At 41.8% G+C, this 115343-nt stretch carries 108 protein-coding genes and 1 tRNA gene (1 of these 109 running past the window's edge); 47 read left to right on the forward strand and 62 right to left on the reverse strand.

All coding sequences use genetic code 11. From position 1 onward, the window contains the following. Positions 1-214 precede the first annotated feature (214 nt). From V5804_RS00660 to V5804_RS00670, 3 genes are all read right to left on the reverse strand, one after another. The gene (locus tag V5804_RS00660; protein WP_369589443.1) at positions 215-961 is read right to left on the reverse strand and encodes an aspartyl/asparaginyl beta-hydroxylase domain-containing protein; all 747 of its coding nucleotides are present in this window, start codon (positions 959-961) and stop codon (positions 215-217) included. A gap of 230 nt (positions 962-1191) precedes the next feature. After that, the gene (locus tag V5804_RS00665) at positions 1192-2241 is read right to left on the reverse strand and encodes a glutamine synthetase beta-grasp domain-containing protein (protein WP_369589444.1); all 1050 of its coding nucleotides are present in this window, start codon (positions 2239-2241) and stop codon (positions 1192-1194) included. 293 nt (positions 2242-2534) lie between these two features. Continuing rightward, entirely contained in the window at positions 2535-3842 is a 1308-nt protein-coding gene (locus tag V5804_RS00670) for an ammonium transporter (RefSeq protein WP_369589445.1), read from the reverse strand. 264 nt (positions 3843-4106) lie between these two features. On the opposite strand from V5804_RS00670, the gene V5804_RS00675 reads away from it, so the two are divergent. Both V5804_RS00675 and V5804_RS00680 read left to right on the forward strand, forming a co-directional pair. Then, positions 4107-4823, forward strand: a complete 717-nt coding sequence (locus V5804_RS00675; protein ID WP_369589446.1) for a class I SAM-dependent methyltransferase — start codon at positions 4107-4109, stop codon at positions 4821-4823. A 331-nt stretch (positions 4824-5154) separates the two neighbouring features. Beyond that, entirely contained in the window at positions 5155-6138 is a 984-nt protein-coding gene (locus V5804_RS00680) for an aldo/keto reductase (RefSeq protein ID WP_369589447.1), read from the forward strand. A gap of 149 nt (positions 6139-6287) precedes the next feature. Here the strand turns inward: V5804_RS00680 and ade are convergent, their stop codons facing one another. Further along, the gene (ade, locus tag V5804_RS00685) at positions 6288-7931 is read right to left on the reverse strand and encodes an adenine deaminase (protein WP_369589448.1); all 1644 of its coding nucleotides are present in this window, start codon (positions 7929-7931) and stop codon (positions 6288-6290) included. Between the two features lie 42 nt (positions 7932-7973). Beyond that, positions 7974-8924, reverse strand: coding sequence for a DnaJ C-terminal domain-containing protein (locus V5804_RS00690; RefSeq protein ID WP_369589449.1), 951 nt, complete (start codon positions 8922-8924; stop codon positions 7974-7976). Between the two features lie 201 nt (positions 8925-9125). Between V5804_RS00690 and V5804_RS00695 the strand changes: the two genes are divergently transcribed. Together V5804_RS00695 and V5804_RS00700 are read left to right on the forward strand one after the other, a co-directional pair. Further along, positions 9126-9368, forward strand: a complete 243-nt coding sequence (locus tag V5804_RS00695; RefSeq protein ID WP_369589450.1) for a hypothetical protein — start codon at positions 9126-9128, stop codon at positions 9366-9368. Next, positions 9355-9576, forward strand: coding sequence for a heavy-metal-associated domain-containing protein (locus tag V5804_RS00700; RefSeq protein WP_369589451.1), 222 nt, complete (start codon positions 9355-9357; stop codon positions 9574-9576). Before V5804_RS00695 ends, V5804_RS00700 begins: the two co-directional genes overlap by 14 nt. A 117-nt stretch (positions 9577-9693) precedes the next feature. Here V5804_RS00700 and ruvB read toward each other — a convergent pair whose 3' ends face one another. The 5 genes from ruvB to V5804_RS00725 all read right to left on the reverse strand — a co-directional run bounded on the left by ruvB (position 9694) and on the right by V5804_RS00725 (position 15347). Then, positions 9694-10713 (reverse strand): Holliday junction branch migration DNA helicase RuvB, encoded by a 1020-nt coding sequence (gene ruvB, locus V5804_RS00705; protein ID WP_369589452.1) that lies wholly within the window; start codon positions 10711-10713, stop codon positions 9694-9696. 406 nt (positions 10714-11119) lie between these two features. Further along, positions 11120-11887 carry a polyprenol monophosphomannose synthase gene (locus V5804_RS00710; protein ID WP_369589453.1) on the reverse strand — a complete coding sequence of 256 codons (768 nt, stop codon included), beginning with the start codon at positions 11885-11887 and terminating at the stop codon, positions 11120-11122. Between the two features lie 47 nt (positions 11888-11934). Beyond that, positions 11935-13455, reverse strand: coding sequence for an MFS transporter (locus V5804_RS00715; RefSeq protein ID WP_369589454.1), 1521 nt, complete (start codon positions 13453-13455; stop codon positions 11935-11937). 77 nt (positions 13456-13532) lie between these two features. Continuing rightward, entirely contained in the window at positions 13533-14453 is a 921-nt protein-coding gene (locus V5804_RS00720) for a hypothetical protein (RefSeq protein WP_369589455.1), read from the reverse strand. Between the two features lie 384 nt (positions 14454-14837). After that, on the reverse strand, positions 14838-15347 hold the full coding sequence (locus tag V5804_RS00725) for a hypothetical protein (RefSeq protein ID WP_369589456.1): 510 nt from the start codon (positions 15345-15347) through the stop codon (positions 14838-14840). A gap of 81 nt (positions 15348-15428) precedes the next feature. On the opposite strand from V5804_RS00725, the gene V5804_RS00730 reads away from it, so the two are divergent. The 7 genes from V5804_RS00730 (at position 15429) to V5804_RS00760 (ending at position 26927) form a co-directional block, all read left to right on the forward strand. Further along, entirely contained in the window at positions 15429-17495 is a 2067-nt protein-coding gene (locus V5804_RS00730) for an HD family phosphohydrolase (protein ID WP_369589457.1), read from the forward strand. 72 nt (positions 17496-17567) lie between these two features. Beyond that, positions 17568-17654: transfer RNA gene (locus V5804_RS00735), tRNA-Ser, on the forward strand. A 437-nt stretch (positions 17655-18091) separates the two neighbouring features. Beyond that, positions 18092-20083, forward strand: coding sequence for a prolyl oligopeptidase family serine peptidase (locus V5804_RS00740; protein WP_369589458.1), 1992 nt, complete (start codon positions 18092-18094; stop codon positions 20081-20083). A 326-nt stretch (positions 20084-20409) separates the two neighbouring features. Further along, positions 20410-22881: a TonB-dependent receptor gene (locus V5804_RS00745; protein ID WP_369589459.1), complete on the forward strand. Its 2472-nt coding sequence runs from the start codon at positions 20410-20412 to the stop codon at positions 22879-22881. A gap of 444 nt (positions 22882-23325) precedes the next feature. Next, positions 23326-24483, forward strand: a complete 1158-nt coding sequence (locus V5804_RS00750) for a zinc-dependent alcohol dehydrogenase (RefSeq protein ID WP_369589460.1) — start codon at positions 23326-23328, stop codon at positions 24481-24483. 452 nt (positions 24484-24935) lie between these two features. After that, positions 24936-26021: an ATP-binding protein gene (locus tag V5804_RS00755; protein WP_369589461.1), complete on the forward strand. Its 1086-nt coding sequence runs from the start codon at positions 24936-24938 to the stop codon at positions 26019-26021. 366 nt (positions 26022-26387) lie between these two features. Next, positions 26388-26927, forward strand: coding sequence for a hypothetical protein (locus tag V5804_RS00760; RefSeq protein WP_369589462.1), 540 nt, complete (start codon positions 26388-26390; stop codon positions 26925-26927). A 364-nt stretch (positions 26928-27291) separates the two neighbouring features. Here V5804_RS00760 and V5804_RS00765 read toward each other — a convergent pair whose 3' ends face one another. Further along, entirely contained in the window at positions 27292-28083 is a 792-nt protein-coding gene (locus tag V5804_RS00765) for an SDR family NAD(P)-dependent oxidoreductase (protein ID WP_369589463.1), read from the reverse strand. Between the two features lie 44 nt (positions 28084-28127). Continuing rightward, the gene (locus V5804_RS00770; RefSeq protein WP_369589464.1) at positions 28128-28499 is read right to left on the reverse strand and encodes an SPW repeat protein; all 372 of its coding nucleotides are present in this window, start codon (positions 28497-28499) and stop codon (positions 28128-28130) included. A gap of 249 nt (positions 28500-28748) precedes the next feature. Between V5804_RS00770 and V5804_RS00775 the strand changes: the two genes are divergently transcribed. Genes V5804_RS00775 through V5804_RS00785 form a run of 3 tightly spaced genes read left to right on the forward strand, consistent with a single transcriptional unit; the run spans position 28749 to position 32547 of the window. Beyond that, on the forward strand, positions 28749-29285 hold the full coding sequence (locus V5804_RS00775; protein WP_299286233.1) for a (2Fe-2S)-binding protein: 537 nt from the start codon (positions 28749-28751) through the stop codon (positions 29283-29285). Continuing rightward, on the forward strand, positions 29278-30261 hold the full coding sequence (locus V5804_RS00780) for a xanthine dehydrogenase family protein subunit M (protein ID WP_369589465.1): 984 nt from the start codon (positions 29278-29280) through the stop codon (positions 30259-30261). Before V5804_RS00775 ends, V5804_RS00780 begins: the two co-directional genes overlap by 8 nt. Positions 30262-30309: 48 nt before the next feature. Then, a complete protein-coding gene (locus tag V5804_RS00785) occupies positions 30310-32547 on the forward strand; it encodes a xanthine dehydrogenase family protein molybdopterin-binding subunit (RefSeq protein WP_369589466.1) in 2238 nt (745 codons plus the stop codon). An 86-nt stretch (positions 32548-32633) separates the two neighbouring features. Here the strand turns inward: V5804_RS00785 and V5804_RS00790 are convergent, their stop codons facing one another. The 17 genes from V5804_RS00790 to V5804_RS00870 form a co-directional block, all read right to left on the reverse strand. After that, positions 32634-33950 (reverse strand): paraquat-inducible protein A, encoded by a 1317-nt coding sequence (locus V5804_RS00790; protein ID WP_369589467.1) that lies wholly within the window; start codon positions 33948-33950, stop codon positions 32634-32636. Between the two features lie 113 nt (positions 33951-34063). Further along, positions 34064-34372 carry a hypothetical protein gene (locus tag V5804_RS00795; protein WP_369589468.1) on the reverse strand — a complete coding sequence of 103 codons (309 nt, stop codon included), beginning with the start codon at positions 34370-34372 and terminating at the stop codon, positions 34064-34066. An 87-nt stretch (positions 34373-34459) separates the two neighbouring features. Further along, the gene (locus V5804_RS00800; protein WP_369589469.1) at positions 34460-35218 is read right to left on the reverse strand and encodes an FkbM family methyltransferase; all 759 of its coding nucleotides are present in this window, start codon (positions 35216-35218) and stop codon (positions 34460-34462) included. Positions 35219-35447: 229 nt separating this feature from the next. Next, positions 35448-36953 (reverse strand): hypothetical protein, encoded by a 1506-nt coding sequence (locus V5804_RS00805; protein WP_369589470.1) that lies wholly within the window; start codon positions 36951-36953, stop codon positions 35448-35450. Beyond that, complete coding sequence (locus tag V5804_RS00810; RefSeq protein WP_369589471.1) at positions 36913-37161, reverse strand: hypothetical protein; 249 nt, start codon at positions 37159-37161, stop codon at positions 36913-36915. Before V5804_RS00810 ends, V5804_RS00805 begins: the two co-directional genes overlap by 41 nt. A 660-nt stretch (positions 37162-37821) precedes the next feature. Further along, positions 37822-38259 carry a hypothetical protein gene (locus V5804_RS00815; RefSeq protein WP_369589472.1) on the reverse strand — a complete coding sequence of 146 codons (438 nt, stop codon included), beginning with the start codon at positions 38257-38259 and terminating at the stop codon, positions 37822-37824. Position 38260: 1 nt separating this feature from the next. Continuing rightward, complete coding sequence (locus tag V5804_RS00820; RefSeq protein WP_369589473.1) at positions 38261-39313, reverse strand: YhcG family protein; 1053 nt, start codon at positions 39311-39313, stop codon at positions 38261-38263. A 219-nt stretch (positions 39314-39532) separates the two neighbouring features. Next, a complete protein-coding gene (locus V5804_RS00825) occupies positions 39533-39763 on the reverse strand; it encodes a hypothetical protein (RefSeq protein WP_369589474.1) in 231 nt (76 codons plus the stop codon). Positions 39764-39886: 123 nt separating this feature from the next. Further along, the gene (locus V5804_RS00830) at positions 39887-40888 is read right to left on the reverse strand and encodes a hypothetical protein (protein WP_369589475.1); all 1002 of its coding nucleotides are present in this window, start codon (positions 40886-40888) and stop codon (positions 39887-39889) included. Positions 40889-40965: 77 nt separating this feature from the next. Continuing rightward, on the reverse strand, positions 40966-41157 hold the full coding sequence (locus V5804_RS00835) for a hypothetical protein (RefSeq protein WP_369589476.1): 192 nt from the start codon (positions 41155-41157) through the stop codon (positions 40966-40968). Continuing rightward, positions 41126-41608, reverse strand: coding sequence for a type II toxin-antitoxin system VapC family toxin (locus tag V5804_RS00840; RefSeq protein ID WP_369589477.1), 483 nt, complete (start codon positions 41606-41608; stop codon positions 41126-41128). Before V5804_RS00840 ends, V5804_RS00835 begins: the two co-directional genes overlap by 32 nt. 33 nt (positions 41609-41641) lie before the next feature. Further along, a complete protein-coding gene (locus tag V5804_RS00845; protein ID WP_369589478.1) occupies positions 41642-44725 on the reverse strand; it encodes an efflux RND transporter permease subunit in 3084 nt (1027 codons plus the stop codon). After that, positions 44722-45684, reverse strand: coding sequence for an efflux RND transporter periplasmic adaptor subunit (locus V5804_RS00850; RefSeq protein WP_369589479.1), 963 nt, complete (start codon positions 45682-45684; stop codon positions 44722-44724). The genes V5804_RS00845 and V5804_RS00850 overlap by 4 nt, the downstream gene beginning before the upstream one ends. Positions 45685-45688: 4 nt before the next feature. Continuing rightward, a complete protein-coding gene (locus V5804_RS00855) occupies positions 45689-46936 on the reverse strand; it encodes a TolC family protein (RefSeq protein WP_369589480.1) in 1248 nt (415 codons plus the stop codon). Positions 46937-46946: 10 nt separating this feature from the next. Further along, positions 46947-47732 (reverse strand): phosphatase PAP2 family protein, encoded by a 786-nt coding sequence (locus tag V5804_RS00860; protein ID WP_369589481.1) that lies wholly within the window; start codon positions 47730-47732, stop codon positions 46947-46949. Positions 47733-48005: 273 nt separating this feature from the next. Beyond that, a complete protein-coding gene (locus tag V5804_RS00865; protein WP_369589482.1) occupies positions 48006-48389 on the reverse strand; it encodes a DUF2784 domain-containing protein in 384 nt (127 codons plus the stop codon). A 12-nt stretch (positions 48390-48401) separates the two neighbouring features. Then, positions 48402-48959, reverse strand: a complete 558-nt coding sequence (locus V5804_RS00870; RefSeq protein ID WP_369589483.1) for a sugar O-acetyltransferase — start codon at positions 48957-48959, stop codon at positions 48402-48404. Between the two features lie 270 nt (positions 48960-49229). Between V5804_RS00870 and V5804_RS00875 the strand changes: the two genes are divergently transcribed. The 3 genes from V5804_RS00875 to V5804_RS00885 all read left to right on the forward strand — a co-directional run bounded on the left by V5804_RS00875 (position 49230) and on the right by V5804_RS00885 (position 52225). Further along, on the forward strand, positions 49230-50582 hold the full coding sequence (locus V5804_RS00875) for an APC family permease (protein ID WP_369589484.1): 1353 nt from the start codon (positions 49230-49232) through the stop codon (positions 50580-50582). A 185-nt stretch (positions 50583-50767) separates the two neighbouring features. Beyond that, complete coding sequence (locus V5804_RS00880; RefSeq protein ID WP_369589485.1) at positions 50768-51355, forward strand: HD domain-containing protein; 588 nt, start codon at positions 50768-50770, stop codon at positions 51353-51355. Next, a complete protein-coding gene (locus tag V5804_RS00885) occupies positions 51356-52225 on the forward strand; it encodes a YitT family protein (protein ID WP_369589486.1) in 870 nt (289 codons plus the stop codon). Positions 52226-52227: 2 nt separating this feature from the next. Here V5804_RS00885 and V5804_RS00890 read toward each other — a convergent pair whose 3' ends face one another. From V5804_RS00890 to V5804_RS00915, 6 genes are all read right to left on the reverse strand, one after another. Further along, entirely contained in the window at positions 52228-53271 is a 1044-nt protein-coding gene (locus tag V5804_RS00890; protein WP_369589487.1) for an adenylate/guanylate cyclase domain-containing protein, read from the reverse strand. After that, positions 53271-53645 carry a response regulator gene (locus V5804_RS00895; RefSeq protein WP_369589488.1) on the reverse strand — a complete coding sequence of 125 codons (375 nt, stop codon included), beginning with the start codon at positions 53643-53645 and terminating at the stop codon, positions 53271-53273. Before V5804_RS00895 ends, V5804_RS00890 begins: the two co-directional genes overlap by 1 nt. A 15-nt stretch (positions 53646-53660) precedes the next feature. Next, on the reverse strand, positions 53661-53813 hold the full coding sequence (locus V5804_RS00900; RefSeq protein ID WP_369589489.1) for a hypothetical protein: 153 nt from the start codon (positions 53811-53813) through the stop codon (positions 53661-53663). A 148-nt stretch (positions 53814-53961) separates the two neighbouring features. Continuing rightward, entirely contained in the window at positions 53962-54384 is a 423-nt protein-coding gene (locus tag V5804_RS00905; RefSeq protein ID WP_369589490.1) for a putative toxin-antitoxin system toxin component, PIN family, read from the reverse strand. Positions 54385-54387: 3 nt separating this feature from the next. Then, on the reverse strand, positions 54388-54597 hold the full coding sequence (locus V5804_RS00910; RefSeq protein ID WP_369589491.1) for a hypothetical protein: 210 nt from the start codon (positions 54595-54597) through the stop codon (positions 54388-54390). 44 nt (positions 54598-54641) lie between these two features. Beyond that, the gene (locus V5804_RS00915) at positions 54642-55997 is read right to left on the reverse strand and encodes a sensor histidine kinase (protein ID WP_369589492.1); all 1356 of its coding nucleotides are present in this window, start codon (positions 55995-55997) and stop codon (positions 54642-54644) included. Between the two features lie 218 nt (positions 55998-56215). On the opposite strand from V5804_RS00915, the gene V5804_RS00920 reads away from it, so the two are divergent. Further along, positions 56216-56893 carry a DUF1080 domain-containing protein gene (locus V5804_RS00920; RefSeq protein WP_369589493.1) on the forward strand — a complete coding sequence of 226 codons (678 nt, stop codon included), beginning with the start codon at positions 56216-56218 and terminating at the stop codon, positions 56891-56893. 124 nt (positions 56894-57017) lie between these two features. On the opposite strand, the gene V5804_RS00925 is transcribed toward V5804_RS00920, so the two are convergent. Next, positions 57018-57440 (reverse strand): DUF983 domain-containing protein, encoded by a 423-nt coding sequence (locus tag V5804_RS00925; RefSeq protein WP_369589494.1) that lies wholly within the window; start codon positions 57438-57440, stop codon positions 57018-57020. 227 nt (positions 57441-57667) lie between these two features. Between V5804_RS00925 and V5804_RS00930 the strand changes: the two genes are divergently transcribed. Both V5804_RS00930 and V5804_RS00935 read left to right on the forward strand, forming a co-directional pair. After that, on the forward strand, positions 57668-58009 hold the full coding sequence (locus V5804_RS00930) for a winged helix-turn-helix domain-containing protein (RefSeq protein ID WP_369589495.1): 342 nt from the start codon (positions 57668-57670) through the stop codon (positions 58007-58009). Between the two features lie 463 nt (positions 58010-58472). Next, positions 58473-61046, forward strand: a complete 2574-nt coding sequence (locus V5804_RS00935) for a TonB-dependent receptor (RefSeq protein WP_369589496.1) — start codon at positions 58473-58475, stop codon at positions 61044-61046. A 73-nt stretch (positions 61047-61119) separates the two neighbouring features. Here V5804_RS00935 and V5804_RS00940 read toward each other — a convergent pair whose 3' ends face one another. The 3 genes from V5804_RS00940 to V5804_RS00950 form a co-directional block, all read right to left on the reverse strand. Next, complete coding sequence (locus tag V5804_RS00940; protein WP_369589497.1) at positions 61120-61545, reverse strand: Fur family transcriptional regulator; 426 nt, start codon at positions 61543-61545, stop codon at positions 61120-61122. A 72-nt stretch (positions 61546-61617) separates the two neighbouring features. Next, a complete protein-coding gene (locus V5804_RS00945) occupies positions 61618-62037 on the reverse strand; it encodes a MerC domain-containing protein (RefSeq protein ID WP_369589498.1) in 420 nt (139 codons plus the stop codon). Between the two features lie 198 nt (positions 62038-62235). Then, complete coding sequence (locus V5804_RS00950) at positions 62236-63003, reverse strand: dienelactone hydrolase family protein (RefSeq protein ID WP_369589499.1); 768 nt, start codon at positions 63001-63003, stop codon at positions 62236-62238. A gap of 1130 nt (positions 63004-64133) precedes the next feature. Between V5804_RS00950 and V5804_RS00955 the strand changes: the two genes are divergently transcribed. The 6 genes from V5804_RS00955 to V5804_RS00980 all read left to right on the forward strand — a co-directional run bounded on the left by V5804_RS00955 (position 64134) and on the right by V5804_RS00980 (position 71103). Next, positions 64134-64829, forward strand: coding sequence for a hypothetical protein (locus V5804_RS00955; protein ID WP_369589500.1), 696 nt, complete (start codon positions 64134-64136; stop codon positions 64827-64829). Positions 64830-64865: 36 nt separating this feature from the next. Continuing rightward, on the forward strand, positions 64866-66104 hold the full coding sequence (locus tag V5804_RS00960; RefSeq protein WP_369589501.1) for a gliding motility-associated C-terminal domain-containing protein: 1239 nt from the start codon (positions 64866-64868) through the stop codon (positions 66102-66104). A gap of 52 nt (positions 66105-66156) precedes the next feature. Then, the gene (locus tag V5804_RS00965; protein ID WP_369589502.1) at positions 66157-67146 is read left to right on the forward strand and encodes a type IX secretion system membrane protein PorP/SprF; all 990 of its coding nucleotides are present in this window, start codon (positions 66157-66159) and stop codon (positions 67144-67146) included. 361 nt (positions 67147-67507) lie between these two features. Then, a complete protein-coding gene (gene fdhD / locus V5804_RS00970; protein WP_369589503.1) occupies positions 67508-68392 on the forward strand; it encodes a formate dehydrogenase accessory sulfurtransferase FdhD in 885 nt (294 codons plus the stop codon). Then, on the forward strand, positions 68389-68760 hold the full coding sequence (locus V5804_RS00975) for a hypothetical protein (RefSeq protein ID WP_369589504.1): 372 nt from the start codon (positions 68389-68391) through the stop codon (positions 68758-68760). The genes fdhD and V5804_RS00975 overlap by 4 nt, the downstream gene beginning before the upstream one ends. Positions 68761-68763: 3 nt before the next feature. Then, the gene (locus V5804_RS00980; protein WP_369589505.1) at positions 68764-71103 is read left to right on the forward strand and encodes an FdhF/YdeP family oxidoreductase; all 2340 of its coding nucleotides are present in this window, start codon (positions 68764-68766) and stop codon (positions 71101-71103) included. A 229-nt stretch (positions 71104-71332) separates the two neighbouring features. Here the strand turns inward: V5804_RS00980 and V5804_RS00985 are convergent, their stop codons facing one another. Together V5804_RS00985 and fbaA are read right to left on the reverse strand one after the other, a co-directional pair. After that, entirely contained in the window at positions 71333-71758 is a 426-nt protein-coding gene (locus V5804_RS00985; protein ID WP_369589506.1) for a GNAT family N-acetyltransferase, read from the reverse strand. Positions 71759-71884: 126 nt separating this feature from the next. Next, positions 71885-72964, reverse strand: coding sequence for a class II fructose-bisphosphate aldolase (fbaA, locus tag V5804_RS00990; RefSeq protein ID WP_369589507.1), 1080 nt, complete (start codon positions 72962-72964; stop codon positions 71885-71887). A 119-nt stretch (positions 72965-73083) separates the two neighbouring features. On the opposite strand from fbaA, the gene accD reads away from it, so the two are divergent. The 3 genes from accD (at position 73084) to V5804_RS01005 (ending at position 74939) form a co-directional block, all read left to right on the forward strand. Then, the gene (gene accD, locus V5804_RS00995; RefSeq protein ID WP_369589508.1) at positions 73084-73929 is read left to right on the forward strand and encodes an acetyl-CoA carboxylase, carboxyltransferase subunit beta; all 846 of its coding nucleotides are present in this window, start codon (positions 73084-73086) and stop codon (positions 73927-73929) included. 79 nt (positions 73930-74008) lie between these two features. Then, a complete protein-coding gene (locus V5804_RS01000) occupies positions 74009-74278 on the forward strand; it encodes a DUF3072 domain-containing protein (protein WP_369589509.1) in 270 nt (89 codons plus the stop codon). A gap of 85 nt (positions 74279-74363) precedes the next feature. Beyond that, positions 74364-74939: an arylesterase gene (locus tag V5804_RS01005; protein WP_369589510.1), complete on the forward strand. Its 576-nt coding sequence runs from the start codon at positions 74364-74366 to the stop codon at positions 74937-74939. Positions 74940-75010: 71 nt separating this feature from the next. On the opposite strand, the gene V5804_RS01010 is transcribed toward V5804_RS01005, so the two are convergent. Then, positions 75011-75298 (reverse strand): hypothetical protein, encoded by a 288-nt coding sequence (locus tag V5804_RS01010; protein ID WP_369589511.1) that lies wholly within the window; start codon positions 75296-75298, stop codon positions 75011-75013. A 120-nt stretch (positions 75299-75418) separates the two neighbouring features. Here V5804_RS01010 and V5804_RS01015 point away from each other — a divergent pair, with 120 nt between their 5' ends. Then, entirely contained in the window at positions 75419-75607 is a 189-nt protein-coding gene (locus V5804_RS01015) for a hypothetical protein (RefSeq protein WP_369589512.1), read from the forward strand. Positions 75608-75901: 294 nt separating this feature from the next. After that, positions 75902-76345 carry a hypothetical protein gene (locus tag V5804_RS01020; RefSeq protein WP_369589513.1) on the forward strand — a complete coding sequence of 148 codons (444 nt, stop codon included), beginning with the start codon at positions 75902-75904 and terminating at the stop codon, positions 76343-76345. Between the two features lie 26 nt (positions 76346-76371). Here the strand turns inward: V5804_RS01020 and V5804_RS01025 are convergent, their stop codons facing one another. The 6 genes from V5804_RS01025 to V5804_RS01050 form a co-directional block, all read right to left on the reverse strand. After that, entirely contained in the window at positions 76372-76923 is a 552-nt protein-coding gene (locus V5804_RS01025; protein ID WP_369589514.1) for a DUF4251 domain-containing protein, read from the reverse strand. Between the two features lie 242 nt (positions 76924-77165). Further along, complete coding sequence (locus tag V5804_RS01030; RefSeq protein ID WP_369589515.1) at positions 77166-78476, reverse strand: NAD(P)/FAD-dependent oxidoreductase; 1311 nt, start codon at positions 78474-78476, stop codon at positions 77166-77168. A 93-nt stretch (positions 78477-78569) separates the two neighbouring features. Beyond that, the gene (gene secDF, locus V5804_RS01035; protein ID WP_369589516.1) at positions 78570-81569 is read right to left on the reverse strand and encodes a protein translocase subunit SecDF; all 3000 of its coding nucleotides are present in this window, start codon (positions 81567-81569) and stop codon (positions 78570-78572) included. 111 nt (positions 81570-81680) lie between these two features. Then, a complete protein-coding gene (locus V5804_RS01040) occupies positions 81681-82163 on the reverse strand; it encodes a dihydrofolate reductase (RefSeq protein ID WP_369589517.1) in 483 nt (160 codons plus the stop codon). Positions 82164-82165: 2 nt separating this feature from the next. After that, a complete protein-coding gene (locus tag V5804_RS01045) occupies positions 82166-84070 on the reverse strand; it encodes a M1 family metallopeptidase (RefSeq protein WP_369589518.1) in 1905 nt (634 codons plus the stop codon). Positions 84071-84124: 54 nt separating this feature from the next. After that, the gene (locus tag V5804_RS01050; protein WP_369589519.1) at positions 84125-84919 is read right to left on the reverse strand and encodes a thymidylate synthase; all 795 of its coding nucleotides are present in this window, start codon (positions 84917-84919) and stop codon (positions 84125-84127) included. A 98-nt stretch (positions 84920-85017) separates the two neighbouring features. Between V5804_RS01050 and ispE the strand changes: the two genes are divergently transcribed. Beyond that, entirely contained in the window at positions 85018-85821 is an 804-nt protein-coding gene (ispE, locus tag V5804_RS01055) for a 4-(cytidine 5'-diphospho)-2-C-methyl-D-erythritol kinase (RefSeq protein ID WP_369589520.1), read from the forward strand. Between the two features lie 142 nt (positions 85822-85963). Here ispE and V5804_RS01060 read toward each other — a convergent pair whose 3' ends face one another. The 5 genes from V5804_RS01060 to tgt all read right to left on the reverse strand — a co-directional run bounded on the left by V5804_RS01060 (position 85964) and on the right by tgt (position 90868). After that, entirely contained in the window at positions 85964-86851 is an 888-nt protein-coding gene (locus tag V5804_RS01060; protein ID WP_369589521.1) for an NAD(P)-dependent oxidoreductase, read from the reverse strand. Positions 86852-86853: 2 nt separating this feature from the next. Further along, positions 86854-87132, reverse strand: a complete 279-nt coding sequence (locus tag V5804_RS01065) for a LapA family protein (protein WP_369589522.1) — start codon at positions 87130-87132, stop codon at positions 86854-86856. Positions 87133-87720: 588 nt separating this feature from the next. Then, positions 87721-88635, reverse strand: coding sequence for a DMT family transporter (locus V5804_RS01070; protein ID WP_369589523.1), 915 nt, complete (start codon positions 88633-88635; stop codon positions 87721-87723). Positions 88636-88640: 5 nt separating this feature from the next. After that, positions 88641-89738: an LptF/LptG family permease gene (locus V5804_RS01075; protein WP_369589524.1), complete on the reverse strand. Its 1098-nt coding sequence runs from the start codon at positions 89736-89738 to the stop codon at positions 88641-88643. Next, entirely contained in the window at positions 89738-90868 is a 1131-nt protein-coding gene (tgt, locus tag V5804_RS01080; protein WP_369589525.1) for a tRNA guanosine(34) transglycosylase Tgt, read from the reverse strand. The genes V5804_RS01075 and tgt overlap by 1 nt, the downstream gene beginning before the upstream one ends. A 291-nt stretch (positions 90869-91159) precedes the next feature. Here tgt and V5804_RS01085 point away from each other — a divergent pair, with 291 nt between their 5' ends. The 4 genes from V5804_RS01085 (at position 91160) to dprA (ending at position 94685) form a co-directional block, all read left to right on the forward strand. Further along, positions 91160-92278 (forward strand): glycosyltransferase, encoded by a 1119-nt coding sequence (locus tag V5804_RS01085; RefSeq protein WP_369589526.1) that lies wholly within the window; start codon positions 91160-91162, stop codon positions 92276-92278. Then, complete coding sequence (locus V5804_RS01090; protein WP_369589527.1) at positions 92269-92883, forward strand: RNA polymerase sigma factor; 615 nt, start codon at positions 92269-92271, stop codon at positions 92881-92883. The genes V5804_RS01085 and V5804_RS01090 overlap by 10 nt, the downstream gene beginning before the upstream one ends. After that, on the forward strand, positions 92873-93505 hold the full coding sequence (gene rsmG / locus V5804_RS01095) for a 16S rRNA (guanine(527)-N(7))-methyltransferase RsmG (RefSeq protein ID WP_369589528.1): 633 nt from the start codon (positions 92873-92875) through the stop codon (positions 93503-93505). The genes V5804_RS01090 and rsmG overlap by 11 nt, the downstream gene beginning before the upstream one ends. 82 nt (positions 93506-93587) lie before the next feature. Beyond that, positions 93588-94685, forward strand: coding sequence for a DNA-processing protein DprA (dprA, locus tag V5804_RS01100; protein WP_369589529.1), 1098 nt, complete (start codon positions 93588-93590; stop codon positions 94683-94685). Between the two features lie 4 nt (positions 94686-94689). Here the strand turns inward: dprA and V5804_RS01105 are convergent, their stop codons facing one another. The 6 genes from V5804_RS01105 to sppA form a co-directional block, all read right to left on the reverse strand. After that, a complete protein-coding gene (locus tag V5804_RS01105; protein ID WP_369589530.1) occupies positions 94690-95163 on the reverse strand; it encodes a histidine phosphatase family protein in 474 nt (157 codons plus the stop codon). Positions 95164-95180: 17 nt separating this feature from the next. Then, positions 95181-95828 (reverse strand): porin family protein, encoded by a 648-nt coding sequence (locus tag V5804_RS01110; protein ID WP_369589531.1) that lies wholly within the window; start codon positions 95826-95828, stop codon positions 95181-95183. Positions 95829-95927: 99 nt separating this feature from the next. Then, positions 95928-96905 carry a glycosyltransferase family 9 protein gene (locus tag V5804_RS01115; RefSeq protein ID WP_369589532.1) on the reverse strand — a complete coding sequence of 326 codons (978 nt, stop codon included), beginning with the start codon at positions 96903-96905 and terminating at the stop codon, positions 95928-95930. A 96-nt stretch (positions 96906-97001) separates the two neighbouring features. Then, entirely contained in the window at positions 97002-97550 is a 549-nt protein-coding gene (locus V5804_RS01120) for a hypothetical protein (RefSeq protein ID WP_369589533.1), read from the reverse strand. A 232-nt stretch (positions 97551-97782) separates the two neighbouring features. Beyond that, positions 97783-99489 carry a helix-hairpin-helix domain-containing protein gene (locus V5804_RS01125; RefSeq protein WP_369589534.1) on the reverse strand — a complete coding sequence of 569 codons (1707 nt, stop codon included), beginning with the start codon at positions 99487-99489 and terminating at the stop codon, positions 97783-97785. Between the two features lie 80 nt (positions 99490-99569). Further along, positions 99570-101330 (reverse strand): signal peptide peptidase SppA, encoded by a 1761-nt coding sequence (gene sppA / locus V5804_RS01130; RefSeq protein WP_369589535.1) that lies wholly within the window; start codon positions 101328-101330, stop codon positions 99570-99572. Between the two features lie 84 nt (positions 101331-101414). Between sppA and folK the strand changes: the two genes are divergently transcribed. Next, positions 101415-101900, forward strand: coding sequence for a 2-amino-4-hydroxy-6-hydroxymethyldihydropteridine diphosphokinase (gene folK / locus V5804_RS01135; RefSeq protein ID WP_369589536.1), 486 nt, complete (start codon positions 101415-101417; stop codon positions 101898-101900). 21 nt (positions 101901-101921) lie between these two features. Beyond that, positions 101922-102296 (forward strand): Hpt domain-containing protein, encoded by a 375-nt coding sequence (locus tag V5804_RS01140; RefSeq protein ID WP_369589537.1) that lies wholly within the window; start codon positions 101922-101924, stop codon positions 102294-102296. A 170-nt stretch (positions 102297-102466) separates the two neighbouring features. Here V5804_RS01140 and purS read toward each other — a convergent pair whose 3' ends face one another. From purS to rho, 3 genes are all read right to left on the reverse strand, one after another. Next, positions 102467-102718 carry a phosphoribosylformylglycinamidine synthase subunit PurS gene (gene purS / locus V5804_RS01145; RefSeq protein WP_369589538.1) on the reverse strand — a complete coding sequence of 84 codons (252 nt, stop codon included), beginning with the start codon at positions 102716-102718 and terminating at the stop codon, positions 102467-102469. Beyond that, complete coding sequence (gene pssA / locus V5804_RS01150) at positions 102696-103415, reverse strand: CDP-diacylglycerol--serine O-phosphatidyltransferase (protein WP_369589539.1); 720 nt, start codon at positions 103413-103415, stop codon at positions 102696-102698. The genes purS and pssA overlap by 23 nt, the downstream gene beginning before the upstream one ends. A gap of 77 nt (positions 103416-103492) precedes the next feature. Beyond that, positions 103493-105280: a transcription termination factor Rho gene (gene rho / locus V5804_RS01155; RefSeq protein ID WP_369589540.1), complete on the reverse strand. Its 1788-nt coding sequence runs from the start codon at positions 105278-105280 to the stop codon at positions 103493-103495. 266 nt (positions 105281-105546) lie between these two features. Here rho and pyrF point away from each other — a divergent pair, with 266 nt between their 5' ends. The 9 genes from pyrF to pgl all read left to right on the forward strand — a co-directional run. Beyond that, entirely contained in the window at positions 105547-106383 is an 837-nt protein-coding gene (gene pyrF / locus V5804_RS01160; RefSeq protein ID WP_369589541.1) for an orotidine-5'-phosphate decarboxylase, read from the forward strand. 331 nt (positions 106384-106714) lie between these two features. Then, a complete protein-coding gene (locus tag V5804_RS01165; protein WP_369589542.1) occupies positions 106715-107440 on the forward strand; it encodes an ROK family protein in 726 nt (241 codons plus the stop codon). Between the two features lie 53 nt (positions 107441-107493). Beyond that, positions 107494-109500 carry a transketolase gene (gene tkt / locus V5804_RS01170; RefSeq protein ID WP_369589543.1) on the forward strand — a complete coding sequence of 669 codons (2007 nt, stop codon included), beginning with the start codon at positions 107494-107496 and terminating at the stop codon, positions 109498-109500. Positions 109501-109598: 98 nt separating this feature from the next. After that, positions 109599-110042: an RpiB/LacA/LacB family sugar-phosphate isomerase gene (locus tag V5804_RS01175; protein ID WP_369589544.1), complete on the forward strand. Its 444-nt coding sequence runs from the start codon at positions 109599-109601 to the stop codon at positions 110040-110042. A 17-nt stretch (positions 110043-110059) separates the two neighbouring features. Next, entirely contained in the window at positions 110060-111163 is a 1104-nt protein-coding gene (gene tal, locus V5804_RS01180; RefSeq protein ID WP_369589545.1) for a transaldolase, read from the forward strand. 8 nt (positions 111164-111171) lie between these two features. Further along, a complete protein-coding gene (locus V5804_RS01185) occupies positions 111172-111789 on the forward strand; it encodes an HAD family hydrolase (RefSeq protein WP_369589546.1) in 618 nt (205 codons plus the stop codon). A 10-nt stretch (positions 111790-111799) separates the two neighbouring features. Beyond that, on the forward strand, positions 111800-113236 hold the full coding sequence (gndA, locus tag V5804_RS01190) for an NADP-dependent phosphogluconate dehydrogenase (RefSeq protein WP_369589547.1): 1437 nt from the start codon (positions 111800-111802) through the stop codon (positions 113234-113236). Between the two features lie 48 nt (positions 113237-113284). Next, a complete protein-coding gene (zwf, locus tag V5804_RS01195; protein WP_369589548.1) occupies positions 113285-114790 on the forward strand; it encodes a glucose-6-phosphate dehydrogenase in 1506 nt (501 codons plus the stop codon). A 2-nt stretch (positions 114791-114792) separates the two neighbouring features. Further along, positions 114793-115343: the 5' portion of a 6-phosphogluconolactonase gene (gene pgl, locus V5804_RS01200; RefSeq protein ID WP_369589549.1), read on the forward strand. The gene runs 184 nt beyond the window's last position; the window shows 551 of its 735 coding nt (coding positions 1-551); its start codon is at positions 114793-114795; its stop codon lies off the right edge, out of view.

The raw sequence follows: 115343 nt of genomic DNA on the forward strand, positions 1-115343 counted from the left end.
CTAATTTTTCTTCATTTTCCGGATGTACAATTAATATTCCCATGTTTCAAAATTACAGTTTTGTTTTTTTATTTAATTGTTATGATCACTAAATTCTCCAAATAAATACCGATAAAAGAAGCATTCAAACCCAACTTAATACAAAAGGTGCAAGTTAAGAACCTGCACCTTTTTGTATTTTATAAACAGTTTTAGCAATTCCTTAAACACCAATTTAAGGGAACACACTATAATAAGCTTTTTCCCAATCCTCGTTCTTTTTAAACGCTTGTTTTACATAAACAGATTCGGTAATGCCTTTGATGATTTGGTTGTTGATTTTGGCACCCCAACTTCTGTATGGGCGAACGGTATCAATCAATAATACCACACGTAAGCTGTCGGTTTCGTTCCAAACTTCGTGATTGTAGGTATCGTCGAAAAACACGGCTTTGCCGTTTTTCCAGTTGATGATTTCATTGCCCACACGCATCCGGCATTTGGTGCTTTCAGGCACAATAACTCCTAAATGTGTCCTTACAATTCCCTTAAAAATCCCCCGGTGTGCCGGAATATGTTTGCCCGGATATAAAATAGAAAAAAAACCGGTGAGCATTCCGGGAATGCTTTCTAAAACCTGCGTAGTTATCGGGCATTTCTCACAATTCTTTTCTGACTTGATACCGAAACCGTACAGGAAAAACGTTTTCCATTTATTGTCCTGGTTCAGTGCCTGCTCCTGCGGTTGGATGTCTTCGATGTTAGGCAAATGGTCATCGTGTTGCAGCAAAGCCGAAAGCTCGTTGCGGATGGCTTCCCAATTGTCTTCCAGTAATTTGGCCCAGTAAAAATCTTTGTTTGGAAGTACCGGTTTATTGCTCACCTTTGAAAATGGCCTCATCAACTTGCCTAGGCCAAGCAATACATTGTTCATCACCCGGAAAGTGATAAAATTCGTCAGTTTATCTTTTAACTTTTTCATGATCAATCAAACCTAAATTATGGTTAGGGATTTTGTAAATCAACAAAAAAGCGGTGATGGTTCCTGAAAAAAATTGTTGTAGTTGTGTAATTATTTTTACTCGAAATTGCCGGTTTATTTATAGGCCTGTCACTAAAAAAACACCGATAAAAGAAGCATTAGGTAATAATCAATAAAAAAAGCACAAACCCTAAAGTTTGTACCTTTTGAATAAAATATTACAGCGATTTCTAAGCCAGTTCAGCTTCTAAAGCAACCGCGCTATTGTCATTTACGGCAACAGATTTTACGGTTTTGATAATCCGGGCAGCAACCTTGTAAGGGTCGGCGGCCGAGTTAGGGCGGCGGTCTTCCAGGTAGCCTTTCCAGCCTCTTTCTACCGTTGCAAGCGGGATACGGATGGAAGCGCCACGATCAGAAATGCCATAACTGAAATCGTAAATAGAAGCTGTTTCGTGTTTGCCGGTCAAACGTTTTTCGTTGTCGGCACCATAAACTTCAATATGTTCTTTCACAACCGGACGGAAAGCTTCACAAATTTTATCATAAGCACCCTGGCTGCCTGCGGTCCTTAAAGTTGTATTCGAGAAGTTAGCGTGCATGCCAGAACCATTCCAATCCAGAGTGCCCAAAGGTTTGCAATGCCAGTTGATGGAGACATTAAATTTTTCGCCAATCCTTTCCAACAAATAACGTGCAACCCAAATCTGGTCGCCGGCTTCTTTGGCGCCTTTAGCAAAAATCTGGAATTCCCATTGCCCGGCAGCAACTTCCGAGTTAATGCCTTCCACATTTAAACTGGCATCCAAACAAGCATCTAAATGTTCTTCCACAATGTGTCTGCCGAAAGCATTTTGTGCGCCAACTGAGCAATAATACTGGCCTTGCGGCGCAGGATAGCCATTTACCGGAAAGCCTAATGGTTTGTTGGTTTCAGGGTTCCACAGAAAATATTCCTGCTCAAAACCAAACCAAAAATCGTTGTCATTATCATCAATCAAAGCACGGCCGTTGGAAGGGTGCGCTTTTCCATCCGAAGTCAATACTTCGCACATCACTAAATAACCGTCTTTTCTTTGCGGGTCTTTGCAGATAAAAACCGGTTTTAAGATACAGTCTGATGAACCTCCCGGTGCCTGTTCTGTTGATGAGCCATCAAAGCTCCAATTTGGGCAATCTTCTAATTTTCCACTAAAATCTTTTTCAATCTTAGTTTTACTACGTAAACTTTGGGTTGGTTTGTAGCCATCCAGCCAAATGTATTCTAATTTTGCTGCCATAGTTGATTTTGCTGTCTATTATTAGTTAAAAGTGCTTTTTCAAAAACAAATATACTGTTTGCGAAAGTAAAGTTTAATTATTATCAATAAACCTACTTCTTTTTAAGAAAAAATTTTTAAAAACAGTATTATTTAATAAAATGATTATTTTTAAAAGAAGATAATCTATTTTTTAAGAAAATTGTAAATTAAATTTGGCCATAGAAAGACTTTATTGATTTAAAGGGTCAAAATAGTTTTAAAATAAAAAATAGTTGACCAATTTTTAGGTGATAAAAGAAGCATGGGCAATTTTAAAGTTCTTCGTCGTGCTGGCTTTGGTCTAATCCTACCAGTTCATCATTTAAACATACACGAAGCGGGCTGATGGCATTGGCTACACGCAATAAAATTATGGAACCAACAAATGCAAATATCGAAACACCAATCAGGGCAAGGATATGAACGAAGAACAAGTGTGTTTCTCCGTAAAAAAGACCGTTGCCAGTGGTATTTGCACTGTTTACCGCTTTGTTGGCGAAAACCCCAGTCAGCAACATGCCCATCATCCCACCTACGCCATGGCAAGGGAAAACATCCAATGTATCATCAATGCTGGTTTTAGAACGCCAGATGACCACCAAATTGCTGACTACGGCAGAAACAATACCAATAACCAGCGAATTTGGAACGGTTACATAACCGGCAGCAGGCGTAATGGCCACCAGCCCAACCACGGCACCAATACAGGCACCCATGGCCGAAGGTTTTTTCCCTCGCATCATATCAAAAAATATCCATGACATGGCTGCCGCGGCGGAAGCTGTGGTGGTGGTGGCCAAAGCTGTTGCGGCCAAAACGCTGGCGCCGCCGGCAGAGCCTGCATTAAAACCAAACCAGCCAAACCAAAGTAAACCAGTCCCTAAAATAACATAACTGATGCGCGCAGGGTTATGGTCGGGCGAATTGCGCTGTTTCAAATATAAGGCAGAGGCCAAAGCGGCCCAACCGGCAGACATGTGCACCACTGTTCCGCCTGCAAAATCCAATACGCCTGCTTTGTACATCAACCCATCCGGATGCCAGGTGGCATGTGCCAGCGGGGCATAGATAAACAGGATGAAAAGGCATAAAAAAATTAAATAAGAGTTAAAACGAATACGCTCTGCAAAAGCGCCGGTGATTAAAGCAGGTGTAATAACCGCAAATTTAAGCTGAAACATGGCAAACAAAATAAGCGGTATCGTAGGCATTGTTACAAACGAGCTGTTGCCCAATGTGCCCCTCATCATAAAAAAGGTTGCCGGGTTGCCGATAATGCCATGAAAATCAGCACCAAAAGCCAGGCTAAAACCACAAACAACCCAGATTACCGTAATCAAGCCCAGGCAGACTAAGCTTTGAAGCATGGTAGAAATAACGTTTTTTTTACGTACCATTCCTCCGTAAAAAAAAGCGAGCCCTGGTGTCATTACTAAAACCAAAGCGGTAGAAATTAAAAGCCAGGCCGTATCTCCGGTATCAATCTTACTGTTTTTTACATCAGTTAAATCAACAGAACCAAAAAGCAGTGCGGCTGCCATTACAATAAGTAGCAGGATAAATGGTAACGTTTTTTTCATTATTATAAGTTATATCAAAAATTAATGCTGCAAGCTATTATATTTCTGGCAAAAAAACTGTTATTTGTAGTTTTGATATTCTTTTTACAAGATTTGTAACGATAAAAGCAGTAATAGTTGTTCATTTTGTACAAATTAGCAAAAAGGCGGCACTTATTTTACGAAGATTGAAACGAAAGCACGGTTTTTATTTAGTACATCAGCTAAAGCCGGCACAATTATCAATTGTTGTTGTTGTATGATTGTATTAAAACCCAAAAAACAATGGTAAAAAAAGCATTTCTGTTTCCGGTTCTTTTCGCGGTGTTAACGGCTTGTGCCCAACCAAAAACCCGGCAAAGTTCCATTTATACTATTAAAGAAGCCACAGCAGACGGAACCGGAAAATTTTATTTCGGAAGGGAAATTGCCGCCGTAATGGGCGCGGCAGGGGCGGATTGGCTGGAGCGAAACAACCGCCAGCAGGAAGAAAATACGGCTTTGGCCATCAATAAACTGCCGATAACTGCAACTTCTGTGGTAGCCGATATTGGCGCCGGGACCGGTTATTACACGTTTCGTATCGCCAAAAAAGTACCGCAAGGCAAAGTTTACGCCGTTGAAGTGCAGGACGAGTTTGTCCGCTACCTCAACCAAAAGAAAAAAGAACTGGGCCAGCAAAACGTTGAGGTGATTAAAGGAACAGCAACTTCGCCCAATTTGCCTGATGCTTCGGTTGATATGGCCATTATGGTAGATGTTTACCACGAATTGTTGTACCCGCACGAAGTTTTGCAGGCTTTGCGCAAAGCTTTGAAGCCGGGCGGGAAATTGCTTTTGCTGGAATACCGGGCGGAAGACCTTAAAATAGAAATTAAAGAACTGCACAAACTTTCGGTTGCGCAGGCAAACAAAGAACTGGCGGCAAACGGGTTTAAATTGTTCCAGCGGAGTGAATTTTTACCGATCCAGCATTTTTTGCTTTACCAGAAAGTGGATTGAAGCTTTTATTAGACCAAAACATCAATGCTTCTTTTATCGCATAAAAATCAGTGTATTTTCCTGTTTTAAAACAGAAGTTGTTTAAACTTTTTGTTCAGGTATTAATCCTTATGTTTTTTTAAACATAGAAGCGAAACACACCTCTTGCCCCTCTCGAGAGGGGAAATATGGAGCCTACCTTTTTAACGATGGAAAGGTAGCAAACTGTGCTTCCCCTCTCGAGAGGGGTTAGGGGTGTGTCCTTTATCAAATTAAACAAATAATAGGATGATGGCAGTTAAAAGTTTAAACAACTTCACAATCAAAAACTACTTTTCGAGGTTTAAACTTTATGAATTACAGATTATTTAAAAATGTACAAGTAGCCGAAGTCGGGCTTGGAACATGGCAATTGGGCAGCACAGATTGGGGAAATGTGGGCGAAGAAGAAGCCATGCAAATTTTGCAAACTTATGTTGATGCCGGCGGCAATTTTATTGATACGGCCGATGTTTACGGAATGGGCGTTAGCGAAAAACTGATCGGCAAGTTTTTGAAAACGCAAACCAAACCAATATATGTAGCCACCAAATTAGGCCGCCGCTCGGATGCCCCAAATGGCTGGCCTCAGAATTTTACTTATGATTTGATGCGGAAACAAGTCGAAGATTCGCTGCAGCATTTGAGGCAATCGCATTTGTTTTTGGAGCAGTTGCATTGCATCCCGACCGAAGAAATGCGTGCCGGGAAAGTGTTTAAATACCTGGCACATTTAAAAGACGAAGGCTTAATTTTGAATTGGGGTGCAAGTGTGGAAACCTCGGAAGAAGCACTGCTTTGTTTGGAGCAGGATGGCCTGGCTTCATTGCAAATTATCTTCAACCTTTTCCGGCAGCACGTTGCTGATGAAATATTTGAAAAAGCCAAAGCAAAAGGCGTGGCTATTATTGTGCGCGTGCCTTTGGCGAGTGGTTTGCTAAGCGGAAAGTTTGACGAAAACACGCAGTTTGAAGAAAAAGACCACCGTAATTTTAATGCCGATGGCCAGGCTTTTAATGCCGGCGAAACTTTTTCGGGGATTGAGTTTAAACAAGGCGTAAAGCTTTCCAAAGAAATCAAAAACCTGATGCCAGACGAGCAGTTGGCACAATGGGCGATCCGCTGGATTTTAGACCATCCCGAAGTTACGACGGTTATCCCCGGTGCATCCAAAGTTTCGCAGGTAAAAAGCAATGTTGAAGCTTCTGCGCTTCCGCCTTTGTCCAAGGAAATCCATCAGCAATTAAGGAAATTGTATGATGAGGAAATTTTTGGTTCTATCCGCGGGCATTTTTAGGTTTCGTCGGAAAGTCCCATTTCTGCCTTCTCGACCACAAAGAGAGAAATCTTCTTTCAACCAAAATAAACAACCACTTTGAAGAGGATTTCTCCCTTTGGTCGAAATGACAAAAAGCAAAACGGCAATGCTTCTTTTACCACCTGTTTTTAAGTGTTGATCAGCTTAAACCCATCGCCATCAAACAAACCTAAATCGCTTAGTTTTAAATGCGGAATTACCAGCAAAGCCATGAAACTCAGTGTCATGAAAGGGGCGGAGAGCTGGGATCCCAAGTGTTTGGCCAACGCATCAATTTCGGTGTAGGATTTTGCAACTTCGTACCCGTCTGCGGCACTCATCAACCCGGCAATTGGCAGCGGCAAAACTTTTTCCAAACCTTTTCCAACACAACTGATGCCGCCTTGTGCTTCAATAATTAAATTTACGGCTTTGCAAATGCTTTCGTCATCGGTGCCAACCGCCACAATATTATGGCTGTCGTGCGCAACAGATGATGCCAGCGCACCCGTTTTCAAACCAAAATTTTTGATAAATGCTTTGGCAACCGGTGCCTCGTGGTAGCGGTTTACCACGCAAATTTTTAATACATCTTTTTCCAAATCCGGTTCAACAAAGCCATCCTTCACCGGTAGTTCGGTTTCGGTTTTGTTGGTGATCAATTGTCCGTCAAGCGCTTCTATTACCGTAACTTTTTGTTTTTCTGCCGAAGGTTTTTCTGCCGGAAAAGCAAAATCTGCCGGTGTTTTTTTTAGGCAGTTAAAGTTGTTGATGTTTTGCGAAGCTTGTATTTCAATTTTACTTTCACCGTTTTCGGCAACTAATTCTCCGTCAATATAAGTCTGCAAAACTTCAAAACCGTTTAAATCGTTTAAAAGGATAAAATCTGCCGGGCCGCCAACCTGCAATTGTCCGATGTCTAATTGATAATGCGAAACCGGATTGAGACATGCTGTTTTTAGCACCTTAAATTTGTCAATACCGGCAGCAACGGCGCGGGCGCAAAGCTGGTTAATATGGCCAGCAACCAAACTGTCGGGATGTTTGTCATCGCTGCAAAACATAGTTTGATCGGAATGTTCGTGCATCAACCCAACCAAAGCGTCAAAGTTTTTGGCGGCACTTCCTTCGCGGACCAAAATTTTCATGCCGAAACCGAGCTTCTCCAACGCTTCTTCCGCAGTAAAACATTCATGGTCGGTACTTATCCCTGCTTCAATATATTGCTTGGCCAAATTTCCGCGCAAACCTGGTGCATGTCCGTCTACTGGCTTTTGATTTTTTCGGGCAGCTTCCAATTTCTGCATCACTTCCGGTTCTTGGTTAAGCACACCCGGAAAGTTCATCATCTCGCTCAAATATTTGATTTCCTTTCGCGAAAGCAAATCCTCTACTTCGTCCGCATTTAAAACCGCGCCTGCCGTTTCAAAAACAGTTGCCGGAACGCAGCTTGGCGCACCAAAATTAAATTTAAAGGGAACGGTTTTTCCATTTTCGATCATAAACTCTACGCCGGCCAAACCGCAAACATTGGCAATTTCGTGCGGGTCGCTTACCGTTCCAACCGTTCCGTGCACTACGGCCAATCGTGCAAATTCGGAAGGGATCAGCATAGAACTTTCTATGTGTACATGCGCATCCACAAAGCCCGGCGTTAAAAACGGAAGTGCCGATGCTTCTTTTACCGGTACTTTTTTGATGTCGTGGATCAAACCGTCCTTCACCGTCAGTTCGACCAGATATATTTTTTCTAATAAAATATCAACAAACTGGGCGGTAAGGGAAAAAAGCATAGGATGGGCAGCAAAAATCTCGGCGAAAATACGAATAACGGTTTATGCCGATGGCGTTTTTAATTCGGCCAATTGCTCAAAAAGCTCTTTTTCTTCCGCTGATAAATTCTTCGGCGTTTGGATAACAACGCGGACGTAAGCATCGCCAAACGTTTCCGGGTTTTTATAATGCGGCATGCCCAAACCTTTTAAACGGAAAGTTTTATTGCTGTCGGTCCCTGCCGCAATCGTCATGTTTACCGTTTTGCTGATGCCTTGAACGGCAATTTTCCCGCCCAAAACAGCTGTATATAGATCAATTGGCTGGTCAAAATACAAGTCGTTTTCCTTGCGTTCAAACTTGTTGTTTGGCAAAATGTGCATTGTGATCAGCAAATCACCGTTTGCGCCGCCATTCCTTCCCGGTTCGCCTTTGCCTTTCAATCGCAAAAGCTGGCCTTCGCTTACGCCGGGCTTCAGTTTCATGTTCACTTTAGAATCGCCGATGGTTACCTGCCGGGAAGCGCCATGAAAAGCTTCTTCCAGCGTGATGTGCATTTCGGCCATCAAATCTTCGCCTTTTGATGCACGCCTGCCGCCGCCGCTGGTTCTTCCGCCTGCGCCCGGCATTCCTCCTCCGCCAAAAATACTTTCAAAAAAATCGGAAAACTGGCCGCCGCCGCCATAAAAATCTTCTGTAGAAAAACCGCCTGCGCCACCGCTGCTCCGCCTGCCGCCGCCGCCCGGACTGCCACCGCCATAATTGGCATAGCCGCCGGCCTGCTGGTAATTTTGCCAGTTTTCGCCCAGCTCGTCGTATTGTTTGCGCTTATCGGGCTTGCTCAACACCTCGTTTGCTTCGTTTGCCTCTTTAAATTTGGCTTCGGCAGCTTTATCGCCCTGGTTTTTGTCGGGATGGTATTTCACCGCCAGTTTGCGGTAAGCTTTTTTAATTTCGTCCTGCGTTGCCGTTTTGCTTACGCCCAAAATTTTATAATAGTCTTTATATTCCATTGTTTTTTGCTGATGGTGGTTTTCGCCTTCTGTTTCAAAAGTAAACAAAACCTGAAACTACGGCCTGCTTTTGAAACAGATACCTGTTTAATTATTAGCCTTGCTTTGGATAAACATTTTAAACGTTTGGCAGTTTTGTATAGATAAAAGAAGCACGGCAAAATCTGGTGCTTAAACTGTAAACTTAAAAAATAAACTGCCATGTCCAATCAAAATCAATCCAATCAGTATCAAAAACCGGATGAAAACGGTGCAGATAAAAAACCTTCTGTGTATAATGAACAACACGGTATTGGCGAAAATGACGAAAACCATACCAGCGGCGGCTATATCCATTATGATGATGTTGAAGATGGGGAAAGTTCGCAAAACTCAACTGCCGGACAAGACGGCGAGGATGTGCACACCAATAACGAGGGGGGAACAAGCAGTGGCAGCGAGTAAAACTATTCTTTTTAAAACTTCGATGAAATGCGCCGGTTGTGTTGCATCAGTAACGCCAGGTTTGGATGCGTTAAAAGAAGTACGAAGCTGGAAAGCCGATGTAAGCGGCGCAGAAAAAACTTTAACCGTTGACGCAGAAGAAACCGCCATACCCATAGTGGTTGCGGTTTTAGAGAAAGTCGGATTTAAGGCGGAACGGATTTCGTAGTTTGTTTTTTTGTTTGGACTTCAAGTTTTGTCAAAACCGACAAAAATCTTGAATGAAACTTGGATGATTTTTAGGTGGTAAAAACAGCATGCTGTTTTTACCACCTAAAAATCATTATCAAAACAAAGTTGGCGGCCCGCTTTTAATCCTGCCCAAATGTTTGTAAGCAATTTCGGTGCATTCGCGGCCGCGGGAAGTGCGCATCAAATAGCCTTCCTGGATCAAAAACGGTTCGTAAACTTCTTCAATTGTGCCTTCTTCTTCGCTTACGGCGGTGGCGATGGTTTTCAGGCCAACCGGCCCGCCTTTAAATTTATCAATAATGGTCGAAAGGATTTTGTTGTCCATTTCGTCCAAACCGTGTTCATCCACGTTTAATGCATTCAGCGCAAATTTGGCAATCGGGATGTCAATCGTTCCGTTGCCTTTGATCTGGGCAAAATCCCGTGTTCTTCTTAATAAAGCGTTGGCAATACGTGGCGTTCCGCGGCTGCGGCGGGCAATTTCGTAAGCGCCTTCTTCGGCAATCGGTGTTTTTAAAATTTGTGCCGAACGAAGGATGATGGTGGTCAATAACTTCGCATCGTAGTATTGCAACCGGGCGTTGATGCCAAAACGGGCGCGCAGAGGAGCCGTTAACAAACCGGAACGTGTAGTAGCGCCAATCAGCGTAAAAGGGTTTAGCGAGATTTGAACCGAACGCGCGTTTGGGCCGGTTTCGAGCATGATGTCAATCTTGTAATCTTCCATTGCCGAGTACAAATATTCTTCCACCAACGGGCTCAAACGGTGGATTTCATCAATAAACAAAATATCGCCGGATTCAAGATTGGTCAATAAACCGGCCAAATCGCCAGGTTTATCCAAAACCGGGCCGGAAGTAATTTTGATACCGGCGCCCATCTCGTTGGCAATAATGTGCGAAAGCGTGGTTTTCCCCAATCCCGGTGGGCCGTGCAGCAACACATGATCCAATGCTTCGCCGCGCATCCGCGCCGCCTGAACAAAAACGCTTAGGTTTTCCAGTATTTTTTCCTGTCCGGTAAAATCTTCAAAAACCTGCGGCCGCAGCACTTTTTCGATTTCTTTTTCTACCGAAGAAAGATGGTCAGGGTTTGGGTCGAGGTTTTGGTTCATTTACCAACAAAATTAGTATTTTTTATTGGAAGGGAAGCGCGAAAAATGTAGGCTTGTTTAAATATTGTTCGGTTTATTTTCGATGCTTCTTTTATCTCATAAAAAACATTGGTTTTGAAGTTTTTGGCATTCTTTCATAAAAACAGAAACAAGGCTTACAAGCACAAAAGCGGCATTATGATTTTCTGCTTTTATATATTTCATTGCCGTTGGCTTCAGCCAACGGATAAAATAAAGGCAGCAGCGGGCTTCAGCCAAAATTCATTTATATTATTTGGCTAAAGCCAATTCCAGAATTCATGGCTACCCGTTGGCTAAAGCCAACGGCAATGAAAAAAAATAGTATAAAATCGTTTTTAAAAAGGCACAGAAAAGCATCAATGAAAATTGACCGATAAAAACAGCATCAGTTGTTTTGCAACGTTTTTGTTTTTTTGGATTTGGTGTTTTGCGGATACTTTTTAAACCAACTGCTGGCCTTCATTTTCACCACGCCCAATATAGCTTCCTGGAATATTTTGGTTGACATTTTAGAAACGCCTTGCCTGCGGTCGGTAAAAATGATTGGCACTTCTACCACTTTAAAACCGTGTTTGATCGCCGTAAATTTCATCTCGATCTGAAAAGCGTAACCCACAAATTCGATCTTGTCTAATTTGATGGTTTCTAAAACCTTGCGCCGATAACATTTAAAACCGGCAGTGGCATCTTGAACGTCAATCCCGGTAATAAAACGGACGTAAACCGAAGCAAAATAACTCATCATCACGCGGCTCATGGGCCAGTTGATCACATTAACGCCGTTGATGTAGCGCGAGCCGATAGCCACGTCCGCGCCATCAACGCAAGCCTGGCGCAAGCGCAAAAGGTCGTCCGGGTTGTGCGAAAAATCAGCATCCATCTCATAAATAAAATCGTAATGACGCGCAGTTGCCCATTTAAACCCGAAAATGTAAGCAGTTCCTAAACCTTGTTTCCCGGAACGTTCGTGCAAAAATAACGTGTCGGGATAGATCAGTTGAAGGTTTTTAACAATTTCTGCTGTTCCGTCCGGAGAGCCGTCGTCAATTACCAGCACATGAAAATCGTGCATCAGCGAAAATACTTTGTGCAAAATGCGTTCTATGTTTTCGCGTTCGTTGTAAGTAGGTATAATAACAAGACTGTCGGGCACGTGGAAAAAGCTGGTTTTATAAATGAATGATCTGGTACAATTTATTCTTAAACTATTGGGTTATCGGGATGGATTTCCTGAGTTTTATCGCCTTTGATATCCAACCCGTCGCCAATATGTTGTTCAACTAAGTAAGCCTTTTCTGTAATCCTCGGGCTTACAAGCAGGAATAGGACAAAGAAGAAAAGCATGATCCCGACGAACAGCCAAAAGTATTTTTCGTTATCTGCAAAAGCATAAAACAAGCCGCCTTTTGAACGGCCCACATTAATTATGGTGGTAAAAAAAGTACCGACAGAGTAAGTTAAATACCAAATCGCCGTCATCGTGCTTTTCATGGAAGGCGGAGATTGCGTATATGCATATTCCAAACCCGTAATCGAAACCATTACTTCTGCTGCTGAAAGCAACAAATAAGCAAATATTTGCCACCATACAGAAGGGTGCATTCCTAACTCAACCTGGCGTTGCAACAAAGCAATGATGACGAAACTTAAAGCGGTTACAAAAAGGCCGGCGCCGATTTTACGTAAGGAAGTGAGCTTAATGCCCATTTTTTCTACTAACGGGTAAACGCCATAATTAAAAACCGGGATCATCAATAAAAGGAAAATAGCATTGGCAGCTTGAACTTGTGAGGCTAATAATTTTATGCCGAAAATGCCCAAGTTCAAATCCAGCTTATCGGCTTGCAAGGCCCATTCGGATTGGTTCATGTCCCACATTCCCCAAAAAATTGGGATAAAGGCAAAAACCGACATCACACGCCAAACGGCTTTCATGGCATCAACTTTTTGTACGCCATATTTGGTTTCGGCAATTTGCCACGCAGTTTTGGTTTTGTCTTTGTTGCTGAAATAAGTCCTCAGCACAAAGAAATTAATGCTGATAAAATTGTCTTTTTTGATGCCTGTTGGCGGAACTTTTACATAACGTTTGTTGCCGGAATAAAAAATAACGGTTGCCAAAGCCATCAAAATCCCGGGGACGCCAAAGGCAACCGAAGCGCCGTAATTTTTATACAAAACCGGGATCAGCAAAATACTAACTGTTGAACCGGCATTTATGCTAAAATAAAACCAGCCGTAAATACTGCTCATCAAATGCTGGTTTTTGTGGTCAAACTGATCGCCAACGTTGGCCGAAACGCAAGATTTAATGGCACCGGCCGCAAAGGCGATCACCATCATTCCGGTAATAAAACCAGGCAAACTTTGGTCAAATATAGAAAGTACAAAATGGCCGAAAGTGTAAATGATAGAACCGATCAGGATAACGCGGTATTTTCCGAAAAACCAATCGGCCAAGATTCCTCCTAAAACCGGCGTAAAATAAACCAAGGTAGAAAAAGCATGCGTGTAAGCGTTGGATTTTGCTTCCGCTTCGTTTGTTAGGTTGGCCAAACCATGCGGGTTAAAAAACTGATGGACCAAAAAGATGGCCAGGATGCTGCGCATGCCGTAAAAACTAAACCTTTCGGAAAATTCGTTGCCAATTATAAAAGGTATGCTGCGCGGGATCCTTGCTTTTTTTAACGACGTAGATTCTACTATAGACGTGTCTGGCATGTGTTGGATTAGATTTTTTCTAAATTAAAGCAAAATTGATGATAAAAACATGCGTTTTTTAACATTTAACAATTCATTTAACTCTTTTTAACACTGTTTTTGATTGATAATGAAGAACTTGGCTTTTTTTTGACCGTTGTTGCCGAACCAGTCTGTTGTTTTCTCGGGTCAACATAACCTTCGTCGCGGTCTTCCGGGATGTTGCGCATATCCAAATCCTGCACCAAATTCCATTTGCCGTTTTTAAGCTGATAACCATCGTATGTTAAATCCGGGCCGTAAAAACTGCGGTCAACTTTCACTTTCGGATCGGGCGGCGCCAAATGATCAAACACAATCAACTGCCTGTCGGGTACGTAGCGCAACAGCATCGAAGCCTGGCGGCTGTATTCAAAAACAATCCGCTTTTTATTTTTCTCGTCGGCAAAAACCGGCAGGCCAAAAACCGGCATACTGTTTTTATAGGATAAAATTTCGATTACTTTTTTGGTGCTTTTAACCGTGTTGCCTTTCCAGCCTAGCAAAACGTAATAGGGTTTTTCATTTCCGGCCTTGATGATTTTGTAATACTGCGCGCCATACCACTTTTGCGGCGTTAGAACAGAATCTTCGGGGCTGGGAAGAAAAGGCGTATAATCCGTCAGCGGGTACAGTTTCAGTTCATCTTTCGTATTCATTTGGATGGAACCGTAATACCGGAAACTGCCGTCTTCGTTCATCACATGCCAGGAAAAAATACGGAATTGGTTATCGGGCGAATACAACAACGATACTGTTTTTACCGAGTCAAATTTGTACTTGTACGAACCCGGGATTTTTAAAGCCGCAACCAAAGTGCGGATAAAATGATAATTGGCATTTTTGCGTTCCAGGTCGTTTTCGTTATTTACCAAAGTAAAGCCCAAAGTTTTTAAGCTGTCTTCGTAACTTTTTATTTTGTTTTGGTTTGCAATTTCGGTTTGTCCAAAAGTTTTGAATTGGATCAAAGTAAAGGCCATCAAAACGAAAAGTTTTTTTTGCAAGTGTACAAATTGTATCCAAGTTTGTAAACGACAATTCCAATTGTTCATTTTAATTAATTAAAATTTTACCGTCAAGATTTGTTTAAATCTTGTCCAAATATTTCGTATGCTTCTTTTACCACCTAAAAATCATTGCCTTATTTCGGTTTCAGAAACAATACAATAATGGATACAGAATTTATAGGCATAAAAGAAGTATTAACATTTTTCTTATACAAATTAAAAAACAGGCTCTGAATATAAACGAAAGTTTTCTTGATAACGTGTAGCTTGTAAATTTTCTCAACCCAAACTTTATTCATTTTTAAATCCAATTTAGATCCAAAACTAAACAGCCATACTGTTTTTATGCCACTAAAATTAGTGTGCCGCCGCTGCTCTTCTGCGTCGCCTTAAAGTTATCAAATGTGTTCCCAAAAAAACCAAAAGCAGGGGCAAAGTTTGGGGCTGTAGATTTTTTTCAAAAGCAATATCCATTGTTCCCGAAAAAAAATGTGGTTGAACAGTTGCAATTTGCTTTTGCTGATCATCCAACCAAAAATATTTCCGCTTCCAGAATGAAGGGCGCGAAAACGTAAATTTGCTTCCGTTTGCCAAATGCAATTCCGCGTTCCTGCCGAACCATTTCATTCTTAATTCCCCAACGGCTAAACTGTTTTCATCGGTTATAGAAATCGTGCGGCTAAAGAATTTTTGCTGAAAAACCCAGGAAGCCGATGCTGTTTTTACCACTGCTTTTTTGGTGAAAAAGTAAGGGTAAACCAGCTCGCCGTAAGTTGCTTTTCCGTCTGTCAGTTCAAATTTGGCGCGAAACCAACCGGTTCTGATGATTTTTAAATTGAATGCCGAAGCAGGAAACGGGCTGTACATACGCTTTTGATTTCACTAAATATAACAAGGAAAACCCATAAAACAGAAACTTATCTTAAATTTGATGGGTAATGATTTTTGATGGCTATACTTAACTCTTCCCGACAGAAAGCATTGATGCGGAAATTTGCCATGAACATCAAGTTTTTGATGATGTTCACCGCCGTAATTGTGATCATTTTTACGCTGCCCAAACAGGCCAAGTTTCGGTTTGAATATGGCAAAGGCCGGATTTGGAACCAGAAAGACCTGATCTCGCCCTACAACTTTGCCATCCTGAAAACCAATGTCGAACTGGATGCCGACCGGGAAGCCGCTTTGCGAAGTATCAGCCCGATCTATGGATACAATCCAAACATTGAAAAGCAGGAACTGGAAAATTTCCGGAACGATTTCGAGATCAAATGGCACAACGCGGCATTGAACGAAAAACAAAAAGAAGCTTATTTAAAATTAGGAACAGCACTGCTTAGCAACGTTTATCAAAAAGGCGTGCTGGCTTTGAACAAAAGGTTCCAGCATTCGGGCGAAAATTACGACGTAACTATTTTAAACAACAAGATTGCCCAGACTAAAAACACGGCCGAAATTTTTACCCGCGAAAGGGCGTTGAATTACTGCGACCAGGTGCTGGGCCAGCGCCACGACCTGGACAAGTCGTTTTTGATCGGTTTGCTGCAAGACCACATCCAATACAATTTAAGTTATGATAACCCGCTGACCTTGCAGTTGGAAAACGAAACGCTGGATGGGCTTTCGCAAACGCGCGGCATGGTGCAAAAAGGCGAACTGATTGTGGCCAAAGGTTCTGTTATCAACCAGGATGTTTACCAGAAATTAGAATCGTTTAAAAAAGCTTTTGAAGATAACGTTCATATCAGCGGCGACAAAAGAATGGTTTTGCTGGGACAGTTTTTGCTGGTTTTCTTGGTCATAACCCTGCTGCTGTTTTTTTTATACCTTTTTCGCCGCGACATTTATAACGATAACCGCTTGGTCGGGCTGATTTTGCTGGTGATCACCTCGATGCTGGTAACGCTTTCCTGGGCCATCCGTTTCCAAATCCCAAATTTATACTACATCCCGTATTGCATTGTGCCGATCATCATCCGCATTTTGTTTGATACACGGTTGGCGCTCAACATCCATTTGCTGGTGGTTTTGGTGGCCGGTTTTTTTGTGCCCAACAGTTTTGAGTTTGCTTTTTATGAATTGACGGCCGGCATGGTTGCCATTTATAGTATTAAAAATTTGATCCGCAGAGAACAATTTTTGATCTCGGCCTTGCTGATTGCAGGCTGTTATTTGGTTTCTTTTCTGGGGATTTCGTTTATCCGCGAAGGAAGTTTCAGTTCGATTGACTGGAACGATTTCCTGCCTTTTGTGGTGAGTGTTTTGCTAACGCTGCTGGCTTATCCTTTGATTTATGCTTTCGAAAAAGTGTTTGGCATCACTTCGGATATTACGCTGATCGAACTGACCAATACCAATTCGCCCGTGCTTCGGGACTTGGCTTTTAAAGCACCTGGCACTTTTCAACATTCTTTGCAAGTTGCCAACCTGGCCGAAACCGCCATTTACACCATCGGCGGAAACGCGTTGTTGGTGAGGGCAGGGGCTTTGTACCACGATATTGGCAAGGTAGAAAACCCGCAATATTTTATCGAAAACCAAAACCAGGGCTTCAACCCGCACGATAAACTTTCGTATGAAGAAAGCGCGCGGGTCATCATCCGCCATGTGCAAAAAGGCGTGGAGCTGGCGCGAAAAAAAAACCTGCCCGAAATCATTGTTGATTTTATCCGCACGCACCACGGCAACACGCGGGTGGACTATTTTTACCAGTCTTTTTTAAAAAACTTCCCTGAAAAACTGGTAGACGAAAATATTTTTAAATATCCCGGCCCAATCCCTTTTTCCAAAGAAACCGGTGTTTTAATGCTCGCCGATTCGGTGGAAGCCGCTTCACGTGCCTTAAAAGAACCCAACTTTAAATCCATTAACGATTTGGTTGACAAGTTGGTAAACTACAAATTAGACCAGGGGCAATTGAAAAACAGCAACATCACTTTAAAAGAAATTGAGACCGTAAAAGATATTTTTAAAAAGATGCTGATGAGCATTTACCACGTGCGGATTGATTATTGATAATATTTTTTGACGGGAAAAGTGAATTGCTATATTTGCAGCCTCAAAAAAGCGTTGCTGCAAAAGCAAAAAGGTGAGGTGCCTGAGAGGCCGAAAGGATCAGTTTGCTAAACTGACGTACGGGAAACTGTACCGAGGGTTCGAATCCCTCCCTCACCGCAATCTATTAAAAACCTGTCGTAGCCTTTAAATCTAAGATTTAGAGGCTTTTTTTATAATCAAATTTTTTAGTGTAGGTTTTTGAAATTGAACTTGTTTAAAATTTTTTTTCCGGCCTCTTTTTGGCTGATGCTTCTTTTACCCTATAAAAATTGGTGCTTATCAGCCTTAACAAATCAAATCAAAACCAGGCAATACCAATTTTTATAGGGTAAAAGAAGCATGGCGTAAAGCACAAAAGAATAAGTTTAAACAAGTCCATTGATTAGCGCGACAAATTTTTATCAAATCCTTTTATTTTTAAAACCGATACCGATACTTCTTTTATGCCACTAAATTTAGGGTGGTAAAAGAAGCATTGGTATCATTTTCTTTTTTTAGAGGTTTGCCCCACAATTGATTTAGCTTCGATACCTTTAAAAAAATAATCCCGGTCTATGCGTTCCATCATTTGTTTCATCCTGCTCATCTTTTCCGGCCAGTTTGGGTTTGCACAACAAAAAGATTTAACGGAAGTAAGAAGGGTTCCGGCCATCGGTATCCAAATTCCGGATGCGGACGAAAAAGAACTGGAAACCGGGCTGCAAGAATTTGCAAAAGAAGTCAACCAATTAAAATTAAAGCAGGACAAGTTTACGGTTAATCTTTTGCCCGATGTGCTAATTTATTACAAAGCGGTTGATTATGCCCTAAAATACCACGAGTTTTTTCATTTAGAAGAAGTTGCCTCCGCCAAAAAACTATTGCAAACAGGCCGGCAGCGTGCAGCAGATTTATTGGAAGGAAAAGCGCCCTGGACAACGCAAAAAGGGGAAGTTGTACGTGGTTATGTTTCTAAAATTGATGGCTCGGTGCAGCCTTACGGATTGAGCATCCCGGAAAATGATGGCCTAAAAGAAGCAAAATACAACTTGTCGTTTTGGTTTCACGGCCGCGGCGAATACTTGTCAGAATTTAATTTTATAGCGAACGGAAAAGGATTTTTCCCGGCCATGCCCGCCATGAAAAACACCATTATGCTGTACCCTTACGGCAGGTATTGCAATGGTTTTAAATTTGCCGGGGAAGTGGACGCGCAGGAAGCATTGGCGGCTGTAAAAAAGCAATATCCGATCAACGAAAACGGGATTTTTGACCGTGGGTTTTCGATGGGCGGCGCGGCAGTTTGGCATTTTGCCGTTCATTTTCCTGATTTATGGCTTGCCGCAAACCCCGGGGCCGGTTTTGCAGAAACAACCAAATTTTTGCTGCTGGACAAAGAAACCATCCACCCAAACTGGTACGAAAAAAAGCTGTTGCATTTGTACGATTGTACCGATTATGCAAGCAATTTGTCTAACCTGCCGATCATTGCTTACAACGGGGATAAAGACCTCCAAAAACAGGCGGCCGACGTGATGGAAAAGGCAATGAAGCAGGAGGGGATCAGCCTCGTTCGGGTTGTTGGGCCAAATACCGGCCATGCTTATCATCCGGCTTCAGCCAAAATTGTAGATAGTTTGCTGGAAACAGAAGCGGAAAAAGGAAAACGGCCAGCACCAAAAGAACTTCATTTCACAACTTATACGCTGAAATACAACAGGATGTACTGGCTCAATTTGGATGCCTTAAAAGAGCATTGGGAAAAAGCCCGCGTTGATGGCACCATCTCCAACCAAACCATCACCCTAAAAACCACCAATGTTTTGGCACTGAGTTTTGAGTCCGAAGTTTTGTCAACGGTAATCAACTTAAAAAAACCAATTGTCATTCATATTGATGGCACAACGGTTACTTTAAAGCAGCCATCCAAAGCCTCGGTTTTAAGTTTTTATTTAGAAAACAAAAACTGGGTTCAAGGCAATCCACCATCAAAACTGGTTAAAAAACACGATTTGCAAGGGCCAATTGACGATGCTTTTATGTCGGCTTTTATTGTGGTGAAACCAACCGGAAAAAGCAAAAATGAACTGTTTGACAAATGGTCGAAGGCAGAACTGGAACGCTTTTTAATTTTGTGGAGAAGGCAGTTCCGCGGGGATGCAATCGTGAAAAACGATGTTGATATTACTGCGGCCGATCTGTCTTCAAACCTAATTGTTTTTGGGGACGAAGAAAGCAACCAGGTTATTGCAAAGATCAAAAATAAGCTTCCGATAAAATGGGATCCGGAAAAGATACAGGTTGGCGGTAATGCTTATCCTTCTAAAGACCACGCTTTGATCCTGATCTGCCCAAACCCCTTGAACACGCAAAAATATGTGGTTTTGAACAGCGGATTTACTTTTCGCGAAGAATCCTTTTTAAACAATGCCAAACAAATCCCGATGTTACCAGACTGGGCAATTATTGATTTGAACACGCCTCCCGGCCCAATCTATCCCGGAAAAGTAAGCGAAGCCGGTTTTTTTGGGGAAGACTGGAAATGGAAAAGCAAAGGATCGAAATAGCAACTTTTATTATTCATTACATCATTTATTACAGCTATTTATCAAGGACACACCCCTGACCCCTCTCGAGAGGGGAAGCATGGCTTGCTACCTTTCTAAAGATTGGAAAGGCGACGTTTGCAGATTCCCCTCTTGAGAGGGGCAAGGGGTGTGTCCTTTATTTTTTATGTTATAAAAGAAGCATACGGAATTAAGTTTAAACAAATTCTTTAGCTGGTTTTTATGGTAACAGTAAAATTACCCGTAAAAAGCAATCAATGTTGCAACGGTTAGGTTTAATTACAAAAATATTTTAAATTTTTGTATCAAAACCTAATGCTTTCAAAATGAAATATATTTTACTCTTTGCTACTGTTTTTATCCTAAGTTTTTCGGCGCGTGCCCAAAACGCTGCTGGCGGAAAAGGTAGGATCAGCGGCAAAATTACCGATGCAACTACCAAAGCACCGGTAGATTATGCAACCGTTACCATTTTTAAACAAGGCACCACAACGGTTGTCAACGGCGCGACTTCTGATCCCAAAGGAAATTTCGTGATTGATAATTTACCTTTTGGCGAATACCAGGTTACGGTTGATTTTATCGGCTATACCCGTTTTAGTTTGGAGCATGTCGTCCTCGGCAGTACAAAAACAAGCGTGGTGTTGAATAATATTGCCATTGCTTCGGCTACCAAGCAATTAAAAGGCGTTGAAATTGTAGGCAGGGCAAGTACCGTTGAAAACAGGATTGACAAAATGGTTTACAATCCCGGCAACGATTTGACGGCACAAGGCGGCGTGGCAACAGATGTTTTGAAAAAAGTGCCGATGGTTACAGTAGATATTGACGGAAATGTGGAGTTGCAGGGCAATGCCAATGTGCGCTTTTTGATCAACGGAAAACCTTCGAGTATTTTTGGCGCCAGTCTGGCCGATGCCTTGCAATCTATTCCGGCCAGCCAGATTAAAAGCATCGAGGTGATTACCAGCCCCGGTGCAAAATACGACGCGTCCGGAACCGGTGGTATCATCAATATTATCCTGAAAGACAGTAAGGTACAAGGCTTTAACGGAACGGTAAATACTTCTATCGGCACACGTTTAGAAAACGGTTCGCTGAACTTAAATGCACGCAAAGGCAACTTTGGCGTAAGTGCTTTTTTCAGCGGCAATGCGCAATTGTACACCACAACAAACAGCATCAACGATAAACAATCCTACAGTAATACCAGGGACACGACCATTCACCTGGCCCAAAACGGCAGCAACCGTTTTACCAGAAGCGGCTACCAATCGGGTTTAAGTTTTAACTGGAGCATCACGCCGAAAGACGACTTTACGGCTTCGGTCGGCTTTAACCATTTTGGAAACCACAGCTACGGTTTAACCACGGCCGATGAACAGCACCAGCTTTCTACGGGAAACGTGTTTCAGGATGTTTACTTTTTGCGTAATGCCACCAACCGTTTTAACGCCAATGCCACAGATTATAACCTGAGCTATAAAAAAACTTTTAAAAGAGAAAACCAGGAGCTGGACGTTTTGTACACGGCCAGTTCGAGCAAAAATACCAGCGATTTTACACAAAACCAATTTTATCCAAACGGTATTTATATGCCAACCGGTACAATAGGCAACAACCCGGGCAAGGATAACCAAAGCAATATTTCTGTTGATTATGTGCAGCCGGTAAGCAAAAATTTCTCTTTTGAAACCGGCGTCAAAGGTGTGTTCGAGACATTGAACAGCAGCACCATTACCGATACTTTGGTGGCCGACGGCAGCTACGTCCAAAACCCAAATCAAACGTATGCTTTTAACTATACCCGCAATATTTACGCGGCTTATTTGTCGTTGAAATTTTCGGTGTTTAATAATTTTATTGATGGCCAAACGGGCCTGCGCTACGAGCGGACCAATACCAAGGCCGATTTTCCCGGTGCCAATATTCCGGGTTATAATACTTTTGCGCCTTCTTATGTGTTTTCCCACAAAATTAATGAGACCCAAACCATCAAAGCCAGCTTTACCTACCGCATCCAAAGGCCGGACTATGGCGCGCTGAACCCTTTTTTCAACATCAGCGACCCGCGCAACATCAGTACCGGAAACCCAAATTTGAAACCCGAAATAGGCCACAACTACGAGCTGGGCTACAACAAATCTTTTGAAAAAGGAGGAAATATCTATGTTGCCGCTTTTTACCGCTACAATACGGATGACATCCAATCTTACACCACTTATTATCCTGTACTCAATATCAATGGCACTGATTATCCGAACGTTTCTTTAACGCAGCGTTACAATATCGGTTCAGAAACCACAACTGGTGTCAATTTTTTTGGTTCTGCGCCTGTTACCAGCAAATTAAGCTTGCGCACCAATATGTTTATCGGCGAGCGGGTAAACAAAAACCCGGGCAACCCAACGGTAACCGGCGTGGCTTACCGCATCAATTTGAACGGAACGTATCAATTTGGACATGACTTAACGGCCGAGGTTTTTGGTAATTACAACTCGTCCCAACGGACGATACAAGGCACGCGGCCGGCTTTTGCATTTTATAACCTGGCTGTACGGAAGCAGTTATGGAACAAAAAAGCAAGCATTGGTTTAACGGCTGCCAACCCTTTTAACCAATATTTCAGCCAGAAAACAACCACTACCGGCGCAAATTTTGATCAGTACAACATCCGTCAGGTCCCGTTCCGTTCTTTCGGCATCAGCCTGAGCTACAAATTTGGCAAGCTTGAGTTTAAAAAGAAAGACGAAAATGAAAACGACCAGAACGGACAGCAGGGCGAACCGGAAAAATAAGCTGGCAAACGCTCTGGCAAACTTTTCTTGAATTATGGATGATGCTTCTTTTATCGGCATAAAATCAATACTAATTTTAGGTTGATAAAAGAAGCATCGCTTTAAACCGTAAACCTCAACACTAATTTTATGTCGGTAAAAGAAGCATTACTTTAAACCGTAAACCATAACACCAATTTTAGGCCGGTAAAAGAAGCATCGCTTTAAACCGTAAACCATAACACTAATTTTAGGCTGGTAAAAGAAGCATTGCTTTTAAACCGTAAACCATAACACTAATTTTAGGCCGATAAAAGAAGCATCGTTTTTAAACCGTAAACCTCGACACCAATTTTAGGCCGGTAAAAGAAGCATTGCTGTTTCAGCTTTTTGCGCCATCCCAAACTTTACAATTTTAAAATTGTTTATCTACAATTCTCTAAATTGTTTATAAACCAGTTATTTATGAAAGCAGCAGTTTTTCACAAACCCGGCGATATCAGTTACGATACCGTGGACGACCCTAAAATTGAAGATGCCGGTGATGTTATTTTAAAAGTTACCTCTACCGCCATTTGCGGTTCCGACCTGCATATTTTAGATGGCGGAATCCCTCAACTTAAAGATATGATTGTTGGGCATGAATTTATGGGCATTGTAGAAGAAGTTGGCCCATCGGTAAAAAACCTTAAAAAAGGCGACCGCGTGGTTGTTCCTTTCCCCATTGCCTGCGGGCATTGCTTTTTCTGTTCGCATGGCGCTTCTCCGCATTGCGAAAACTCAAATTACGAACATTACGGCCCTGACAGCGATTTGCTTGACGAAAAAGGCGGCGCGCTTTTTGGCTATACCGATCTGTACGGCGGCTACTCTGGCGGGCAGGCCGAATATGTGCGTGTGCCTTATGCCGATATCAGTCCGCGCAAAGTCCCCGAAAACATGACGGACGACCAGGTGCTGTTTTTAACGGATATTTTTCCAACAGGCTGGTCTGCGATTGATTGGGCACAATTAAAAGGAGGCGAAACAGTTGCTATATTTGGCTCGGGCCCGGTTGGTTTAATGGCACAAAAAGCAGCCTGGATAAACGGTGCAGGCCGCGTAATCGCCATTGACCCATTAGAATACCGCTTAAAAAAAGCACGCGAAGTAAACAAAGTGGAAACCTTAAACCCGCACGAAGTGGACGTGGTGGAAGCCATCAGGCAAATGACGGGCGGCCGCGGTGCGGATGTTTGTGTAGATGCCGTAGGTTTTGAAGCCGAACGCTCTTTTATGGATAAAGTAAAGGCAACGGTCAATTTTGAAAAAGGCACGGTAAAAGTAATGGAGCTTTGTTTCCGTGCAGTGCGCCGCGCCGGTACGGTTACCGTTGTTGGTGTTTACGGCACGCCCTATGATAATTTCCCCGTTGGGCGCATGTTTGATAAAGGCATTACCATCAAACAAGGGCAGGCACCGGTTTTAAATTATATAGACCATTTGATCGAACTGGTAAAAACCGAAAAAGTAGTTTTAGACGATATTATCTCGCACACTTTGCCGCTAAGCGAAGTGGCACATGGTTACGACATTTTTAAAAACAAAGAAGACGATTGCGTAAAAGTGGTTTTAAAACCATAACAATTTTTTTGACCGACATTCAAAATCCGTTAAAAACCCCTGGTTAAATAATTGATCCGGGGGTTTTTTGTTGGGTAAAAGAAGTATGGCCTGAAGTTTAATTTAGGGCCTGTTTAAACTTCTATCCTAAAAATTTATAATGCTTCTTTTATGCCTGTAAATTTTGTTTTTGAATGCTGTTTCGATACAAAAAGCACAATGGGACAATGATTTTTATGCGGTAAAAGAAGCATGGAAAATATATGGAACAAATTTAAAAACAAACGCTTATTTTTTTAAAATCAAAACCGTTATTGATTAATCCTACATTTGTTTTATATTCATGCTAATTATCCAACTCGATCCCTTTTTGCAGCCTTGGTTGAATTATTTAAATTGGCAGCTTTTTTGATTCTTTGCCCCTGATTTGATTTTCCATAAAGCTAACATTGGCTTAAATTAATAAACCAAATATGTCATTAACGACAAGTCCTGCTTCTTTACTGTTTACCTTGGCAGAACACGACCAACGTATTTTTTTTGCTATTAACCCGGAAAGAAACAGTTTTATCTATGTTAACCCTGCTTTCAAAACTTTTTTTAAAACCGATGCTGAGGATTTGTCCCCTTATGCAATTTACAACCTGGTAAACCCGGAAGACAGCGAATACCTGAAAGAAAGCTATTTTGCCTTACAACCTGGTACTTTTAAAAATAATATAGAGTTTAGGATACAATTGCCGCATCAGGAAGAGCGCGTGCTGCGTTTGGGCCTGCTTTTGCAACCGCAGGAAAACGAAGGCAACCTATTGCTGGGGTACATGGAAGACATATCTGATTTTAAAGCTTATAATGATAAGTTGAATGAGTTTTCCAATAAAAAAAACTCGATATTAAATATCTTGTCGCATGATTTGGCCGGCCCATTAGGTTCTATACAAAACCTTTCGGCATTGATCAACAGAAAAACCAAGGCAATTGAAGACCCGGAAGTAAAAAAATGGCTTTCGCTGATCGAAGAGATCAGTAAAAAAAGTGTGCTGATGATCCAGGAGTTTGTTAAAAAAGAATTCATCGAATCGGTAGGGGTTGCGCTGTTTAAAAAAAGGGCCAACTTGACACAGATTTTTAAAAGCATGGCCGAAGAATATCAGCAAAAACAAGAAGAACTGAGCCAAACATTTATATTTAACACGGTAAACAAACCAATTTTTGTAGAGATTGATGAAAGCAAATTTTCCCAGGCAATCAATAACCTGATTTCTAATTCCATTAAATTTACGCCCAACGGCGGCACTATCACCTTAAGTTTGGAAGACAGGGGAACAACTGTGCGCATTATTGTTGCCGACAATGGCATTGGCATCCCCAAAAAATTCCATGCAAGTTTGTTTGATAAATTTAACAACGCCAGCCGGGTCGGGTTAAAAGGCGAACCTTCCGTTGGCTTAGGCATGTCAATCATCAAAACCATTATTGAATGGCACGATGGCAAAATCTGGTTTGAAAGCGAAGAAAATAAAGGCACTACTTTTTATGTGGAAATAGCTAAAGTTTGAGTTTAGCCACAAACAAACAGCAAATTAAAAAACCCTGAACCGATAAAAGTTCAGGGTTTTTTATGTCATAAAAGAAGCATTGCTGCATTTTTACTAATTGTTATGTTCGAGTCAGTTAACATGATAAAAATTACAATTGTTAAAAAGGGTTAAATCTGATTGTCATTGATTTTATTCTTTTAGCTTTATTAAATGGATAAAAGAAAGACACTCTTGTTTTATGTACTATTTATCTCTTTTGCAAATAATTCGAAAGGGAAACTTGTTAAAACCCAACAAGGAATAATATACAAGCAAGGTTCAAGTATCAGGTTAGGCAGTGTCAAAGTTTTCAACAAACAAAGCAAGCAAACTGTTAAATCTAATTTGTACGGCTTACTCAATATTGTAGCTGGTATTGGAGACAGTCTTGAAATATCAAGTGCAGGGTTTCAAACCATCAATTCAATTGTTACTGATTTTTCAACCCAAGTTTTGTACTTAACGCCCTTGATCGAATTGCCGGAAGTTGTGGTCAAAGAAAATTCATTAATGGCTGATTTACAGGAAGTAAAAAAAGGATACAGGGACAAAGGTGTTTTTTATACCGGTACTCCGCACTATTATTATTTGTTTTTGAAACCCATGACGTTTATCTATGAAAACTTTAAAAGCGAAGTGATCAACGCACGAAAGTTTAAAAAATATGCCAAACGCGAAGTTGATAGTTATGAAATTTCTACCAGGTTTAATGATGATTTAATTAAAAGTAATGTCCCGATAAAAGATGCTGATTTGTTCAATTTTAAATTAAAATACCAACCTTCCCTTTCACAAATCAATACTTGGAACGATTATGACCTTATCAATTATATCAAACAATGTTATAAAGATTTTGAAGAGAAAGGCAAAACAACAACACATTAAATTTATTTCCTCTTTGTATATTACAAATCTAATTTGTAAAAATATTATTGGTAATTGTATTTTCTTTTTAGAAACTTAGAAAAAAGTTGTTTAAACTTTTTGTTCAGGTATTTATCTTTATGTTTTTTTAAATATAGAAGCGAAACACACCCCTAACCCCTCTCGAGAGGGGAAATATGGCGCCTACCTTTTTAACGATAGAAAGGTAGCAAACTGTGCTTCCCCTCTCGAGAGGGGTTAGGGGTGTGTCCTTTATCAAACTGAACAAATAATAAGATGATGGCAGTTAAAAGTTTAAACAACTTCAAACAAAAAACCCTGAACCATCAAAAGTTCAGGGTTTTTTGTGTGATAAAAGAAGTATTTAATCTTCTTTTGGTTCCTGTTGTTTTTTCATCATATCGGCAACCAAATGGTCGGGCATAATGTTGCTCATGCCTACCATGGCTTTGTTTTTAAAGCCCGAAATTACCATGTCTTCTCCAGCCATTAAAGCTTCGTAACCATCTTTCGCTACTTCTGCCGGGTTGGATCCGCTTTGTTCCATCATTTTAGAATCCTCCATTTGGGCTTTGTTAAAGAAATCGGTGTCTGTTTTGCCAGGCAATAAAGCGGTTAAAGTTACGCCGGTGTCTTTACATTCAGACCGTACCGCTTCGGTAAAAGATTGTACAAAAGCTTTTGTGCCGTGATAAACCGCCTGATACGGGCCGGGCGTTTTTCCTGCGATGGAAGAAAGGTTTAAAATCTTTCCTTCTTTGCGGGCCAGCATCTCAGGCAAAAAGCATTTGACCAAACTGATGGTTGCGCCAATATTCAGTTGGATAATGTCCAGTTCGCGGTTGATGTCGGTCTCGGCAAACAAACCGTATTGGCCTTGTCCGGCATCGTTTACCAAAACATCAATCTGGATGCCTTTTGCTTTTATTTCATCGTAAACTTCAAACGGTGCTTCGTGTTTAAACAAATCTTTCACAATGGCTTCTACTTCAACGCCGTATTGCTGTTTCAGTTCGGTTGCTTTTTGGTTGAGCAAATCTGGTTCCAAAGCAACCAAAACCAAATTGTATTTGTCTTGCGCAAACAATTTGGCCAATTCATAACCTATTCCGCTGGAAGCACCGGTGATCAGTGCATATTTTTGATTGGTTGACATAACGTTTTTATTTTAATGTTGATACTGTTTTTATCGGTTAAAAATTAGGATTCGGTAACCGGCATTTCTTCCGGTTCGGTCAGCAGGCTGGCGGCAACGCTGGTTGCGCCCATCAGCAAAAATGCGTTGCGCGCTTTTTTGTTTTTTGAAAAGCCGAAAACCCAGGGGGCGGCCATGGAAAATGCGCCAAGCGACAAATCCAAAAGCAGGTGCGTTTTAAAAGGAATTACCTTGAATAATCCCCATTCTGCACGGGTTAATAATGAAGTCAACAATACTGTTCCGCCTTGTATCCTGCATAGCAGTGTGGCTGTGTCTTCGTCTTCAAAACCAAAAACTTCCGGTGCCGCCGCAATCAGCGGGATGTAAGTATAATCAGCAAAGCCATGTTGCTTTCTTGAAATTAATTTTTCCATAGTTTTTATTATTAGTTAAATAAATAACTTATCAACTTGAAGATGGTTTTCCTGTTTCGTTATTTTTTATGCAAGAAGAAGAAATAGCTTGACTGCCCAAGTGCTTCTTTTACAGGCCAAAAATCTGCTTCGCCTAAACTTATTTAAAATCATAATAAATACTCACTTGGTAAAACAACATGGCGCAACAACTATTTTATAGGGATAAAAGAAGCATCATCATTCAACCTTAAATAGTAAACTAAATTTATGTCAGGAATATTTAAACAAGCATCGGGCAGCCATGCAACTACGCTTGCGCCGGCACCGGCAGAACCGGTAAAAGTCAGGTTAAAAATCAACGGACAGGAACATGTACTCAACATTGCGCCCTGGGTTACGCTTTTGGATGCGTTGCGCGAATACATCGGTTTTACCGGGACTAAAAAAGGCTGCGACCACGGGCAATGCGGTGCCTGTACGGTTTTGGTGGATGGCATCCGTATCAATTCCTGCCTTACGTTGGCGGTTATGCGCGAAGGACAGGAAATTACCACGATAGAAGGTTTGGCGCACAGCGAAGATTTGCACCCGCTGCAAAAAGCGTTTATCGAGCATGATGCTTTTCAATGCGGTTATTGCACGCCGGGGCAAATTTGTTCGGCTGTCGGCATGTTTAACGAAGGAAAAGCCAATACTTTAGATGATATTAAAGAACAAATGAGCGGGAATATTTGCCGTTGCGGCGCTTACAACAACATCAACGCAGCTATTTTGCAAGTGAAAGGAGAAATGGCCGGTGAATAGTTTTTCCTACCAAAGAGCAGTTGATGTTGAAGGCGCAGTCCAAGACATCAGCACAAAAAACAAAGCCAAATTTATTGCCGGCGGAACCAATATTTTAGATTTAATGAAGGTAAACGTGGAAAGGCCGGAGCATTTAACCGACTTAACACATTTGCCTTTAACCGAAATTGAAAACACCGAAGACGGCGGTTTGCGTTTAGGCGCGCTGGCCACAAACGCCGTTACCGCCTGGAACGAACAGGTTCAGCAGCGTTATCCTTTGCTTTCTAAAGCGATTTTGGCCGGTGCTTCGGCGCAGTTGCGCAACATGGCAACCAACGGCGGCAACCTGTTTCAACGCACGCGCTGTTATTATTTTTACGATACCGCAACGCCTTGCAACAAACGCGAGCCGGGCAGCGGCTGTTCGGCCATCAACGGTTATAACCGCATCCATGCGATTTTAGGAACGAGCGAACATTGCATCGCCACAAACCCAAGCGATATGTGTATTGCTTTGGCTGCGCTGGATGCGAAGGTAAACGTAACCGGTACAAAAGGAGACCGGGTAGTGGATTTTGCCGATTTCCACCGTTTGCCGGGCGACCGGCCGGAGCTGGACAATAATTTGCAGCCGGACGATTTGGTTACGTCTATTGACCTTCCCGCCAAAACCTTTTCTAAAGTACAATATTTAAAACTGCGCGACCGGCAGTCGTATGCTTTTGCCATTGTTTCTGTGGCTGCGGCGATAGAACTGGAAGGCGAAACGATCAAAGATATCCGGATGGCTTTGGGCGGCGTGGCACATAAACCTTGGCGCGATAAATCGGCAGAAGCGATGATGATCGGCAAAACGCCAACCAAAGAAAACTTTAGGCTGCTGGCCGAAACCGTTTTGGCGACGGCCAAAGGCTACAGCTATAATTCCTTCAAGATAGAACTGGCCAAACGCGCCATTGTACGTGCTTTTACCGAAGCTTTGCAAGCAGTATAACACCAAAAAATAGGGCATAAAAGAAGCATCAACCTAAAAAATAAATGAATGAAAAGTAATTATATAGGACAACCGACCAGCCGCGTTGACGGGCCGTTAAAGGTAACCGGACAAGCCAAATACGCCGCCGAATTTGCGGCAGACGGCTTGGTTTACGGCGTTGTGGTTTCGGGCGGGATTGCAAACGGAAGCATCAAAAATATAGAGGTAAAAGAAGCATTAAGCTTAAAAGGTGTTTTAAAAATTTTTACGCACGAAAATGTTTCCGGCCTGCCTTGGTTTGATAAAAGTTATAAAGACCAGGATTCGCCTTCGGGTTCGCCTTTCCGTCCATTTCAAAACAACAAAATCATGTTCAGCATGCAGCCGGTGGCGCTGGTTGTTGCCGAAACTTTTGAACTGGCGCGTTACGCTGCTTCGTTGGTGAAAGTGGAATATAAGGAAGACAAACACGAAACGGTGCTGATGGACCACCTCGACAAAGCCAAAAAAGCACCCAAAGGTAAAACTGGTTTTGAAGAACCAAAATCGCGCGGTGATGCCAATGATGCGTTTAAATCTGCGGAATTCAAAATCGAAGGAGAATATCTGCATTCGGCAGAACACCACAACCCTATGGAAATGCACGCTACAACCGCCGTTTGGGAGGAAGACGATAAGCTAACCGTTTACGATAAAACGCAGGGTGTTTTTAACTGCCAGCAATATATTACCAAAGTTTTCGGGCTTTCTACGGATGATGTCCGCGTTCTTTCTCCGTTTGTCGGCGGCGCTTTTGGTTCGGGTTTGCGTCCTCAGTACCAGTTGTTTTTGGCGGTTCTGGCTTCGCTGGAACTGAAACGCGCGGTTCGGGTTTCGTTAACGCGGCAGCAAATGTTTTCTTTCGGGCATCGTCCTTCTTCGGTACAACGTTTGGCTTTGAGTGCTTCTGCGGATGGCACGTTGCAATCGGTAAAACATGAGGCTTTTGGCGAAACTTCCCGGTTTGAAGATTACACGGAGATCATCGTCAACTGGTCGGGCACGATGTACAAATGCGAGAACGTAGAACTGAAATACGATCTGGTAAAGCTGGATGTGTTTTCGCCGATGGACATGCGTGCGCCCGGTGCGGTAACCGGCAACCATCCTTTTGAAAGCGCGATAGACGAGCTGGCTTATGCCGTAAAAATGGACCCGTTGGCTTTCCGTTTGCGGAATTATGCGGAAGAAGACCAAATGGGCGGTAAACCTTACAGCAGCAAAGAACTGAAAGCTTGTTACACGCAAGGTGCGGCCAAATTTGGATGGGATAAAAGAAGCATCGAGCCGCGATCAATGCGCGACGGCAATCAATTAATTGGCTGGGGAATGGGCACGGCGGCCTGGGACGCACAACAAATGCTGGCCAATGCAAAAGCGGTTTTATCGGCAGATGGAAAGTTGTTTGTAAGCAGTGGTGCATCGGATATCGGAACCGGAACTTATACGATCATGACGCAAATTGCTGCCGAAACTTTAGGCTTGGCAATAAAAGATGTAACCTTTAAATTAGGCGATACCAACATGCCTGAAGCACCACTGGAAGGTGGTTCCTGGACAGCGGCTTCGGTTGGTTCGGCGGTAAAAGCGGTATGCGAGGAAGTGAAAACGCAGGTATTAAAGCTGGCGAAAAAATCAAGCAAAACGCCGGTTTCGGGAGAAGATGCAGATGGTTTGATGATTGATGATGGCTACGTCATGCTGAAGAAAGATCCTTCGGCCAAAATTTCCATTACCGAATTGATGAAACAGGCCGAAGTGGGCAGCATCGAAGAAAAGGCAATGAGCATACCAAACCCGGTCAATAAATTAAAATATACTTATAATTCGCACGCTGCTGTTTTTGCCGAGGTAAAAGTGGACGAAGAGCTGGGAACGGTTATCGTGAGCCGCGTAGTTTGTGCGGTGGCGGCGGGCAATATCATCAACCCAAAAACTGCGGGCAGCCAGATTAAAGGCGCGGTGGTTTGGGGCATCAGTAAAGCTTTGGAAGAAGAAAGCGTAATGGACAAAAATTTAGGCCGTTTTATGAACCACAACCTTGCCGAATACCATGTGCCGGTGAACAAAGACATCAACGATATTGATGTGATTTTTGTGGAAGAACACGATGACAAAATAAACCCCTTAGGCGTAAAAGGCGTTGGCGAGATCGGCATTATTGCGGTTGCAAGTGCCATTGCCAACGCCGTTTTCCATGCAACAGGCCATCGTGTCCGTAATTTGCCAATCACGATGGACAAGGTTTTAGGCTTGAGCGAATAGTCAATTTTTTGTTGCCCAATTTTAGGCCGGTAAAAGAAGCATTATAGCTGATGCTTCTTTTACCGGCCTTTTTTTGTTGAGATCATTTAAATCGAATCCTGGCCTTTGGCTTTCTTCTCTGCAGGCAAAACCACCCGTTTCAAAATATCAGACATAATAAGGCTGAAAAGCACAAACGTTACAAAAACAAAAAAACCGGGCTGCAAAGCCGTATTGTTGGTGGTGATGCTGGCTAAGTAACTTGTTTTGATGTTCAACACTTCCAACTGGCTTTCCAAAATCCCGTTAAAACCTAAGTAAGTCATCATAATGGCAATTACCATCACATCGGCCATGCTCCATTTGCCCGAATCAAACGCAAAATAATGCACTACTTTGCCGCGCGTCCATTTGTTGTCGCTGCCAAACGCATAAATCAGCCCCGAACTTAATTTGCTGACCGGGAAAAGGATACTGAAGCACAAAATCAACACGCCAACAATAATGGATTCTACGCCCGATGCTTTTATCAACAAAGAAACCACTTCCAAAATACCTCTGCTTTGAAAAAACAAAATCTGATCTTTAAAAATCATTTCCTGTCCCAGCAACCTAAAATCGAGCAATTTAACACGTGCTTCAACATCAATCATGTTTGAACTTACGCCTACCACCAGCAAAATGGCCGCAGCCAGCATCGAGAGGATATATAAAGATTTGTATAGCGATTCGTTTTTTCTGAACAGCCACCATACCAATAAAAACAGCACTGCGCCGCCCATCAAACCATAAGTGTAAGTGTAACTTTGGGTTTGTATTTCTTTTAAAAGGCTGACTGTTTTTTGGTTGTATGCCTCTGCTGATCTAACCTGGTATTTAGCATAGATTTTTTCGCGCACCTGTTGTTCTGCCGTAAGCGAACTATCGAAGGTGGTTTTTTCCAACTGGTTAAACTTGCTTTGCGCCAGGCTTCTTAACCTTTTTTTGCTCGATGGGTTATTTACCTGTTTGATAATTTCTTTGGCGAAAACGGGAACCTGGTCGTGCAGTTCTTTCGGGTTTACAAAGGTGTGTACTGCAAATTTTCTAATCTTGCCCACAAACGTTTTTTGCGGTTTGTTTACAATCGCCAGCGCTTTGTTGATCAACGCATTCAAAATCTGCTCTACTTCTTTTTCCAGGTTTTTTTGCTGGCTTCCGGTAAAATTGAAGGATTGGATTTGGTTGTTTACAATCGCGGCAACCTTGTCTTTCCACTGGTTTACAGAGAAAATGCCAAAGGTAACGCCGTTAATGGTTCCAAAATCTTCTTTTATTTTTCTTTGCTGTTCCGAAAGTTGGTGTGCCTGGTAAGCGCAAAAACTCATTGCGGCAAGGGCCAGAACCATCGCAACGATTATAATTGGGTTAGCTTTTTTTGTCATGTAAAATTTGGTAATAATTTGGCAGGTTTTAAAAGAGTTATTTTTAATTGTTATATTAAATGATAAACAAAAATTGCTGCAAAGTGATGCAGCAATTGGTGTCGAAACGGCTTTTAGTCTTCCTCGATCTCAATTTCCAGGTCGTCCAAATCATCGTCTTCCGCTTCAATTACGGTTTCTTTTCCGGTTTCGGCCGTTAATGAAAGCGCGAACAAATTAATTTCGTCCGTTGTAAAGTGTTCTTTTCCGGCATAATGATATTCGCCCTGATCAAAAACCAGCTTGCCCAAATCTTTGCCGTTTTCCCGGATTTCATATTCGCCCGACAACTTTTTGGCGTTTTTCTTTTCAGGTTTCAGCGGTGTTAATTCCAATTCCCGCTTCATGTTTTCTTCTTCCAGTATTACTTTGTACGTATCCATTTTTATCTTTCTTTAAGAAAAAGAAACCGCAAAGTTTGTAAATGGTTTAGGCAATGCTGTTTTTAGCAGGGAAAGTTTAGTGAGGTTTTAACTTCTGCTTTTCGCCAAACACAAAAATTCCATGGCGTTCTCGTGGTCTTCTTCCAAAGCTTCAAACGTGTAGCCAAAGTTTTGCAGATAGTTTAAGCAATCTGTCCGCAATTTGGGGGAATGGACGGAAAGAAAAATGATGGGCTTAAAATCAGCAATCATCTTTTCCGCGCCTTGTAAAACAGCTAATTCGGCGCCTTCTACATCAATTTTAAGCACATTTGGTTGGATGGCAAGTTTGGCTGCTACGGCATCTAAACTTACGGTAGAAACCAAAGTTGCATTTGTGCCGGGCGCGTTAATTGCGCTGTTTTCGATACGGCCCATTGAAGCAATCGGGTTTTCTAAAAAAGTAACGATAGATTGGTTGTTTGAGCAGGCCGAAGGAATGATGGTAACGTTGTTGAGTTTGTTGATTTTAACATGGCGGTACAAGTAGGAAATATTTCTTACCAAAGGTTCAAACGAAAAAACTTTGCCCTGATTTCCGGTAAGCCGCGAACCTAAAACAGTATAATAGCCTACGTTTGCGCCGACATCAAACAGTATATCGCCTTTTTTTATGGTACGGATAAAGGCCCGGGTTTGTAACGGCTCAATCAAATTAAAGTAAACCGAAGCGCCGCCGCCTGCGCCGCCATGCGTCCCTAAAATAAATTTTGCGCCTTTTAGCGGGCCTTTTAAAACCGGATAGGCCACACGCGGAAGGATTTTGCCAAATACCAATCTTGCTGCTTTGCGTAGTAAACCCTTCATCGCTTTATGATAGTTTTAAGAAACGATAATAAAGGTTGGACGCACTAAATGTTTGCTTAAGCCTGTTTAAAACTTACTTGGCAGAATATCAATGCTTCTTTTATCACCTAAAAGTTGGCAAACGTTTGGTTTTATTTAAGTTGGTGCAGTCGCCAATTTTTAGGTGGTAAAAGAAGCATGTAAAACCGTAACGATACAATTTAAACATGTGCTTAAATTACAGTGATCCTTATTTTAATTTAATCATCGTAACCGACTCGGCACTTAATGTTAAAGTTGCCGAAGTACCGGTTGCATTTAAGTTAACATTGGGCGTTGTTTTTTGCCATTTTGGGTTTGTATCGTTATCTCCGGATCCGGTAAAAACCCAAACTTCTGCTTTTTTTACACTGCCAAAGTTATTCAAATCTACTTTTACATCTTGTTTCGATTGGCTCTTGTTCAATAAAAACAAATTGGTTTTGCCATTATTTTTATTAACGCAGGCATAAGGCCTTACTATCTGGTTGTCGCTTTGCGCATCTACAATTGCCCCGGAAAAGTTGTTGTATAAGATGGATAAACTTGTGCCATTTGCGTTTAAGTTGCCCTGGTTATCGGCCGCATTCATCACTGTTTTTGGCGAACTGTCAATCGGCAGCCAATGCACGCCGTTTGGTTGATAACCATAATACCAGCGTATATTCCAAAAACTGGAGAAGTAAATTGCCGGATTGCTCATCAAATCGGCACCTATCTGGAAACTTACCAAAGCATGGCCCAAATCGTTATTGTCTTTCCACTGACCATAAAAACTGGCAGCATTAAACTCGGTAACAATCAGCTTGATATCTTTACCAGGTTTAGCTGCGTTGAGTGCCTGTAAAACGTCCTGTATGTCGGCATCATTGCCATAAGTAACACTGTAATTGCTGTAAAAATTGTACCCCGAATACGGATAAACGGGGTAATAGCTGATGTTGATGTAGTCTATACTTTCTGCGGCACCGGCTAAAACAGTTTCAAACCAAGATTTGGTCCTGCCATTGGCGATAATTTTGATGGAAGGGTCTACCGCTTTCATCCGCTTTGAAAACAGCTTCAGGTCGTCGCGGTAGTTTGCAGCCGTAACGTTGGTGCTGGGTTGCCAGCTTTCGTTGCCGATCTCCCAAAATTTGATGTTGTAGCCTTTAACCTTGTTGGCATAGTTGACCAAAGTTTCTGCGTTTTTTAAAAAATCTTCTTTTGTGGCGATGTGTGTACCGTCCTGGCCTTTGTAATAAATGCGGTTGTACGGGATGATGATTTCCGGTTCGCTGCCCGTTGCCCGGCAAACCGCCACATACTCATCAATATCCAGGTAGCGGCTTTTCAAGTGGATGCCGTCCGGTTCAACAATATCCGTTTGATAAGAAAGGAATTCGTACGGCCCGTGGTTGATCAGGCAGGGTCTCGGCTTTTTGTAGGGCGGCTCAGACCAAAAAACATCGTCATTTCCGGCGCGGATAATGTTCGGGTTAATAGCTTTGATGGTAGCGGCCGGGGCAGTGGGATAGTTCCAGTACGACTGGTCTTCCCAGTTTTCGGTAATGTTTACGCCTTTGTATTGTTTCGAAACATCATTTTTAACAATACGGGCATCAACCGTAACATGTACGGCAACGTTTGTGGTGTCGGTACTTGCATTAAATAAATCTTCATCTAAAAACTCTTTTTTACAACCCGTACCAACAATTAACAGGAGCGCAAACGGCAAGGCTTTTTTCAAGGGGAAAAAATTCATCAGGAACAACTAAAAAATAAAATGGGTCAGTAAAGTGCTTGAAAACAGGGTAATGGTTTTTTTGAAATGTCAGTATCAGCCTTTGCGGATGGGTTAAGGCTGAGGAAAATAGGAGAGAATAATAAGTGGAAAAGCTTCTACCAGCAAACTCCAAATAACCTGCGCCACGTGCTTCTTTCATCTTTTTTCCGCTGAGGTTTGTACTTAAAAGATCAAGGCTTTTTACGGAGGCATAAGCTCAAATGTTTTTGTTATCGCTATTGGTTTCGTTAAAAGGATGGGTTGTCTTTTTAAAAAGAAAGTACTGTTCGCTTAGAAGCTGTTTAAATTTCTTCCAAGAAAAACCCTGATGCTTCTTTTAGCACTATAAAATTGGTGTTGCTCTTTGCTGCCGCATACAAAAAGCAAATGGCCATACTGATTTTTAGGCGATAAAAGAAGCATCGCCAATAATTTGAACAAAATTTAAACAGCTTCTTTAAAATTTTGAAGGCATAGGATTGGATCCTTAATTAGCTGATTAGCAAAAAGAAGTAGGTAAGGATTATGGGTTGAACTGGAAGTAAACCGAAAAAAGTTTACATGAGCGAAGCCCATAATTTAAACAAAGGCTTATTGCAGGGTTTATCAATGCCGTTGCCAATAGCAGCATCAATTTAAGTATTGACAGGGCTTTTGAATTGGATTGTAGTTGTGGAGCTGCTTCTTTTACGCTATAAAAATTGGTGCTTCCGTCAATTTTAATAAACCCAAAAACAAATACTAACTAAATTTTAGGTGATAAAAGAAGTATTGAGGTTTTATTAAGTAAATTTTAAACGGCTCTTAATAATAAACAAATTTATTTTCTTTTCCTATATTTGAAATACTTGTATAGCTTTGGCAGTTTGTTATCTACTATTGGAATTTGTTTGTTCATTAATATTGGTTCAATAATTTGTATGGTACAATCAAATTGCAAAGCTAAAGTTTCGATGGTTAGTCCTTTAAAATATCTATTGACAATTACTTGCTGTTTGTCTTCGGAAAAGTAAGGTTTCTTTGGTTTTAAAGTTTTAGGTTTTGAAAATTGTTCTGGTATTCGATTCTGATAATTCTGTAAAACTGAAATAAGATCGGTAACAACGGAAAGGTTAATTTTTAATTCCTGGCTGTCGTTATTTCCTTCTATCGTTTGCCTGACTTTAATATAATTTACCCCGGAATTATGTTTTATCAAATCAATCAAAAAAGTACTTTTTTCATATTCTAACAAGGTTGACTTTAGGATTTCCTGCATTTTAATTGTTGTTATTAGCGTTTTGGATTAACCTATTTTTTGCCCTTTCAATAGATTGGGAAAGTGTTTTTTCTAACAAGCTTTTGTCCGGCAATTCGATTAAATAATCTGCCACCCTGATGTTGCTTCTTTCCAATTGCATCAACTCTATGTGTTCTTCATTTTTATGCGTGCATAGTATTAAGCCAATTGGTTGATTTTCTCCCGCTACTTTTTCATATTTCTCTAACCAACGTAAATACAGTTCTACCTGGCCTTTATCTGCTGCTGTAAACTTGCCTATTTTTAATTCTATTGCCACTAAGCATTTTAACCTTCTGTGATAAAAAAGCAAATCAATATAGTAATCTTCATTGTCAATAGTAATGCGTTTTTGCCTTGCCATGAAAGCAAAATCACTACCTAACTCAATGATAAATTCTTGTAATTCGGCCAGGATTGCCGATTCTAAATCTTTTTCGGAAAAATTGTTTTTCAAGCCTAAGAAATCTAAAAAGTAAGGGTCTTTAAATACCAGGTCTGGGCTTAGTTTTGCTTCGTTTTTTAATGCCTCAATATCATTTATTATCGTTTCTTCAGGCTTTTTGCTGATAGCGGTCCGTTCAAAAAGCATAGAATCAATTCGGTTTTCGAGAGTTCTTGTACTCCACTTTTCCATACGGCACATTTCAATATAAAAATCTCGTTTTAGGGGATTGTCCATATAAATAAGCATCCTCAAATGAGTCCAGCTAAATTGTATACGCAGTGCGTATACAATCTGCTCGTCAGGGAAAACACTGGCAAATTGCATACATTGCCTCAATTGTTTCTCTCCCCAACCTCTTCCGTAGTTTTCGGTTAATTGTTGTGCCAGTGATAATACAATCTGTTTGCCATAATCTGCCCTTTCATTGCCTAATATTTCATCATTGATACGTTTTCCCACGCGCCAATACAACCATGTCATTTCGGCATTTACAGTTAAGGCTACATTTTGACGGCTTTGCTCAATTAGTTGCTTTAACTCATTGCCCAAGTTTAATGTATGGTTGTTGTCCTGTATCTTCCCCATTTGTATTTGTTTTATAAATTATACTTTCGAACATGTGGTTAAATTAAAAATTTGTAATTCAAAGTTTGTAATTACAAATCTCAATCAGCATATCCGGTTGTTGGCAAAATTCATAATGCTTCTTTTATCGGCAAAATTTTTGATTGCTAGTTTTTGAAAAATTGCATATTCTCAATTTCTAAACATGTATTAAAAATTTAAACTAAGAAAAACAGACTTTCAATTTCCCTCCTGATTGTGATGCTCTCCAAACAATTCAATTGCATCAATTGCATGTTCAGAAGTATCTTCAAAATATTCGCCGTAGTACCACTCTGTGTTTGGCTCTTTCTTCAATTTTAAAGCTTTCAATTGTTGGATATCGTTATATCCATCCTCGTAACCACGTACCACAATTTTAATTTCCGGCGGCAGCGCTTGCAGTAAAGTTATCAGTTCTTCGGCTGTCATAAATTGTAGGTTTATTTTGATTGCAACTTTTGGTTAAATATTTACGATCTTTTTTGCAATCCCTAAAACTAAAAAATCCCACTTAAACAAGCAGGATTTTCCAAATTAAAACAACAAATAACTTTACTCCATTTTATAAACCAAAACCCTAAAAGTTCCCGGAACTACAGTCCTCGTACCGGCCACCATCTCTGCAACGCTTAAATAAATTTTGTGTGTTTTGGTATCCAAAGCCATCGTTCTGGCGCGGGCTTGGGTTTTTAAAGTTTGTACCACGGCATATTCATCGGCAGTTTTTTGTTTGATAATGGTAACTGTTCCGTCTCCGTTGGATGCAAAAACGAGTTTGGTTTGCGGGTCATAGGCTACGGCATCCACACCGGTGCCGATGGGCAAAGTGGCAATTACTTTTCCGCTGGTTTCGTCCACCACGCTTAAGCCTTTGTTCTCACGGCAAACGGTAAAAAGCCTTTTGTTTTTTGCATCCAAAGCCAAACCGGTTGGGCCGCCGCAAGGGTTCAACGGAAAGTTTTTCAGCACTTTCATCGTTTTGGCATCAATCACGTCCATGCTGTTTTTATCCTCTAAATTATTGTAGATCTTGCCTTTGCCATCGCTTACGGCAAATTCCGGCCCACCGCCCAAAGCTATGGTGCCGATCTGTTTCATCGTTTTCGGGTCAATCACCGCCGCATTATTGCTTTCTCCGCAGAAAGTAAAAACACGGTCGGAATAGGGATCGTACATAATCGCATCCGGTCCGTTTACGGAAGCCAGCGGAATGGTTTCGATGGTTTTCAAGGTTTTCAAATCAAAAGCAACGGCGGCATTTGCCCTGCCATCGCTGATAAAACCTTTGTTGAGGTGGTTTACAATGGCGATGCCATGCACGCCTTTCATGCCGCTGATTGTGCCGATGCTTTTTTCGGTTGCGAGGTCAATCACGTTGACTTCCGTTCCGTGCGAAACATACAAACGGTTGTTTGCTTCATCAATCTTGAGGTAATCATAACCGCCATCGCCAGCCAGCGGAATGGTTTTATCGGCCACATAATTTTGTGCTTTGGAACACAAAGAAATACTGCATAAAAACAGTATCAGCGAAAATTTGAGGTTTGGGTTCATGCTTCTTTTATCGGTTAAAATGTGTTAAACTTAAAAAACTTACTTTTAAAAGCAAGATTTTTAAAAGTATTAAAATATTAAAAATTTGATTTGTTCGATTTAATTTGATTAGAACTGTTTTCATTTATTTTGTCTGAAAGTAACTTGTCTAAAAAAGCACGCTCCTCCTCAAAAGTCATGTCTTTAATTTCATTGCTTATTTGATCGCGGATGACGCGCATTTGCTTTACTAAACCTTCAATTGTCTGGTTGTCCACTTGTGTCGTCATAATTTATAATTTCTTTAGGTGTTCTAATTTCGATCATGTTATAGCCTAACTGATAATTAATGCCATTGTAACCACGGATTTTATCCAAGTTAACAATATGTTTAAAATTCCAACTCACTAAAACGTCAGCTTTGGCAATAGTAGCCATTGCAATATGTTGGCAATCTGCCCGACTCGTTTGTCCAACAACTTTAGCCTGTATATATTGATTTGCAAGGTTAGCTGCTTCTTCGGTCAGTTTAACCCGCTCGATCTGTTGAAAAGGAATGGCAGCTAAAAAGTCTTTTACTTGTTTTGGCGCCCTTAACAGTTCGGCCTCCAAAAGGTCAGAAATAATAACTTTGAAACTTCCTTCTATCACCGCCTCAAAGAAGGGAATAGTAGCGGCAGAAAACTCTTTATCAAACTGCCCGCCTATCACAGAAGTGTCTATATAAACCCGTTTTACCATCAACGTAAAGATAGTGATAAAGTAAGTTTATTTTCAGCTGGCAGCATCGGTGTTTATTTCTGAAGGATTATGAATGGAACGCGCCGTTTCGTTTCGGTACAACAGCCGGATCATGCTCGGCAAAACGATCAGCAGCAAAGGCATCGCCACCACAAAACCGCCAATAACGGCGATGGCAAGCGGCTGGTGTAATTGCGCGCCTGCACCAATGCCCAAAGCCAAAGGCAAAAGTGCAATGATGGCGCCCAAAGCTGTCATCAATTTGGGGCGAAGGCGGGTGGAGATGGAGTAAACAACAGCTTCGTTTACCGTACTTTCCAGCATGCTTTGTTTAAACTGCAAAAAGGTGAAAATTGAGTTTTCGCCAATAATGCCCACGATCATAATCAATCCCGTATAGCTGCCCACGTTTAGCGGTGTGTTGGTGAGGAGCAAGGCCAGGAAACTGCCGGCAATCCCGAGCACGCCAATGACGAGGATAAGTAGCGCAATCCGAAATTGCCTGAATAAAAACAGTATCACCCCAAAAACCAATAAGCTGGAAGTGATTAAAATGATCAACAGTTCTTTAAACGATTGCTGCTGCTCGGCATACGCGCCGCCGTATTCCACGTGGTAGCCTTGCGGTAGGTTCACTTTTTCGGCAATGTTTTTTTGGATGGCGGGCATCACCGTTCCCAAATCGCTGTTTTCAAGTCGCGCACTGATGACGCCCATGGATTGCAGGTTTTCGCGTTGAATTTCGGCATCGCCTGCGCGCAGTTCTACGTTCGCCAGTCCGGCGATGGGAATTTGCTGGCCGTTGTTCAGGAACAAATTCATGTTTTTGATGCCTTCCACACTCAAACTGCGGTTGCCCGGATAAACCATGCGGATGGGCGAAAGCTGCTGCGTTTCGTACAAACTGCCGATGACGTTGCCTTCCAAAGCGGTTTGCACCTGGAATTGCAAGTTGGCGGGGTTCAATCCATATTGCGCCAGCTTGCTGTAGTCCGGTACGATGCTCACGGCCGGTCCAGCAATAACAATGCCGTCAAAAACATCGGCGGTGCCTTTTACGGCGGTTACGGCGGCGGCAATTTGTTTGGACAAGGCCTGCAACGTTTGCTGGTTATCGCCAAAAACCTTAATCTCGATGGGTTGTGCCGAAGTCATCAAATCGCCGAGCATATCCGTAATCACCTGTCCGAAATCTACCCGAAGCGATGGCTGTGAGGCTTCAATCTGCTTCCGCAAATCGCTGCTTACTTCTTCCGTGGTTTTATCACGTTGTTTTTTGAGTTGGATGAGGTAATCGCCGGTATTGGGCTCGGTGATAAAAAAGCCCATTTGCGTTCCCGTTCTTCTGGAATAAGCCGCCACTTCCGGTTGTTTCACAATGATCTTTTCCACTTCGCGCAGCATCCGGTCGGTTTCTTCCAGCGAAGTTCCGGGCGGCGAACTGTAATCCAGCACGATGCTGCCTTCGTCCATCTCCGGCAAAAAACCGGTTGCCAATCTCCCTGGAACAAACACAATTATTGCCACTAAAAGAAGCATGATGCCAACACTAATATACGGCCTCAGGATAAAAAACGAAACCCAACGCTGTTGTTTTACGCCGTGTGCCGGTACTTCTTTTACCACCCTTTTTTTGGTGTTGCTGAGCAAAAGGTAGATCACCGGCAGCCCGATCCAGGTTACAAAAAACGAACAGACCAAGGTGATGATCATCGTGTTCGTCATCACTTTAAAATATGCACCCGCAACACCGCTCATCAACACAAACGGAATAAAAATAACAATGGTGCTGATAGAAGAGCCAACCATCGCCGGGAACAAATAATCAATAGCTTTTTGCAGCAGGTTGCGGGTTGGTTCTTCGGGATGTTCTTCGTGCGTGCGGTGGATTTGCTCGACCACCACAATCGCATCGTCAATAATTAAACCGATGGCAGCGGCAATGGCGCCCAACGTCATGATATTAAAGGTGTAGCCGATCACGTACAGCACAATCAGCGTTAAACCAAGCGTAATCGGAATGGTGATGAGGATAACCGCACTCGCTTTTAACGACCGTAAAAACAGTATCGCCACCACAATGGCCAGTGCCAAACCAATCCACAAACTATCGCCCACACTTTTTACCGACTCGTTTACAAAATCAGCCTGCACATAATAAGGTTTGATGGTTACGTCTTTTGGCAGGATTTTTTGCAGCCGCTGCACCTGCTTTTCCATTGCCCCAGAAAGCGAAACGAGGTTGGCATTGGGCTGTTTGATGACGGCAATCAGCACACCTTCGTGCCCGTTGGCGTTGATCTTGGTGTACTCGATGCCGGGATTGATCTGCACTTCGGCAAAGTCTTTCATCCTGATTACGCGCTTGCTGTTGTTGCTTACCACCACGTTTTCCAACTGGTCTTTGGCGTTTAGCGTGGCATCGGTTACGGTGAGGTACAGCATTTTATAATCTGACAGATAACCTTCGGATTTTACAAAATCAGTTTGGTTCAGCGTGTTGCTGATGACATCCGGCGTGAGCGAAAGTGCACTCATTTTTTGCCGGTTCAGCAGCAGCCAGTATTCTTTTACCTTGCCGCCAATCACGCGGATTTCGGAAACGCCGTTGACTTGCGATAAAAAAGGTTTGATGGTGAACGTGGCCAGTTGCCGCAGTTCGATGGGCGATTTATCGTGGCTTTCCAGCGTGTAACCGCTTACCGGCAAAATGGAAGGGTTCATTTTCTCGACCGAAATCTGCACATCGGCCGGCAAATCGTTCCGGATTTTGCTGATCTGCGATTCAATGCGCTGCTGGCTCAGGTCAATGTTCGCGCTCCAGTTCATAAAAGCCGAAATCTCGCAACTGCCGCGGCTCGTGGTGCTTCTAACGTAATTAAGTTCCGGGATTTGTTTGACGGCGTTTTCCAGCGGTTTGGTAACCGTGATCATCATTTTGTTTACCGGCTGCAAACCTTCATCGGCAATAATTTTGATTTTGGGAAAGGTGATTTCCGGGAAAAGCGAAGTTTGCATTTTAGAATACGCAAACAGCCCGCCCATTAAAATTAACGCCAAAACCAAGCTGATTGGCTTTTTGTAGGCGATGAAAATATCTTTGCCTGGCTTGCTCATGGCTGTACAATTTTAACTTTTGCCGTGTCGGGCAAACTGTAATTTCCGGTAACCACAATTTTATCCCCGGCAGCAAATTTTGGCGAAAGTATCTCAATCCGGTCGTTTGTTTCGATGCCTTTTTTAACGGGTATTTTTACGGCCGTGGTTGGATTGATCAGCTTCATCACATAAAACTCGGTTTGGGTTTCGTTGGAAAGCACGGCCGGTTTGGGCAGCGATTGCGCGTGTTGGCTGGAAGATTTTACAATCCGCGCTTTGGCGATCAAATTCTCGGGAATGTTGTGCGCCGCTTTCACCCGCACCACAATGCCCTGCGTTTGCGAAAGCGTGTCTACCGTTGGCATGGATAACGTAACTTCCCCACGCAGTTTTTCGCCGTCGGGCAAAGTCAAATCCACGGGCTGGTGTTCTTTTACATCGGTGCGCATTTCGTAGGGCAATTGCATCAAAAAAACAAAACTGCTTTTATCGGTGATGACGGCCAACTGCTCGCCGTCCTGCACGTAATCGCCCTGCTGGTGGTTCACTTCGGAAATAAAACCGGATTGCGCGGCCTTAATCCTTCCCAAACCTGAAAAATGAAAGGTAGAATCCAGCACATTAATGCTGTTGCCAATACTGCGTGCTTCTTTTGTTTCCAAAGAAAACAGCAGTTGCCCGCGGCTGACGTACTTGCCCGGCTGCACATTTACCTGCCGCAAATAACCGTTGATGTTGGCCTTGACAAAACTTTTTAACAAGTAAACCGATCGCGCGTTTAAATCGGTATAATCTGTCAGCGCATCCTGCCCGATGGTGGTAACCGTAACCGGCGTTTGCGTATCGGCGGCAGGCACGTCTTCTTCGGCCGGTTCTGCGGATTTGCTTTTGCAGGAAAACAGCGACACCAAAATTATACCGATAAAAGAAGCATGCAGCAAAAAAGGTTTTATGCGGAGGAACGTGTTTTTCTTCATGGTTTTAACGGTTCCAGTAGTTTAACTGATTGATTAATTGCAACCTGCTGATGTTGGTTTGGGTGAGCAAATATTTAGCGCTGAGGTAATTGTTGATGGCCAAAACCAAGTCGGCAACGCGTAGGTCGCCAGTTTGCATCAATTCAAAATCAACCGTAACCAAACGCTGCGCGTATTTTAACTGTTCGGAAATTTGGGTGATCAAACTTTCGTTCCCGATGATTTGCTGTTGCAACTGGGCAATTTGCTGGCTGTATTGTTTGCCGAAAAAACTGCGGTAGTTTTGGCGCGTTTCTTCTTCCAAACCCAACTTTTTGTATTGCAGTTTGCGCTGGCCGCCGTCGTAAATTGGGACCGTCAAACTAAAACCGAAACCAGTGCCAAAGTTGTTTAAAATTGGGGCGATAAAACCAGTATTGTAACCGCCGTTTGCAAAAACTCCGGCACGCGGACGGTAAGTAAAATCCAACAACCTTCTATTATTTAAAATCTTTAAACTATCCAAACCATATTGTTTAAAAAAAATACTGTTGCCCAAATCAGGCTGATAATTTACCTGGATGTTTGGATCTTGCAATTTTACCGTTGTGGTATCTTGCAATCCAACTAAATAATTTAAAGTGGCAAAATCGTTTTGAAATTGGATGCGCGATTGCGACAGTTGTAGGTTTTGTTGTTGCAAGGTAACCAAAAAAGTAAGGTAATCGCTTTGCCGGTAAACGTTGCTTCGGGTCAGCGTTTTCAAGATCTTTTCTTCTTTGGTGAGCAAGGCGTTTACTTGCAAGTTAAACTCCAATTGCTGCAAACTTCCGTAAGCTGTAATGTATTGCCCGATGACCGACTTTTTTAAATCCTGTTCTGAAATCTTTGATGTGTTTTGGAGCGAATCGGCCTGCAAACCAATACTTTTAAGCTGGGCTTTGATGTAACGTTTGCCATCCAAAGATTGGTTTACATTCACCAAGCCATCCAAAGTTTGGACGTTGGTGATCGAGCCATCATAGCCAAAACCACGGATCACCGGCGCAATAAAAGCCGAACTGCTCAAATTAACTTGTGGTTTGTAAACTGCACGGACACGCGCGCTGTCAATCCTGGCTTGTAAAATTTGGTTGTTGTAATCTTTCAAAAGCGGCGAATTTCTTAACGCTTGTTCCTGGTAAAATTGCAGCGTATTGTTTTGTGCCGAAACTGAAAAACAGCCGGTAAAAACAGCAATCATCAACAAGGTTTTGATCAGCTTAAAACACATTTTTAAAAGCTCAATTAAAATGGTGCACCAAACTAAAACCAGGACTTCCCTGGATGTAAGCCGGAACTGCAACCGTTTTAAAGTTATAATTTTTGAAGAGATGCCGCGCCACAAAAGGATAAACGGTGTAAGCAATTTTGGTTGATAAAATACCCAAACCGGCACCTGCAATTACATCGCCGAGATAATGATGATTGTTATACAAGCGCAAAACGCCAACTGAAGCAGCCACGGCATAACCGCTATAACCGATCCAGGGCGAAACATTTTTGTATTCCTGGTACAGATATTCGGCAGCGGTAAAAGCAGAGGCCGTGTGGCCGGAAGGAAAAGACTCATAGTCGCCGCCATCCGGCCGCAGTTCGCGGACAGATTTTTTGGTAATCTGGCTTCCAGCTTCCATAATCCCGTTTGCGATCAACACGATTACTGTCCGGTCTCGAAAATTGTGTTTTCCCTCAATGCCAACCGCATTTAAGCCGTACAATGCTGCTGTCGGAACAATCCACAAATAATCATCCACATGTGTAGAAAAATTTGGGTTGTTGGTAACAATGCTGTGCTGGATGGAGTGGTTGAGGTTTTTAAGCGGCTTAACTTCCAACGCAAGCGCACCATAACCAATCAAAACAGTTGGAATAATGAAAGGCTTGAAACCTTTTTGGATGGTTGACAATGATTTTATGCCGGTAAAAGAAGTATCGCGAAGGCTTTTGGTGGTATCTGGCCGGGCAAAAGCAGAAAAGCAAGTCAGGGTAAAAAGTAAAATCAGGCGGCAGTTTTTTTTCAAGCTCATGCTTTTTTTAAATTGTTAAAATTCCTTCAAGTTTCTTATAGAATCCCGGTAGGAGGGAAATTGAACCTAAGTAACTGCAAGCAAATGTAGCAGTTGATTTTGTAGAAAAATTGGATAATAGCTAAATAATCTAAAAGGAGTGGAATATCCGGCACCTCGTGCCAACTATTTTAAAATTAATTAAATTTTTAATGTTCTTGCAAGCTATTTTAGGCCATGCTGTTTTTATCATGCAAAAATTAGGGTTGTTGATTTTAGCTTTGACACCAATTTTTACCCGGTAAAAGAAGCATTGCTTTTTCTGAAAAAATTAACATAAACCGAAAGCGCGGCAGCCAGAAAAAAGCCAAGGCCGGTTAAAACATCAATTAAAGTTGCGTTGACATTACTGCCGAAAATGGCATCAACCATATATTTAATAAACGAATTGGGTAGATTTTGCTCGCCGCGCAGTGCTTTGATGTGCCACTGATAATCGGTTATCGGGCAATAACCGATGCCGTACCAAAAACCCAAACCAAACCAGCAAGCGGCCGTAACCAAAATGCAGATGAAATGCAGTTTTCTGGTCGGTTTCCAAATCCATCCAAACAAATTAAAGCCGATAATGAGCAGGTGGAGCAAGGTAAGCAAGAAATCAAGCAGGCGCAAGTCCATCTAAAAACAATTTTAGGAATTGAGTTTGCGGATAACTTTTGCCGGGTTGCCCACAGCAAGCGAATCGTCCGGAATATCTTTGGTAACCACGGTGCCAGCACCGATAACGCAACGGTTGCCAATGGTTACGCCCGGGCAAATAATCGCGCCGCCGCCAATCCAGCAATCATCGCCAATGGTTACCGGTTTTGCATTTTCTTTTGTCCGCCTTAAAACAGCTTCCAGCGGATGTGTTGCCGTATAAATTTGTACGCCCGGCGCGCAAAAAACATGGTTGCCCAGCGTTACCGGCATCACATCCAGCACCACACAATTGACGTTGAAATACACGTTTTCGCCGCAAATCAAATTGTAACCATAATCACAATGAAAAGGCGGCTCGATGTACAAATTGCTGCCCGCATTTGGGATGAGCTGCGCCAAAATTGCTTTTGCTTTGTCGGTTGCCACAAATTCTTCCACGTTCAACTTTTTGAGCAATTGCTTGCACCGTGTCCGCTCCTCAACCAGCAATTCGTCGTTGGCCAAATAATATTCTCCCGACAGCATTTTTTCTTTTTCTGTTTTCATCGGTTTTAGTTTAATTTATTTTCGAAGTTAATCAATGAATTTAGCTAAACGGATGGAGACCCAATGATTTTAGGCAGGTAAAAGAAGCATTTTAAAAAACACAAAAGGATCAATCTAAACAAATCAATATCAAAATTTAACTTCAGCACAAATAAATTGATTTGGGCCAACAAACCAGCGATTAAAGAATAAATACCTAATTTGCCCGACCATTAATTAACCTTATCAAATAAAAACCAAAAGCTGTAACTGAATGAAATACCAACAATCATGGCTGAAATAAAGCAGGAAAGGCGGCTCGGCCTGTTGCAAGCCACCGCTATTAACATGACAGACATGGTTGGCATCGGCCCGTTCATCACCTTGCCCATGGTCATCAGCATGATGAACGGCCCGTACTTTTTGTATGCCTGGCTGGCGGGTGCCGTATTATCAATGGTAGATGCCATGGTTTGGAGCGAGCTGGGCGCCGCTTTCCCGATGGCTGGCGGTTCCTACAATTTTTTAAAAGAAACTTACGGCAAAAACGGTTTGGGTAGGCTGATGAGTTTTCTGTTTGTGTGGCAAACCATGATCCAGGCACCTTTGGTGATTGCTTCGGCGGCCATCGGTTTTGCGGCTTATTTTTCCTATTTGCTGCCGCTCACGCCGATAGAATCTAAAATGATGAGCGGCGGAATTGTAATTTGCATTGTGGCTTTGTTGTATCGAAAGATCGAAGACATCGGCAAAATCAGCGTGTTGCTTTGGGGCGCAGTTATTTTAACGTTGTTTTGGATTATTGGCGGCGGACTGGCGCACGGCAACTTTTTGCAGCCTATCCGTGATGTAAACAACGGCATCACCTTAAATTATGCTTTTGTTACGGCCATTGGTTTTGCTAGCGTAAAAAGTGTGTACAGCTATTTGGGTTATTACAATGTTTGCCATTTAGGCGGCGAAATTATCAACCCGTCGAAAAATATACCGCGCAGCATGTTCCTTTCCATCGCCGGCATCGCGGTTTTGTATTTGATGATGAACGTGAGCGTGGTCAGCGTAATCCCGTGGCATGTGGCGAAAGACAGTCAGTTTGTGATTAGTGTTTTTATGCAGCAATTGGCCGGGCCAACCGCGGCAAAAGTGGTTACCTGTTTGGTTTTGGTGGTTGCTTTCGCTTCCGTTTTTTCGGCCACTTTGGGCTACAGCCGTATCCCTTATGCAGCCGCTGCCGATGGCGCGTTTTTTAAAGTGTTTGCCAGATTGCATCCCACCGGAAAATTCCCTTACGTTTCGTTATTGTTTTTGGGCGGAATTGCTTTTGTTTTCAGCCTGTTGTTTAAGTTGAGTGATGTGATCAGTGCTATACTGGCCATGCGCATTTTGATCCAGTTTATCGCGCAGTCTGTTGGTTTGATTTTGCTGAGAAAGGTGAGGAGCGCGAACGATTTTCCGTACAAAATGCCTTTTTTCCCGTGGCCGGTTTATCTGGCCATTTTAATGTGGGCCGGGATTTTAATTTCAACCGGAACAACAATGGTTGCCGGAGGTTTGGTAGCGATTGTTACGGGTGCGGTTGTATATTTTATCAAAGCAAAACTGAACAAAGAATGGCCGTTTAATGCCGAAACCCAATCTAACTGATGCTTCTTTTACCGCCCTTTTTTCGTTGTTTCTGTTGATGGTTTTTGGTTAAATTGAATTAAAATTTCTATCGAAAGCAACTATCTAAAAATAGATTTTACACTTAATTTTACCCGATAAAAGAAGTATCGCCATTAAAACCCGTAGATTTCAATATCTTTAGATTTCAAAATTCAACCTAATCCATGCAATTTAAAAGTGCCGGAGATTTCATCATACAAAAGTTAAATAACGAATTGTCCCCGCAACTTTTTTACCATTGTGTGGAGCACGTTTTGGATGTATATGCTGCGGCAGAAAAAATTGGCACGGCAGAAAATATTTCTGCCGATGACATGAAACTGCTGCTGACGGCTGCATGGTTCCATGATTCTGGATTTTTAAAAGGCGCAAAAAACCACGAAGAGGAATCATGCCGCATTGCACGCGAAACTTTGCCCGGGTTTGATTATCAGCCAAACGAAATTGAACAGATTTGCGGAATGATCATGGCAACTAAAATCCCGCAATCTCCAAAAAACCATCTGGAAGAAATACTGGCCGATGCCGATTTAGACTATTTAGGCCGCGATGATTTTTTTACCATTGGCAACCAGCTTTTTAAAGAGCTTGTTGATTTTGGCACGATAAAAACAGCACGCCAATGGGACGAACTGCAGGTGGGTTTTTTGGAAAGCCACCATTATTTTACCAAAACGGCTTTGCAATTGCGGCAGGCAAAAAAGCTGGAACACCTGGAGCAAATCAAAGCCAAATTAAATAACGACCACTGAATGAGAAACTTATACATACCGCATTGGATTATTGACACCATTTATACTTTAGCCGGAATTTTGTTCTGCGGTTTTGCGCTTCGTAGTTTTTTGGTGCCCAACCAGTTTTTTGATGGCGGCGTAACCGGCATTTCGCTGCTGATCCACGAGTTGTACCACGTTAATATTGCTTACGTGATTATCCTGGCCAATATTCCGTTTATCATCATGGGCGCTTTTCAGGTGAACCGCAATTTTGCTTTCCGCACTTTTGCTGCTGTTGCCGGTTTGGCGCTTTGCCTGCATTTTATCCCGTACCCGCAAATTACTTCCGATAAATTGCTGGTTTCTATTTTTGGCGGTGTTTTTATGGGGATAGGCGTGGGGCTGGCCATCCGTGGCGGATGCGCGCTGGATGGAATAGAAGTGTTGGCGCTTTATACGGGCAAGCGCATCAGCTTTACCATCAGCGAAATAATTTTGGGGATCAATATTGTGATCTTCCTGGTTGCGGCGATCAAATTGGGACTGCCTACTGCTTTGTACTCTATTTTAACATACTACACCGCTTCAAGGGCGATCAACTTTGTAATCGAAGGTTTGGAAGAATACACCGGCGTAACCATTATTTCCGGACAAAGCGAGCAAGTGAAAGAGCGTTTAGTGATGGGCTTGGGCCGGGGAATTACAATTTACAAAGGCGAACGGGGTTTTTTAAAGGAAAGTTTTGATGTGAGCCAGCCTGTTGACATTGTTTTTACCGTAGTAACCCGTTTGGAACTGCGCCGTTTAAAAAACTTAGTCCACGATATTGATCCGAAAGCTTTTGTATTTACAAGCGTGATCAAAGAAGCGGCAGGCGGCGTTTTAAAACGACGGGCGAGGCATTAAGTTCAAGCTAAAACTTCGTACACGATTGCCGGAAGGGCTTTGTTTTTTAGCATCACTTCTCCAATTTTTTGAAACTGGTATGCTTCTTTTACCTGCATAAAAACCTGCTCGTTAATTAAAATCTGTCCGGGTTTTGCTGCCGATTGCAGGCGTTGCGCGGTATTAACCGAATCGCCAATCACCGTATAATCCAAACGTTTTAAAGAAACCGAACCAATATTGCCGGAAACCATTTCACCTGAATTGATGCCGATTGAAATTTCCGGTTTAAAAGTTTTGCCCGTCCCTGTTATTTTTTCGCTCGTTTTAATTTGGTTTTTGATGGACAAAGCTGCATCCAAAGCGCACTGCAAATGGTTTTCGCCTTTAAAAACAGCCATCACGGCATCGCCAATAAATTTATCAACGTGGCCTTCCTGCCCGATAATTTCTTTTACGATTTTGTCAAACAACAAATTCAATAAATTGACCACGGTATTTGCCGGGAAATGCTCGGTAATAGCAGTAAATTCGCAAATATCCACAAACATCACAGTAGCTTCCTGTACTTCGTTCCGCATCAGGTTGTTTTCAAACTCCTTGTGCGTCATAAAGTTGATTACGTTTTCATCCACGTACATCTTCAAAATGTTGTTCTCTTTGATGGCGCGTAACGTTTGCTGCAACTGCCGCACATGCCGGATGGTTTTTTCCATCGTGAGGTCGAGATCCTCAAAATCAACCGGTTTAACAACGAAATCGTAAGCGCCACGGTTCATGGCCGTGCGGATATTTTGCATATCGCCATAAGCCGAAACCATAACGGCTTTGATGGTTGGGTTTGCTTTGGAAAGTTTGGTGAGCAAGGTTAAACCGTCCATTACCGGCATGTTGATGTCACTTAAAATTATATCCAAATCCGGGTGTTGCCCCAATTTCTCCAACGCTTCTTCACCGTTTTGAGCAAATACAAACTCGTAAACATTTTCCCTGATCTTGCGACGGAATTTTTGTTTCACCAGCAGTTCCAAATCCGCTTCATCATCTACCACTAAAATTTTAGCCATTATTCAAAACGCTTGAGTTTTTCTTTTAAACTGTTAAAATCAACCGGTTTGGTCAAAAAATCGTTCGCCCCGTTTTGCATCGCCTGGTTGTGGTTTTCCTCGTCGCCGTAAGCCGTAATCATCATCACATAGGGCGGTGCCGAATCGTGTTCCTGCCTGATCTGTTTTAGTAAATCCAAACCGCTCATGCCCGGCATGTTGATGTCGGACAGGATCAAAACAATTTCCGAATCATGCTGGTGCAAATAGCTCAATGCTTCCTCGCCTGAAAGCGCAAAACTAAATTCGATCTCGCCGTTTTTGATTTCCTTACGGAAACGCTGGGTAAACAGGGGCTGCACATCGGCTTCGTCATCTACGACTAATACTTTCATATAATTATTTTGCCTTCATTCATTATTTGCAGTTGATTTATAATTGGAGTTTGGTTCTTTAATCAAATTCAAAGTATATTCAGGTTCGTCTTCACTATAAGCCGTACTTAAACCATCAGCAGAAAATTGATACCAGTCGTTTTGCTCGTTTTCTTCAACCAATATCAATACCTTAACATTTTGGTTTTTTTAAATTGGGCAAGTTATCGATTTTAAGTTCCTCTGTTCCGTCAAAATGTGCAGTTGTTTTAATTGCTTTCGTGTGAGTAAAATTACTGTTTAATTCGATCCGGTTTTCTGCTTTTGCTAAGTGGCTTTATTTAATAATCCCTTCTTTAATCAGTAAATCTTTAAATTCATCAATATTTACAACTTCAATGTAAGGAAAGTCAATGCTTTTTAAAACATCAAAGTCGCGATCATTTGTTACAATATAATCAGCATTAGCTGCAAAAGCGCAATCAACAAATTTATCATCGTCTTCATCATTTGTAATTAGCCGGAGATTAAAATAAGCAACTGTTAATCGTGCAGTTGAAAGTTCAATCAAAGAACGAATTACATTTGATGCAACTTCGGCATTCCAATGAGAAGTAAATTGTTCTTCGTATTCGGTCAATATCTCGTTAGAAAAAGCAATATTGATCTTTTTTTCTATGATTGCCTGATACAACCAATGAAACTTAGATCTGCCCGAAACAGAAACCAACAACACATTTGTATCAATTACGGCAAGCAAAGTCTATGATTTTTGGTTTAACCAAGTTTCCATGTCCGCATCGGTCAAACCTTTTTCGTCCCAAATTTGGTTTGATTGTGCAATTGCTTTGTCCGCGTAAAATTTGGCCAGCAGGTTTTTAAGCTCTTCCAAATCCTGGTTAGAAAGATTGGTACTGTACAGCTTCATCAATTCAACCTGTGCATTGGTTAGCGGAAATTTTAATTCACTCATAGTTAAAGATACTAAAACTATTCTAATTTGTTTTTTGGTTCAAACTACATTTTGTTCAACGGCAACGCGATCAAAAACTCTGAACCTTTTCCTTTTTCACTTTCCACTTCAATCCTCCCGCCATGCCCTTTCACTACAATATCATAACTCAAACTTAATCCCAATCCCGTTCCTTCGCCCGTTGGTTTTGTGGTGAAAAAAGGCTGTAAAATTTTATCTTTTACCGCTTCCGGGATTCCAATTCCGTTGTCTTTTACTTTGATCACCAAAAAAGTACCGGTAAAAGAAGTATCAACCCGGACTTCCGGTTTATAATCCGGCCCGGCCGTTTTTTGCTTTTGCTGAACGGCGTAAAAAGCGTTGTTAAAAAGGTTCAACAAAACGCGGCCAATATCCTGGGGAACGATATTTACTTTCGGCAAATTTTCCTGAAAATGCGTAGTCAACGTAGCATTGAACGATTTGTCTTTCGCGCGCAAACCGTGGTAACTCAAACGCAAGTATTCATCAGCCAGAATGTTGATGTCAGTCAGTTGCCGCTCGCCGCTGTTGTTGCGCGAATGTTGCAGCATGCCTTTCACAATGCCGTCGGCGCGTTTGCCATGGTGGTAAATCTTTTGCAGGTTTTGCTTGATGTCTGCCGAAATCTCCAATGCTTCTTTTATGGCACCTTTTTGCAGTTCTTCTTCCATTTCCTCTAAAAGTTCGATGCTGACTTCGGAGAAATTGTTGACGAAATTTAAGGGGTTTTGGATTTCGTGCGCAATTCCCGCCGTCAGTTCGCCCAGAGAAGCCAGCTTTTCGGATTGGATCAACTGGTCTTGCGTGGTGCGCAAATCGGCCAGCGCCTGTTGCAATTCTTCTTTTTGCTGAGACAGGGCAGCCGTCCGTTCCTGCACCAAAACTTCCAGTTCCACTTTGCGTGCGGCAATTTGTTTGTTCAGTTCTTCTTCCTGGCGCCGTTGTACGCGTTCTTTTTCCAACGCTTTTTGCTGACGGTTTGCGGTAAACCAGCTTGCAAAAATCCAGATTCCGGCAAAAACTTGTGCCGTTTGCACGTAATCTGACCATTTGTTGATTGCATCTACATTAATTAAACGAATCAAATCTTTAACAAACATCACTCCGATGTAAGGCAGAATGGTGAGGCTGAACGGCCGTAGCGAATGCAGCTCTTTTTCTTGATATACGATATAAACCAAGGTTAGCAGCGTTGCAATCCAAACCCAATCAACATAATGTTCTTTATGGGCAAACATTTCGGCAACCAGCAAAAAAACAATAAAGGTCATTCCGCCTTTCACCCATTGGTCCCACTTTAGCGGGTGTGGAAAACTTTTCAAAGTGCTGCGGATACTGCGGACCAGGAAAAGCGCAATCAGGAAAGAAGTAATATCCATCGAAAAAAAAATTGAAATTTAGCAAGTACTTATTTTATTGCCCTAAAAGAAGCATGTGCAAAATAAGCATATCTGTTGGTAAAAAAATGATCATCAATCATAGAACTATTCCAACTTTTGCAGTCTCAATAACAAAGGCTGATTTTTATAGTTGAACAAATTTTAATCCGAAAGAAAAAAACAGCAAATTAGCCCGCAGAACCCTAAACCAAATTACCATGAAAAAACTTCTTTTATCCCTGATGATTGTTGGCACTTTAACGCCTGGTGCCAACGCCCAAAAAAAACACAAACGCCAGGTCTTATTTAACGGTAAAAATACCGACGGCTGGCATACTTATTTAAAACCTACGGCCGGGGCAGCGTGGCAAGTGGTAGACGGCGCGCTTCAGCTCGACCCAAAAGCAGAAGGCCAGGGCGATTTGGTAACCGACCAGGAATACGAAAACTTTGAACTTTCTTTGGATTGGAAGATTGCCGAAGGCGGAAACAGCGGCGTTATTTTTGATGTGCATGAAGACCCGGCTTTCCGTTCTACTTACGATACCGGGATTGAGATGCAGGTTTTGGACAATAAAAATGCCGACGACAATAAAAAAGCGAACCACCTGGCCGGCTCGTTATACGATCTGAAAGCGCCATCGCAAGATGTGGCAAAACCGGCAGGCGAGTGGAACAAGGCCAAAATACGCAAGGAAAATGGCCACTTAACTTTTTACCTCAATAATGTAAAGATTGTTGAAACCCAAATGGGCAGCCCGGAGTGGGAAACACTGGTCAACAACAGCAAGTTTAAAAACTGGAAAAATTTTGCCAAATATCCAAAAGGGCACATTGCTTTGCAAGACCACGGCGGGCAGGTATCGTACAAAAACATCAGCATCACAGAACTTTGAGTTTTTTTGGATGCCGGGTTTTCTAAAAAAACCTAACCTTTCGCATTAATCTAAAAAGAAGCATCCCGAAAATTTACTTTTCGGGATGCTTCTTTTATGGGCATAAAATTGTTGCCTTTTGGGTTTAATGCGGTGCCTCGTTTTGGTTCCGTTCTGCAATTGGTTTGATGTCCGGCTGGTATTTTACCTGCCTCGGCGTGAGCCAGTACAAAAGCATCACCCTGGAATACCTGAAATTAAAAGGCGACAATAAAAATGAAACTACAAAAATAATCCCAATGTATAGCCAGGGCGATGTGGTGTTGCCGGTAAATGTATAAACTGCAATTACGGTTGCCACGATTTCGGCCACGTTCAATGCGTAACTGGCATACATTGCTACATAAAAATAGCCTGGTTCCTGCTCAAACAAAAAGCCGCAGTACGGGCAGGTTTTGTACATCTTTTGGATGTGGAAACCGTACATGCTGTGGCTGAACAAATTGCCTTTGCGGCAGCGCGGGCATTTGGCATGAAGCATGGCATAGGCTTTGGAAACTTTTTCCATTGTTGTTTTATTTTGGTTGAGATAACAAACTGAATAGTTAATGCAATAATACCAACAGTTGTTTAATTTGCTTCTGCACAAAAATTAGTTTTAATACAATTTTAAATGGAGGCGAAACTTGTATCCAATTTAAACCATCCATTTTTTTCCCTGATTTTACCCTGCTAAAAACAGTATGCTTAAGAATTGTTGTTTCCAATTTTTTTGTCTGAGATTTGCTGCTGATCATGCCTGAAAAAAAACAATTAAAACTAACCGGCCGTATCTGGCTGGAAACTGATGACGGGCCGGTTTTAGGTTCGGGCAGGGTAGAACTGCTGGAACGCATCCAACAATCCGGCTCGTTGCGGCAGGCGGCTTTGCAGATGAAAATGTCTTACAAGCAGGCCTGGGACATGATCAAACACATGAACGAACAGTTGGGCGGGCCGGTAATTATGGCGCAGCGCGGCGGCAAAGGCGGCGGAAACACGATAATAACGGAAAACGGGCTGAAAGCGGTTGCGCTTTTTCGTTCCTGCCAAAAACTGTTTCACGATTTTTTGAAGGAGAACCAGCCTGAATTCTAACCGCTTCTTTTGCTGGTTTTTTTGATTCTCCAGTACCGGTTTAAATTTTATCCTGAAATTTATAATGCTTCTTTTATGCCCATAAATTTGGTGTTTAGGTTTTATGCCAGAAACTTGTTTAAACTTTTATTATTTGCTACATCGTTTATTTACAAACGCTTATTAAAGTACACACCCCTAACCCCTCTCGAGAGGGGAAGCATGGCTTGCTATCTTTCTAACGTTTGGAAAGGTGTCGTTTGCAGGTTCCCCTCTTGAGAGGGGCAAGGGGTGTGTCTTTTCATTTTTAGGTGGTAAAAGAAGCATCCGGAATTAAGTTTAAACAACTTCCAAAACAAAAATTATAAGAGAACAACAATTTTTAGGTGGTAAAAGAAGCATGGAAAATATTTGAACAATATTTAAACAGATTCTGAAAACGATTTTGATTTTCGTTATGTTTACAAAAATATAACGATGCTATATGAATACAAAACTTACTTCTGTTATTTTCCTTCTTATTTCTGGTTCAACAGTTTTTGCCCAGCAAAAGAAGCACGTGGAGCCAAAAAGCGATACACTGCTCAACAAAAACAGGACGCTGCACGAAGTTGTTGTTTCGGCTTCCCGCGCCAGCGAAAACATTTTGCGTTCGCCGGTCAGCATCGAAAGGGTAGATACTTCCGCTTTTAAGCTTTCTGCCGCACCTTCTTTTTTTGATGCGCTCGAAAACGTAAAAGGCGTGCAAATGATTACGCCAAGCCTGGGTTTCCGTATCATCAATACGCGCGGTTTTGCAAACACTACCAACGTTCGTTTTACACAATTAGTTGATGGAATTGATAACCAGGCACCGCACATCGGCGCACCAATTGGAAATACAATGGGGCCAAGCGACCTGGATATTGAACATGTAGAAATTATCCCCGGTACGGCTTCTGCACTTTACGGTTTAAATGCGATAAACGGATTGGCTAATTTTATCACCAAAAACCCTTTTACCAGTACCGGAATTACTGTTCAGCAAAAAACCGGAATCAATCATGTTAACGATGCTGAAACTTCGGCAAAATTATATTCAGAAACCAGTTTTAGAATTGCAGAAAAAATATCCAAAAGGTTTGCATTCAAATTAAACGGAACATTTACAAAAGGTTATGATTGGATTGCTGATGACCGAACTGATCTAAATGCTGCCGCAAATGTTGCAGTTGGAATTCCCGGCGGCGTAAATAATCCGGGCTATGACCCGACAAGTGGTTACGGCAATGAATCTTCTGACCGTAAAACAGTTACTTTAGGTGGAAAGCAATATGTGGTTGCGCGGACGGGTTATTACGAAAAGGAAGTAACAACATACAACCTGCAAAACATCAAGGCCGATTTGGGTTTGGTTTATAAATTGGATGATCAAACTAATTTAATTTATACTTACCGTTTTGCCGATATTAACAACATTTATCAGCGTGCCAACCGCTTTCAGCTTAAAAATTATATTTTGCAGCAACATGCTTTGGAGCTGAAGAATCCAATTTATCAGTTCAGGGCTTATCTTACGACAGAAAACACAGGTAAATCTTACAACTTGCGTTCGGCAGCAGAAAATGAAGATAAAGCTTTTAAGCCTGACAATGTTTGGTACGGTGATTTTACAACCGGATTTAATAAAGCTTTAGCAGTAAGCGGAACAACGACACAGCAAGCATTAATTGCAGCCAGGCAATTTGCAGATCAGGGAAGGTTGCAACCCGGAACTGCTGCTTTTAACAATAAATTATCAGCACTTGCCAATGTTAATAATTGGGACATTGGTTCTGCATTGCGTGTAAATGATCAGATGTTGCATGTAGAAGGCCAGGTTGATGTTTCCAAAGCTATTTCTGCTGATTTTAAAAAATCTACTGGTTTTGATTTCCTCACGGGATTTGACCACCGCGATTACATCATTGACCCGGACGGCAATTATTTCGTCAACCCTAATAAAAGCAAACCGAATGCTGTTTTTACCTATGGAAAAACCGGCGGCTTTATTCAGGCCGGAAAAGATTTGTTGGACAGCAAGCTTCGGCTTACGGCAACACTTCGTGCCGATCGGAATGATTACTTCGACCTCAAATTTAACCCGCGTTTTACAGCCGTTTTTTCTCCTGTGGAAGAACAAAATTTTCGGGTTTCTTTTCAAAGCGGTTACCGTTTCCCCAGTATTTTTGAAGCTTTTTCTAACGTAAACAGTGGCGGCGTAAAACGGATCGGCGGTTTGCGCATTGTTTCGAACGGCGTTTTAGAAAATTCTTATCTGAAAAGTTCGATTGATGCGTTTCAGGCAGCCGTTAAAAATGATTTTAACCAGGGCATTTCCACCAACGCCGCTATCGCAAAAGAAAAAGGTTTGCTGGTGAAAAACTATTACGATTACATCAAACCCGAACATATCAACTCGTTTGAAATGGGCTACAAGTCTTTGTTTTTCGACCAAAAACTAAAACTGGATTTGGATTTTTACTACAATAAATACGACAACTTTATTGCACAGGTAGAAATGAGCACGCCAAATACTTCCAATCCGGATTCAATCGCCATCAATTTAAACGATAAAAACAAGCAGTCGCGCTACCGGGTTTGGACGAATTCGCGCAGCACGGTTTACAATTATGGCGGAAGTTTGGGTTTGTCGTACCGGTTTTTGCAGCGGGTTGTTTTTTCGGGAAATGCTTCTTACGCCAAACTACAGCGAACCGATAATAACGATGGTTTGGAAGATGGCTTCAATACGCCGCGATGGATCACCAACGTTGCTTTTGGCGGAACAAACGTTTACCGAAGTTTGGGTTTCAATGTGGGTTATAAATGGCAAAGCAGTTATTATTCGCAAACATTTTTGGTAAATGGCAACGTGAAAAGCTACGGAACGGTGGATGCGCAAGTGAATTACAATATCATCAAAACTTTAAATTTTAAAGTTGGCGCCAGTAATTTATTGAACCATTATTATTACTCGTACCTCGGCGGCCCTTCTGTTGGTGGTTTGTATTATACCACGCTTACTTATCAGTTATAATGCAGACTGAAAAAGTAGTGCTAAAAGAAGCATCTACTTTATTAGAACTTGAAAAAAAACAAATCAAAACCAATCAGTTTGCAAGTGTGCATTTATCACAAATACCTAATGCTGATATATTTAAACTATTTACCTTAAACCCTTTTGGCAGGTTAACGACAGGGATTTGTGAATCGGGAAGGCAAAAAATATGTTTGCAAACGGTGCAATTAAAATGGACATGTTCATCGTGGTGTTCATGTTCTGTACAGGAAGCAGAGCAAAAAGCGTAGTTGGCGGTCCCGTCCAAACCCAAAACTTTGTGGATAATCCCTTTTTCTTCAAACGTGCTTAAAATGCGGTACAGCGTAACCCGGTCAACCTGTTTGCCTATAATTTCTTCCAGTTCCGGTTGCGAAGTGGCCATTTCCCTGGATTTGAGAACAGATAAAACGCTGATCCTCGGTGCCGTTTTTTTAAGCTGATGCTTTTGCAGCAGTTCGTTAAATTCATCATTCATGTCCAACAAATTTAATACTTCTTTTACCGGTTAAAATTCGTCATTGATCAAGTCATAAGTTTTGTTGGTTTTTCATTTTGTACGGTTTACAATTTGTGCTGTATAATGATGCTTAACAGAACATTTGCCTTTATAGTTGAGGTTTAAATAATGGGCAAAGGCGATGGACAAGCCGCCAAAAGGCAAAATAAACGGTTCCAGGTTTTCGGGAAGGAACAAATGGACAACAGCAATGATGGCAAAGCCGGTAGCCAGCAAAACCAGCGGTAAAGCGTTTTGGTGAAGTTTGTAAGCGGACAGGATTGATACGCCGGCTATCAGCAGCGAAAACAAAACCATTGCTGTTTCTGCCCATCCTTTTACCAAAAACCCAATCCCAAGCAGTGGGAGTAGGGTTAATAAAACAGGAAAAAAGGCACAATGAATGGCGCAAAGCACGGAAGCCGTAATCCCTACTTTGTCCAGGGTTTGGTTGGATTTTAAATTCTTCATTTTGTGTTGCAACTAAGTTGCTTTTTCAAAAGTAGAAAATTAATTTGAACCAGAAAAACGAGTGGGACTGAAAATAGTTAAAGAAAAAATGCCGATAAAAGAAGCATGCTTCTTTTATCGGCATAAAAACATTAAAGCTTTGAAGGGATTTCAAATCTTTTGATGTTTTTGGAAATAGAACTATTACAATTGTTTTTTCTACAATATTTCGTTCAAAAACAGTTTCATGTGTTCCCACGAACGTTTGTCGGCCAGTTCATTATAAGCAGCACCTTTGGCATTATCGTTTCCGGCATGTGGGTCGGTAAAAGAATGCACCGCATTGCCGTAAAAAATCATCTGCCAGTCGGCTTTGGCATCGCGCATTTCCTGCTGAAAAGCCAATACTTCTGCCTGCGGTTCGTTCGGGTCATCGGCACCATGGCAAACCAAAACTTTCGGTTTAATCTGTTCTATCGGCCTACTGGCGTCCCTGCCTAACCCGCCATGAAAAGAAACTACGCCACGGACCGGGAAATTGGCACGTGCCATTTCAAGTACACCTGATCCGCCAAAACAAAAGCCAATTGCAGCAATACGGGAAGGATCGGCGCCTGATTTTACCAGTTGTTGCATGGCCAACTCAATGCGGTGCTGGTAGGCCTTGAAATCTTTTTTGTAAAAGCCGGCCAGTTTTCCGGCCTCGGCAGGGCTTTTTGGATAATTGCCGACGCCATAAATATCGGCCACAAAAGCATAATAGCCCAATTTGGCCAGTTTTTCGGCCGTTTCTTTGGCGTGTGCATCAATGCCCATCCAAGCCGGAAGGACTAAAATACCGGCCTTTTTTCTGCTGCTGTTTTCGGGCTTGATTTCAAAACCAGACAACTTTTGGTTTCCATCCTGATAGTTTACCGGTTTTAATTGTGCATTGGCCAAAGGCAGGGCCAACGTAAATGCAAAAAGGAACTGTACTAATTTTTTCATGTGCTGCAATATTATTTGATACTTCTTTTATCAATACAAATCGGTAAAAGAAGCATTATGTTTTTTGTTAAGGATAGATAGTTCTATAAAAAGTTTTGCCAGGTTGTAATTTAAAAATATAACTGTTTTGCTATTAACGCCTTACAAATTTTACAAGTAGTAAATATCATGATCAAAGAAACGGGACATTGTATTCAGGTATGTACTTTAATATAGTTTATAAAATACTGCCCGGAACGCTAAAAAAAGCTTAATAATAAGTATTGAAATATTACTTGTTTTTATACAAATGATCAAAATAATGCCTGGGCAAGCAGAATGGCAATTTTATCAAATTTTGCCGGTAAAATCAAAGTTAATAGAAACCTAAAATTTTTTATTTGCAAATAATAATATTGATAGGCAGTAGAATAACAGGCAATAATTTTTGCTTTTTATTATAAAACGTACTCGCCTTAAAATATTATAAATTTATTTTTTAATCGTTGATTACGAATGATTTAGATAAATTATTTACAGTAGTTGTGTTTTTTCAATCAAGCCTGAAAAATTTTAAAGCTAAAGTTAGGCTTGAGGCAGGTTTTTGATTTTACAACAACTTGGAATTGTTTATTTGTTAAAAATATTATTTGTTCAATTTTTTAAAAAACGTCCAAAAAGTTTTTAGCACTTAAAAATCTTGTTTCCATAAAATTAAGCATAGCAATGGCTTCAAAATATGATTTTATCCTATTCGTGCTTTAAGCTATACAAATTATTTTGTGGGTTGAAATCTTATTGTTTTGCTAAACGATAGTTATAAGTGTAGAAACTTCTTCAACTTGTTTAAACATATCTATTTTACAAGTTTATTCTTATTAAGTATTGATTAAAATACTTGGTTTTTCAAAAAATAACCCTTCAACTTTCAGTACCGTACAAGGCTGCAAAATTAAAATTGTGGCTAAAATACAATACAAAGTGTTTCAAATTTCAGACAATAAAAGAACTGAAAATCGTGTCGGTTTCCTGGTTTTAATTCCCCTCCAATATTTAAAGCATTAGGTTTCAACAACAGGGCAATTACAACTTAACCATAATAGGAACCAACTTCTCTATCAGATACTTTAAAATATTTAATTAAATTATATATGAAATCAAAATTACTTAATACGCTCATCTCTTTTTGTTTTATCGGCCTGTTTATTACGAACCGGGCAAACGCACAAGTGGTCGCGTTAAATGGCCCAAGCGACAACAGTTCAACCCCGCCAAGCACCAGTTCTGCTGTCGCACAGGTTTTGGCTTCCGGCGGCGTGATATCCTTAAAAATAGGTTCAACCGCCACAACCGCTACGGATGTAAGGTATCAATGGTACAAATTGGACAATACAGGTACTAAACGCCTGGTAAAAGATGGTACAGACAATACATTAAGCGAAACTACAACTGGAGCCGGTTATTACATTTATCAGTTGGTCATGAGCAATTCTAACCAATGTACATCTGATATTTCTGACCCTTTTAAAGTGTATGTATTACCTGCCTTAAACCCAACTATTGCAGCCAGCAGCGGCACCATTTGCTCTAACGGCACCAGTACTTCTACTTTAACTGCCAATGCAGGCAACAGCAACTATTCGTATCTGTATCAATGGACTTTGAACGGAACAACCATTAACGGGGCTACAGCGGCAACTTACACCACACCAACCGGAACTTCAGGCAACAACACTTACGGCGTAAAGGTTTCCTATGCTTTAAATTCCAATTTTGGAGGTACGGCCATGCAGGTAATCAACATGATACCTGTTCCAACCAAACCTGCAATTTCTGTAGGCCAATAATTTAAGGCGGTAAAAGAAGCACGCAACTTACAAGCTATGAAACCGATCAGATTGCCTTACTTTATTTCCTGCTTCCTTGTTACAATTGTTGTTTTTGTAAACAATTTTGCGGCCGCAGCTACGCCACCACCAAGCCAGGCGGTAACTATTTGCCAGGGGACTTATGCTGTTTTAAATGCAACAAGCACTAATGCGGCAGCCTACCAATGGTACAACAACGGACAGGTAATTGCCGGTGCCACCAGCAAAACTTACTACACCAACAATGCCGGAAATTATAAAGTAATTGCTTTTAACCAGCAGTCTTGTGCTTCGGATGTTTCTGATGAGATACAAGTTGTGGTACAGTCTTTTTCAAGCTCCATCACTTTTAACCCATTGCCTAACAAAACTTTCGGCGATGCCCCGTTTTTATTAATGGCAGATTCAAAAAAGCCAATCACTTATACAGTTTCTCCGGCCGGAGTTGTCAGTATTGATAAAAAGAATATGGTTACCATAATTGGCACCGGCCAGGTAATTATTACGGCCACAATACCAGGCCACAGCAGTTGCGGAAATGATATAATGGCGCAACAAACGTTAATTGTTAAGCCAAAAGTTCAATTAAAGCCAACTGAAGTTGCAAACACGCCGGTTGACCTGGCTATCGTTGTCGGTTCTAACAATAAACAAGTAACCGCGAACCAGCCTTTTGAATATACGTTAACGGTTAAAAACCAAAGTAAATCAACGGCAAACCAGGTAAGTGTAACCGATACTTTACCGGCAGCATTAGATTTTGTGGCCATAAATAATTCGGTTGATGGTAAAGCTACTTATGACCCCAACACCCGTTTGCTGACCTGGAAAATGGATCAATTGAAAGCAAATGCTTATACCGAACTTCGTTTTTCGGCCATTGCCACCCGGCACGGTGCCATAAAAAATACGGTAAAAGTAGTATCTGCCGAGCAGGACAGCAACCCGGCCAATAACACATCTGTTGATTACAAAGATATCTCCGGCATCAATATCCCAAATGTGTTTACGCCAAACGGCGACGGCAAAAACGATAACTTTACCATTGCCGACCTCGACCAATACCAGGAAAACGAATTGGTGGTGGTTAACCGTTGGGGCGCAAGCGTTTATCAGGCCAAAAATTACAAAAACAACTGGACCGGCGACAAGCTGGACGAAGGCACTTACTTCTACAGCCTAAAAGTTAAAAACAGCAAAGGCGGGCAGGAAGAGTATAAAGGTTATATCACTTTGCTGCGGTCATCAATTTAATTATATACAACCTCTCTTTCGGGCAAAACGTACAACGCTTAAAGCGTAAATTATGAAGGTCAGCAGTTTTAAGTCTGTAAAAATTATTGCATTTATTTTCTTGCTGATAAACTGTATCCACGCAAAGGCACAGCAAAACGCACAATTCAGCCAGTATATATTCAACGGTTTATACATCAACCCGGCCGCTGCCGGTGCCAAAGAAGATTTTTATTTGCACAGCTTTTACCGTTCGCAGTGGACGGGCGTTGCCGGCGCGCCGCAAAGTTTATCAATTGCTGCCGACGGAACGGTAAACGACGAAAAAGTGGGTTTGGGCCTGCTGCTGGCAAACGATAAATTAGGTGCCCAAAGCAGCCTGGCCGCTTATGGCAATTATGCTTACCGCTTGCAAATGGGCGACCGCGGCACCAATCACCTCGCGTTTGGCCTGGGCGTTGGTTTTGTGCAATCTGCTATTAACGGTTTTATGTTGAATGCCGGGCAAAGCGGGGACAATGTTGTGCCTGTTGGAACCCAAAGCACACTTTTGCCCGATGCCCGCGCCGGTGTTTTATATACAAGCGAAAGTTTTTTTGCCGGTTTTTCTGCAGATAACTTAGTGGCGAAATACCTTAACCGCGATAAAAGTTTGAACGTCCCCGTTCCGCAGCCACACTTTTATTTAACTGCCGGCACAATGTTTTATTTGAATGATGAGGCCAAAATCAAACCTTCGTTTTTGTTGAAAAATGCCAGCGGTTCGGCTACCAGTTTGGATTTGAACACCTTTTTAATTTTGGGCGATAAATTTTGGATAGGCGGAACTTACCGCAGCAATTTAAAACTGCTTTCAAATTCATACAATAACAGTTTTCAAACCGCAAACGCGGTAGTTGCACAAGTTGAGTTTTTTGCAACCAGCAAATTGCGCATTGGCTACGCGTTTGATTATTCCATGTCCACCTTCAGCGGTTTTGGCAACGGCTCGCACGAACTGTCGTTGGGCATCTACCTCAGCAAAAAAGCTACGCAAAACTTTGCAACAAGCAGCTATTTTTAGGCGGTAAAAGAAGCATTGCGGGTTTTCTATACTTGTGATTACATTTATTTGGATCTGGTTTAAGATTTACTCGTCAAAGTTTCCATACTTCTTTTACCACCTAAAAATTGGTATGTACCTGGTTTTGGGTTTGTTTACGCAAATCCAAATACCAAATTTTATATGGTAAAAGAAGCATTAACATTTTCTTGTAGAAATTTAAACAGGCTTTTATAGAAATAGAGCAAACAGTGTTTTTCAAATCAAATATCTTTTACACAAGCTATACTTCTTTTACCGTAACAAATATTTCACTTCAATTTTATTCCGCAGCAAACTATAACCTGCTTAATCTTGTTGGTATTCCAAGCCAGACAATTTTATGCCGAAAACTTCCGTTACGCCGCTTACCATAATTAAGGTTGATAAAAACAGTATCATCAACACTGAAGATTTTTTAGCTGCCGAAGAACCTTTAGAAATCCGCCTTGGTTACGGTGCTTCTTCCAACAGAACACAAAAAAGTATTTCGGTAACGATGCGCACGCCGGGAAACGATTTTGAATTGGCCATCGGTTTTTTGTTTACCGAAGGCATTATCGAAAACGCAGCGCAAATCAGTTCCATCAAACATTGCAACGGTTTGCACGAAAACGTGGTCAAGGTTGAACTGTTGGATGGTTTAGATTTGGACATGAGCAAATTGGAACGAAATTTTTATACCACTTCCAGTTGCGGCGTTTGCGGGAAATCATCAATTGATGCGGTAAAAACAGTATGCCGTTTGCCGGAATTTGTATCAAGCGAAATCCAATTTTCTGCAGAAAAAATTTATCAATTGCCCGATCTGCTTCGGCAAAATCAAACGATATTTGGCAAAACCGGCGGCTTGCACGGTTGCGCTTTGTTTGATGCAAACGGAAAATTACTGATAGCCCGGGAAGATGTTGGTCGGCACAACGCGCTTGACAAATTGATTGGTGCAACGTTGCAGCAGGGTTTGTTCCCGCTAAATCAATATCTGCTGTTATTAAGCGGACGTGCAAGTTTTGAACTCATCCAAAAAGCTTATATGGCTGGTATCAAAGTTGTTGCGGCAGTTGGTGCGCCATCCGGTTTGGCGGTACAAATGGCAGCCGATGCGGGCATTACGCTGATTGGTTTTTTAAGAGGGGAAAAGTTTAATATTTACTGCGGTGCAGAAAGAATCAACACAAATACTCAGTTAATTCATCGATCAGAACAATTAAGTACTTTATTAAAATGAAAATACGGATCAGAGGCAATTCCATACGCTTTCGGCTTTCAAAATCAGAAATAGATTTTCTTGGAAAACAAGGTTACCTGGAGGAGAAAACAGAATTTGCAACAAACACTTTTTGTTATGCCATCCAACGGTTGTTTGAAGGCAAAACGCTCGATGCTTCTTTTACCGGCAATAAATTGACCATATTCGTTCCAAATCAAATGGTAGAAGATTGGGTGAACACAGAGGTGGTTGGCTTCAGCAATCATTTGTTTATTGACGAAAACAAAACGCTTTCTTTACTGATCGAGAAAGATTTTAAATGCACCGATAATGAGGTGAACGAAGACCAGACAGACTACTTTGACCATCCAGAAAAAAACTGTTGATATATGAAAAACGAAACGCAACAAATACCTGCCGCAGAAAACCCGGAAAAGTTTATCGGTTTAAAATTAGGCGAACCTTATAAAGATGCAGCCGGCGTAAAGGCTGTAGTTGTAGCCGGAGAATATGTTTTTGGGCAAGTGCCATTTGCCCGTGGCATGAAAGCTTTGTTTATTTTAAACCAAAAATTAGGCTACGATTGCCCCGGTTGTGCCTGGCCTGATCCTGACGGCGAGCGTTCGCCCATTGCCGAATATTGCGAGAACGGTGCAAAAGCCATTGCCGAAGAAGCAACCACCAAAAGCTTAAAGCCACAATTTTTTGTAGAAAATGCTGTAGCCGACCTGGCCAAACTAAATGATTTCCATATTGGTAAAGAAGGACGTGTTGCACAACCCATGTATTTGCCGGAAGGCGGAACCCATTATCAGCCAATTACTTGGGAAGGTGCTTTTGAGAAAATTGCTTCACACTTAAACAAATTGGAAAGCCCGAACGAAGCTGTTTTTTATACTTCCGGCCGAACCAGCAACGAGGCAGCTTATGTTTATCAGTTGTTTACCAAAGAATACGGCACCAACAATTTGCCCGATTGCTCCAACATGTGCCATGAATCTACCAGTTTTGCTTTGGCGCAAACTTTAGGCATTGGCAAAGGTTCGGTAAAACTACACGATTTTTACGAAGCGGAAGTAATCGTCATCCTCGGTCAAAACCCCGGGACAAACCATCCGCGGATGCTTACGGCGTTGCAAAAAGGCAAAGCAAATGGCGCAAAAATTATTTCTGTAAACCCTTTGCACGAAACCGGTTTGCTCGGTTTTAACAATCCGCAAAAAGTAAAAGGCGTTTTGGGTGTTGGCTCAAAACTGACAGACATTTTTCTGCAAGTAAAAATTAACGGCGATTTAGCTTTAGTGAAAGCCATTAACCGATTGTTGCTGGAGGAAGAAGAGGCGCATCCGGGAACTGTTTTTGACCATGATTTTATCCGCGATAATACCGCCGGTTATTTAGATTTTATTTCCGAAGTAAAAAAACACGATCTGGATTTTTTGGTAGATGCTTGCGGCGTTTCGTTAGATGAGATTAAAGAAGCGGCCAATCTTTTAAAGCATAAAAGCAAAATTATCGTTTGCTGGGCGATGGGTATTACGCAGCACAAAAATGCCGTTGCCACGATCAATGAGATGGTAAACCTTTTGCTGATTAAAGGAAGCATTGGCAAACCAGGTGCGGGCACTTGCCCAACACGTGGGCACAGCAATGTTCAGGGCGACCGTACCGTTGGTATTTTTGATAAACCGCACGAAGCTTTATTAGATCAAATCAAAAAAGTTTATGGTTTCGAGCCGCCGCGCGAACACGGTTACGATGTGGTGAAATCCATTTATGCGATGCACGAAGGCAAAGCAAAAGTGTTTTTTGCGATGGGCGGCAACTTTTTGTCGGCCACACCGGATACTTCTTTTACCGCCGAAGCTTTACGGAAGTGCAACCTCACCGTCCATGTTTCCACCAAACTCAACCGCAGCCATTTGGTGCATGGCAAAGAGGCTTTGATTTTGCCTTGTTTAGGAAGAACGGATTTGGATATCCACGACGGCTTGACACAATTTGTTTCCTGCGAAAACTCGACGGGCGTGGTGCAAATGTCCAAAGGGGTTTTGAAACCGGTTTCTACTGATTTGTTGAGCGAACCGGTAATTGTTTGCCGTATGGCGAAAGCAACCTTAGGCAGCCGTTCTAAAATTGACTGGGACAAGTTTGAAAAGAACTATGATCACATCCGCGACGACATCGAAAAAGTGGTGAACGGTTTTGAAGATTACAACAAACGGGTGCGCGAAAGAGGCGGTTTCTATTTGCCAAACGGATGCCGCGAACGAAAATGGGACACTAAAAACAGCAAGGCCAATTTTGCAGTAAGCGAACTGGTGGTTGAAAAACTGGCCGATGATGAATTAATGATGATGACCATCCGCAGCCACGACCAGTTTAATACCACCATTTACGGTTTGGACGACCGCTACCGAGGCGTTTACAACGAGCGGCGTGTTGTTTTTATGAACCCTGCAGATATTTTGCGCCAGGGTTTTGAGATCGGCGAAGTGATTGATTTGTACAACCACCACGATGGCCGCGAGCGTGTTGCCTGTGGGTTTATCATTGTGTCTTATGATATTCCGGAACGTTGCGTGGCTACGTATTACCCCGAAACCAATGTTTTGGTGCCGATTAGTTGCGTTGCTGATAAAAGCAACCAGCCTTCGTCAAAATCTATTCCAGTAAAATTGAGAAGGAGTTCTTTGTTTGAAGAACCGATTGCTTTTAAGGTGCTGTGAAAATTGTCTTCCTGAATCTATTTTTTATTGAGAAGGGAAGACCAATTTTTACCTGTTAAAAGAAGCATTCAGGATTGAAACACCGTTTTGTAATGCCTGATGGTTTGTTGTTCATTGCCGCGGCCTAAAGGCCGCGGTTTGCAAAGCCACTATTTGGCTTTAGCCCCAAAACGTATAGAAATCAGTAGGCGAGGAGTCGGCACCAATTTTTACCCGATAAAAGAAGCATTCAGGATTGAAGCACCATTTTATAATGCCTGATGCCGGCTTCTTCAAACTCGTTGCCCAACTTTTCAAATGCAAATTTCTCGTACAAACCAACTGCCTGGATTTGCGCATGTAAATAAATATAATTTGCACCCGGAGGCAAATCGGCCAAAACAGCTTTAACCAAAGCCTGGCCAACACCAAAGCCACGAAACTTTTTCAAAACCGCAAAACGTTCCGGTTTATAACCGTTTGCTGTTTTTCGCCAGCGCGCAGCTCCGGCCGGTTCGCCATTTACTGTAGCCAAAAAATGGTTGGATTCATCCTCATGTTCCCATTCCAGTTCGGGCGGGCAATTTTGCTCGTACACAAAAACCTCTTTTCGTATGGCAAATACCTTTTCCAGGTCTTGTTGCGCACTTGCTTTTTTTACTTCAATTTTATTCATTCAGTTGCTTTCGAAATGATTTCTTAATGCGCCAATGTTGCCCTGATGAATTTAATTTTTCAGCATAAAACAAAGAAACGCCATTGCATCTAAAACAATGGCGCTTCTTTTACCGATATAAATTGCTTACAACTTTTCGTTTACGTTGATGCAGTTGAGGTCATCAAAAGCAACGGTCAAACGTTTTACAAAATTCTCTTCGCCTTTGCGCAGCCATACGCGCGGGTCGTAATATTTTTTGTTTGGCGCATCTTCTTTGCCCGGGCTGCCAATCTGCGTTTGCAAAAAGCCTTCATTGGCGTGGTAATAATTTAAAATCCCTTCCCAAAAAGCCCATTGCATATCGGTGTCCAAATTCATTTTGATGGCACCGTATGAAATTGCTTCGCGGATTTCTGCCTGTGTAGAACCAGAACCGCCATGAAAAACAAAATTTATTGGTTTTTCTGCTTCCAAATTAAAATGCTGTTTTACATATTCCTGCGAATTATGCAAAATTACGGGCTGCAATTTCACATTTCCGGGTTTATAAACGCCGTGCACGTTCCCAAAAGCAGCAGCAATGGTAAACCGGTCGCTCACTTTGCTCAATTCTTCATAAGCATAAGCCACATCTTCCGGCTGTGTGTACAGGCGTGAACTATCAACATGGGAATTATCTACACCATCTTCTTCTCCGCCGGTAACGCCCAATTCTATTTCCAAGGTCATGCCTAATTTAGACATCCGTTCCAAATATTTAGAAGAAGTTTCGATGTTTTCTTCGATCGGTTCTTCGGAAAGGTCAAGCATGTGAGAGGAGAATAATGGCTTGTTATGTTCTGCAAAAAAACGTTCGCCGTGCGCCAACAGCCCGTCAATCCAGGGCAATAGTTTTTTTGCGGCATGGTCTGTATGCAAAATAACGGCAACGCCATACTGTTCGGCCAATAAATGCACATGCGTTGCAGCAGAAACCGCACCCAAAATACAAGCCTGCAACTGATCATTGTTGAGCGATTTGCCAGCGTAAAATTGTGCGCCGCCATTAGAAAGCTGGATGATGACCGGGGAATTGACCGCTTTTGCAGTTTCCATAACGGCGTTAACAGTATTGGTGTTCACTACGTTAACGGCCGGCAAGGCAAACTGGTGTTGTTTTGCCAATTCAAACAATTGCTGTACCTGGTCGCCGTGCAGTACGCCTTTAAAATTTTTAAGATCCATAGTAATTGTGATGTACTTTTAAAATCCGAAGTTAAATAAAATACATTTCTGCGCAATAAATTCTGCTATATAAACCACGACGGTTTTTTTCGTTAATTTGTGCATTAAAAACAGTATAGATGGCTTGGTTTAAAAGGGAAGAAAAAGGGATTATTACAACAACAAAAGAGAAAAAAGAAGCGCCCGACGGCATTTGGAACAAATGCCCGAATTGTAAAAAGCCACTTCATTACTCAGAACAAGTTGAAAATCAATACGTTTGCCACTATTGTGGTTTCCACATGCGCATTGGTTCCAAAGAATATTTTTCCATTTTGTTTGATGACAACCAGTTTACGGAGCTTTTCCCGAATATCATTTCAGCCGACCCGCTTAACTTTGCCGATACCAAAAAGTACACTGACCGGCTGGAAGAAAGCAAAAGAAAAACAGGTTTAAAAGATGCGATCCGCGCAGCACACGGAAAAATTGAAGGCCAGGATTTGGTAATTGCCTGTATGGATTTTACGTTTATCGGCGGTTCGATGGGTTCTGTTGTTGGCGAAAAGATTTCCCGAAGCATTGATTATTGTATCGAACACCGGATGCCTTTTTTAATGATCTCAAAATCAGGTGGCGCACGCATGATGGAAGCAGCTTTTTCGCTGATGCAAATGGCCAAAACATCCGCCAAACTGGCTTTGCTGGCCCAGGCCAAACTGCCTTATATTTCTTTGCTGACCGACCCAACCACCGGCGGCGTTACCGCATCTTATGCCATGCTGGGCGATATCAATGTTTCGGAACCTGGCGCGCTGATTGGTTTTGCCGGCCCGCGGGTGATCAAAGAAACAATCAAAAAAGATTTGCCAAAAGGTTTCCAAACGGCAGAATTTGTTTTGGAACACGGTTTTCTCGATTTTATTGTTGACAGAAGGAAGATGAAAGAAAAGTTGGGCGCATTTATCAAGATGATGAATAACTAATTTTTTTAGCTTTTTTTGTCCTTTTTAAAACAATCAATTTTTTTTTGGGTTGATAGTAGGAAAACCAAAAAACAGCAACATGAACCCATCAAAAGAAAACGATCAGGCTGATCAAGGACAAAATAATACCGATAAAAACAGTACGCACGAAACGGATAACACCAACACGGTAAAAGACCCGGACACCTGGACAACCGGAAGCGAACCGATGACAGGCGCACAGCATTCTTACTTAAAAACATTATCAGACCAGGCCGGCGAAGATGTTGACGAAACGTTGAACAAAGCAGAAGCATCCAAAAAAATTGATGAACTGCAACACAAAACCGGCCGAGGCTTGGACGACTAAACAAGTTTTGCCGGTTACTAAAAAAATAAGTGCTTCTTTTAGGGGCACTTTTTTTATCTGCTAACTTTCAATTAGATTAATTTTTATGGATGAGGATAAAGCAGAACAGCGGATAAAGCAAATTTTATGTTTTGGCAATAGTTTGACTGCCGGTTATGGGTTACCCTCGCAACAGTCGTTTCCATCGTTAATCCAACAAAAAATCAATGCCAACAAACTTCCGTACAAAGTAATTAATGCAGGTTTAAGCGGCGAAACCTCGGTTGGCGGCAAAAGCAGGATTCTGAACTTGATAGACCAACAAATAGATGTTTTTGTGTTGGAGCTGGGCATCAATGATATTTTGCGTGGCATAACCGTTGCAGATACTTTAAACAACTTACAATTTATCATTGACCTGGTGAAACTAAAGCACCCAAACGTAAAAATGCTTTTGCTGGGGATGGAACTGCCATCGTTTTTAACCGGGCATATTTTGAAAGATTTCCGCATGGTGTTCCGGCAGTTGGCCGATAAAAACAACATGGCTTTTGTCCCGTTTTTGCTGAATGGTGTTGCCGGAAACCGTTTGCTGAACCTGCCCGATGGCGTACACCCAAACGCAAAAGGTTATGAAATTGTGGCAGGCAATGTTTGGGACGTATTAAAAAAGATATTGTAAGTAGATGCTTCTTTTACCGGCAAATTTTTGGGCAAGTTTATACTTTTAGTATTTAAACCCGGGCCATTAATTTAGTTGAATTTTAACTTTGGCCTTGCACTTGTTAAAAGCGCTAAAACTTTTACAATAAACCGGCTCTTGCTAAACAAATCCGGGTTTTTGATAACACTATATTGCAACAAGTCATTGTTGCATTCATCCTGTAGCCCGTTTAAATATTGACAGTATTCATTTTCGGTAATAAAAATGAGTTTAAAATTGTCTTTAACAGTGCAAGCGGGCAAGGGCAATTTATACTTTTCAAAATCCGCAATTGTAAATTTGGAGGGCAGTACTTCTAAAAAAGCTTCATTCATCATACAATATTTATGTAGTGTTAAAATTTGATATGATTTAATAAATTATCAAACAATCCGAATTGATTAAAACTTGTACGCAAATTTAAAAACTAAGGTTGCAGTTTCTCCGTAACTATTTTTATGGAAAATTACAAGGTTTATCGAAACCTAAAATCCAACCTGCAAAAAAAGAAAACCAGGCTGGCAGATTTGAAGGCGAAACTGACCGAGGTTAAAGTTGAAATAGAAACTTTGGAAATTGAAGTTGAAGAAGATATCAACGGCTTAAACATGGTTTTTGACAGTATTATCAGCCAAAAAAGCAATTAAACCTGATCTAAAATTGGAACTATAAAAAACAACAATGATGAAACTTAAGCATTTATACTTTTTGGTTTTTTTAAGTTTGGTTTCTTGTCAAAAAAACAAATCAAAAGCCGCTGAAAACCTGAAAGCAGTGCAAGATACAACCAAAAAAACCGATACCAAAAAGAAAGCAATTTTTAACCATCGGTTTTGATTGATTAATTAAAAAAAGTTTTTGAAATTAATGCTTCTTTTAGCATACATTTTTTGTTAAACATTTCGTTGTATGTTTTTTAAATTCACAATCAAAAGTAAAAGATGCTGAAACCTATAATCACTGCTGTTTTTTGTTGCATGGTTTTTTTCTGTTCGGCACAAAAGCAACTGTTAACTTATCCCGAATTGCAATCAATTGTTCAAAACAATCCTGACCAAATTACCATTTTTTTGAAAGGAAAAAATTATCAGATTTTACCCGGTTCAAATAATAATAACTTGCATTTTTTAGGCTTGGTTGCAGATGAAGATTATACCGATATCACAATCAGTTTTGAGAAACGCCATACGATAATCCACCTCACTACAACCAACCAGCCACAAGTTGCAGTGATACAAAAATACCTCCAAAGTTATAATGGTAAAAACAGCAAAGGCTCTACCATTTACCGCGTAAAAGATGGAGCCTTTTCTACAATTGCGATTAAAGAAAACGAACCTAAAGTAAATAGTCTTAAAGTTTATAACATTGATCTGGAAAATTAAGAACCAAACTTGAGTGCTTCTTTTACCTACTGTTTTTTGTCTTTTGGTTTATTTTCGGTAATGTAACCGTTAAAAGAAATAGGCTGACGATTGTTGCTCGTAACGTTTAAATTGGCATAGCCCAGCTCAGAAACCGATAAAATCATTTGCCGGGTTTCTTTTACGTTATGTGGTACAATTGTAATTTCCCAGCCGCTTTTTTTGTTGTTGCTGCTGTTGTAGTCAAACTTTTTAGTTTTAAACTGAATCCCGGTTTGGGTTGGGTCAGTCGGGTCCATTGGCGCAACATAGGCACGGCCATAATAAGGCAGGTAGCAATCTATAGAATCTTTACTGACCGTTACATTATAGTTGTAATTTAACTGAATGTTGCTCCAACCCTGTGGCAAGGCCATCTGTGCCATAAAAACAAAGTTATGGTTGTCCATCATGTTTTTTACGTCCTGCTTTTTTTCCGCTGTTTTTTGCGCCCTTGTAGTTTTGGTATTTTGGGCAGAAGCTGGGTTTGAACTCAGCAGCGTTAAAAACAGCAGCACAATACTGCCTAAAATATGGGTGTAATTGCGTTTGGTATTCATGCTAAAAAATGGTTTTTGTTTAATCAACAATAAAATTAATTAACAACGAAACCAAAGATCAGTTTAATACAAATGCTTCTTTTATGACATAAAAATTGCTGTGTAGTAGTTGTAACCCTCCTGGTTCTCAAGCGGCAATACAAGTTTCAGGGGAAATAATAGTTTAAATAACTACTTGTTGCAGATACTGTTTTTACCGGCAAAAAATCAATATCAATTTATTGCCGGTAAAAGAAGCATCGTTAAGATTGGGCAACCGGCTCTTTGATCGGTTGGCCATCATTGCGGTAATAGGGGCGGATGATCAAACGTGTGCCGCCATTGTAACTGATGTAACTGCCCAGCCAATTGATAAAAACAACAACTTTGTTTCTAAAGCCCATCAGCAAAACCAAGTGAACAAACATCCAGGTTAACCAGGCAAAAAATCCTTGAAATTTAATTTTTCCTAAATCCACAACGGCTTTGTTACGGCCAATAGTTGCCATCGAGCCTTGGTCGTTGTACACAAACTTTTCCGTCGGTTCGTTTTTGATCAGCCTAAGCAAGTTTTTTGCCAGGTGCTTTCCCTGCTGGATTGATACCGGAGCTACGCCTGGCAAACCTTTTGGCATTCCTTCGCTAACGGTGGATGATACATCGCCGATGGCAAAAACATTGTTCAGGCCAATCACCCGGTTTATTTCGTCGGTAGAAATGCGGTTGCCCTTGGCAATAAGTTCTTTCGGAATGCCTTCCGGCACAACGCCTATCACACCTGCAGACCAGACTACATTTTTGGTTTTGATCTTTCTGCCGTCTTTAAAAGAAATGACGTTGCCATCATAGCTTTCCACCATCAAGTTTGTCAACACTTCAACATTCATTTTTTCCAAAAACTGTTGCGCTTTTTTGGAAGCCTGCTCACTCATATTGGCCAAAACCTTGGGCAGTCCATCTACCAGATAAACCTTCATTTCCTCCTTGTTCAATTCCGGATAGTCTTTTTTAAGGATGTAATTTCGGATTTCTGCTATCGAACCGGCCAATTCTACACCGGTTGGACCGGCACCTACCAAAACGAAAGTCAAATAAGGTTCGCGCTCTTCTTTGGTTGGTAATAACAAAGCCGTTTCCAGGTTTTGCAAAACAGCACTGCGCAAATTCAAAGCTTCCGGAATACTTTTCATCGGAAGCGTGTATTTTTCAAAGTCCTTGTTTCCAAAAAAGTTATTGGTAGAACCTGTGGCAAGCACCAGGTAATCGTAGGCAATTTCGCCGATGGTGGTATCAATACTGTTTTTATCGGTATTAATTTTCTTTACTTCGGCAATCCGGAAACGAAGGTTTTTTTGTCCTTCAAAGTTCTTTCTCAACGAAAAAGCAATCGAATCGGCCTCCAAACTTCCGGTTGCCACCTGGTACATTAGTGGCTGGAAAGTGTGGTAGTTGTGTTTATCAATTAAAATAACCTCTACTTCTTTGTTTTTCAAACTGTTTGCAAGTTCTATACCGCCAAAGCCAGCGCCAACGATCACGACTTTAGGGAAATTGGAGTTGTATGTTGATTCCATATTGTTATTACAGTGTTTTGAGGTTTCTGTTTGGCTGAAAATACAAAAGCCGTTCTGAATAATCAAAACGGCTTTTAAAATAGGAGATTCGGATTATTTTAAGTCTTTTTTCCCAAAATCTACAATCACTGGTGTGGCTACACAGATGGAAGAATAGGTGCCAAAAATAACACCGATCAGTAATGCAAATGAGAAACCGCGGATTACTTCCCCACCAAAAACAAACAATACAATCAGCACAAATATTACGGTTAAAGCGGTGATAATCGTTCGGCTTAACGTGCTGTTGATGGCATCATTGATGACCACTTTCGGGTCATCAGTTTTTGCATGGTGCAAGTTTAAGAATTCCCGGATTCTATCAAACACTACAACCGTATCGTTGATGGAATAGCCAATCACAGTTAATATGGCAGCGATAAATGCCTGATCAATATCCAACGAAAAAGGCAGGATCCCGTTGAACAGCGAGAAGAAACTTAACACCAGCAAGGCATCATGTGCGGTTGCAATTAAAGCGCCCAAGCTGAACTGCCATTTGCGGAAACGGATCAAAATGTATAAAGAAACAATCAGAATCGCAAACACAACTGAGTAAAATGCACTTGTTTTGATATCGCTGGCAATGGTTGGCCCAACTTTTTGCTGGCTCATGATCTTGCTGGGGTTGTTAACCAGCTTTAAGCCTTCTTTCAATTTGCTTTCAGCTTTGGTATCGGCCGTAGGCGAGTTATCATCAACCAAATATGGCGTGGTGATACGTAATTGTGGGTTGGTTGTACCAAAAGTTTTAACCTCAGTAGTCAAGTGATAGGTTTTATCTAATGCATCGCGTACTTGCTGGGCATCAACCGGTTTTTCAAAACGAACCACATACGTTCTTCCGCCTTTAAAATCAACGCCTAAACTAAAACCACGGGTGATGATTGAAATTAGTCCGGCCAAAATAAACAAACCGGAAAAGGTGTAAAACTTAAACCTGTTTTTTACAAAAGCGTAATGTGCATTTTTGAAAGTATGGTTGCTCCAGGGATAAGAGAATTTAATGTCCCAGCCTTTTTCCAGCATCCATTCAAATATCAAACGGGAAATTAAAAGCGAACAAAACAATGAAGTGATAATACCGATCAACAGCGTAGTGGCAAAACCCAGGATTGGGCCGGAACCAAAAATGTATAAAATAACACCGGTTAAAAAAGTAGTGATGTTTGAATCGAGGATGGAAGGCGTGGCATATTTAAAACCATCTGCCACAGCAATACGGACAGATTTGCCATGTGCCAGTTCTTCCCGCACGCGTTCATAAATCAAAACGTTGGCATCAACCGAAATACCTAAAGTTAGCACGATACCGGCGATACCAGGCAACGTTAAAACTGCGCCCAAACTTGCCAACACACCAAACAGGAAAAAAACATTGATAAAAACAGCAACAACAGCAACACTGCCTGCACGGTTGTAATAAGCAACCATGAAAACCAGCACCACCAATAAACCAACTACACAAGAAATTAAACCGGCACTAATCGCTTCCTGGCCTAAAGAAGGGCCAACGATGGCTTCTTCCACAATGCGGGCAGGGGCAGGCAAACGGCCGGCTTTTAAAACATTGGCTAAATCTTTGGTGTCATCAACGGTAAAACTACCGGAGATAGAGGAAACACCGCCGGAGATTTCGTTTTGAACAGTTGGTGCGGAATACACATAATCGTCCAAAACAATAGCGATTGCTTTTTTATTGTTAGGGTCGGCAGCAGCGGCGGCAGTAATTTTGCGCCATTTGGCTGCACCTTCGGTATTCATGGTCATCTGCACTTCCGGACTGCCTTTCTGGTCGTAATCATTACGGGCATCCGCAATTACATCGCCAGCCAGAACAGGCCCGCCTTCAGCCCCCGACAGTTTAATGGCGTAAAGTTCTACACGGGGGATCTTATCGTTAAAACGACGGTTATAATCGTCATTTACTGTCATTGCTTTAACGCCCCAAAGAAAACGGACATTTTGCGGGATAACAGATTTAACATCAGGGCTGTTTAGCAAATGGTCCACTTTAGCCGTATCGGCAACGGCAGCAAAACCAATAACAGGGCCGGGGGCAGGCTGAATGCCACCATCCTGCGAAGCATAAACATTCGGGCGAAGCATGTTTTGGTTAAGCAAAGGACTGTTGACCGCAGGATTGCCCGTTTTTGAAGTTTTCGCACTCGTATCGGCCAGTTTGCTTTTGGCAACTTTATTTAACAAACCACCAGCAGCCGTAGAAGTATCTGTTTTTGCCGATGCTGTTTTTACCGTAGTATCTTTGATGGTTGTTCCGGCTTTTGCTTTGGCAGCCAAAATGTTGTTGATATTGCCCAGCAAATTCAAAACTTCCGAATTGTCAAAAGTTTCGTAAAACTCTAACTTGGCCGAACCTTGCAATAATTTGCGGACACGGTCAGCATCAGAAACACCCGGCAATTCAATCAAAATACGGTTAGTCCCGCTTTGTAGTTGAATGTTTGGTGCCGTAACGCCAAATTTATCAATACGAGTCCTTAAAATATTATACGAACGGTCCACCGCGCTTTTGGCCTCATTCTGCAAATAACGTTTTACCTCGTTGTTAGAAGCATCAAATTTGATACGGCTTTGGCTTTCTTTTGTCGAAAAAATCGGGGCCAGTTTGCCGTTTGGGTTCAGCTTTTCGTATTCGTTAACAAACAGCGTGATGTAATCCTGCTGACTTGTTTTTGATTGTATTTCGGCATTGGACAAGGCCTGGTTAAAAGCAGGATCGGTGTTGTTATCGGACAAGGATTTTACCAGTTCGGCCAGCGAAATCTGCATCGTAACGTTCATTCCGCCTTTCAAATCCAAACCCAAAGCCAGCTCTTTTTCTTTGCAGTACTGATAGGTATGGTTAAAAACAGGATAAACCGGCTGTGTTGAGATAGAATCGAGATAAGACCGTTCCTTTTCAGGATTGCCTTTAGCATAATTCCTGGCATTGCTTTCTACATGTTGCGCCACCCAGGTGAAGGATAGCTGATAGAGGCAAACAATGGCCAGAACAATCGCGAAGAATTTAATTACTCCTTTACTTTGCATGTGCTGTTAAATGTATAAGATATGTTGTTGATGGGTTTTTTAACAAGACGGCAAAGCTAACAAAAAAACGGAATTTAGGTTTTTTTATATGATAAAAGAAGCATCAGCAATTTACCGACGGTTTAGTGTGATGAAAGAATAAGCAAGAAGGTTTTTTTCGTCCGGAGAAAAATCCTCACGGCTGCTTTCCCGCCATTGGTTTGGATCAATTTCCGGGAAAAAAGTATCGGCCTCAAACTCATGATGAATTTTGGTGAGATAAATGCAATTGGCTAATGGCAGGGCTAAATTGTAAATTGTTGCGCCGCCGATCACCATCACTTCCTCATTTTTACCTGCTAAAAGAAGCGCTTCTTCCAGCGACGGTGCAACTTCGCAGCCTTTAATTTCTTTTATATTTCTACTGATGACGATGTTCCTTCTGTTTGGCAACGGTTTGCCGATGGATTCGTAAGTTTTTCTGCCCATAAAAACAGTATGCCCGGTCGTAATCTGTTTAAAATGTTTCAAATCAGCGGGCAAATGCCAAAGCAATTGGTTGTTTTTGCCGATGGCGTTATTGGCCGCAACAGCTACCACAAGGGAAATCAACATGGTTATTTTACAGTTAAAGTGTTGTTGCTGGTATCGGCATCCATAAAAATTCCGCCATCAATATTTACCGAACTTATTTTTTTAGGTGATAAAAGAAGTATCGTGGCTTGTTTCTGGTTTTTCTCCCAAACTGTCGGCGTTTGGTGAAAAGTGTGGGTTGAACCATCGGCATAAGTAACGTTCACATCAAAAGGAACCGCAAAACCGCCAACGTTATCTACCGTTAAAGTGTCTCCTTTTTTGGCCGGGTTTAATGTTTGGATAGAAAGGTCAATATAATTGGACGAGAAAAACCAATTGTTCCAAAACCAGTCGAGGTTTTTGCCCGAAGCGTTGCTCATCGAATAAAAGAAATCCCAGGGAATTGGATGTTTGCCATGCCAGCGGCCCATAAATTCATGCAAACTTTTTTTGAAAAGCGCATCGCCCAGCATATCTTTCAAAGCCAGATAAGCCAAAGCAGCTTTTCCGTATTCGTTATCGCCCAAAATATTTCCCGGCGTTAATTCGCCGCGCGTTACGATTGGCACTTGTATCGTTTTTAAATTCCGGTTTTTAATCCAGCGGTTCACGCGAAATTGTTTGAAGTTTTCGGAAGCTTTTTCTTTTCCCAAATCCTCTATGCCAATTAAATATTCCAGCGTGGTTGCCCAGCCTTCGTCCATAAAACCGTAACTTGATTCGTTGATGCCCATGTAAAACGGAAACCAGGTGTGCGCAATTTCATGTTCCGCCACAAAACGCGAAAAAGTGGTGTCGCGGTTCGTGTCGTCGTTCACCATCATCGGGTATTCCATATCCGCAAAACCCTGAACGATGGTTGTTTTTGGAAAAGGATAAGGCACGCCCGGCCAGTTTTTTGAAAACCAGTTTAAAGCGTGTTGCCCATAACGAACCATTTGGTGGAAATCCGCAGCATCGTCATTGTAAGCCGCTTGTACACTTGCACGGCGGTTTGTTTTTTCGTCCACAATTGTGCTGCTCGCGTCCCAATCATAATGGTCGCTCAAAGCCAAAGCAACATCGGTAATATCGTTGGCTTTCCATTTCCAGGTGTTGGTTGCGTTTTGGGCCGTAACCTGATGGTTTAGCAATTCGTTTTTTGTTGCGATGTGAATGACAGAATCAGCCGTCATAGATTGATTTAACCTTTGTGCATAAGCCGGATTTAAAACTTCATTCGGGTTTTGTAAAGTTCCGGTTGCCCAAACCACAAAGTTTTTCGGAACGGTAACTTGTAAATTGTAGTTGTTAAAATCGTTGTAAAACTCGCGCCCTCCGGTAAAATCCAAGCGGTCCCAGCCGTTGTAATCATCATAAACCGAAACGCGCGGATAATAATAGGCCAGGAAGTAAGTCGTTTCATCCAAAATACCTTCACGGCCTTTTTGCGGCGAAATGTAGAAATGCCAGTCAACGTTGAGCTTGATCGAATCGTGCGGTAGCAAAGGCTTGTCTAAATCCACGTTTTGCCAGGTGTAATGGCCTTCATTATCCGGCAGCGGTTTGGTTTTTCCGTTTATTTTGAATTGGTCAATCACAATTCCGTTGCTCAGCGTATCCGCTTGGCTGTTCGGGTTTCTCCGGGTGCCGCGTTTGTGGATATTTTGCACGAGGCGCATCACCAAAGTCATCAACGTATCCGGGCTGTTGTTAAAATAAGTAATGTCTTCCGTTCCGCTGATATTCCTTCCCGGCGGATTTGCAGTAATCGAAATATTATAATTGCCGTGATTTTGCCAGTAGTTTTTGCCCGGCTTGCCGTTGGTTAAATGCGTGCCTTTTTGAAAAGCTTTTTGGATATCGGGCGGCATCGGCAGGTTTTGGCCAAAGCTTTTTGTGCAACAAACAAAAATCAGCAACAAACTTACTGAAGAAATAATTTTAGATTGACCGTTGAATTTCATACCAATTTTATAGGGGTAAAAGAAGCATTGCGCTTTTTTGTTCGATTTTGCTATTTAAACTGCAACCGCACCTTTAATATGCGGCCAGGCTTCATAATTTTCCAACGTAAAATCTTCAAATTTAAAACCGAAAATATCTTTTACATCAGGATTAATTTTCATCGTCGGCAGTTTTTTCGGCTCGCGGCTTAACTGTAAATTCGCTTGTTCGATGTGGTTGTTGTAGATGTGTGCATCGCCCAAAGTATGGATAAAATCGCCTGGATCCAGATCGCAAACCTGTGCCAGCATCAGCGTAAGCAAAGCGTAGGAAGCAATATTGAACGGAACGCCCAGAAAAATATCAGCGCTTCTTTGATACAATTGACAAGATAATTTTCCATCCGCCACATAAAACTGGAACAAACAATGGCAGGGCGGCAACGCCATTTTATTCACATCAGCCACATTCCAGGCCGAAACGATTATGCGGCGAGAATCCGGGTTGTTTTTCAATTGCTGAACCACTTGACTAATTTGATCAATGTGGTTTCCATCCGGCGTTGGCCAGCTGCGCCACTGGTAACCATAAACCGGACCGAGATTTCCATCGGCATCCGCCCATTCGTCCCAAATTTTTACGCCGTTGTCTTTCAGATAGTTAATGTTCGTATCGCCGCTCAAAAACCACAACAATTCGTGGATGATGGATTTTAAATGCAGCTTTTTCGTGGTAACTACCGGGAAACCTTCCTGCAAATTAAAGCGCATTTGGTAGCCAAAAACACTGATGGTTCCGGTGCCGGTTCGGTCGTGTTTTTGGTTGCCGGTTTCCAAAACGTGGCGCATCAAATCCTGGTATTGTTTCATTTTGATTTTTATGTGATAAAAGAAGCATCACGCAGCCACAAAGAAAAATAATCTATTTTTGGAATCCTATTAATGTTTAAAATTAGGTTTATCAACACATGGTCATTTTCCCCAACGCAAAAATAAATATTGGTTTAAATGTGGTTGAACGCCGGGCAGATGGTTACCACAATTTGGAAACCGTTTTTTACCCGATACAAATCAAAGATGCGCTGGAAATTGTGTTGAGTGATGAACTGCGCTTTACTTCTTCCGGCAATGCAATTCCCGGAAATGCAAACGATAATTTGTGTTTGAAAGCGTATCATTTGATAAAAAAGGATCACGATTTGCCGCCGGTCAATATTCATCTCCATAAAAATATCCCGATTGGTGCAGGTTTAGGCGGAGGCTCTGCCGATGCCGGTTTTTTCATCAAACTGTTGAATGAAGTTTGCGAAATCGGATTAAGTACAGAAGCAATGGAAAATTACGCGCGGCAATTGGGTGCCGATTGTGCTTTTTTTATCGGCAATAAACCGGTTTTTGCTTTTGGAAAAGGAGATTGGTTTGAGAAAATCGAACTCAATCTTTCCGCGTATCATTTGGTTTTAGTGATGCCGCCCGTTCATGTTTCTACGGCCGAAGCTTACAGTGGCGTTCGTCCTGCGCCTTCAATTCATGATTTAAAGCTTGCCATAAAACGCCCGGTTGAAGAATGGAAAGACCTGATTAAAAACGATTTTGAACGATCTGTTTTTCAACATCATCCTAAAATTAAGGTGGTAAAAGAAGCATTGTACCAGCATGGCGCAATTTATGCCGCCATGAGCGGGAGCGGGGCTTCGGTATTTGGTATTTTCAGCAAAAAACCCAATTTGCAGGAATTGGAAAAAGCAAACCAGGTTTTTTATGCTGTTTAGGTTGATTTACAAATGCGGATTTTGATTCGCTTTGTCATGCCGAATTTATTTTGGCATCTCATCATACAGATTGTCATCAGAACAAGTTTTAAGCCTTGCTTGTGAGATACTGAAACAAGTTCAGCATGACAAAACCCACAAATTACAATCCGGCATCATCCGTAACGCCGTGGCCAAAACCTTCTACCCAATCTTTGTCGCCCTGGCCTTTTGCAATAGCTGTAAGCAAACGGTTGTGTATAATTGCAGCCATTGGCATTGGCGTTTCGCTTTTTTGTGCCAAAGTAAAAGCTAAACGGGCATCTTTAAAACCCAGCTTCGCCTTAAACCCAACCGGCTCGTATTGTTTGTTGGCGATCAGCTTACCATAATTCTGATAAATTGGTGCATTGAACAAAGTAGAACCAAAAAAGTCGGCCATTTTTTTGGGGTCAATACCGTTTTTTTCGCCTAATGTGAAAGCTTCGGCCATCATTTCCATGGAAGCCATGATCATAAAATTTCCGGCAATCTTTACCACGTTGGCATTTCCCGGTTCTTCACCAAAATCTACCACGCCTTGCCCCATGCTTTCTAAAATCGGTTTTGCTGCTTCTTTTATGGATGAATTTCCAGAGGTGCAAATCCAAAGTTTCTGTGCAGCCGCTGCTTCCGGTCGGCCAAAAACCGGCGCAGTTAAATAATGCGATCCGTTTTGCTGGTGCAAAGCATTTAATTTAACAGAAGTTTCGGGCGAAATGGTACTCATCGAAATATGTACGGCGCCTTGTTTTAATGATTTTAGCAAGCCTTTTTCTCCGCTCACCGCTTCTTCTAAAATTCCGTCTTCGGAAAGCATCGTAACCACATATTGCACATCCGTTGCCGCTTCTTCCGGCGAGTTGCAAACGGTAACGGCTGTCTGCTCCAACTCATCAGCTTTTGATGCCGTACGGTTGTAAACCTGCAAAGTGTAACCTGCTTTAATCAAATTTTTGGCCATGGGCAAACCCATGTTGCCCAATCCTATAAACCCTATTTTTTCTTTCATTTTTAATCGCTGATGTAATCCCGGTCTTCCTGGCTTAGTGTATCGTAAGGAGGCAAGTTGTTTTGATTTGATTGGTTTGTGTTGTTGTTTTTTGATTTGGAAGGGCTGCCCATCATAAAACCCAAAATGATACCGATGGCGCCAACGCCCGTCATGATGACTAATTTGGGCAAATACATTTCCCAGAACAAAACCTTGAATTTTACTTCGTCCGCATTTTGCATCAGGACAACGGTAACCAGCACCGTTAGCACCACCACAAATAAAGTTTTCGCCCTCATGATTTTGATTGGATTAACATTTCGTTTTTACGGGTTGTTTTAGGTCAAAGCAAGCTAATTTCTGCTTTTAAAAAACAATAACTAATAATTAAAAAGAAAAGCAAATTTTGGTATGCGCTTTGTACTACTCATATTGGTTTTGGTGCAATAAAAATTCAGTTATTCTCTTCGGTTACCGGTAGTTAAACCTTCGCTGCAGCAGCACCAATTCTTTTTAAGCTGCCGTTTTAAAAACTCTATCATTTGTTTAAAAGCTTATTACTAAAGCTTTGATAAATAATATACTAAAAGAAATAATTAAGGTTAAAATAGCTTTTGCTAAAAATTGTAGTTCTATTTTTGTGTTAATCTTTCTTTTGCTTTTATTGTTTCTGTAATTAAATTTTATGATTGTTTGATTATCAGTAATATATTAATTTCAAAATCAATTCGTTTTGAATAGGTTTTTATGATTTCTCCAAAATTATAGGGGTAAAAGAAGCATCGGCCAAAATAATAGTACCCGTGTGCAAATACTCTTTTTAGCAGACAAAAATTGATAACAGATGTGTTTTGAGGAACACGACAGAACTTAAAAAAAGAAGAATGTTAAGTGTTTTGTTTCTTGAGGCGATAATTAGCCAATTTTTGTTGGGCAACCGGAAACAAAAATATGGTGGAAAGGATTAAAATAGCTCCGATCCAAAAGCCGGGCGTCATCTTTTTAAGGTCGCCAAAAAAGATAAAAGCCATGATAATTCCGTAAACCGGCTCTAAATTGGTAACCAAAGCAACCCGGAAAGCGGACAACTGGCGCATCACAGAAACGCCGGCAACGTAAGCAACAGAGGTACAAACGGTTCCGAGCAGGAGCAGATACGCAAAATCATTGCTGCTTAAACGCAAGGAAGTTTTAAAACCGCCCATAAAAAACAGGTAAACCGAGAGCCAGAAAAACGCGCCTGTAAGTTCGTAAAAGGCAATAACAGGCGCGGGTTTTTGCTTGACCAATTGCGCGTTGATGATCGAAAATATACTTGCTGTGGCCGCACTGATCAAGCCTAAAATAATACCCTTCGTGTATTGAGATTCAAATTTAAAGATCAAAACAATGCCGCAAATAATCATCAGCCCGGCCAAAATCTCCAACCGTGAAATTTTTTTATTGGTTACCAAAGGCTCAAAAACAGCCGTAAACAAAGTGATGGACGAAAGGCAGACCAGCGTTACCGATACCGTCGAAATTTTAATGGATTGAAAAAAAAGCAGCCAGTGCATCCCAACCAAAGCCCCGGTGCAGGCAAGCTGCAAAAACGTTTTCCAATCTACCTTAAACTTAACTTTGGCAAAAACTAAGTACAGCAAAAGCGATAAAGAGGCAATGAGCAGCCGGTACCAAACCAGATAAAAAGCGGAAACAGAAATCAATGCGCCCAAAATCCCGGTAAATCCCCAGATAAAAACAGTACCATGCAAGATCAGCAGGTTTTTTTCTAAAGGGCTTAAAGCGGTTTTAAATTTCATTTCATTTATTTTGGTGCATTACGGAGCAGGTAAATGCCGAGAATCCCGAAAATAATATCAGGGATAAAAACAGCAATGATAGGCGGCAAACCTCCCTTTAAGGCAAAAACTTTAGAAAACTGTACGGTAACAATGTAGGCAAAGCATAAAAAAATGCCGATTCCCAAAGGCAAACCAATGCCGCCGCGCACTTTTCTGGAAGACATGGCAACGCCGATTAGCGTTAAAACATACGCAGAAAGCGGGTAAACAAAGCGTTGAAATTTTTCGTACCGCAAATCAACCAAATTACCAGTGCCACGGATTTTTTCTTTTTCAATATTTGCGTTCAGCTCCTTCAATGGCTGGGCATCTATATTGTTACGGGCCTCAAAATCAATGGGACGCATATCCAAAACCGTGTCTTTTTTGGTGCCGTTTACCATTTTTTCTTTTAAGCCGTTAACGTAGCGGATGGAATAATCAAGCATGGACCATACCCTTTTTAACGAATCATAACTGATGCGCGTGGACATGATTTTTTCTTTCAGCGTATCACCGTTAAATTTTTCTAATACAAACTGATAGCCGGTATGCTGCGATTGTTCAAAAGACTGCAGGTACACAAACGTATTTTTGTCCAACTGCATGTGCACTTCACTTTTCTGCTCGCTGTTGCCGTTGCTTACATATTTGTTCTCGAAACTGGTTTTAAGCTGGTTGGTATGCGGAATGATGAAAACGTTAAAAACCAGCGAAACAATAAAAATAATAGACGAAGCGAAGAAATAAGGCCGCAAAAACCGGTTAAAACTCGCGCCTCCGCTTAAAATAGGAACGATCTCGGTTTGGTCGGCCATTTTTGCGGTAAAGAAAATAACGGCGATAAAGTTGATCAGCGGCGATAAAAAGTTAAGGTAAAAGGGGATAAAGCCGAAATAATACTGCGTAACAATATCCCAAAAACCCAAATCGTGTTTTAAAAAATCGTCCAGCTTTTCTGAAATATCAAAAACAACAATGATGACGAGAAATATCCCAAGCGTAAAAAAAAACGTGCCGAGGTATTTATTGATGATATACCAATCAATGATTTTTAAATAACGATGCGTTAGTTTCCGCATTACAACCGTTGTGATACTGTTTTTACCATACTATTTTTCCAATTGTAAAACGTGCCGGCGATGATTTGTTGCCGTGCTTCTTTTACCAATGCCAAATAAAAATGCAAATTGTGCAAGGTGGCAATCTGTGCGCCAAGCATTTCGCCGGAATGGATCAAGTGCCGAAGATAAGCCTTTGTATAATTTTTATCGGCAAACAAAGCACTGCTTTCATCAATGGCCGAAAAATCGTTTTTCCATTTTTCGTTTTTAATGTTGATGATGCCGTTCCAGGTAAAAAGCATTCCGTTTCGGGCGTTTCTTGTCGGCATTACGCAATCAAACATATCAATACCAAGCGCAATATTTTCGAGCAAATTAACCGGAGTGCCAACGCCCATCAAATAACGCGGTTTGTTTTGGGGGAGGATGTTGCAAACCACTTCGGTCATCGCGTACATTTCTTCGGCCGGTTCGCCAACGGATAAACCGCCAATCGCATTGCCTTCGCGTTCAAAAGAAGCAATTACTTCTGCTGATTTTTCGCGCAGATCTTTATAAACCGAACCCTGCACAATCGGAAACAAGGTTTGCGAATGGGCGTATTTCGGTTCTGTCGAATCAAAACGGTCGCAGCAGCGTTTTAGCCAGCGGTGCGTCATTTCGATGGAGCGGCGCGCATAACCATATTCGCAGGGGTAAGGCGTGCATTCATCAAAAGCCATGATGATATCGGCACCGATAGTCCGCTGGGTGTCCATCACATTTTCAGGTGTAAACAAATGCCTCGAACCGTCAATATGCGAACGAAAGGTTACGCCTTCTTCTTTAATTTTGCGGACTTCCGTTAGCGAATAAACCTGGTAACCGCCGCTATCCGTTAAAATCGGTTTGTCCCAATTCATAAACTGATGCAGCCCGCCTGCTTTTTCCAGTGTATTTAAACCTGGCCGCAAATAAAGGTGATAAGTATTTCCGAGGATAATCTGTGCTAAAACATCATCCGCCAATTCGCGCTGATGGACGGCTTTTACCGTTCCTGCGGTGCCAACCGGCATAAAAATCGGTGTTTGTATCGTTCCGTGGTCGGTGGTAATTTCTCCTGCCCGGGCTTTAGAATTTGGGTCGAGGGCAATCTGCTGAAACTTCATTTATCGTAAAACACCAATTGTGCCGCAAAATTAGAAAATAAAAGAGCCTGTTTAAATTTATACAAGAAAAAATGTCAATGCTTCTTTTACCCTATAAAAATTGGTGTCCGGATTAACCTAAACAAATCAAAACCCAGTTGCGCACCAATTTTTAGGCGATAAAAGAAGCATCGAAACTTGGATAAGTAAATTTTAAACATTCTCAAACCATTTAGCAAAGGATAATTGCTTTGGCTATACCGGATTGTGGTTAATTTTTAAGAAATTTGCCAGCCGAAATTTGGTTTACCATTGGAAATACTTTTACCTTATCTACTGTTTGCGCTGTTCCAAGTCTGTTTTGTTGTTCAGCTTTATTTCCTGGTTTACCGGCAAGGAATTTTAAAATGGGCAAACAGCAACAGTTCTCCTTCCAACCAAATTTTACCGGTTTCGGTGATTATTTGTGCGCGAAACGAAGCGCAAAACCTGCAGGAAAACCTGCCGCTCATCCTCGCACAAAATTATGCTGATTTTGAAGTAATTGTAGTGAACGATTGCTCGGTTGACGATTCGGCACACGTTCTCGATCAGTTTAAAAACAGTTACAAAAATTTAAAAGTAGTTACCGTAACAGAACACAAGCGTTTTAAAACCGGCAAAAAGTTTGCTTTAACGATGGGCATCAAAGCAGCAAAAAACGAATACTTGTTGCTGACAGATGCCGATTGCAAACCAGCTTCCGATCAATGGATCGAACTGATGCAAGCCGGTTTTTCCCAGGAAAAAGAAATCGTCCTTGGCTATTCGCCTTACCGCAAAACCGGTGGCTTTTTAAATACGTTTATCCGGTTTGAGACGGTAAAAACAGCAATCAGTTATCTTTCGGCTGCCTTGCACAACAAACCATATATGGGCGTTGGCCGCAATTTGGCTTATACCAAAACTTTGTTTTTTCGTTCGAAAGGTTTTGCCGCGCATTTGCACCTGCTTTCGGGCGACGATGATTTGTTTATCAACCAAAACGCAACAGCTATCAATACAGCGATCCAAATCTCGCCGGAAGCACAAACTTTTAGCGAAACAAAAAAGGGTTTGGCGGCCTATTACCGCCAAAAAAGGCGGCACATGGGTGTCGGGAAGTATTACAAAGCAAAAAACCGCACATTAATTACTTTAGATGCTTTGAGCGGATTTCTTTTTTATATCTTTCTAACGGTTTTATTAATCTTTAAATTTGAGCCCTGGATTGTAACCGGCATCTTTATTTTCCGTTTGATGGTACAATGCTTCTTTTACCCGGCAATATTTAGAAAACTGGATGCCAAAGACCTCGTTTGGTGGTTTCCGATTTTAGATTTGTTTTACTATGTTTATTTAAATGTATTTGGTGTTGTTGGCTCAGTTACAAAAAATCTGAAATGGAAATAAACGTTAACTTCTCTGAAAACGCAAAGAACGATTTTAATTTGGTGGTGCGTGCCAAAAACGGCGAGCAAAAAGCTTATGCCGATTTGATGCAGCGTTACAAAGAATCAATCTATTTTATGGTTTTGAAAATGGTAAACAATAAGGACGATGCGCAGGATTTGACTGTGGAAACCTTTGGCAAAGCCTTTCAAAAACTGGATAAGTACCAGCCTGAATTTGCTTTCAGCACCTGGCTTTTCCGTATCGCCACCAACAATTGTATTGATTTTATCCGCAAAAAAAAGCTGAACACGCTTTCTATTGACCGTTTGGTGGACGAAGAAGGCAACAACCAGCCGCTGCAAATCAAATCCGACACGCTGAACCCGGAAGAATCTTCCATCAAAAAACAACAGGCATCCGAACTGAAAATGATTGTGGAAGGTTTGCCGCAGCGTTACCGCAACCTGATTATGCTGCGTTATTTTGAAGAACTGTCCTACGATGAAATTGCAAAAGAGCTGGATTTGCCTTTGGGAACCGTAAAAGCGCAATTATTTAGGGCGCGCGATTTATTATCAAACGTGTTGAACCGCAGGCGAAAAGATATCAATAGTGACTTTTGACCTGATCCTTAAATATTTTCCTGATTTAACCCCGCAACAGCAACAGCAATTTGAGCAATTGCAGCCGCTTTACCATTTTTGGAACGAACAAATTAACGTCATCTCCCGAAAAGATATTGATTTGTTGTACGAACGGCACGTATTGCACTCACTTGGTATTGCCAAAGTTTGCAGTTTTTTGCCTGGAGAAACTGTTTTGGATGTTGGCACCGGCGGCGGTTTTCCTGGTGTTCCTTTGGCCATTCTTTTTCCCAAAACTAATTTTCACCTGGTTGATTCCATCGGCAAAAAAATTAAGGTGGTAAAAGAAGTTTCGCAAACAATCGGCCTCAACAATGTAAAAGCCACACATGCGCGCGCCGAAGAAATTGATGAAAAATTTGATTTCGTGATTTCCCGCGCCGTAACGCAGTTGAAAGATTTTTATCCCTGGGTGAAAGTTAAGTTTAACCAACAATCTAAAAACCAACTCAAAAACGGAATCTTGTATTTAAAAGGCGGCGATTTGCAGCATGAAATCAAAGAATCAGGTTTAAAAGTGAAGCTATTTGAGTTGAGTAATTATTTTGAAGAAGATTTTTTTGAGACGAAGAAAGTGGTTTACGTTCAGGCTTTCCAATAACCCTTCACCAATTTTATACCGATAAAAGAAGCATCGGCATTTATACTTTAAAATAAATTTTTAATTTAGGGCGAAAGTATTTATGTCTTTACTACACCAGCTTGCCTTAAAATTTGTTCCCGGGATTGGGGATGTCCTCGCCAAAAACCTGTTGAGTTATTGCGGCAGTGCGGAGGAAATTTTCAAAATCCCCAAACACAAACTGTTGTTTATTCCCGGTATCGGCCCAAAAATGGCTGCTGCCATCCTTAACCCAATCTGTTTTACGCGTGCCGAAAAGGAGTTGAAGTTTTTGGAGCGGAATAAAATCCAGGCGATTTTTTATACCGATAAGACCTATCCCAAAAGGTTAAAAAGCTGTGTGGATTCGCCCATGCTGCTTTTTTATAAAGGCAACGCCGATTTAAACAGGCAGCGCGTCATAAGCATTGTTGGAACACGCCATGCAACGCCTTACGGAAAACAGATTTGCGAAGAACTCGTTGCCCATTTAAAAGCTTTTGATGTTACCGTGGTTAGCGGTTTGGCTTACGGCATTGATATTTGTACGCACAAAGCTTGTGTAAAACATAACTTGCCAACCATCGGGATTTTGGGCCATGGTTTAGACCGTTTGTATCCGGCACAACATCGAAACACGGCGGAAAAGATGCTGGAAAACGGTGGCTTGCTCACCGAATTTCCTTCAGAAACAAATCCCGACCGGGAAAACTTCCCAAAACGTAACCGGATTATTGCAGGAATGACGGATGCAACCGTAGTGGTGGAAGCCAGCATCAAAGGTGGCGCATTGATTACTGCGGAAATTGCCAATTCGTACAACCGTGATGTTTTTACTTTTCCCGGAAGGATTGGCGACGAATTTTCGGAAGGCTGCAACTTTTTGGTGCGTTTTAACAAAGCCGGTTTGCTCACCGGTTATGATGATTTGGCCACGCAATTGGGTTGGCTGGACGATGTAAAACCTTTAAAAACCCAGCAATTGTTGTTTCCTTTAAACCTTTCGACAGATGAAAAACAAATATTTGATACGCTGAAAGTTTCAGAACAAATGGGGATTGATGACCTGGCCATCCGAACCAATATTTCTGTAAGTACGCTGGCCATGAACTTGTTGAATTTGGAAATGCAAGGCTTGGTGCGTTCTTTGCCTGGCAAGGCTTATAGTTTGGTGCGGTAGTTTTTTAAGGAAATGAATATTGCAGCAGTTTCCCGGTTCCGGCACTTACTTCGTTCCAATGTTCTTTATCAAAAGTAATTATAGCAAAAGCACATGTTTGCATCGTCGTCATTCTTCCGGTTAAACAATACAATAAGTTGCTGATGCCGGGATTGTGCGCTACCAAAGCTGCAGTCTGTTTTTGGTTGTCAATCGAATTTATTACGGCTAATAAAGCTTCAACTTCCGCCTCATAAATTCTTTTGTTTTTTTCTGGTTCTTCTGCATTGAAAGTATTGCTGAAAATATTTGCCGTAGTTAAAGCGCGCAGGGCCAAACTGCTGACAAAAAATGGTTTCAAAATACCCAGTTTTTTTAAAAGTCCGGCCATTTTTACCGCGTCGCTTTTGCCGGTAGTGGTCAAAGGCCGGTTAAAATCAGATGTTTTTTCCAAATTGTTTTCGGCCTCGGCATGGCGGATCAGTACTAAAATTTTCATCGGTAAAAGAAGTATTGTTATTTGTGTTTGAATAGGTAAGAAATCCCTACGCCGAAAACTTTGTTCCGTGTTTTTAAATTGGCATCGTCGTAAATTCCCGGTGTAGCAATATCTTTTAAACCATATTCATAGTCCAGCTCCAAGCCAATCCCATGTAAAAAGCGTATCTCTGTTTTAAAATTGATGCCATAATCGGTGCGTTTATAGTCGCTGTTTTCATCGTTCCCAAATTGTGCTTTGGTGCTTCCGTCCACATCCGAATCAAAAATAATCCCCGAAAGCGAGTAATTTCCCCAAAGTCCGTAGGCTGCATAAACGCCTCCGCCAAAATACAAATCCCCGATTTTAGTTTGTGTTCTGTACAGTAAATTCAGCGGAACTTGGAGGTAATACAAGCGGGTAGCTTTTTGCCGGTTGGTGCTTGTTTCCTCGTTGATGTAAATGTCTTTTCCGCCTTTGCCATCCAATAGCAAACCGGACTGCAATACTACTTTTGTCCATTGTTTTTCGGCAATGATCCCCAATTTAATATTGCTGTAAGTTTTTGACCGGTCTATCGAATGGGTTGGGTTATTGTAAGCACTTATGGTTGGAAAATTGATGCCCGCAGTTGCTCCAAATTTGACAGATTGGGCGGAAAGTTGCTTTCCAAACAATGCAAACATGCACATTACAAGCCCATACCTTTTTAACATTTTGAAATTAATTAAAGAAAACACTTTTATAAAATTAAACATTCGCACCAATTAGTTGAAGTTTTTTTATCATTGGTTTGCAAAATCAACCAACTGATGGTTCGGGATTTCGTGCATACATTTAAAATGGCCTAAAGGGCATTTTTCCAAACCAAACTTAGAGCAAGGCCGGCAATACAAATCAATGCCTACAACTTGTGCGTTTTTTGCTTCGTACGGCCAAACGCCCAGTAAATCCGGTGTAGTGCTGCCCCAGATAGAAGCAATCGGGCGGTCAAAAGCTTCGGCAATGTGGGTTAAACCGGTATCAAAACCCATAATTTTTTGGGCTTTGGTTAAGATGAAAACCGACTGATCCAAAGTGAGTTTGCCGCAGGCATTGTAAGTTTTTATGCCGGTAAAAGAAGCAACAACATTGCCATTTTGCTGCACGTCCGATCCGCCAAGCAATACAACCGGCAAATCAATGTCCCGGCAAACGGCAGCTACTTTTTCGTTCGGCATCCGTTTGGTAAAATGCGTGGCACCGATGATAAAAACCACAAAACCTGGCAGGTGGGAAGCGGGCAGCAGATCTTTTAACTCATACTGTTGCTTCAAATAATAATTGATGGGTTGATGGTCGTTCTTCACACCCAAAAATTCAACGGCCTCCATATAGCGTTCTACCAAATGTTTGGCCGAAACCAAATTCCAGCGCCACTTTAAAAAAAACCATTTTTTTAAAGGTTGTTTTTTGTAGGTTGAAGCAGAAACGCCAACACGAAGTTTGATGATTGCAGTCCGTAAATTGTTGTGCAGATCAATGATCTGGTCATAATTTTCTGCTTTAATTTGACGGATGGTTTCGGTCAAACTGTCTTCCAGCAACAGCAATTTATCCACAAAAGGGTTTCCTTCATAAATATATTTAAAAGCGGCTTTGGTTAAAAAATGGATTTCCGCATTCGGCAATTGTAGCTTTAAACAGCGCACAACCGGCGTAGTATAAATAATATCGCCCATCGAACTCAGGCGGACCACCAATATTTTAAGCGGTTTTTTCAAAAGATATTTTTAATGATGACAGACAAGCCTAAGGAAAAAAAACACAGAATTGTGCATGACATAAAACCTATCGTAACAAATAATTAATATACAAGTTTAGGCTGTTTTTTCTGCTTCAATATCGTCATACATCAACTTTTGGTTTAAACAGATTGTTTGGTTAGTGTTGATGTCGCCTTTATCGTCAAAGCTAATTTGCAGCAAGGCACCAAATATTTTGTTTGGCCAAGGCGGTACAGGCCAGTTTGACGAAGCCGGCAAAGTTTTTATATCTGCCCCAAACGCGGATGCTAAGTCTAAAATTTTTTCATGGTGCCAACAGATCAAGATATTGCAGTTGTTGTATTTAGTTTTATGCTTGATCGTTTTTTTTAATTTTTTAAAATCATCAACTGCGTATTTGTGCTTGATTTTTAATTTCAGTGCATCTGCCAAAGGTTGTATCGTTAAACGGGGACGGCAACTATCCGGGGAATCGGCACAGGAAAAAAGGTAATCAAATTTAATAGGTTTACCCCCAATCATCAAATTTTGAAAGTAAACCACATAAGCTTGGGCACGTTCTTGTCCGGCTATCGCCAAACCTGGCCCTGAATTTGGCTTTTCAGCATGTCTGATTAAAATAATATTGGTCTTGATCGGCATAATTAGTTATATTAATAAATTGTGTTTCTAAGGGCTTGTTTAAATTTTGTTCAACTTATTTTGTATGCTTCTTTTACCACATATAAATCACTATTTTTTTAGCGATAAAACCAGTACAAAATCCTCAATTTACAATTTCAAGTATGTTGCAAGTTGCAGAAATATAATGGGCTTTTACAATCATCATTTATTTGTAAACAGTACTTATCAATAATGTTTGTGTATTGTATAACTAAAATGCAATACTTCTTTTATCATGCAAAAATCTTTCTCTTTTAGATTGAAAAAAGGCTGTGATTTCTGCTGCCGATAAAGCATTTAAGCATTGTTCTTTGGTCAGGCCGCCTTTCCGCGCAATGTGGATTCCGTAGTGCATGTCCCACAAACCTGTTGTCCGGTGCGCGTCCGGGTTGATGGAAAGCCAAACGTCTTTTTCCAGCGCGTACTGGTGCCAGCGCCAGTCCAAATCCAAACGCAAAGGGTTGGCGTTGATTTCGATTGCCACGCCATTGGCCGCGCAAGCATCAATCATCTTTTTATAATCCACCGGATAACCATTTCTGCTCAAAAGCAAACGGCCCGTTGGATGGCCCAAAATTGTCGTGTATTGGTTTTCAATCGCTTTAACCAACCTGTCCATGGCTTTTTCTTCCGTCATCCGCAGGTTAGAATGCACCGAAGCAACCACAAAATCAAAACGTTTCAAAATTTCTTCGGGGTAATCCAATGAACCGTCGTTCAAAATATCGGATTCAATCCCTTTAAAAATTTGAAAGTTTTGTAGCTTTTTGTTAAGCGAATCCACTTCTTCAAACTGTTGCAAAATCCGTTCGATGCTTAAACCGCTGGCGTAAAAAGCGCTTTTGCTGTGGTCGCAAATACCAAAATATTCCAATTTAAGCTGGTCGCGGCTGTACAAAGCCATTTCTTCCAGTGTGTTTACGCCGTCGCTCCAGGTGCTGTGGTTGTGCAGCGTTCCTTTTAAATCTTTAAAAGTTATCAGTTCAGGCAATTTTCCTGCCGATGCTTTTTTTATCCAGGTAATTCCTTCACGCAGTTCGGGTTCGATGTAATTCAGGCCAGCTTTCTGGTAAATCTCTTCTTCAGATTTGGGTTGAAAATCAGGATGTTCTATTCGCGCCAAAACTGCTTCTACATGTTCGTCATCGCCGGTTGCTTTAAACAAGTTGATGGCGAAAGCATCGGTTTTGCAACAAATAATTTTAATGGCGAGGCCATGTTCAGTTTGTCCAAACCAATTTTGTCCGTTTCGTTCAGAAAAAGTTAATGTTGAAAGATTGTTTAAACCAGAAAAAACTGTTTCCTCATCTTCCGCAGCAACCACAAAAACCAGTTCGTTGATGATTTCCATTAATCGCCTAAACTCTCCGGCAACCACCAATTTTATGCCGGTAAAAGAAGCATCGAAGATTTGGGTCAGTTCATACACAACCGCCTCAACTTGCGCATACAAAAACTTGCCTTGCGCCGCCAAGTTAAATTCGATGGTTTTACGGATCTGCTCCTGCGTTTTCAAACCAAAACCTTTTGCTTCGATCAGCCGGTTTTCGTTGCAGGCATAATACAGTTCGCCAACGGTATCAATATGCAGATCGCGCCAAATTACGGCAACTTTTTTTGGGCCGATGCCTTTTATCCGCATCATTTCCACAACGCCTTCCGGTGTGTTCTCGAGGTATTGTTCGGTTTCTTTTAACGTTCCGGTTTCAAGCAGTTCTGCAATTTTTATGGCGATACTTTTACCGATGCCATCAATTTTTTCCAGTTCGGCAATGCTTTTTCCGGCCAGCGGAAAGGGCAATTTATCTGCCTTAAAAGAAGCATTGGCAATGGATTTTATTTTGAAAGGGTTTTCCCCATGCAGTTCCATCAGTTGCGACAGGAAACGGAGATGCCGGGAAATGAGTTTGTTCTCCATAAAAAATGATCGGTAAAAGAAGCATCAAAAATACAAAAGCCACCCATTAAGGCAGCTTTTGCAAAAATTATTTAATTTTTTTAGCGGATATCCAACGTATAAGGCAAGCGCATTTGCGTACCGCTAAATTTCAGGATCGTTTTTAGCTGCTCGTAATATTTGTAGCTCTCGCCCAATTCCTGTTTTACCATATACGTTTTTGCTTCGGCAGTAATGCCGGAACCAAAGTTTTCGAACAAGCTTTTCTGCTCCGGGTAAGCAACCAACTGGTAATCTTTCAGTTTTGCTTTCACTGCCGCGGAATGTATGGCATCGTCAATACTTCCTAAACGGTCAACCAAACCGATTTTTAAAGCTTGTGCACCTGTCCAAACACGGCCTTGGCCAATGCTGTCGATGTATTTCTGCGATTTCTTCCGGCCGGTTGCAACGGCGCTGGTAAAATCCAAATAACCGCGGTTCACCTGGTCCTGCAAAATAGCGCGTTCGGCAGGGTTTAGCGGACGGGTAACATCACCCAGATCAGCAAATTTTCCGGTTTTCACGCCATCAAAAGTAACGCCCAGCTTTTGGTTCAAAAAGTTTTGCATGTTGGGCAAAATGGCAAAAATACCAATGGAGCCAGTAATGGTGTTCGGCTGTGCGAAGATAGAATCGGCCGCGCAAGCCATGTAATATCCGCCGGAAGCGGCCACATCGCCCATGGAAACAATGATGGGTTTTACTTTTTTGGTGAGCATTACTTCGCGCCACAACACATCCGAAGCCAGCGAACTGCCGCCCGGCGAATTGATGCGCAATACAACTGCTTTCACCTTTTTATCCTCGCGCGCTTTGCGGATGGCTTTGGAAATCCCTTCGGAACCAATGCTGTTGTCATCGCCTTCGCCGCCGCCAATATCGCCGGAAGCATAAACGATGGCAATGCGACTGTTGGACGAACCTTTTTCTTTGTCATCATTCGGTTGCACATAATCGGCCAGTTCAACCATGTTCACGGTCTCGTCTTTGTCTTTTCCGGTGCGCTTTTTCAGTTCGTCCAAAATCTCATCTTTGTATTTCAGCCCGTCAATCAGCTTGTATTTCAAAGCGTCCTCAGGATATTTAATCCGTAAATTGTTGGCGATGTTGAACAATGAATCTTTGTCCAGCTTGCGGCTTTTGCTGATGCCGGTCAAAAAATAATCGTACAAAGAACCCATGTAAGAGTTGACCTGCAAACGGTTTGGCTCGCTCATTTTGTTCAAGATAAAAGGTTCGACCGCACTTTTAAAAGTCCCGACTTTAATTACTTGCGCTTCGATGCCCAATTTATCCAGTGCACCTTTAAAGAACATATATTGCGAATGGAAGCCACGAAATTCAAAAATCCCTTTTGGGTTCAAGTAGATTTTATCGGCCACAGAAGCTAAATAATATGCGCCTTGCGTGTAAATTTCGCCGTAGGCCAACACAAATTTGCCTGACTTTTTAAAATCGAGCAAAGCATTTCTGATTTCTTCGGAAGTGGCCTGGCCGGAAAGCATGTAACTTTCGTCCAGGTAAATGCCTTTAATATTGTCGTCCGTTTTTGCCCTTTTGATGCTGGCCAAAATCTCGTTCAAGCCAGGCGTTTTTTTAACGCTGAGGTTTAAAAACGGAATACCGGAAAGCGGATTGGCAGAAGTGCGTTCTTTAATGGCATAATCCAACGACAAACGAAGCACAGAATTAGCTTCAACTACGGTTTTTTTATCGCTTCTTGCCGAAGAAATAATCCCCAGAATAACAAACGTAAAAATAACCAGGCACAACAAAACACCAATGATGGTGGCAAAAACATACTTAAAAAATTGTTTCATTTAACAGGTAATTCTATTTATTTGCGAAGTTAACAAAACGGCAACGTTAATTGTAAGAGCTTTACGGATATAATTTGTTACAACATGCAAACGGTTTATCTTTTATTGGGCAGTAATTTGGGCGACAGAAATACCTATATAAAAGAAGCATCGGTGCTTTTGGCGCAGTTGGTGGGCAAAATTATACGCCGTTCGGGCATTTATGAAACGCAATCCTGGGGCGTGGAAAACCTGCCGGATTATTTAAACCAGGTGCTGGAAATGGAAACCGAGTTATCACCGGAAGATATTTTGAAAAAAACGCAACAAATCGAAGAAAAACTGCTTCGGGAAAGAACAAATAAATGGCAATCCCGTACAATTGACATAGATATTTTGTTTTATGGATCAGCAATCATCAATACTAATCAGCTTAAAATCCCGCATCCGGAAATCCAAAACCGTTTATTTACATTAGTGCCTTTAAATGAGCTGGTTCCTGATTATATCCATCCCGTCCTGAATAAGCCGATACACCAATTGAAACAAGAAGTTAAAGATAAACTTTTAGTGAAAAAATTTACCAGTTAAAACCAATTATTATTTGAATATATGAATACACAACAAAGTGAACCTGATTTCGACTTGTCGTTTTTGGAAGAAATCGCCGACGGGAACAAAGAATTTATGATCGAATCTATTGACATGTTTTTGGTGCAAACACCAGAAATTTTTGGCAACCTGTCTAAGTCTATTGCTTCCAAAGATTGGAACACAACTTATGCATTGGCGCACAAAGTAAAATCCAATTTAGGGTTTTTTGGAATGGACCGGATAAAAGGGGTGATGCAGGAAATTGAGGCCGGTGCCAAAGCAGGCGGAACCGATGCAGAACTGCCTTTGAAGTTTGAATCGGTAAAAAAAGCAGTTGCCAAAAGTTTAGAACAACTGACCGAGATCAAAAAACAAAAAGAAGCCGAAGTTTAAGCGGGCTTTTTGATTTTGTACAAGGTTTTTCGATATTCTTAGGATTAGTGTCCATGCTTCTTTTACCCTATAAAAATTGGTGTTTGTGTTGACCTAAACAAACCAAAAATAAAATATAAACACCAATTTTTAGGCGATAAAAGAAGCATTGATATCCAACTAAATAAATTTTAAACAGGCTGAATTTTAAAACTGTAGCTTTCCATAATCAGGTTGGCTAGCAGCTTTTTACAGGCTTGTTCTACTTTTTCGTTTGCGGCGGCTTCAGATTCTGCTTCAACCTCCAAAGAAATATGTTTGCCGATGCGGATATTGGTGATTTCTGATAAACCGAGGTTTTTCATGCTTCCGGAAACGGCTTTCCCTTGCGGGTCAAGGATTTCCTTTTTTGGCATGACATCAATTTCTGCTTGAAACTTCATTTTTGGTATTTCGGATTTGGATGATGGATAACAGGATATAAAAAAATAAAATAACCGGTATTGCCGCAAACTTAAAAATTACCAAACAAACAGCCGCAAAAAACAGCAGCACATAGCGGTAAATATTTTCGGAGAAATTTAGGTTTTTAAATTTGAGGGACAACAGCGGCAGTTCGGCAACCAGCAGCCAGCAATTGATTGCGATAAAACCATACAAAAACCAGTGGCTTAAAATTATACCGGTAAAAGAAGCATTGCCTTGCAATAAAATCAACGGAAAAGAAGCTGAAAACATGGCACTTGCCGGCGTGGGCAAACCGATAAAACTATTGCTTTGCCGCGTATCAATATTAAACTTGGCCAAGCGTAAAGCCGAAAAAACAGCGATAAAAAAAGCACCGAAATAATTCCAGGTTAAATTGTTGGAATCTTCGTTTGGGAGATAAAATAAATGGTAAATAATAACGGAAGGCAAAACCCCAAAGCTGACCACATCCGCCAACGAATCCAATTGCTTGCCTAAATCCGAATGCACTTTAAGCAAACGTGCAGCCATGCCATCCAGAAAATCGAAAAAAGCAGCGGTAAAAACAGCATAAGCCGCGTAATCCAACCTGCCATGAAAAGCAAAAACAATACCGGTGCAACCCGTAAAAAGATGTGCACAGGTTATTGCGTTTGGAATGTTTTTCTTCATCTGGAATTGTAGGTTTTACGTTTTAAGTTGTGCAAGGCGCAGTAAACTTACAACGTAAAACTTATCAATAAAACTTCTTAGCTGTTCATGCTGATCAGAAATTCTTCATTGGATTTGGTTCCCCGGATTTGACCTTGTAAAAATTCCATGGCTTCCTGCGAGTTCATATCGGCCAAATGGTTTCTTAAAATCCAAACGCGTTGCAAAGTTTCTTTGTCTAAAAGCAAATCATCGCGGCGCGTACTGGAAGCCGTCAAATCAATGGCAGGGAAAATACGCTTGTTGGATAATTTACGGTCTAACTGCAATTCCATGTTGCCCGTTCCTTTAAATTCTTCGAAAATTACTTCGTCCATTTTAGAGCCGGTATCAATCAAAGCTGTTGCAATAATGGTCAAACTTCCGCCGTCTTCAATATTTCGGGCAGCACCAAAAAAGCGTTTTGGTTTGTGCAAGGCATTGGCATCAACACCACCGGAAAGGATTTTGCCGGAAGCAGGCGCAACTGTATTGTAAGCACGCGCCAAACGGGTAATCGAATCCAACAAAATCACCACATCATGACCGCATTCTACCATGCGTTTTGCTTTTTCCATTACAATGTTGGCAATTTTTACGTGGCGTTCTGCCGGTTCGTCAAAAGTTGATGAAACCACTTCGGCACGCACGCTGCGGGCCATATCGGTAACTTCTTCCGGACGTTCATCAATCAATAAAATGATCAGGTAAACCTCGGGATGGTTTTTGGCGATGGCGTTGGCTACATCTTTTAACAAACTCGTTTTCCCGGTTTTGGGCTGCGCAACAATCAAACCACGCTGGCCTTTACCAATTGGTGTAAACAAATCAATAATGCGGGTAGAGTAGTTGCTTGCTTCCGAAAAAAGGTTCAGCCTTTCCTGCGGAAATAAAGGTGTTAAAAAATCAAAAGGCACACGGTCGCGTACTTCAGAAGGAATGCGTCCGTTGATCGCTTCCACCCGAACCAAAGGAAAATATTTTTCGCCTTCTTTTGGCGGCCGGATGCTTCCGCGAACGGTATCGCCGGTTTTCAAACCAAACAATTTGATTTGCGATTGCGAAACATAAATATCGTCAGGCGAAGTGAGGTAATTGTAATCCGAAGAACGCAAAAAACCATAACCATCGGCCATAATTTCCAGCACGCCTTCGTTCACAATTACGTTATCAAAATCCAGGTTTATTGCTGGTTCTGCATGTTTGTTCGGCAAATTGCTGGTATTGGTTTGAGGCTGGTTGTTTTGGTTCCCGTTGTTCTGGTTTCCGTTGTTTTGATTATTGTTGTTCTGGCTTATGTTGTTCTGGTTGCCGTTGTTCTGGTTGCCGTTGTTGTTATAACGTTTTTCAAATTTAGGCTGGCGGTTATCGGTCTGTGGTTCAGGATAACGGCGAACATGCTCGGCAGTAGGAATTGGTGCAGATGAAGCCGGAACATATCGAGGCGTTTGGCCGTCCTGCTGCTCGCTTCTTGCCTGCACAGGTTCTGCGTTCGGAAAAGCAAGTTCTGCAACAGCCCCTGCGCTGCTGTCTTTGGCAACTTTAAGTGTCCGGGTCCTTTTTCGTGGTTTATCGTCTGCCGTTTCCTGTTCGTTGGTGGCGGCAACAGGCGTTTCTTCTGTATTTGTAGCTGCCGGGGCAGGTATTTCTGCAACGGCCGGTGCAGCTTCTGCCACTTTTGGCTTTCTGCCGGGTTTGGCTTTTTCGGGCACTGGCTGTTGTTTATTGCTGATTTCGGTGATCAAGTCCTGTTTGCGTAAATCTTCAGCCTGGGCAATGCCCATCGTTTTGGCTATTTCACGCAACTCAGATACGAGCTTGTCGTTCAGTTCGGAGGTATTAAACATGCGAAGGAATAATAATGTATTATCTTTTTAACTTAAGATTAAATGGTAGCTGTAAATTTTTCTGTGCTGATACCGTACATCTCAGTTTTTACACTGATAAAAAAGCATTGGAGAATGATCTGCTATTTTGAAATGCAGGAAAACCGTCAGGAAAACGCTGCAATTCTAACTAATAATTCTAACTAATCAAACTATTTGTGCAAAAAATTTATGCTGCTGTTTTTATCGGCATAAATTGTTTATTTTGAATCACCTAAAACAACAATATGTTCTCCAAACAGCAATTGATTGATTCCATCCGCCAAAAAAAATCTTTTTTGTGCATTGGTTTAGATACCGATCCCGAAAAAATCCCCAACTTTTTAAAAGATTTCCCAAACCCAGTGCTGGAATTTAACCGCCGTATCATTGATGCCACGCACGATTTGTGCATCGCCTACAAACCCAACACCGCTTTTTACGAATGTTATGGTGCAAAAGGTTGGCAAAATTTAATTGATACCTGCAATTATATTCCGGCTGCCAATTTTAAAATTTCCGATGCCAAGCGCGGCGACTTGGGCAACACGGCGGAAATGTACGCCAAGGCTTTTTTCAACAAAGAAATTTCAGGGATGGAGTTTGATGCCGTTACGGTTGCGCCTTATATGGGCAGCGATTCGGTGATGCCTTTTTTACAGCATAAAAATAAGTGGGCCATTTTGCTCGCGCTCACCTCAAACCAAAGCCATCAGGATTTTCAGTTGATGGAAAACGAAGAAGGCGCTTTATACCAACAGGTTTTGCAACAATCACAAACCTGGGGAACACCGGAACAATTAATGTATGTAGTTGGTGCTACGCGCGGCGAAGCTTTTGCAAAAATCAGAAAAATTGTCCCCGACCATTTTTTACTGGTTCCCGGCGTTGGCGCGCAAGGCGGAAGTTTGGAAGAAGTTTGCAAATATGGAATGAATGCCGATTGCGGCCTGATCGTAAATTCTTCCCGTGCGGTTATTTATGCATCTGATGGCCGTGATTTTGCAGAAGCTGCCCGGGCCGAAGCTTTACAAGTTCAACAAACAATGCAAACGGAATTGGAAAAACACGGCTTTTTGAAATAGCAAAATTTTTTGTTTGAAAGTTTAAAGTCGGTTTAAATTTTGTTCAACTATTTCCGATGCTTCTTTTACCACCTAAAAATCATTGCCTTTTTGTGGTTTTTAAAACTATATAATTAGACACCAAATTTATAGGCATAAAAGAAGCATTATGTTTTTCTTGTATCAATTTAAACAAGCGCTGCTATTGGGGCAAAATTTAAGGTGATAAAAACAGTATCAAAACATGAAAAAATTTCTGTTTCAATAATGACAAACAGAAAATCACCTGCATTGTATTATTATTGAGCTTAATCGGCAGAATAATACTACTTTTCAGAAATCTTTAAAAACCATGCAAACCTCTTCTGATCCTAAAAAATTTCTTTCTATTGATATTGGCGGTTCCCACATCAAAGCAACCGTTTTAGACCAGGATGGAAAACAAATCAAGGAATACGAAAAAATCCAGACGCCAAGCCCTGCCTCTCCTGAAAACCTGATGCAAGCCATTGAAACACTGACAAAAGATTTCCCGGCATACGACCTAATCTCTGCCGGTTTCCCCGGCTATGTTAAAGACGGTACTGTTTTTACCGCACCAAATTTAGGGACAGATTTATGGCGCAACACCAACCTGAAAAAATTATTAAAAGATACTTTGGGCAAAGATGCCATCGTGGTGAACGATGCAGACATGCAGGGCATGGGCGTTATCAGCGGCAAAGGATTTGAAATGGTGATTACGCTTGGCACTGGTTTCGGCACGGCTTTGTTTTTAAACGGAAACTTGTTGCCGCATTTGGAGCTGGCCCATCTCCAGGTTACCAAAACAAAAACTTATGATATTTATTTGGGCGATAAAGCTTTGCAAGAAATTGGCGTGGGCCGGTGGAACAAGCGCGCAAAAAGGGTGCTTGACAATTTTAATACTGTTTTTAACTATGATTTTTTATATATCGGCGGCGGAAATGCCAGCAAAATAGATTTTAAGTTGGAAGGCAATGTTAAAATTGTATCAAACCGCGAAGGCATCAAAGGCGGCCCAAGATTGTGGCAGCAGGACGAAAAGCCGGTTTAAAAAACAATTACAGCAAATACATCTTACACCTTTTTATATTAAATTGAAAAATAATGAATGTAGAAACTCAAAACGTGGAACAGCTTGGTATTGATACGGTAAGGGTATTATCGGCAGATGCTGTCCAAAAAGCAAATTCAGGCCATCCGGGCGCGCCAATGGGCCTTGCACCTGTGGGACATGTTTTATGGTCTGAAGCCATGAACTACAGTCCAACGAACCCTGAATGGCCAGACCGCGACCGTTTTATCCTTTCCAACGGCCACGCTTGTATGCTGCAATATTGCTATTTGCACCTTACAGGTTATGATATATCAATGGACGATTTGAAAAATTTCCGTCAGTTGAACAGTAAAACTGCCGGGCATCCTGAATATGGCTTGACCCCGGGCGTGGACGTTACAACCGGGCCATTAGGCCAGGGTTTTGCAAATGGTGTGGGTTTTGCCATTGGCCAAAAATATTTGGCCGGCCGTTATAACAAACCCGGACATCATATTTTCGATTATAAAATTTATGCCATTTGCAGTGATGGCGATATGATGGAAGGCGTAACTTCCGAAGCTGCTTCCCTGGCGGGGCAATTGGAGTTGGGCAATATGATTTATTTGTATGACGACAACCACATTTCTATCGAAGGCGATACCGATATTGCTTTTACCGAAGATGTGGACGCCCGTTTTAAAGCTTACGGATGGCATGTACAGGTTGTAGAAGATGGCAACGATATCGAAGCGTTAAAAAACGCCGTGTACAATGCCAAAATAGAGATCCGCAAGCCTTCGCTGATAAAAGTACGTACACACATCGCTTATGGCAGCCCGAACAAAGTGGACACTGCCGGCGCACATGGCTCTCCGCTTGGCGAAAAAGAAGTGAGATTGGTTAAAGAAGGTATGGGTTTTGATCCCAACCAGTCTTTTGTGGTGCCAAAAGAAGTATCCGATTATTATTTGGAATGCGGAAAAAAAGGCACTGAAAAAGAGCAAAAGTGGAACGAAGCCTACGAAGCCTACAAAAAAGAATTCCCCGAACTGGCAGCAGAATATGAACTGTTGAGCAGCGGCGGCTTACCTGAGGGCTGGAAAGACAACCTTCCTGTTTTTAAAGCCGAAGAAGGAAAAATTGCAACGCGCAAAGCATCCGGAAAAGTGTTGAATGCTATTGCGGCTTCGCTTCCGGACTTGATTGGCGGTTCTGCAGACCTTTCCCCATCAACCGATACCAACTTAGACAAATACGAATCGTTTACCGCCGAAAACCGTACCGGCAGGAATTTCCATTTCGGCATCCGCGAACATGCGATGGGTTCGGCTTTAAACGGCTTGGCGTTGACCAAAGGCATTATCCCTTATGGCGCAACTTTTCTGATCTTTTCAGAATATATGCGCCCGCCGATACGTTTGGCGGCCATTATGAAAATCAAGCCAGTTTTTATTTATACGCACGACAGTATTGGTTTGGGCGAAGACGGAACGACGCACCAGCCGGTTGAGCAATTGATTTCTTTACGGTCTATCCCGAACATTACTTTAATCCGTCCTGCTGATGCAAACGAAACTGCACAGGCATGGCGCGTTGCCATTGAGCATAAAGGCGGTCCGATCGTTTTGGTTTTGACCCGGCAAGGTTTGCCAACCATTGACCAGGATAAATATGGCAAAGCAACCGAACTGGAAAAAGGCGCTTACATTTTGTCTGATGCCGAAAACCCGAAATTGCTGTTAATTGCAACCGGTTCTGAAGTGGCTTTGATTATGGATGCACAAGCTAAGCTAAAAGAGCAAGGCATTGCAGCACGCGTAATCAGTATGCCATCTTGGGAACTGTTTGAAAAACAAGACGCCGCCTACAAAGAAAAAGTTTTGCCAAAAGCTTTGAAAAAACGTTTGGCAGTTGAAGCCGGTTCAACTTTAGGCTGGCATAAATATGTAACAGATGAAGGCACTGTCATCGGCATGACTACTTTTGGCGAATCGGCACCGGCAGAAGAACTGTATAAAGTTTTTGGTTTCACGGTAGACAACGTGGTAGAAAAAGCCAAAGCCTTGCTCGCTTAAAATATACCGGTAAAAGAAGCATCGGCCTGCTCCCTCTTTTTTGGAGAGGGTTGGGGTGAGGCTCCGATGCTTCTTTTACCACCTTAAAATCAACAACAATGAAAGTAGGAATTGGCGCAGACCACGGCGGTTTTGAATTAAAGGAAATGCTTCGGGACTACCTGAAAAACCTGAGGCACGAAGTGGTAGATTTTGGCGCCGCATCTTTAGCGCAAGGCGATGATTTCCCCGATTATGTAATCCCTTTGGCCAAAGCCGTAGCAAGCGGGGAAGTAGAACGCGGTATTGCCGTTTGCGGCAGCGGCGTTGGTGCCTGCATTGCCGCCAATAAAGTTTCCGGCGTTCGAGCCGCTTTGATCACCGATCATTTTTCTGCCCACCAGGGCGTGGAAGACGATAACATGAACGTGATGACCATCGGCGGCCGTGTGGTTGGTTTTAATGTAGCGCAAGAACTGGTAACTTCATTTTTAAATGCCAAATTTATCGGTGCCGAAAGACATTTGCGCCGACTCGAAAAAGTTCATCAAATAGAAAAATAACCCTTAAAAGAAGTATCATGGAACCAAATAGAGTTAAAAAAATACACGATTTCGGCCAAAGCATTTGGCTTGATTTTATTGACCGTAAAATAATGAATTCCGGCCAGTTGCAAAAACTGATTGACGAAGACGGGGTTCGCGGCGTAACCTCAAACCCGGCCATTTTTGAAAAAGCCTTCAGCAGCAGTTCCGATTATGACCAAGACATTGCCAAACTGGCTAAAGAAGGCAAAAGCAACGACGATATTTTTTACGGCGTTGCAGTAGAAGACATCAAACGGGCTGCCGATATTTTTTCACAAGTTTATGAAGAAGAAGTAAAAGGCGCGGATGGTTATGTTAGTTTGGAAGTATCGCCGCGTTTAGCTTTGGATACCGAAGGCACAACTAAACAAGCATTGGAATTGTGGAAAGCGGTACACAAAGATAACGTGATGATTAAAATTCCGGCCACAAAAGAAGGTCTACCAGCGATACAAAAATGTATTGCCGAAGGATTGAACGTCAACGTAACATTACTTTTTGGTTTGGACAGGTACGAAGCTGTTACCGAAGCTTACATTGCAGGTTTGGAAGAACGTGCCGCAGCCGGAAAAGCAATTGAATATGTTTCTTCGGTGGCCAGTTTCTTTTTAAGCCGCATTGATGTTTTGGTTGACCCGATGCTACAGGAAAAAGGGTTGAAAGATTTAAAGGGCGAAGTTGCAATTGCCTCAGCCAAAAAAGCATATGAAATATATAAGCGTGTTTTTAGCAGCGCACGGTTTAAAAAGCTGGAAGAAAAAGGTGCCAAGCCGCAACGTTTGCTTTGGGCAAGTACCGGTAGCAAAGACCCGGCCTACTCTGATGTAAAATATGTAGAAGCACTGATCGGGCCTGATACCGTTGATACCATCCCGTTGGAAACACTGGAAGCTTTCCGCGATCATGGAAATGCGGCCAATACTTTAGATACAGGTTTGGATAAAGCAACAGAAGTTTTGGCAGCGATAAAAAAAGCAGGCATTGATATTGATGCCATCACCAAGCAGTTGGAAGAGGAAGGCATCGAAAAATTCAACAAACCTTACGATAAATTACTGGCCGCCATTGAAGAACAAAAGCAAAAAGCCTTAGCTTAACTTCAAAAATGGAAGCTGGTTATCCTCAGGTTTTGTTTCTGGATGTAGGCGGCGTTTTGCTTACCAATGGCTGGGGGCATGAATCGAGGCAACTGGCAGCAGAAAAATTTAGCATCAATTATGCAGACATGGAAAGCCTGCATAATTTGATCTTTCCGGTTTACGAAATAGGCAGCATTACTTTGGATGAATACCTGGATACGGTAGTTTTTAACCATCCGAGAAACTTTACCCGTGAAGATTTTAAATCTTTTATTTTTTCTGAATCAAAAGAACTTCCGGATTTGTTGCAATGGCTGAAAGCATGGAAAAAAGATTGTGGTTTTCGCATCATTTCCATCAACAATGAAGGAAAAGAACTGAACGATTACCGCATTAAAAAATTTGGCCTGCACCAGTGTTTTGATGCGTTTGTTTCTTCCTGCGAAGTTGGCATGCGCAAACCAGACCCTTCCATTTTTAAACTGGCCATGGGCATTGCACAAGCAGAACCGCAGCAATGTTATTATTTTGATGACCGGCCAATGCTGGTAGAAGCAGCAAAAAGAACAGGGATAAACGGATTTCAGCATATTAACTTTGAATCTACCAAACAGATTATAGAAAATATACAAACACAACTTTAATATTAAAAAAATGCCGGACAACAAATATACTTTCGGAATGATTGGGTTAGGAACCATGGGCAGAAACCTCTTGCTCAACATGGCCGATCATGGTTTTAAGGGTGCAGGATATGATAAAGACACTTCCAAACTGGAGTTGCTGCATTCGGAAGGCGAGGGAAAACCCGTACAAGGATTTGCAACTTTGCCCGAATTTATAAGCAGTTTGCAAAAACCCCGCGCTTTGATGATGCTGGTGCCTGCCGGAAAAATTGTGGACAGCGTAATCGAAGACCTGATCCCGTTGATGGAAGAAGGCGACATTATTATTGATGGAGGGAACTCTTATTTTATTGATACCGACCGCCGTGTTGCCTATCTACAAACTAAAAAACTGCACTTTTTTGGAATGGGGATTTCCGGTGGGGAAGAAGGTGCGCGTAAAGGCCCGAGCATGATGCCGGGCGGTGATAAAGAAGCTTATTCTCACGTAGAAAATATATTCAACGCTATTGCAGCCCAGGCAGATGGCGAACCCTGTGTTACTTATATCGGCCCGGGCGCTTCCGGCCATTTTGTAAAAATGGTACACAACGGCATTGAGTATGGTTTGATGCAACTGATTGCCGAAACTTACGGCTTGTTGAAGAAAGGTTTGCAACTGGACGACCAGGCCATACAGCAGGTTTTCGCAAAGTGGAACGAAGGCGAGTTGAAATCTTATTTGCTGGATATCACCAAAGATATTTTCAACTTTAAAGAAGATGGCTCCAACGAACTTCTTTTAAATAGTATTAAAGATGAAGCCCGCGCCAAAGGGACAGGCAAATGGACTTCACAAATTGCCATGGATTTGGAAACACCTGTCCCAACTATTGATACGGCTGTTTCCATGCGCGACCTTTCCAAGTACAAAGATTTGCGGGTGAAGTTATCGGAAATATATCCGGAAAAGTTTCCTTTATCAGCAGAAAATAAGGACGAATTTATCAACAACATGGAGCAGGCATTGTATTTCAACATGATCATGACTTATACCCAAGGCATGCATTTGTTGTTTAAAGCTTCTATCGCTTACAACTACAACCTCAATCTTGCTGCAATTGCCAGTATTTGGCGTGGCGGGTGTATTATTCGTTCGGAGTTTTTAAATGTAATTACCAAAGCTTACAACGATAATAACAACTTGGAACTGCTGCTAACAGATGGAACGGTGCAAGGCTTGGTTAAAAAAGCAGAAAGCAGTGTCCGTACAGTTCTTACCGCTGCTGTACAATCCGGAATTGCTGTGTCGGCTTATGCTTCCTGCTTAAGCTACTACGATACTTTCCGCACCAAAAACCTGCCTACAAACCTTATTCAGGCACAACGCGATTATTTTGGCGCACATACTTATGAATTGATTGGAAAAGAAGGGACTTTCCATACCGAATGGCAAGCCATCCCTTCGCACAAAACCAATAATTAACATGCTTCTTTTACCGGCTATTTTTAAACATCTATTGTGAACAAGACCATGAAATCAACCAAAGATCAGCCTACTGTTTTTGTAATTTTCGGTGGTACCGGCGACTTGAACTGGCGCAAGGTTACGCCAGCACTTTACAATTTATTTTTGGATAACTGGCTGCCTGATCATTTTTCAATTATTGGTTCCGGCAGGACAAAACTATCGGACGATGATTTTAAGAAAAAAATGCTCGATGGTATCAACCAGTTTTCAAGAAGCGGAAAAGCTGACCCTGAGAAATGGGCCACATTTTCTGAACACATTTTTTATCAGGCGGCAGATTTGAACGATGCCGAAACTTACAAAGAGTTTGGCAACCTTATTAAAAACTACGAAACCGAGTGGAAACAGGAAGCCAACGTAATTTATTACCTCGCCGTTGCACCCCAGTTTTTTCCGGTTATTGCAGAAAATATTTCTAAAAGTGGCCTGGCCCAAAACCCGGACAAAGTAAGGATTGTGATCGAAAAACCTTTTGGGCATGACCTGGAATCTGCCAAATCGCTTAACCAATTGTTAAGCCGTATTTTTCAGGAAAAGCAGATTTACCGCATAGACCATTACTTGGGAAAAGAAACCGTACAAAACATACTTACTTTTCGTTTTGCCAACTTGCTTTGCGAACCTGTTTGGAACCGGAATTATATTGAGCATGTTCAGATTTCGGTTACCGAACAATTGGGCGTGCAAGACCGCGGCGATTATTACGAAGGGGCAGGGGCCATGCGCGATATGATCCAAAACCATATTTTGCAATTGCTTTGTTTGGTGGCCATGGAAGTGCCGGTTGATTTTGGTGCAGATGAAATCCGGAACAAAAAAGTTGATGTGCTACATGCCATGCGCCCTTTCACTTCAGAAAACATTAAAAACCGTGCAGTGCGTGGCCAGTATGGCAAAGGCTGGATAGAAGGCAAAGAAGTTCCGGGCTACCGGCAGGAAGCAAAAGTTGACCCTAATTCTAATACCGAAACTTTTGCTGCCGTTAAGTTTTTTGTGGACAACTGGCGCTGGCAAGATGTTCCATTTTACGTCCGTACCGGCAAAAGAATGCACCAAACAGCATCTGTGATAACGATACAGTTTAAAGATGTCCCACACTTGATTTTTCCTGAGGAAGCAACAGATAGCTGGCAGCAAAACCGTTTAATTATCAGTATCCAACCCGAAATGAGCATCCGTTTACAGGTTCAAGCCAAAAGGCCGGGCGTAGACATGGTCATCAATACGGTTGATATGGTTTTTGATTACAAAGGCAGCTACGATAACCAGGCACCCGAAGCTTATGAAACACTGATACTGGACACCATGCAAGGCGACCAGACTTTGTTTATGCGGGCCGACCAAGTTGAAGCAGCATGGGCGTTGATTATGCCGATTTTGAATACTTGGGAATCTAAAAAAAGCACGAAATTTCCTAATTACTCTGCCGATTCCTGGGGGCCGGAAGTGGCAGAGGCGCTGATTGCACGCGATGGTTACCATTGGTTCACCCTTCCAAAAAAAGAATAATTATGCAAGCAAAACTAAATATCTTTTCATCAGAGCAGGAAGTGCTACAACACTTGGCCAACTATTTTATGGAAATTGCCAACCAGGCGATTAAAGAAAACGGCATGTTTAATGTTTCGCTTTCCGGCGGCAGTTCTCCAAAAAAGCTGTACGAAATGCTGGCTTCTCCCGACTATAAAGAGAAAATAGCCTGGGACAAAGTTTATTTTTTCTTTGGCGATGAACGTTATGTTCCTGCCAATGACCCCAACAGCAATTTTCTGATGGCAAAAAAAGCATTGTTCGAACCGCTTCAAATCCATTCTTCCCAAATTGTTCCGGTTAATACAACTTTGCCGCCAGAGCAGGCTGCCGAAGCTTATGCCTCGGCTGTTTACACACATTTTAAACCTTATAATGCCAGGTTTGATTTGGTTTTGTTGGGTTTGGGCGATAATGCACACACCGCTTCGCTTTTCCCGCATACCAGTATTTTACATGAAGAAGAATCATCTGTAAAAGCAGTTTGGCTGGAAGACCAGCAGGTTTACCGTATTTCGATGACGGCAGCCAT

It is taken from the genome of Mucilaginibacter sp. (assembly GCF_041088075.1).
Lineage (GTDB): Bacteria > Bacteroidota > Bacteroidia > Sphingobacteriales > Sphingobacteriaceae > Mucilaginibacter_A.

What these genes read in the sequence shown, in the direction of transcription:
- V5804_RS00660 (WP_369589443.1), bottom strand. Translation starts at nt 961, where the DNA reads ATGAAAAAGTTAAAAGATAAACTGACGAATTTTATCACTTTCCGGGTG.
- V5804_RS00665 (WP_369589444.1), bottom strand. Translation starts at nt 2,241, where the DNA reads ATGGCAGCAAAATTAGAATACATTTGGCTGGATGGCTACAAACCAACC.
- V5804_RS00670 (WP_369589445.1), bottom strand. Translation starts at nt 3,842, where the DNA reads ATGAAAAAAACGTTACCATTTATCCTGCTACTTATTGTAATGGCAGCC.
- V5804_RS00675 (WP_369589446.1), top strand. Translation starts at nt 4,107, where the DNA reads ATGGTAAAAAAAGCATTTCTGTTTCCGGTTCTTTTCGCGGTGTTAACG.
- V5804_RS00680 (WP_369589447.1), top strand. Translation starts at nt 5,155, where the DNA reads ATGAATTACAGATTATTTAAAAATGTACAAGTAGCCGAAGTCGGGCTT.
- ade (WP_369589448.1), bottom strand. Translation starts at nt 7,931, where the DNA reads ATGCTTTTTTCCCTTACCGCCCAGTTTGTTGATATTTTATTAGAAAAA.
- V5804_RS00690 (WP_369589449.1), bottom strand. Translation starts at nt 8,924, where the DNA reads ATGGAATATAAAGACTATTATAAAATTTTGGGCGTAAGCAAAACGGCA.
- V5804_RS00695 (WP_369589450.1), top strand. Translation starts at nt 9,126, where the DNA reads ATGTCCAATCAAAATCAATCCAATCAGTATCAAAAACCGGATGAAAAC.
- ruvB (WP_369589452.1), bottom strand. Translation starts at nt 10,713, where the DNA reads ATGAACCAAAACCTCGACCCAAACCCTGACCATCTTTCTTCGGTAGAA.
- V5804_RS00715 (WP_369589454.1), bottom strand. Translation starts at nt 13,455, where the DNA reads ATGCCAGACACGTCTATAGTAGAATCTACGTCGTTAAAAAAAGCAAGG.
- V5804_RS00720 (WP_369589455.1), bottom strand. Translation starts at nt 14,453, where the DNA reads ATGGCCTTTACTTTGATCCAATTCAAAACTTTTGGACAAACCGAAATT.
- V5804_RS00725 (WP_369589456.1), bottom strand. Translation starts at nt 15,347, where the DNA reads ATGTACAGCCCGTTTCCTGCTTCGGCATTCAATTTAAAAATCATCAGA.
- V5804_RS00730 (WP_369589457.1), top strand. Translation starts at nt 15,429, where the DNA reads ATGGCTATACTTAACTCTTCCCGACAGAAAGCATTGATGCGGAAATTT.
- V5804_RS00740 (WP_369589458.1), top strand. Translation starts at nt 18,092, where the DNA reads ATGCGTTCCATCATTTGTTTCATCCTGCTCATCTTTTCCGGCCAGTTT.
- V5804_RS00745 (WP_369589459.1), top strand. Translation starts at nt 20,410, where the DNA reads ATGAAATATATTTTACTCTTTGCTACTGTTTTTATCCTAAGTTTTTCG.
- V5804_RS00750 (WP_369589460.1), top strand. Translation starts at nt 23,326, where the DNA reads ATGAAAGCAGCAGTTTTTCACAAACCCGGCGATATCAGTTACGATACC.
- V5804_RS00755 (WP_369589461.1), top strand. Translation starts at nt 24,936, where the DNA reads ATGTCATTAACGACAAGTCCTGCTTCTTTACTGTTTACCTTGGCAGAA.
- V5804_RS00765 (WP_369589463.1), bottom strand. Translation starts at nt 28,083, where the DNA reads ATGTCAACCAATCAAAAATATGCACTGATCACCGGTGCTTCCAGCGGA.
- V5804_RS00770 (WP_369589464.1), bottom strand. Translation starts at nt 28,499, where the DNA reads ATGGAAAAATTAATTTCAAGAAAGCAACATGGCTTTGCTGATTATACT.
- V5804_RS00775 (WP_299286233.1), top strand. Translation starts at nt 28,749, where the DNA reads ATGTCAGGAATATTTAAACAAGCATCGGGCAGCCATGCAACTACGCTT.
- V5804_RS00785 (WP_369589466.1), top strand. Translation starts at nt 30,310, where the DNA reads ATGAAAAGTAATTATATAGGACAACCGACCAGCCGCGTTGACGGGCCG.
- V5804_RS00790 (WP_369589467.1), bottom strand. Translation starts at nt 33,950, where the DNA reads ATGACAAAAAAAGCTAACCCAATTATAATCGTTGCGATGGTTCTGGCC.
- V5804_RS00795 (WP_369589468.1), bottom strand. Translation starts at nt 34,372, where the DNA reads ATGGATACGTACAAAGTAATACTGGAAGAAGAAAACATGAAGCGGGAA.
- V5804_RS00800 (WP_369589469.1), bottom strand. Translation starts at nt 35,218, where the DNA reads ATGAAGGGTTTACTACGCAAAGCAGCAAGATTGGTATTTGGCAAAATC.
- V5804_RS00810 (WP_369589471.1), bottom strand. Translation starts at nt 37,161, where the DNA reads ATGAAAGAAGCACGTGGCGCAGGTTATTTGGAGTTTGCTGGTAGAAGC.
- V5804_RS00815 (WP_369589472.1), bottom strand. Translation starts at nt 38,259, where the DNA reads ATGCAGGAAATCCTAAAGTCAACCTTGTTAGAATATGAAAAAAGTACT.
- V5804_RS00820 (WP_369589473.1), bottom strand. Translation starts at nt 39,313, where the DNA reads ATGGGGAAGATACAGGACAACAACCATACATTAAACTTGGGCAATGAG.
- V5804_RS00825 (WP_369589474.1), bottom strand. Translation starts at nt 39,763, where the DNA reads ATGACAGCCGAAGAACTGATAACTTTACTGCAAGCGCTGCCGCCGGAA.
- V5804_RS00830 (WP_369589475.1), bottom strand. Translation starts at nt 40,888, where the DNA reads ATGAACCCAAACCTCAAATTTTCGCTGATACTGTTTTTATGCAGTATT.
- V5804_RS00835 (WP_369589476.1), bottom strand. Translation starts at nt 41,157, where the DNA reads ATGACGACACAAGTGGACAACCAGACAATTGAAGGTTTAGTAAAGCAA.
- V5804_RS00840 (WP_369589477.1), bottom strand. Translation starts at nt 41,608, where the DNA reads ATGGTAAAACGGGTTTATATAGACACTTCTGTGATAGGCGGGCAGTTT.
- V5804_RS00845 (WP_369589478.1), bottom strand. Translation starts at nt 44,725, where the DNA reads ATGAGCAAGCCAGGCAAAGATATTTTCATCGCCTACAAAAAGCCAATC.
- V5804_RS00850 (WP_369589479.1), bottom strand. Translation starts at nt 45,684, where the DNA reads ATGAAGAAAAACACGTTCCTCCGCATAAAACCTTTTTTGCTGCATGCT.
- V5804_RS00855 (WP_369589480.1), bottom strand. Translation starts at nt 46,936, where the DNA reads ATGTGTTTTAAGCTGATCAAAACCTTGTTGATGATTGCTGTTTTTACC.
- V5804_RS00860 (WP_369589481.1), bottom strand. Translation starts at nt 47,732, where the DNA reads ATGAGCTTGAAAAAAAACTGCCGCCTGATTTTACTTTTTACCCTGACT.
- V5804_RS00865 (WP_369589482.1), bottom strand. Translation starts at nt 48,389, where the DNA reads ATGGACTTGCGCCTGCTTGATTTCTTGCTTACCTTGCTCCACCTGCTC.
- V5804_RS00870 (WP_369589483.1), bottom strand. Translation starts at nt 48,959, where the DNA reads ATGAAAACAGAAAAAGAAAAAATGCTGTCGGGAGAATATTATTTGGCC.
- V5804_RS00875 (WP_369589484.1), top strand. Translation starts at nt 49,230, where the DNA reads ATGGCTGAAATAAAGCAGGAAAGGCGGCTCGGCCTGTTGCAAGCCACC.
- V5804_RS00880 (WP_369589485.1), top strand. Translation starts at nt 50,768, where the DNA reads ATGCAATTTAAAAGTGCCGGAGATTTCATCATACAAAAGTTAAATAAC.
- V5804_RS00885 (WP_369589486.1), top strand. Translation starts at nt 51,356, where the DNA reads ATGAGAAACTTATACATACCGCATTGGATTATTGACACCATTTATACT.
- V5804_RS00890 (WP_369589487.1), bottom strand. Translation starts at nt 53,271, where the DNA reads ATGGCTAAAATTTTAGTGGTAGATGATGAAGCGGATTTGGAACTGCTG.
- V5804_RS00895 (WP_369589488.1), bottom strand. Translation starts at nt 53,645, where the DNA reads ATGAAAGTATTAGTCGTAGATGACGAAGCCGATGTGCAGCCCCTGTTT.
- V5804_RS00910 (WP_369589491.1), bottom strand. Translation starts at nt 54,597, where the DNA reads ATGAGTGAATTAAAATTTCCGCTAACCAATGCACAGGTTGAATTGATG.
- V5804_RS00915 (WP_369589492.1), bottom strand. Translation starts at nt 55,997, where the DNA reads ATGGATATTACTTCTTTCCTGATTGCGCTTTTCCTGGTCCGCAGTATC.
- V5804_RS00920 (WP_369589493.1), top strand. Translation starts at nt 56,216, where the DNA reads ATGAAAAAACTTCTTTTATCCCTGATGATTGTTGGCACTTTAACGCCT.
- V5804_RS00925 (WP_369589494.1), bottom strand. Translation starts at nt 57,440, where the DNA reads ATGGAAAAAGTTTCCAAAGCCTATGCCATGCTTCATGCCAAATGCCCG.
- V5804_RS00930 (WP_369589495.1), top strand. Translation starts at nt 57,668, where the DNA reads ATGCCTGAAAAAAAACAATTAAAACTAACCGGCCGTATCTGGCTGGAA.
- V5804_RS00935 (WP_369589496.1), top strand. Translation starts at nt 58,473, where the DNA reads ATGAATACAAAACTTACTTCTGTTATTTTCCTTCTTATTTCTGGTTCA.
- V5804_RS00940 (WP_369589497.1), bottom strand. Translation starts at nt 61,545, where the DNA reads ATGAATGATGAATTTAACGAACTGCTGCAAAAGCATCAGCTTAAAAAA.
- V5804_RS00945 (WP_369589498.1), bottom strand. Translation starts at nt 62,037, where the DNA reads ATGAAGAATTTAAAATCCAACCAAACCCTGGACAAAGTAGGGATTACG.
- V5804_RS00950 (WP_369589499.1), bottom strand. Translation starts at nt 63,003, where the DNA reads ATGAAAAAATTAGTACAGTTCCTTTTTGCATTTACGTTGGCCCTGCCT.
- V5804_RS00955 (WP_369589500.1), top strand. Translation starts at nt 64,134, where the DNA reads ATGAAATCAAAATTACTTAATACGCTCATCTCTTTTTGTTTTATCGGC.
- V5804_RS00960 (WP_369589501.1), top strand. Translation starts at nt 64,866, where the DNA reads ATGAAACCGATCAGATTGCCTTACTTTATTTCCTGCTTCCTTGTTACA.
- V5804_RS00965 (WP_369589502.1), top strand. Translation starts at nt 66,157, where the DNA reads ATGAAGGTCAGCAGTTTTAAGTCTGTAAAAATTATTGCATTTATTTTC.
- fdhD (WP_369589503.1), top strand. Translation starts at nt 67,508, where the DNA reads ATGCCGAAAACTTCCGTTACGCCGCTTACCATAATTAAGGTTGATAAA.
- V5804_RS00975 (WP_369589504.1), top strand. Translation starts at nt 68,389, where the DNA reads ATGAAAATACGGATCAGAGGCAATTCCATACGCTTTCGGCTTTCAAAA.
- V5804_RS00980 (WP_369589505.1), top strand. Translation starts at nt 68,764, where the DNA reads ATGAAAAACGAAACGCAACAAATACCTGCCGCAGAAAACCCGGAAAAG.
- V5804_RS00985 (WP_369589506.1), bottom strand. Translation starts at nt 71,758, where the DNA reads ATGAATAAAATTGAAGTAAAAAAAGCAAGTGCGCAACAAGACCTGGAA.
- fbaA (WP_369589507.1), bottom strand. Translation starts at nt 72,964, where the DNA reads ATGGATCTTAAAAATTTTAAAGGCGTACTGCACGGCGACCAGGTACAG.
- accD (WP_369589508.1), top strand. Translation starts at nt 73,084, where the DNA reads ATGGCTTGGTTTAAAAGGGAAGAAAAAGGGATTATTACAACAACAAAA.
- V5804_RS01000 (WP_369589509.1), top strand. Translation starts at nt 74,009, where the DNA reads ATGAACCCATCAAAAGAAAACGATCAGGCTGATCAAGGACAAAATAAT.
- V5804_RS01005 (WP_369589510.1), top strand. Translation starts at nt 74,364, where the DNA reads ATGGATGAGGATAAAGCAGAACAGCGGATAAAGCAAATTTTATGTTTT.
- V5804_RS01010 (WP_369589511.1), bottom strand. Translation starts at nt 75,298, where the DNA reads ATGATGAATGAAGCTTTTTTAGAAGTACTGCCCTCCAAATTTACAATT.
- V5804_RS01015 (WP_369589512.1), top strand. Translation starts at nt 75,419, where the DNA reads ATGGAAAATTACAAGGTTTATCGAAACCTAAAATCCAACCTGCAAAAA.
- V5804_RS01020 (WP_369589513.1), top strand. Translation starts at nt 75,902, where the DNA reads ATGCTGAAACCTATAATCACTGCTGTTTTTTGTTGCATGGTTTTTTTC.
- V5804_RS01025 (WP_369589514.1), bottom strand. Translation starts at nt 76,923, where the DNA reads ATGAATACCAAACGCAATTACACCCATATTTTAGGCAGTATTGTGCTG.
- V5804_RS01030 (WP_369589515.1), bottom strand. Translation starts at nt 78,476, where the DNA reads ATGGAATCAACATACAACTCCAATTTCCCTAAAGTCGTGATCGTTGGC.
- secDF (WP_369589516.1), bottom strand. Translation starts at nt 81,569, where the DNA reads ATGCAAAGTAAAGGAGTAATTAAATTCTTCGCGATTGTTCTGGCCATT.
- V5804_RS01040 (WP_369589517.1), bottom strand. Translation starts at nt 82,163, where the DNA reads ATGTTGATTTCCCTTGTGGTAGCTGTTGCGGCCAATAACGCCATCGGC.
- V5804_RS01045 (WP_369589518.1), bottom strand. Translation starts at nt 84,070, where the DNA reads ATGAAATTCAACGGTCAATCTAAAATTATTTCTTCAGTAAGTTTGTTG.
- V5804_RS01050 (WP_369589519.1), bottom strand. Translation starts at nt 84,919, where the DNA reads ATGAAACAATACCAGGATTTGATGCGCCACGTTTTGGAAACCGGCAAC.
- ispE (WP_369589520.1), top strand. Translation starts at nt 85,018, where the DNA reads ATGGTCATTTTCCCCAACGCAAAAATAAATATTGGTTTAAATGTGGTT.
- V5804_RS01060 (WP_369589521.1), bottom strand. Translation starts at nt 86,851, where the DNA reads ATGAAAGAAAAAATAGGGTTTATAGGATTGGGCAACATGGGTTTGCCC.
- V5804_RS01065 (WP_369589522.1), bottom strand. Translation starts at nt 87,132, where the DNA reads ATGAGGGCGAAAACTTTATTTGTGGTGGTGCTAACGGTGCTGGTTACC.
- V5804_RS01070 (WP_369589523.1), bottom strand. Translation starts at nt 88,635, where the DNA reads ATGAAATTTAAAACCGCTTTAAGCCCTTTAGAAAAAAACCTGCTGATC.
- V5804_RS01075 (WP_369589524.1), bottom strand. Translation starts at nt 89,738, where the DNA reads ATGCGGAAACTAACGCATCGTTATTTAAAAATCATTGATTGGTATATC.
- tgt (WP_369589525.1), bottom strand. Translation starts at nt 90,868, where the DNA reads ATGAAGTTTCAGCAGATTGCCCTCGACCCAAATTCTAAAGCCCGGGCA.
- V5804_RS01090 (WP_369589527.1), top strand. Translation starts at nt 92,269, where the DNA reads ATGGAAATAAACGTTAACTTCTCTGAAAACGCAAAGAACGATTTTAAT.
- dprA (WP_369589529.1), top strand. Translation starts at nt 93,588, where the DNA reads ATGTCTTTACTACACCAGCTTGCCTTAAAATTTGTTCCCGGGATTGGG.
- V5804_RS01105 (WP_369589530.1), bottom strand. Translation starts at nt 95,163, where the DNA reads ATGAAAATTTTAGTACTGATCCGCCATGCCGAGGCCGAAAACAATTTG.
- V5804_RS01110 (WP_369589531.1), bottom strand. Translation starts at nt 95,828, where the DNA reads ATGTTTGCATTGTTTGGAAAGCAACTTTCCGCCCAATCTGTCAAATTT.
- V5804_RS01120 (WP_369589533.1), bottom strand. Translation starts at nt 97,550, where the DNA reads ATGCCGATCAAGACCAATATTATTTTAATCAGACATGCTGAAAAGCCA.
- V5804_RS01125 (WP_369589534.1), bottom strand. Translation starts at nt 99,489, where the DNA reads ATGGAGAACAAACTCATTTCCCGGCATCTCCGTTTCCTGTCGCAACTG.
- sppA (WP_369589535.1), bottom strand. Translation starts at nt 101,330, where the DNA reads ATGAAACAATTTTTTAAGTATGTTTTTGCCACCATCATTGGTGTTTTG.
- folK (WP_369589536.1), top strand. Translation starts at nt 101,415, where the DNA reads ATGCAAACGGTTTATCTTTTATTGGGCAGTAATTTGGGCGACAGAAAT.
- V5804_RS01140 (WP_369589537.1), top strand. Translation starts at nt 101,922, where the DNA reads ATGAATACACAACAAAGTGAACCTGATTTCGACTTGTCGTTTTTGGAA.
- purS (WP_369589538.1), bottom strand. Translation starts at nt 102,718, where the DNA reads ATGAAGTTTCAAGCAGAAATTGATGTCATGCCAAAAAAGGAAATCCTT.
- pssA (WP_369589539.1), bottom strand. Translation starts at nt 103,415, where the DNA reads ATGAAGAAAAACATTCCAAACGCAATAACCTGTGCACATCTTTTTACG.
- rho (WP_369589540.1), bottom strand. Translation starts at nt 105,280, where the DNA reads ATGTTTAATACCTCCGAACTGAACGACAAGCTCGTATCTGAGTTGCGT.
- pyrF (WP_369589541.1), top strand. Translation starts at nt 105,547, where the DNA reads ATGTTCTCCAAACAGCAATTGATTGATTCCATCCGCCAAAAAAAATCT.
- V5804_RS01165 (WP_369589542.1), top strand. Translation starts at nt 106,715, where the DNA reads ATGCAAACCTCTTCTGATCCTAAAAAATTTCTTTCTATTGATATTGGC.
- tkt (WP_369589543.1), top strand. Translation starts at nt 107,494, where the DNA reads ATGAATGTAGAAACTCAAAACGTGGAACAGCTTGGTATTGATACGGTA.
- V5804_RS01175 (WP_369589544.1), top strand. Translation starts at nt 109,599, where the DNA reads ATGAAAGTAGGAATTGGCGCAGACCACGGCGGTTTTGAATTAAAGGAA.
- tal (WP_369589545.1), top strand. Translation starts at nt 110,060, where the DNA reads ATGGAACCAAATAGAGTTAAAAAAATACACGATTTCGGCCAAAGCATT.
- V5804_RS01185 (WP_369589546.1), top strand. Translation starts at nt 111,172, where the DNA reads ATGGAAGCTGGTTATCCTCAGGTTTTGTTTCTGGATGTAGGCGGCGTT.
- gndA (WP_369589547.1), top strand. Translation starts at nt 111,800, where the DNA reads ATGCCGGACAACAAATATACTTTCGGAATGATTGGGTTAGGAACCATG.
- zwf (WP_369589548.1), top strand. Translation starts at nt 113,285, where the DNA reads ATGAAATCAACCAAAGATCAGCCTACTGTTTTTGTAATTTTCGGTGGT.